Below are 112,232 nucleotides of genomic sequence, written 5' to 3' on the forward strand. Positions count from 1 at the left end.
TCGTCGCCAGCTGCGCTGCATCCCTGGCCGCCCAGGCCGAACCGCTGAAGGTCGGCGCCACCGCCACCGGCGTGCCGTTCACCTTCCTCGACATCCAGACCAACAGCATCCAGGGCATGATGGTCGATTCCGCCCAGGCCGTGGCCAAGGCCGGCGGCTTCGAAGTGGAAATCGCCCAGACCACCTTTGCCGCACTGATCCCCTCGCTCACCGCGAAGAAGATCGACCTGATCTCCGCCGCCATGCTGCGCACTCCCGAGCGGGAAAAAGTCGTGCAGTACTCCGACCCGGTATTCGAGTACGGCGAAGGCCTGGTGGTGCGTGCCGACGATGACAAGGCCTACACCAGCATGGATGACTTCAAGGGCGAAGTGGTCGGTGCCCAGGTCGGCACCATCTTCATCGACAAGCTCAACCAGCGCGGCATCTTCAAGGAGGTGCGCGGCTACGACTCCCTCGCCGACCTCACTCGCGACCTGGCGTTCGGGCGCATCAAGGCCGGCTTCGGCGACCATCCGATCCTCGCCTACCAGATGGCCAAGGGCAGCCTGAAAAAGGTACGCCTGGTGGACAGCTACCAGCCGCAGATCAAGGGCGAGGTCTGCCTGATCCTGCGCCAGGGCGATCCGCAGCTGCTCGCCCAGGTGAACAAGGGCATCGCCAGCATCAAGGCCGACGGCACCCTGGCCGGCATCATCGGCAAGTGGCATCTGGACTGACGTCCGCCCGCTTCACACCATTCCCAAGTCTCACCCGCCCCTTTCGCCGGAGCCTCGCGCCCGGTGAAGGGTGACGGCCGCCCCTGATTTCCGCCCACGGACAAGCCCATGTTTTTCCAGAACGCCCTGGACTTCCTGCCCATTCTCCTGAATGGCGCGGTGGTCACCGTGCAAGTCACGATTGCCTCCTTTCTGCTCAGCTCGCTCATCGGCCTGGCCTTCGCCCTGATGATGGTGTCGAAAGTCCGCGCCGTCGCCCTGTTCGGCATCTCCGTGGTCAACGTCATCCGTGGCCTGCCGATCATCGTGCAGCTGTTCTACATCTACTTCGTGCTGCCGGACTTCGGCGTGCAACTCAGCGCCATGCAGGCCGGCATCATCGGCCTGGGCATCGCCTACTCGGCATACCAGGCGGAGAACTTCCGCGCCGGCATCCAGGCCATCCAGCAGGGGCAGATCGAAGCCGCCGAATCCCTCGGCATGCGCGGCCCGATGATCATGCGCCGGGTGGTACTGCCGCAGGCCTTCCGCATCGCCCTGCCGCCCTACGGCAATACCCTGGTGATGATGCTCAAGGACTCCTCGCTGGTGTCCACCATCACCGTCGCCGAAATGACCCGCGCCGGCCAGCTGATCGCTTCCTCGACCTTCGAGAACATGACCGTCTACACCCTGGTCGCCCTGCTCTACCTGGCCCTCAGCCTGCCGCTGTCGTTCGCCCTGCGCCGCCTCGAAGCGCGCATCGCCACGAGGAAGAAAGCATGATCCGTATCCAGTCGCTGCACAAAAGCTACGGCAGCACCCGCGTCCTCGAAGGCATCGACCTGTCGGTCGAGAGCGGCCAGGTAGTGTGCCTGATCGGCCCGTCCGGCTCGGGCAAGTCCACGCTGCTGCGCTGCATCAATGGCCTGGAAACCTACGAGGGTGGCGACATCCTGGTCGGCCAGGAACGCGTCGACCGCCACGCCCACTCCATCCATGAAATCCGCACCCAGGTGGCGATGGTGTTCCAGCGCTTCAACCTGTTCCCCCACCGCACCGCCCTGCAGAACGTCATGGAAGGCCCGGTGTACGTGAAGAAGGAACGACCCGAAGCGGCCCGCGAACACGCCCGCGCCCTGCTGGAGAAGGTCGGCCTGAGCCACCGCATGGACGCCTACCCGGACGAACTCTCCGGCGGCCAGCAACAACGCGTCGCCATCGCCCGCGCCCTGGCCATGCGGCCCAAGGCGATCCTCTTCGACGAGCCGACCTCGGCGCTGGACCCGGAACTGGTGGGCGAAGTGCTGGCGGTGATGCGCAAGCTCGCCGACGAAGGCATGACCATGGTGGTGGTGACCCACGAGATGGGCTTCGCCCGCGAAGTGGCGGACAAGGTGTGCTTCCTCTATGGCGGCCGTATCGTCGAGGAAGGCGCAGCCAAGGATGTACTCGGCGCGCCGAGCCAGCCGCGCACCCAGGAATTCCTCCGGCGCCTGCTCAACACCGACGGGGGCCAGGCATGAACGCCCAGCCCCTGGCACTGCCGCCCTCGCTGTGGGCAGCCACCGCTAACGCCGGCCCGGCCACACCGGCGCTGGCTGAAGACAAGCAGGTCGACGTCGCCATCGTGGGCGCCGGCTACACAGGGCTGGTCACCGCCCTGCACCTGGTCCGCAATGGCGTACGCGTCTGCGTGCTGGATGCCGGCGAGCCGGGCTGGGGCGCCTCCGGACGCAACGGCGGGCAGGTGATCCCCGGTCTCAAGCATGACCCCGATGACCTGCGGCGCATGTTCGGCGGTGACCGGGCCGAGCGCCTGATCGACGTCGCCGGCGGCGCTGCCGATGAGGTCTTCGAGCTGATCCGCCGCTACGACATCGATTGCGAAGCTACCCGCAAGGGCTGGATTCAACCGGCTGCCTCGCCGGCCGCCCTGCGCGCCATCGAGAAGCGCGCCGAGCAGTGGCGCCAGCGCGGCGTACCGGTGGAGATGCTCGACAAGAGCAGCGTCGCCCAGCGCATCGGCAGCAAGGACTACCTCGGCGCCTGGGTCGACCCGCGCGCTGGCAGCGTCCAGCCGTTGAGCTACGTGCGCGGTCTTGCGCGAGCAGCGTTGAGTGAAGGCGCGGACATTCACGGACACAACCGCGTGACCGACCTGCGCCGCCACGGCAGCGGCTGGCAGCTCACCACCGACGCGGGGCACAAGGTCACCGCCGAGCGGGTGATCCTTGCCACCAATGGCTACAGCGACGACCTCTGGCCAAAGCTGCGGCAGACGGTGATCGCCGCCAACAGCTTCATCGTTGCGACCAAACCCCTGCCGGAGCACCTGCGGCGCAGCGTGCTGCCCGGTGGCGAAGTCTGCTCGGATGCGCGCCGGCTGCTGTTGTACTTCAAGCAGGACGCGCGCGGCCGGCTGCTGCTGGGCGGTCGCGGCCCATTTGCCGAGCCGCGCTCGCCCGGTGATTGGTTGCACCTCAAGCGCTCGCTGCTGGGGCTGTTCCCGCAGCTGGCGGAGGTCGAGTTCGAGTACCAGTGGAGTGGCCGCGTGGCGCTGACGCCGGACTTCATGCCACGCCTGCATGAACCGGCCCCCAACCTCAGCATCCTGCTGGGCTACAACGGTCGCGGCATCGCCATGGCCTCGGCCCTGGGCCGGCACCTGGCAGAGCGCTTGCTGGACCGCGAGAAGGACTTCCCCTTCCCGATCACGCCGGTGCGACCGATCCCCTTCCACGGGCTGCAACGCCTGTACCTGGGCGTGGGCATTGCCTGGTATCGCCTGCTCGACGCCGTGCTCTGAGCGACACGCCCGGCCGCTCAGGCCGGGCGTCCTTCCTGTAGCGCCGCCAGGTACGCGCGCGGCGGCTGACCGGTGTGCTCGCGAAAGCAGCGGTAGAACACCGACAGCGAATTGAAGCCCACCGCGAACGCCAGTTCATCGATGCGCGCCGTCGGTTCTTCCCGAAGGCGCTCCAGCAGATGGCCGATACGCGCCTGGTTCAGGTAGCGATAGAAGCTCTGGCCGAGCACCTGGTTGAGCAGGTAGGAAATCTGGTTGCGCGTGTAGCCGGTGGCCCGCGCCAGGCGCTCCAGGTCCATCTCCGGGTCGAGATAGGGATGGGCGCTGCCGAAGTAGGACTCGATATCCAGCAGCATCTTCCCCACCTGCGCGGAGTTCAGCCCCAGGCGGCGCTGGTCCTTGACGCCCTCCTCGCGCTGCTCGCGCACCGGCGTTGCATATTCGTGGACGCGCCAGATCAGCCCGTCGCGCACGGTAATCGCTTCGCTGGCGCGGAACGAGGCCAGCCGGCTGCTGCGCCGCAACGTCAGGCGCGAGCGGTACTGGATGAAGGCGGTGTCGCCATCGGCGCGAATCTGGTCGATGTGCTCGATGTGGTGCTGCGGGCTGCGCGGCATGGCGGTGCGGATATAGCCGGGCAACTCGCTGGCGGGGATTTCCAGGTCGTTGTAGAAGTCGCAGTACTGCACCTGCGGATGGAACATCGCCAGCACGCCCTCGACGTCGCGGTTCATCCAGCACTGGTGGTAACGCGTGACCACCTCGCGGGTGCGCTCGGTTTCATCATTCATGTTCTTGCCTCCGCCATGAGGGCCGCCAGCGTAGGGCGGTGCCCCTGCCCTGCACAGTGTCGCGGGTCCGCAGGAGCATGACCGATTCCGCCCGTGCACGGAAGAACGACGCCAGGCCGCGCCGCGCCTAGTTTTCGGCCAGGGCCGACAACAACAGAACAAGGCCCGATTCCCACCTGCCGATCGCATGGGCGCCGCGCTAGCCGGCGCCCCCAGGAGTGAAGATGAACAAGCGTGCTTTGGGTTGTCTGGCCGGTCTGCTGGCCGGCGTCGCGTTGCCGGTGCTGGCGGCGCCGCAAGAGGTGCATTTCGCCAACTGGGCCGACTATATCGGGCCCACCGTGCTGGCGGACTTCCAGAAGGAAACCGGGATCAAGGTGGTGCTCGATGCCTTCGAGTCCGACGAAGTGCTGGAGGCCAAGCTGCTCACCGGGCATTCCGGCTTCGATGTGGTGGTGCCCTCGGCGGACTTCCTCGCCCGTCAGCTCAAGGCCGGCGTCTACCGCCCGCTGGACGACGCACTGCTGCCCAACCGCAAGAACCTCGACCCCGACCTCCTGGCCCGCGTGGCCCAGTCCGACCCCGGCAACCGCTTCGCCGTGCCCTACCTGTGGGGTACCGTCGGCATCGGCTACAACCCGGCGAAAATCAAGGCGGCGCTGGGCGCCGACGCCCCGCTGGACTCCTGGGACCTGGTGTTCAAGCCGGAGAATCTCGCCAAGCTCAAGGGTTGCGGCGTGGCCTTCCTCGACTCGCCGGCGAAGATCCTGCCGCTGGCCCTGCACTACCTGGGCAAGGACCCGAACAGCAACAACCCGGCGGACTACGAAGCCGGCACCAAGCTGCTGGAAAGCCTGAAGCCCTCGGTCACCTACTTCAGCTCGACCAAGTACATCGCCGACCTCGCCAACGGCAACGTCTGCATCGCCATCGGCTTCTCCGGCGACGTGTTGCAGGCGCAGAAAAGCGCCCAGGAAGCCGGAGGCTCGGTACAGGTGGAGTACAGCGTGCCGAAGGAAGGCACCAACATCTGGTTCGACAACCTGGCCATCCCGAAGGACGCGCGCAACCCCGAGGGCGCCCATGCCTTCATCAACTACCTGATGCGCCCGGACGTGATCGCGAAAACCAGCGACTACCTGCACTACGCCAACGCCAACGTGCCAGCCAAGGCGCTGATGGACGAGCAGGTCCGCGGCAACCCGGCCGTGTACCCGGACGCACAACTGGTGAAGGGCATGTACGTCAGCCTGCCGCCGACCCCTTCGATCCTGCGCCTGATCACCCGCGACTGGAGCCGGATCAAGTCGGGCGTCTGATTCCGCCGTCTGCTGGCGTTAACATCAACAGCCCCGGCCGCCATTGGCGTCCGGGGCTGTTTGCGTTTCCGGGAATGCCTTTTCCACGGCGAATCCCCAGCCTTGCGGAAAGTGGATAGAACGCACCCGTGCCTCCAGCCGACACTAGCCTCGCCTGGCAGCATCCCCGCTGCATGTGCATTCACTACAAAACCAAAAAAACCGAGGCTTGTATGACCACCCCCGCCGAGCAACTGGAGCAACGGCTGAAGCAACAGAAAATCACCGAAGTCGAATGCGTGGTGAGCGATCTCACCGGCATCGCCCGCGGCAAGATTTCCCCCACCAACAAGTTCCTCGGCGAGGGAGGCATGCGTCTCCCCGAAAGTGTGTTGCTGCAGACCGTCACCGGCGATTTCGTCGATGACGACGTCTATTACGACCTGCTCGACGAAGCGGACATCGACATGGTCTGCCGTCCCGACCCGGATGCCATCTTCCTGGTGCCCTGGGCGCTGGAACCGACCGCGATGGTCATCCACGATACCTTCGACAAGGTCGGCAATCCCATCGAGCTGTCCCCGCGCAACGTCCTGAAGCGCGTACTCAAGCTCTACGCCGACAAGGGCTGGAGCCCGGTGGTGGCGCCGGAGATGGAGTTCTACCTGACCAAGCGCAGCAGCGACCCGGACTTCCCGCTGGAAGCCCCCGTGGGCCGTTCCGGCCGCCCGGAAAGCGGCCGCCAGAGCTTCTCCATCGACGCCGCCAACGAGTTCGATCCGCTGTTCGAGGACGTCTACGACTGGTGCGAACTGCAGGGCCTGGACCTGGACACGCTGATCCACGAAGACGGCCCGGCGCAGATGGAAATCAACTTCCGTCACGGCGACGCGCTGAGCCTGGCCGACCAGATCATCGTGTTCAAGCGCACCATGCGCGAAGCCGCGCTCAAGCACGACGTCAGCGCCACCTTCATGGCCAAGCCGATCACCGACGAGCCCGGCAGCGCCATGCACATTCACCAGAGCGTGCTGGACATCGCCACCGGCAAGAACATCTTCGCCGCCGAAGACGGCTCCATGAGCCAGCTGTTCCTGCACTACATCGGCGGCCTGCAGAAGTACATCCCGAAAGTGCTGCCGATGTTCGCGCCCAACGTGAACTCCTTCCGCCGCTTCCTGCCGGACACCTCCGCGCCGGTGAACGTCGAATGGGGCGAAGAGAACCGCACCGTCGGCCTGCGCGTACCGTCCGCACCGCCCATCGCCATGCGCGTGGAAAACCGCCTGCCGGGCGCCGACGCCAACCCGTACCTGGCGCTGGCCGCCAGCCTGCTCTGCGGCTACCTGGGCATGATCGAACAGGTCAACCCCAGCGCTCCGGTACAGGGTCGCGCCTACGAGCGCCGCAACCTGCGCCTGCCGATCACCATCGAGGATGCGCTGCAGCAGATGGAAGACTGCGCCGTGCTCAAGGAATTCCTCGGCGAGAAGTTCGTGCAGGGCTACGTCGCCGTGAAGCGTACCGAACACGAGAACTTCAAGCGGGTAATCAGCTCCTGGGAGCGTGAGTTCCTCCTGCTGAGCGTCTGATTCCGCGTCACCGACTTCACAACAACAATTCGGGAGTCCCCATGAGACTGCTGCGCACCCTTGCGCCCTTCGCCCTGGCCATGATGGCCACGGCCGTGCACGCTGAACCGACCGTCAGCATCTACAACTGGACCGACTACATCGCTCCGGACACCCTCGCCGGCTTCCAGAAGACCACCGGGATCAAGCCGGTCTACGACGTCTTTGATTCCAACGAGACCCTGGAAGGCAAGCTGCTGGCGGGCCGCTCCGGCTACGACGTGGTGGTGCCGTCCAACCACTTCCTGACCCGCCAGGTGCAGGCCGGCGTGTTCCTTGAGCTCGACCGCAGCAAACTGCCGAACTGGAAGCACCTGGACCCGACGCTGCTCAAGCTGCTGGAACAGAACGACCCGGGCAACAAGCACTCGGTGCCCTACCTGTGGGGCACCAACGGCATCGGCTACAACGTCGCCAAGGTCAAGCAGGTGCTGGGCGTCGACAAGATCGATTCGTGGTCGGTGCTGTTCGAGCCGGAGAACATCAAGAAGCTCAGCGCGTGCGGCGTGGCCTTCATGGACTCGCCCGACGAGATGATCCCCTCGGTACTCAACTACCTGGGCCTCGACCCCAACAGCACCAACCCGGCGGACTATCCCAAGGCCGAGGCCAAGCTGGTGGCGGTGCGCCCGTACGTCACCTACTTCCACTCCTCGAAGTACATCTCGGACCTGGCCAACGGCAACATCTGCGTGGCCTTCGGCTACTCCGGCGACGTATTCCAGGCGGCCGCGCGCGCCAAGGAAGCCAAGAACGGCATCGAGATCGCCTACAGCATTCCCAAGGAAGGCGCGAACCTGTGGTTCGACCTGATGGCGATCCCCTCGGATGCAGGCCATCCGGAACAGGCCCTGGCGTTCATCAACTACGTCCTCGATCCGAAGGTGATCGCCGGCATCAGCGAGTACGTCGGCTACCCCAGCGCCAACGCTGACGCCAAGACCTTGCTGCCTGAAGAGATGCAGAACAACCCCGAGGTCTACCCGAGCCAGGCCGTGCTCGACAAGCTGTACATCGCCAAGGCGCCGCCGCCCAAGATCATGCGCCTGATGACCCGCAGCTGGAGCAAGATCAAGTTCAACCAATGAGTCGAGAAACTTCCATGAAGCACACCGAGGAGCACGCCGCGTCCTATTACGCCGCGACCGCCCGCGACCGTCAGCAGTACCCTTCCCTCACCGGGGATGTGCGGGCGGACGTCTGCGTGATCGGCGGCGGCTTCACTGGCGTGAACGCAGCCCTGGAGCTGGCCCGCCATGGCCACTCCGTGGTGCTGCTGGAAGCCCGGCGCATCGGTTGGGGTGCCAGCGGGCGCAACGGCGGGCAACTGATCCGTGGCATCGGTCACGACGTCAGCGGTTTCGCCAAGTACGTCGGCGAGGAAGGCGTGCAGTACCTTGAACAGGCGGGTGTCGACTCGGTGGCCCTGGTCGCCGAGCGCATCCAGGAACTGGGCATCGAGTGCGACCTCCGCTGGGGCTTCTGCGAGCTGGCCAATACCCCGGCGCAATACGCCGCCATGGTCCGCGAGCAGGAGTCGCTGAGCGCGTCGGACTACCCGCACGAGACCCGCCTGGTGCCGCCGGAGTGCATGCGCGAAGTGGTCGCCAGCGACTGCTACGCCGGCGGGCACATCGACATGGGCTCGGGTCACCTGCACCCGCTCGACCTGGTGAAGGGCGAGGCCCGTGCGGCCAAGGCCTTCGGCGCGCAGCTCTTCGAACAGAGCCCGGTACTGCGCATCGAGCACGGCAGCACCGCTGTCGTGCACTGTGCGCAGGGTCGGGTGCTGGCGAAGACCCTGGTACTGGGCTGCAACGCCCACCTGGAGGAGCTGGAACCCAAGCTCACCGGCAAGGTGCTGCCCGCCGGCAGCTACGTGGTGGCGACCGAGCCCCTGTCCGAGGAGCTGGCAGCGCAACTGATCCCGCAGAACATGGCGCTGTGTGACCAGAAGGTGGGGTTGGACTACTACCGCCTGACGGCCGATCGTCGCCTGCTGTTCGGCGGCGCCTGCCACTACTCCGGGCGCGACCCGGCAGACATCGGCGCCTACATGCGGCCGAAGGTACTCAAGGTGTTCCCGCAGCTGGAACAGGTGAAGCTCGACTACCAGTGGGGCGGCATGATCGGCATCACCGCCAATCGCTTCCCGCAGGTCGGACGGCTCAAGTCCCATCCCAATGTGTACTTCGCCCAGGGCTATTCCGGCCACGGGCTGAACGTCACGCACTGGTCGGCCAAGCTGCTCGCCGAGGCCATCCATCAGGGCGAGAGCAAGGGGCTGGACCTGTTCAGCGCCGTGCCTCACCTGACCTTCCCCGGCGGCAAGCTGCTGCGCTCGCCACTGCTGGCGCTGGGAATGGCGTGGTATCGGGTGCGCGAACTGATTGGCTGATGGATCTGGCGCCCTCGGGTTCGCGAGCAAGCTCGCTCCTACGAAAAGCGCTCCGGCGTCAAGCTTTTTGGAGCGAGCTTGCTCGCGAACTAGCCTCAGCATCGGCGTTGCCCCGGTGGCCAATCGCGGGCTACGTCCGCTCCTACAGGCCGGCGCCACCTTCGTAGGAGCGGATCTTATCCGCGATGTTCTTTTCGCCAGAGCGGCAAATCCCTCAGCAGCAACCGATCCGCCCTACCCTCCGATTCGAGGCATCCGCTTTCGCTGAAGCACGCTTGTCCGCGAAATGCCTGCATCCCCTTCGATGGATGCCTGTCATGTCTTACCTGGCGCTCCCCTTCCCTCATTCAGGCCATAAGGCCTTGCGCAAAGGCCGCATATCAATGCCCGGCGGGGTGTATCTGATTACCGCGACTACGTACCACCGAACGCCCCTGTTCAGCGACTTTTCTGCCGCGTGCGCTGCCTCGGCGGCCTTCCATCAGCACGCCGTCCTGGGTCAGAACAAGCTGTTGGCCTGGGTACTGATGCCGGACCACGTCCACTTGCTGCTCCAGCTGGGCACGAATGAAGAACTGAGCAAATCCGTTGGGCGAATGAAAGCCGTCAGCGCACGCGAGGTTCGGCGCGTCACCCGCAGCCAAGGCACAATCTGGGCGCCCGCCTTTCATGATCATGCATTGCGCCACGAGGACGACCTTCTCGCAGTAGCTCGTTACATAGTGGCCAATCCACTACGGGCGGGTCTGACGAAATCGATTCGGGAGTATTCGTACTGGGGCGCCGTGTGGATTTAGGATTTCGCGGACAAGGTCCGCTCCTACAGACCAGCCCTGCCCATCGAACGTGAAATCTCACCGCGCAGAATCAATAGTGAGCGCAACGTGCGCCGGCATCAGGCCCGGCCACCCTGCTTCGCCGTGGTCTTCGGATACTCGCCGAACAGCGCGAAATACGACTGGGAAAACCGCCCCAGGTGCCAGAACGACCACTTCATCGCTACCTCGGCCACAGTCATGCCGGACTCGGCGGCGGCCAGCAGGTCGCGCCGCGCCGCATTCAGGCGGCGGTTGCGAAGCCAGACGATCGGTGGCATGCCGGCGTAATGCAGGAACGACTGCTGCAGAGTGCGCGGTGAAACGCCCGCCTTGGCCGCAAGGTCGGCCATGCCGAACTGCTCGTCGGGGCAGTCGTTCACCACTTCCTTGACCCGCTGTACCACACGCTTGGCCTGGACGATGGAACGCGCGCGGCGCTCGCCATCCAGGGGCGCTTCGCAGAGCAGCGAGAAACAATGGGAAACGATGCTCTGCGCCACACCCGGTGCATCCATCGGGTCGTCGCCGGTCGATGCACCGGTGAGCAGGTTGCTCAGGGAAGTCGCCACCGACTGGCAGTGGCCCGAGCGCAGCGGCGTCAGCACCAGGTCGGCGAAGGCGTCGGCCGGCTGGCCCCAGTTCGCCGATTCCTTGATCACCACCGCCACCTCGCGGTAGTTCTCCGGCGTGACCCAGGCGTTGCGGGTTTCCCCATCGAGCAGGTAGAGGGCGTTGTCGGACATGTCGAAGCTGAACACCAACGCGCCGGGCGGGGCGTGGAATTCCTGCTCCACGCGCAGGTTCATCTGCTCCTCGTAGAGCTCGATCCCCTCGACCTCGGCATGCAGGATGCGCCCGGAGAATCGTCCGGCAGACATCTGCGTGTACTGCTGTTCCCAACCAGGAATGGCTATGCGCTGCTGATCTATTTCTTGTGCTTCGACAACCCGAATCGCCATACCCAGCCCTGCTGGTTTTTTCAGATGCGAAAGGCTAACAACCGGCACGACGCCCGTGCAAGATCTCGAACAGTAAAGGCGAGCAGTAATTACTCGCTCAGACGAGAAATCCGCCGGCCGGAGCGGGCGATCAGCCCGGTCGCCCGCGCACGCAGCTGGCCGCAGCCGCCGTCGACATCCTGCCCGGCGCTGTTGCGCACCTTGGTCAGCACGCCGCGGCTGTGCAGGTAGCGGACGATTTCGCCGATGCGCTCGCTGTCCGGGCGCTGGTACTGGTCGCCTTCCAGCGCGTTGAAGGGGATCAGGTTGAGCACGCCGAACCTGCCCTTGAGCAGCCGCAGGATGCCGTCGAGCTCTTCCTGGCTGTCGTTGACGTCCTTGAGCAGCGTCCACTGGTACTGGATCGGGTAATCCGTGGCGCGGGCGTAGGCCTCGCCCTGCTCCACCAGTTCCTCCGGCGTCAGCTTCGGCGCGCGGGGCAGCAGGTGCTCGCGCAGCTCGGCATTGCTGGTGTGCAGCGAAAGCGCCAGGGCCGGCTTGATCCGCTGCTGCGGTAGGCGCTCGAACACGCGCGGGTCGCCCACGGTGGAGAACACCAGGTTCTTGTGGCCGATGCCGCCGTCGGTGCCGAGGCGGTCGATGGCTTCGAGCACGTTGTCGAGGTTGTGCGCCGGCTCGCCCATGCCCATGAACACCACCTTCTTCACCGGCCGCACGCGCCGCGCCAGCACCAGCTGGGCGACGATCTCGGTGGTGGACAGTTGCCGCAACAGGCCGCTCTTGCCGGTCATGCAGAAGCGGCAGCCCACGGCGCAACCGACCTGGGTGGACACGCACACGCCACCGCGCGGCAACAGCACGCTTTCCACCATCTGCCCGTCGGCCAGGCGCACCAGCAGGCGCTCGGAGTTGTCACCGCCGGGATGACGGGAATGAACGGACGCCAGGGCATCCAGCTCGGCGGCGATCTGTGCCACGCCATTGCGCACACTCAGCGGCAGGAAGTCCTCGGTGGCCTGCCGCTTGGTGCCGGCATCCAGTGGCTTGCCTTGCAGCCAGGCACGCAGCATCCGCCCGCGGTGCAGGGGCAGCGCGCCAAGGTCGGCGAGGCGTTGTTCGAGGTCGGAGATTCGCATGGGGCGCGAATCCTACCACCGCCCCGCGCCGGGGCGTAGCGCAGTCGGTCGTGGGCGCTGAAAACACCGCCGCAGAGCCGTCGCTGCGTCAAACCTACGCACTGCGCTTTGAGATTTGTCTTATTCAGCCACCGTTCGTCGCCGCCCTACAGTGCCGCCGCCCTGCCCTGCATCCGGGAGCGGGGTCTTTGCATACAAGGAGTAAGCATGAAGAAGTTCCTGAGCGCCGCCGCGCTGGTTTCCGTCGCCGTCCTGGCCAGCGGTTGCAGCAGCTACAACATCAGCCAGCCGATCGCCCCGGTGGCCGGCGCCGTGAAGACCGACCTGAAGGCCGACGTCGCCGTTGGCGGCCCGATCAGCGGGCAGTCGCAGGTCAACATCCTGTTTGGTTTCATCAAGTTCGGTGGTGACAGCCAGTTCGCCGACGGCGTGACCTATGGCGCCGAAAGTGGCTCGGGCATGAGCCTGGCGGCCTTCGACCCGGTGTCCAGCGCCAAGGCCGCCGCCGCCTTCAAGGCAGTGAAAAGCTCCGGCTCCGACCTGATCGTCGCGCCGCGTTACGAAGTGACCGTACAGGACTACGTCATCTTCAAGAAGGTGGACGTCAAGGTCACCGGCAACAAGGGCAACATCAACAACATCCGTTGATGCTCGCCGGGCGGGGCGCAATGCCCCGCCTTCGGCTGGAGCGAACGCAGCGACGATGCTAGGGTCTGCCCATTGCATTGCCAGGAAGTCGTCATGCACCGGAACGCCCCACTCGCCCTCGCCGTCCTCCCTCTTCTCATCGCCAGCTTCGCCCAGGCAGCCCCGCCGGATTTCGACGCCAAGGTAAACAAGCTCGCCCAGCAGGTCATGCGCGAACAGAACATCGCCGGCCTCGCCATCGGCGTGACCGACCACGGCGAACAACGCTTCTACAACTTCGGCGTGGCCTCGAAGGAGAGCAAGCAGCCGGTGAGCAGCGACACGCTGTTCGAGATCGGCTCGGTGAGCAAGACCTTCACCGCCACCCTGGCCGGCTTCGCCCAGGCCGCCGGCAAGCTCAAGCTCGCAGACAGCCCCACGCGCTACCTGAAGGAACTGCGCGGCAGCGCCCTGGACAAGGTGACGCTGCTCCAGCTCGCCACCCACGTCACCGGTGGCTTCCCGCTGCAACTGCCCGAGGACGTGAAGACACCCCAGCAGCTCACCGACTACTACAGGACCTGGCAGCCGCAGTATCCCGCCAATACCCAGCGCACCTATGCCAACCCCAGCATCGGCCTGCTCGGCATCGCCACCGCGCACGCCCTCGACGTGCCGTTCAAGACCGCGATGCAGCGCAACATCTTCGCGCCGCTGGGTCTTAGCAACACCCACATCGACGTACCGGTGACCCGCCAGGGCATCTACGCCCGGGGCTACGACAAGGACGATGCCCCCGTGCGGGTCAACCCCGACCAGATCGCCGACGAGGCCTACGGCGTGAAGTCCAGCAGCCGCGACCTATTGCGCTTCGTGCAGATCCAACTGGGCGAGGTGAAGCTTGGCGACAAGCTGCGCTCGGCTGTGGACGCCACGCGCACCGGCTACTACCAGGTCGGGCCGATGACCCAGGACCTGGCCTGGGAGCAGTACGCCTACCCGCCCAAGCTCGCCGAACTTCAGCAATACAACGGCCCTTCGATGGTGCTGGAGAGCCAGCCGGTGACGGCACTGCGCAAACCGTTGCCACCGCAGCAGGACGTCTGGGTGAACAAGACCGGCGCCACCGGTGGTTTCGGCGCCTACGTCGCCTTCATCCCGTCGAAGCAGCGCGGCATCGTCATCCTCGCCAACCGCAACTACCCCAACGAAGTGCGGGTGAAGCTGGCCTGGGACATTCTCTCGAAGCTGAACTGACTCAGGCCTTTGCCTGGGCCTTGAGGAAGAGTGCGAACAACTCCGGCTGCGACTTGATATTGAGCTTGGCGTAGATGTGCCGGCGATGAACTTTCACCGTCTCGGCCGAGATATCCAGCTTGTTCGCCACTTCCTTGTTGGAGCAGCCGCTGAGTATCAGACGGATCACGTCCAGTTCGCGGGCAGTCAGCGGTGTGCCGAGACGTTCCATGGCCTGCTCCAGGTCGCCCTGCCAACGCTGCGGCTGACGCGTCGGCGCCTCGCTCACCGCGGCCTCGAAGAACAGCCGCTGGCGCATCAGGCCGGCCACCCAGGGACGGGCCAGCTCCAGCAGCGCCAGGTGCTCCGGGGTGAAGCGACTCAGGCTGCCGAGTGAAAGGCAGAGGGTGCGCGTCTCATCGATCGGCACGTTGTAGTGCACCTCGTCCTCCTTCACGTTCTGGTTGAAGTACAGGCGGTAGTACTCCGTCTGGGTGAAGCGTTCGGGCGCCACCTCGGCGAGGCGGAACAAGCCGCTCACCGGCTTCTCGCGGTTGGCGATGTAGAACGGATCGAGCAGGTACAGGCCCTGGATGTAATCGTGGAACAGCGGGTCGGGTGACTCGCCCTCGTAGGGGCTCTCGGCAAACGAATAGGGCCGGCCATCGCTGAACATCACCGCCACCCAGGAGTCCACCGGCACATAGTCGCCCAGCACGCGCACCAGCGAACGCCAGAAACCGGGGCAGTCCAGTTCCTCGATCAACTGCCCTATCGCGCGGTGCCAGGCCATGTCCGCAAGGCTCAGGTTCATGCTCGTACCCCCTGAGGTTAACTATTCGGCGTGATAGGAAATTCCTAGGCGAAACGCATACTTGCATTGCCTTCGGGAGCTTGTCACTGGCCCGTGGGGCCCATACGAACAACAACAAGGTCCAGACATGAAACTCGAACTGGTACAGCTCGCGGCGCGTGACGGCGACACCGGGCATAACCTGCAGCGCATCCTCAAGGCCATCGCCACCTGTGCGCCCGATACCGACCTGGTGGTCTTCCACGAGGCACAGATCACCGGCTTCCTCGAGGCCGACAACATCGCCAGCAATGCCGAGCCACTGGATGGCCCGAGTGTGCGTGCGATCCAGCAAGCCGCCCGCGACTGCGAAGTCGCCGTGGTGGTCGGACTGATCGAGAACGATGCCGGGCGCTTCTACAACACCACGCTGTTCATCGCCCCCGAAGGCATCCAGGCGAGCTACCGCAAGACTCATCTGTGGGTTGGCGAACCCGGCCTGGTCGAGCCCGGCGACCGCTATGTGAGCTTCCAATGGCGTGGCGTACGCATGGGCCTGCTGATCTGCTACGACACCGAGTTCCCGGAAACCGCCCGCGCGGTAGCGGAACTGGGCACCGAGCTGTTGCTGGTCACCGACGGCAACATGGAGCCTTACGGCCACGTGCACCGCACCTCCATCGCCGCCCGCGCCCAGGAGAACCAGTTCTTCGCCGTGGTGGTGAACCGCGTCGGCGACGGCAGTGATGATCTGGTCTTCGCGGGCGGCAGCGCCGCCGTCGACCCGTTCGGCCACACCCTGTTCGAGGCCGGCCGCGGCGAATGCCGGCACAGCGTGGTACTGGACCTCAGCCAGATCGCCGCTGCCCGGGCACTTTACGACTATCACCGGGAAAAGCGCTTCCAGCTGCCCGGGCAGCGCATCGAGCACGCCGATGGCCGGCGCGAGCTGTTGATTCCCTGAGCCGTCCGCGGCCCTTTTACGGATGCAACCTGCCGATAACAATCACAACGAAAACCGCCGGCGCTCCTTGCGAACGCCGGCCAGGAGCGCCCCATGAAAGCCCCCTTCCTCCTTGCACCCTTGCTGGCACTTGCCAGTCTGTTCGGCGCCGCCTCGGCCGCCGAAACCCCCACCGTTCACCTGTACAACTGGTACGACTTCATCGCCCCCGAAACGCCCAAGGCCTTTCAACAGGAAACCGGAATCAACCCGGTGCTGGATGTGTTCGACAACGCCGAGGTGATGCAGAGCAAGCTGATGGCCGGCCGCACCGGCTACGACGTGGTGGTGATCAGCGGCGATGTGCTGCCCAACCTGATCAAGGCTGGCGTGCTGCAGGAGCTGGACCGCTCGAAACTGCCGAATTGGCCACACCTGGACCCGGAGGTGCTCGCCACCCTGCAACGCAACGATCCCGGCAATCGCTACGGCGCGCCGTACATGTGGGGCACCACCGGCATAGGCTACGACGTCGACAAGCTCCACCAGCTGTTCGGCGATAACCCGCCAGTGAACACCTGGGACCTGATCTTCAAGGAAGAGAACATCGCCAAGCTCAGCCAGTGCGGCGTGGCCATGCTCGACGCGCCGGGGGAGATCATTCCCATCGCCCTGCACTACCTCGGCCTGCCCAGCAACAGCCAGAACCCCGACGACTACCGCAAGGCCGAGGAACTGCTGCTGAAGATCCGCCCCTACGTGCGCTACTTCGACTCATCGAAATTCATCACCGACCTGGCCAACGGCAACACTTGCGTGGTGGTCGGCTGGGAAGGCGGCGTGTTCGACGCGCGCCTGACCGCCGAGCGCGCCGGCAACGGCCGCCGGATCGCCTACAGCATCCCCCGCGAAGGCGCACCGGTCTGGGTGGAGAATTTCGTGCTGCTCAAGGACGCGCCACACCCCGAGCAAGGTCTGGCTTTCATCGACTACATGCTGCGCCCGGAGGTGGTGGCCAAGAGTTCGGACTACGTCGGCTACCCCAATGCCAACCGCGACGCTACCGCCCTGGTGGACAAGAAGTTGCGCGATGACCCGGGCGCCTACCCCTCCAAGGAAGTGATGGCCACCCTGTTCCCGGTCGAACCACTGCCGCTGAAGGCCGAGCGCATTCGCACCCGTGTCTGGAGCAAGGTGAAGACCGGGACCTGAGCCGCTCCATCAGCGCCAGCAATATTCGTTATCAAAACGCCGGTAATGATCCCTGGCGGCGGAACCTGTAGCGTGCTCAGCTGACGCATTCCGCCACCAGAGGATCAGTGCCTTGCCCCGCCTCCCACTGCAACGCGCGCCCATCGGCGACTACGACCATTCGCCGCAATCGCGCGGCGGCCGATTCCATAACCTCAAGCCGCGCTCTCCCGACATGCCCGAGCCCAGCGCGAAAGTGCTGTGGAACGTACTCTTCAACAAGCCGAAGAACACCGTGCCGCGCGCTCCGGTGCCCGTGCGTGCGCTGACACCGGACGAACTGGACACCGCCCCGGACCGCAGTCTGTATCGCCTCGGGCACTCCACCCTGCTGCTCAAGCTGCGCGGCGGCTGGTGGCTGACCGATCCGGTGTTTTCCGAACGCGCCTCGCCCTTCAGCTTTGCCGGGCCCAAGCGCTTCCACGCACCACCGATTGCCCTGCAGGACCTGCCGCCAATCCGCGGCGTGATCCTCTCCCACGACCACTACGACCACCTCGATCGCGCGACCATCGCCGTGCTCGCCGCGCGCGCGGAGGTCTTCCTCACTCCGCTGGGCGTAGGTGACCGCCTGCTGGACTGGGGCGTGCCGGCGGAGAAGATCCGCCAGCTGGACTGGTGGCAGAGCACCACGGTGGACGGCCTGTGCCTCACCGCTACTCCGGCTCAGCATTTCTCCGGCCGTGGTGTACGCGACGGCAACCGTACCCTGTGGTGCTCCTGGGTGATCGAGGATGACAGCCTGCGCATCTTCTTCAGCGGCGACACCGGCTACTTCGACGGCTTCGCCGAGATCGGCCGGCGCTTCGGCCACTTCGACCTGACGCTGATGGAAACCGGCGCCTACAACGAACACTGGCCCTACGTGCACATGCACCCGCAACAGACCGTGCAGGCGCATCAGGACCTCAACGGCCGCTGGCTGCTGCCGATCCACAACGGCACCTTCGACCTGGCGATGCATGCCTGGTACGAACCCTTCGAGCGCGTGCTGGAGATCGCCGGCGAGCGTGGGCTCACCGTCACCACGCCAATGATGGGCGAGCGCATCGACATCGAGGCGCCCCATCAAGGTGAACGCTGGTGGCGCGGTGTGGTGGCCGAGGAAGCCCGTACGCCGGCACCACGCTGCGGCTGCCGCACTGCCCGTGAGAGCTGAGTCCCAGCTTTTGTAGGATGACGTGGAGCGCGGCGATACCTATTGGCGCATTGCACCAACCGCATGGGTATCGCTGCGCTCCACCCATCCTACGATCTGCGCGCGGGGTAAAGCCTGCAGTTGTAGGAGCGAGCTTGCTCGCGAACAGCCTTGGCAGCGGAGCTCAGCCAGTTCGCGAGCAAGGACCAGGCGTCCCCCTCGGTCCTACGAAAAACCAGCGGCGCTCGTATATTCAGTCGCTGGCCAGCTCGAACAGCTGCCAGCGCACCGAGCTGACACCCTTCTCCAGGCTGATGCGGCTGACCATGCGTTCCAGCTGGCCGGCGGCGCCGTGGCCGCCGAGCAACTCGGCGCGCACTTCGAGTTTCGCCGGGTTGGCCTGGTCCTCGCTGTGCAGCGATTGCAGACGCAGCTCGCTGCTGTCCAGGCTGTGCAACATCAGGCTGCGCACCTGGATTTCGTCCTCGGCACGGCAGACGATGGCAACGCCATAACGCTGCTCCGCCTCGTTGGCCGGCAGCACATCCTGATGGTTGATGCGCTGGGCGATGTCACGCAGCAGGATGTTGGCGCAAAGCACCACCACGCTGCCCAGCGCCGCCTCCAGCAACAGCCCCATGCTGCACAGCACACCGATGGCAGCGGTGCACCAGAGCGTGGCGGCGGTGTTCAGGCCGCGCACGTTCAGGCCATCACGCATGATCACGCCACCGCCCAGGAAGCCGATTCCAGACACTACGTAGGCAGCGATGCGCGGCGCATCCGCGGACAGCCCCGGCATGGCCTGGGTCATCAGCACGAAAAGGCAGGCCCCGGTGCTGACCAGCGCATTGGTGCGCAGGCCGGTGAGACGCTGGCGCAGTTGGCGTTCGGCGCCGATCAGGGCGCCGAGGATGAGTGCCGCGGCGACCCGCAGCAGGAAGATTTTCCAATCCATGTTCCACCTCGTTCGCGGCGCAGGGCCGCTCCATGCGCCGGGCGATGCCGGCGCGCATTCGGGGGATGGATTGCGAGAGTGCGAAGGGCCAGGCTGGCCCCGCAGGGGAATGGTGAGACGTCATCCCTTGGTGGGATGCGTATCGCCACTGTCCGCAACGCAGCGAGACAGTGGCAGGGCTCTGCCGGACGGCTCGCTGTTCAGACCTGTCGCAATCGACCAGGGCAAGTGTCCAAGGCAGGACTCCTCTGTGATTCAAAAAAAGCGACCGGACCCGGTGTGAGCACTGCCCGGGACAGCTCCGGCCGCGAGTCGTCATCATCCCCGAGCTGCCTTAAGGTTTCCTTAGCGCCCCTCAGGAGGCGCCTTCGCGCCAGCGCGCCGGGGTGGTTCCGACCCGCGCCTTGAACAGACGGACGAAGAAACTGACGTTCTCGTAACCGACCCCGGTGGCGATCTCGCGCACCGACAGCTGGGTAGCCAGCAGCAGCTTCTTCGCCTTGTCGATGCGTACCTGCTGCAGATAGAGATTCGGCGGCAACTTCGTCGCCTCGCTGAAGCGGCGCTTGAAGGTCCGCTGGCTGACGCCGGCCTGGCGCGCCATGCGCTCGATGGTCAGGGGCTCGGCGTGGTGACTCTCGATCCAGTCCTGTACCCGCAATACCGTGTCGTCGCAATGGTTGCGATGGCCCGGCAGGATCGGGCCAAGGCGGTGCGGATCGGCCACCAGCAGGTGGGTGGCGCAGAGCTGGGCGAAGCGGTCACCGCGGTCGCGCGCGAGAATGTCCAGCAAGGCGTCGAAGCAGCCATTGAGCGAGCCGGTGCTGTAAAGCCCACCCTCCTGCAGGAAGGACTCCCGCGCCACGAAGCGGCACGCCGGGTAGCGCTTGCCCAGCTGCCGGACGAAGGCCCAGTGCGTGGCCAGCAGTCCGCCGTCCAGGCGCCCACTGGCTGCCAGCCAGGCGGCCCCCGTGGTCAACGCCAGCACCCGCGTGCCGGCGTCGATGTGCTGGCCCAACCATTCCAGCACTCGCGCATCCGCTTCGAAGCCGGCCAGGCGCGGTCCCTCGATGGCCGGCAGGACGATCAGAGAAGCCGCCCTGACGTCCTCCAGCGCAGCGTCCGGTGTAATGACGTGGCCGCCTGCTGCGGACACTGGCGCGCCATCGACCGACACCACCCGCACCGTGAAGGACGGTTGCATCCCCAGGTGCTTCTCCAGCAAAGCCGCAATGCGGAAGAAATCTGCGGCCGAGAACAGCCCCATCGCCCAACAGCCGTCGTAGGCCAGTATCGCTATCTGTTCCAAACTCCCTCCTGGCCCGATCGGACTATGCATGAGCCCATCTGAACATCGCCTCGGTCACCTGCCGGGAATACTATGACCGAACCCACAGCGAGTCAGTACAGGAGCGTGTCATGTCGTTGCCCGTCACCACCCGGGAACACTGGATCAGCAGCGAAAAGGGCCAACTGTTCGCCCAGGACTGGACGCCCGCCGAAACCGTCGGCGAGCCGATCCTGCTGCTGCATGACTCGCTGGGCTGCGTGACCTTGTGGCGCGATTTCCCGCAGCAGCTCGCGCGCACTACTGGCCGCCAGGTCATCGCCTACGATCGCCTCGGTTTCGGCCGTTCCGATCGCTATCCCGGCGCCCTGCCCCTGGACTTCATCGACGACGAGGCGCGCCGCTTCTTCCCCCTGCTGCAACAGCACTTCGGCTTCGAACGCTGTGTGGTCTTCGGCCACAGCGTCGGCGGCGCCATGGCCGTGGCCTGCCTGGCGCAGCATCCGCAAGCGGGCGTGGCGCTGGTCACCGAGTCGGCCCAGGCCTTCGTCGAGCACCAGACCCGCGACGGCATCCGCGCCGCCGAGGTGGAGTTCGCCCGCGATGGCCAGCTGGAGCGCCTGCAGAAGTACCACGGCGACAAGGCCTTCTGGGTGCTGCGTGCCTGGGTCGACACCTGGCTGTCCGATGACTTCAGCGACTGGAATCTGGACGCCGAGTTGACCCAGGTGAAGTGCCCGATCCTCAGCCTGCATGGCGAGCAGGACGAGTACGGCTCGGCCGCGCACCCGGAACGCTTTACCTCGGTCCCCGGCGTACCGACGATGCTCAGGCTGCTGCCCGACTGCGGCCACGTTCCGCACCGCGAACAACAGCCGGCGGTACTCCAGGCGGTGAGCGAGTTCCTGCAGCGTTATCTGCCCTAGGCCCCGTCACTGGCGGGGTACGGCAGCTACCGTCTGGCTGGAAAGTTGAATCTAGTTCCGCGCGGCACAGTCACAACGACCAGGCGCCGTCGCCTCGCTTCGTCCATACAGAGCAAGGCGGCCTCAAGGGCGTCGTTGCGCAGGCGCCGCAAGGAGCCAGCACAGCGACAAGACTGATTTGCTGCGCAGGTAGGTCCGATCATGTGCCGCCTTCTTCCAACACTGCTGCTCACCCTGTGGGCGGCCTTTTCTTTCGCCGCCGACATCGGCAGCTCCACCGACGAGAAAGCCCAGGCCGCCGTGAGCAAGGGTGAAGTGCTGGAACAGCAGGTCGCCCACCCCGCCACGGCAGTCACCACCGCAGCGCCCATTACCAAAGCTGAAGTGAAGGCCGTCGACCCGGTCGGCAAAGCGCCGCTGGACGACGCTGTTGTCTGCCTGTCACGGACCATCTATTGGGAAGCCAAGGGCGGCGGCAAGGCGGACATGGAGGCCGTCGCCAATGTCGTGCTCAACCGCATGGGCCACGGCGGCTTCCCCGACACGGTGTGCGGGGTGGTCAAGCAGGGCCAGGAGCAGAAGCATTGCCAGTTTTCCTGGTGGTGCGACGGCCGCTCCGACCAGGTGGAAGAAAAGAACCGCTACGACATCGCCAAGGAAATCGCCCGCAAGGCGCTGAACCAGCAACTCGGCGACCGCACCCGCGGCGCCATGTACTTCCATGACCGCCATGTATCACCAAGCTGGGCCAAGGAGTACATCCGCACGGCGGAGACTGACGAGTTCGTCTTCTACAAGCCGCGCGGCGGTGATGCGCGCTAGAGCGCCTTCAGTTGGCGGCGCTGGAGCCGTCACGCTGGGCGTCCATCCAGCGCACCAGGGCTTCGCCGAACTCCGGCGGTGCCTTGCGCCCGACACGGCGCGCGAGGTCGAGCACCGTGTGCTGGGCCAGGGCCTCTTCCATGCGCTTCTGCGCGGTCAGCATGACCGCGTGGATCGAGCAGGTGCCGCAGGTCGCCCATTCCGGCGGCGAGCCTTCGAACACGGCGCAACGGCCTCGGATGTCGCGGCATTCGAAGATCTGTTTGTCGCCATCGATGGCCTTGACGATATCCAGCACGGTGATTTCGTCCGCCGGCCGCGCCAGACGGAACCCACCGCGCACGCCTTCGGTGGCCGCCACCAGCCCGGCCTTGGCCAGCTTGGTGAAGACCTTGGCGAGCAGCTCCTGGGGCACGCCCTGCAACTCCGCCAGCGCACGCACGCTGGAGTCCCGGTTGTCACCCTTCTCGTCTGTCAGAAAGAGCAGGCAGTGAATGCCGTACTCCACCCCCGCACTGTACAAAGCCATCATAAACTCCGACTAGATTAGTCGTATTATTCTCCGGCCATGCCGGGTATTCGGCAAGCACTTAAGCACGCATCCTGACGAGCTGTCATCTATGGTGCGGGCATTTCTGCGCTTTCCCAAGCTCCTCGCATAAACAGAAGCAGCACCACTTCTACGAACTCAGCCGTGACGAACGGTCGGAGTTTGAGGCAAAAATCGGTTGCACCACTTAACTGCGACAAATATAGTCGTAGTTATCCGAGACGAGCCGGGAAGCGAACCGCTCCGATATCAGGCACTCGGGAACCCAACAACCTGGATTCATCCTTTTCGTCGGAGAGCACCATGAAACAACGCATCCTGATCGTCGGCACCGGTTTCGCAGGCATGTGGAGCGCCCTGAGCGCCACGCGCATGCTCGACCTGCACCAGCGCGACGACGTCGAAGTCGCGGTCCTCGCCCCCCAGGCCGAACTGCGCATCCGCCCGCGCTTCTACGAGCCGAACGTGCACCAGATGGCCGCTCCGCTGGGCGACCTGTTCGGCGCCGTGGGCGTGACCTTCATCCAGGGCAGCGCCGAGCAGATCGATGTCGATGGCCGCCAACTGGACTACCGCAACGCCAGCGGTGAGATCGCCACCCTGGGCTTCGACCGTCTGATCCTCGCCAGCGGCAGCAAAGTCGCTCGCCCCGCCCTGCCGGGCATCGAGCACGCCTTCGACGTGGATGAGATCGACCAGGCCGTGCGCCTTGAAACGCATATACGCGCTCTGCACCAGTTGCCGGAGTCCGAAGCGCGCAACACGGTGATCGTCGCTGGCGGCGGTTTCACCGGCATCGAAACCGCCGCTGAAATGCCCGCGCGACTGCGGGAAGTACTGGGCGCGGACGCCAAGGTCCGGGTCATCGTGGTCGATCGCGGCGCCGAGATTGGCGGCGCACTGGGCGTCACCTCGCAGTCCGTGGTGGCCGAAGCCTCCGCCGAGCTGGGCGTGGAATGGCGCCTGAAGGCCTCGGTGGAATCCATCGACGAGAACGGTGTGACCCTCTCCAGCGGCGAGCGCATCGACGCAAAGACCGTGATCTGGACCGCCGGCGTGCGTGCCAGCTCGCTGACCGAACAGGTCGCCGGCGAACGCGACCGCCAGGGCCGCCTGCACGTGGACCGTAATCTCCAGGTCATCGGTCAGGACGCAGTGTTCGCCACCGGCGACACCGCTTACGCCGCCACCGACGAGGTCGGCAACTACGCGCTGATGACCTGCCAGCACGCCATCGCCCTGGGCCGCTCTGCCGGCAACAACGCCGCCGCCGACCTGCTGGGCGTAGCACCCATCCCCTACAGCCAGCCCAAGTACGTGACCTGTCTGGACCTGGGCGCCTGGGGTGCGCTGTTCACCGAAGGCTGGGACCGCCAGGTGCGTTTCCAGCGTGAGGAAGGCAAGAAGATCAAGACCGAGATCAACACCGTGTGGATCTACCCGCCAGCCGCCGATCGCGCCACCGCGCTGGCAGCCGCCGACCCGATGATCCCGGTCGTGGCCTGATGCGTTGAGCCAAGCCCCGGATGGCACGCGCCTTCCGGGGCTTTTTCATGCCTGCTGTACGGCTTCCACCGTAGAAGCCGGCCCTCTGCCACGCGGCAGGCAGAGCGACTCGACCATCTGCACCAGCGTATCGATCACCTCCTCGCGCCCCAGTAGTGGCTGCGCCTCGCTCAGGTAGCGTGCAGTGGTGTACTGAACGGAGTTGATCACCACGAAAAGTACTGCCGGCAAGTTGTCGATGCGATAGTCGTCGAAGTGGCGCATCAGGTACTGCCGGCACACCTCCATCATCTGCTGCTCCAGGGACTGGAACACCGGCGCGGAATTCAGCCGGTGCCAGTGCCGCAGCAGCTCGCGCTGCGCCGCGTCGCCCTCCACCTGCTCGAAGATGCCCTCCAGAACCCCACGGGTAACGCTGCCGATGTCCGCCCCCAGCAACGGCGTGACGCGTTCGTGCACCACCTTCATCAGCGTGCCGGCACGCTGCATCAGCAGGGCCTCGACGATCATTTCCTTGTTGGCGAAGTACTGATAAAGCGAGCCGACGCTCACTCCGGCACGGCGCGCCACGTGGTTGGTGGTCAGTGCATCGAGACCGTGCTCGCCGATAACCAGCGCCGCGGCCTCGACCAGCACAGCCACCATCTCGCTGGCGCGCTGCTGCCTGGGTTGCTTCCTCATACCTCTCCCCTGTTGCGAGCCGGATGCGAGTTGAATGCGAGCAAATACTCGCAATAGCGTAATTCGAGGCATCCGCCCGGCAACCCATCCAAGGTATGAATCGATGAGCGCAACTGCCCTGCCCACCCGCCACGGCGCCGACCTGTCCCGTGCCCGCCGCACCGCTGCGCCGATCAAACGCTTCCTCAAGGCCCCCTGCGAGCCGGATGCCGCGACCTGGCAGACCATCGGCGAGTTGCTCATGGTCGGCGACGCCCCCATGGATGCGCTGGTGGCGTGGATGTTCGACATCGGGCTCGGCAGCGGCATGCGCCTGTACGAACAGGCCCTGAACCAGGGCATTACAGCCATCCGCGACGCGCCTCCGGCGTTGACGGACTTCTTCGCAAGGGTCGACACAGCGCCCGACTGGGTCGATCCACAACGCCTCGATGAAGGCGCCCGCGCCTGCGGACTCTCCGGGCTCACCGGGATGCGCGTACTGCGTGACCTGGGCCTGCTGGCCGGCTACCAGGCCTCCGGCATCAACCGCACCCTGGTGCTCACCGGCGCGCTGGAGAAAGGTCCGCAGCAGCGCGTCGCCGAAACCACCAAATGGTGGATCGACTGCACCCGTCCCGGCGGCATGGTCCGCGGCGCAGCGGGCTATCGCAGCACGCTGCACGTACGTCTGGTGCATGCACTGGTGCGACGGCGGGTATCACGGCTGGAGGCCTGGGATTTCACCCACTACGGCCTACCGGTCAACCAGGGCGACATGCACGCGACCTACCTGGCCTTCTCGGCCATCTTCCTGATCGGCCAGCGCATGCTGGGTGTGGTCCTGAGCCGTGGCGACCGCGAAGCGATCATCCACCTCTGGCGCTACATCGCCTGGCTGATGGGCGTCGAGGAACGCTGGCTGTGCGCCAGCGAGAACGAGGCCATCCGCGCGCTCTACCACAACCTGCTGTCCCAGGCGCCGCCGGACGACAGCAGTCGCATCCTCGGCTCGGCGCTGGTGGACGAGCCGCTGCAGCGCCACTATGCCAACTTCGCCTGGCTGCGTGGCCGGCTGAACCGGGCCATCCACCTGAGCATCGCCGGCACCTTCATCGACGCCCACGGCCGGCGCGCCCTCGGCCTGCCGGCCGGCAGCCTGCCCTGGTACCCGCTGCTGACCGCGCCGCCGCGCTTCCTCTTCCACTGCCTGCTGCGCGCGTGTCCCGGCGGCCGCGACTGGCTCATGAGGCACGGCCTGCAAAGCCAGGAAAACTACCTGCGCACGCTGTTCGGCGGCGCCGATCCAAGGCTGATCGCGCCCACACACCTGAAAACCGAAGACGTCCGACCCTGAAACTCCCGGTTCCGCGACCCGATGAAAAAAACCGCACTCGCAGCGCCCTTGCGCGATCCATTGACGGGAGAGCCTTCGAGGAGCCGCCATGAGCACACCGCCTGAGCTGCCAGAGCTACCGTCCGACCTCCACTACGTCGACGACAGGCTGCCGGGGATCAGCCGGCGCCGTCTGCGTGGGCGCTTCGCGTACTTCGATCCGGGCGGCGAGCGCATCCGCGTGGAAGCGGAAATCGAGCGCATCAACAGCCTGGCGATTCCGCCGGCGTACATCGACGTGTGGATCTGCATCGATCCGCTCGGCCACCTGCAGGCCACCGGCCGCGACGTGCGCGGGCGCAAGCAGTACCGCTACCACCCGCGCTGGACCGAGGTTCGCGACAGCGCCAAGTACGAGCGCCTGCTGCGTTTCGGGGAAAACCTGCCCGCCCTGCGCAAACGCCTTGAACGGGACCTGGCACGACCGGGTCTGGGGGCGGAAAAGGTCATGGCAACCGTGGTCGAACTGCTTGACCGCACGCTGATCCGCATCGGCAACCAGCGTTACCGCAAGGAAAACCGCTCCTTCGGCCTGACCACCCTGAACAACCGCCATGTCGAGGTCCAAGGCACGCGCATTCGCTTCGCCTTTCGCGGCAAGAGCGGCATCCGCCACAGCGTGGACATCGAGCACCCGCGCCTGGCGCGCATCCTTCGCCGCTGCCTGGAACTGCCCGGCCAGCAGCTGTTCCAGTACCTGGATGCCGACCGCCAACGCCACATGATCGACTCTCGCGACATCAACGCCTACCTGCGCGAACACGCCGGCGAGGAATTCACCGCCAAGGACTACCGCACCTGGGCCGGCACCACCCTGGCGCTGGAGTACTGCCGCAAGACCCGCTGGGAAGACGAGAAAAGCGCCAACCGCCAGCTCAAGGCAATCATCGAGCAGGTGGCCGACGAACTGGGGAACACGCCGGCAATCTGCCGCAAGTGCTACGTGCATCCACGAGTGATCGAAGCCTTCCTCGCCGGCGAACTGCAAGAGCTGCGTAAAGCGCGAAAGCGGAAGCACCTGAGCGCCGAGGAGGCCACCCTGCTCGGGTTCCTGTCGCGGACGCTCCCCTGAGCGCCTTTCGAGCAGAGCGCGCGCCGGTGGCGACAGCAAGATTGTTCAAGCCAGTCGACACGTTTCTCTGCCACGCTGAAGAGACTTACCTGCCTGCAAGAAACGTTCATGTCCCAAGATCAGCTTCCCTCCCGCGCCTTCCTCAGGGGCGCCATCGACATCATGCCGCTGTCGCTCGCGGTACTGCCCTGGGGCCTGCTGGCCGGCTCCCTGGCCATCGACGCCGGGCTTTCGCCGCTGCACGGCCAGGGCCTGTCGGCCATCGTCTTCGCCGGCGCCGCACAACTGGTGGCGATCGGCATGCTCAAGGGCGGTGCCGGGTTCTTCTCGATCATGATCACCACACTGCTGCTGACTTCCCAGCACCTGCTCTACGGGATGACCATGCGTCCGGTGATCTCCGGACTGCCGGGGCGCTGGCGCGCCGGGCTGGGCTTCCTGCTCACCGACGAGCTGTTCGCCCTTACCAGCGGCCATGACCGCGAAACCTTCAACCGCTGGTACGCCCTGGGCGTGGGCCTGACGTTCTACATCGCCTGGAACCTCTTCACCCTTGCCGGCGTGCTGGTGGGCACTAGCATTCCCGGCCTTGAGCACCTTGGGCTGGACTTCTCCATCGCCGCCACCTTCGTCGCGTTGATCGTGCCGGTGGTGAAGAACATCCCGACCGTGGTCTGCGTCGCCGTCTCGCTGTTCTGCTCGGTGCTGCTCAGCTACTGGCAGGTCGGTTCGGCGCTGGTGCTTTCCGGGCTGGCGGGGATGTTCGCCGGCTTCCTCTGCCAGAAGTTCTCGGGGGTGCGCGCATGATGGCCTGGGCAGTGATCTTCGGCATGGGCCTGATCGTATTCTTCAACCGCTACGTGTTCCTCGAACCGCGCCTGCCGATCCGCCTGAGCAGCAACGTGCGGCAATTCCTCGGCTTCGCCGTGCCGGGGATGCTCACGGCAATCTGCGGCCCCATCGTGTTCCTTCCCGAGCACCAGTTGAACCTGCGCGTGGACAACCCCTACCTGCTCGGCGCCATCGTCGCGGTGGTGCTGGTGCTGTGGACGCGCAATGTGCTGCTCAGCGTGATCCTCAGCATGGGCGCGTTCTACCTGCTGCGCTGGTGGCTGTGACCGGCGCCCGGCTTCAGCCCGACTCGCCCTGTCTGTAGTACGCCAACACCAATTGCACCAGCGCTTCCTCGATGCCCGCGCGCCGCCCCGGCGCCAGGGCACCGGGATCATCCAGTAGCGCGCGCAATACGCCGCCAACGGCGTGGGCGAGGACGAAAACCTCGGCCTCGTCGAGCTTGCGCAACTGCTGGTCATGCCCGATCAGGCCGTGGGTCACCAGGTGAGTCATGATGCTGCCGCGCAGGGCTGGCAGCGGGCTGCCACCACCACGGGTCATCAGGTAGTGCATCAGCGCCTTGTGCGCTCCAGTACGCCCACCGTAGGCACTGACGGCGGCATGGATCACCGCGCGGATACGCTCGCCGGGCGTCTCCGGCGGTCGAGCGGACAGTGCGCCCATGATGCCGCTTGCCAACGCCGCCAACTCGCGCCGGGCCAGCTCGTCGAGGATACGGTCCTTGTTGGGGAAGTACTGGTACAACGAGCCAACGCTGACCCCGGCGAGTTCCGCCACGTGATTGGTGGTGAATCCCTCCAGGCCATGACGCTCCAGGATGCGCCGGGACGCCTCCAATATGAGCTCGACCTTCTCCAGCGCCCGCGCCTGCCTTGGCAAGCGACGGCTATCTGGCTGATTTTCCGCTGTTTTTCGGTTCACCTGGGGCCACCGGGAAAGCGAGTACAGCAAACACCGCGTCCTTCCTATCATGGCAGCCACAACGAAGCCGGCAAGGCGAGCGGATGAACCGCAGCGGCCGGCCCGGGAGAACCCGCCATGAGCCACAAGAGCCACATTGCCCAACTGGACGACGACATCTGCGTGCATATCTTCGCCGCGTCCGGCGCGATGGTCGGTGTGTGCCTGACCGTGGTTGGCATCCTGCGCATCATCGTCGGCCAGCACCGCGTCGACCTGATCGGCCAGGACATGCTCGCGGTGAACACGGTGATCTACCTGGCCACCACCCTCGCCGCCTATTTCGGCCTGCGCACCCGCAAGCTGCAGCGCAACCACCGCCTGGAGCGCATCGCCGACACCCTGTTCCTGGTCGGCCTGAGCATCACCACCCTGACGACCGCCTTCATCGCCTGCGCGATGTCCTGCTGTTGAGCCAACGATTGAATTTCCCTACCGCTATGTAGAAATATATACGGCGATGAGGTTGTCGCTCAGAGAGAAGAAAAATGAATACCGCCGTGTACGCCAAGGAAGCCGTCGGCGCGAATTACGCGCTGGAGTCGATGCAATACGCCCAGGCCCGCACCTGGGAAGCCGTGGACGCCATTGCCGCCGCAATGCTCCCCGGCATGACCGAACTGGAAGCCACCGCCATCGGCAAGCAGGTGCTCGCCGACCTGGGTATGGAGCGCATCTGGCACCCGCTGCTGATCCGCTTCGGCGCCAATACCCTGAAGACCTTCAAGCAGCGCTCCGAGGGCAACCCAGTGCTGGGTGAGAACGACATCTTCTTCATCGACATGGGCGTGGTCTGGCGCGGTCACGAAGGCGACGCCGGCGCCACCTTCGTCACCGGCGACGATCCGGACATGATCGCCTGCGCGGCAGCGGCGAAGACGCTGTTCGAACGTGTCGAGGCGCGTTGGCGCGAAACCGGCTGCAGCGGCGTCGAGCTCTATGATTTCGCCCACCAACAGGCCGAGACCATGGGTTGGAAGCTGAACCTGGACATCAAGGGCCACCGTGTCAGCGACTTCCCCCACGCCATCTACCGCGCCGGCGATCTGGGCGACTACGCCGAGCATCCCCATGGCGGCCTGTGGATCCTGGAGATCCAGCTCGCCCACCCGAGCAAGGCCTACGGTGCCTTCTACGAAGACCTGCTGGCCTGACCCGGAGCCCATGCGATGAGTGAAAACGTACTGCTGTTCTCCTACGGCACCCTGCAGGACAAGGCCGTCCAACTGGCCAGCTTCGGCCGCGAACTGCAGGGCCGCTCCGACGCGCTGGTGGCCTTCCGCACCGACTGGGTGGAAATCACCGACCCCGCCGTGCTCGCCACCAGCGGCAAGACCCACCACCCCATCGTCCAGTACAGCGGCGAGGACGCCGACCGCGTACCCGGCACCGTCTTCGAGATTACCCAGCAGGAGCTGCTGGCGGCGGACGCCTACGAGGTGTCCGACTACCAGCGGATCAACGTCCGGCTGCAATCAGGCCTGCAGGCGTGGGTCTATGTGAAGGCCTGAAATGTAGCGAAACTCGTAAGGCAACGGGCATGGATTCATTAGCCTAGCTTCACTGTCGATCATTTCATGACCAGGCACGTTCCACCGGGCTACAGCTCTGAAGCCCGATGTGCCTGGCTTTCAGGGCGATCTGCGACTCGGCGTAGATCGCCCTGAAAGCGCCGCCACGGCGATTCGATCATTCCCAGCAACTTTCCTCATGGGTTCGCCCGGTTACCGGTCAGTAGACTGTCGCCACTCGCGAGCAACACCCATCAGAAGTCCACTACCCGAGAATTCCTTCATGAAACTGCTCACTGCCAGTCTCCTGTCCCTCGCTGCCCTGCTCGCCAGCCAGGCTTCCATGGCCGAAGAGTCCGCCCTGATGACCAACCGCCTGACCACAGCCAACTATCAGGCCATGCAGGCCACTCGCGACAAGGCTGACGCCGAGCAGCAGACCGCACAGAACGCCCAGCCGGATGCCGAGAAAAAGGCCGAGCAGGACAAGCACTGCTGATCTCGTTGTACTCCGGGAGCGCGCTGTCGCTCCCGGTTCCTGCCGTCTTCCGCTTTTTACCTGCCTCCCCAGCCTGATCCCTGGTACGCCCGCCAACACCGGGGAAGCTTCGTAGGGCGCATAATGCCTGGGCGTTATCCGCCCTACTCGCTCCCCGCCGCTCACGTAGCAGCGGCGCTTCTCCGCGAACTCCCGGCTCAGCCGGGACAGTGGCCGCCCCAGGCATCATCCAATCGGACTGATCGCGGATAAGATCTGCTCCCACAAGGGCACTCCGCTGCCTGCCCTGGCATCATTCGGCAATTTACCCCGCAAACATCAGCCTGAATTGATGTCAGCTCAATCAAATATGAATTTTTCCTGATGCGGCGGCGCCCTACTCTGGCCACGCGCTGCACTGACAGCGCCAGCTACTCAGCCGTCCTCTAGAGACGCGGGTTCTCGATAACAACTCCAACTGCCCCGAGGATCTCCCATGCGCCTTCGCTCGCTCATGCCTGGCCGTGAATCCCCCTTTTCCCTGAACACCGGAGGCTGGCATGTCTGACCTTCGCAGCCCCGCCATTGGCAACAGCAACGGCGACGAAAGCCTGCTCGCCAGCCACGGCTACCGGCAGGAGCTCGACCGCGGGCTGAACCTGTGGTCGTCCTTCTCCGTCGGCTTTGCCACCATTTCCCCGGTCGTCGGCATCTACTCGGTGATGTCCCTGGGCGCCATGAGCGTCGGGCCGTCCTGGGTGTGGATCGTGCCCGTGTGCCTGCTACTGCAATTGACCGTGGCGCTGGTGTACGCCGAACTGTCCTCGCAGTTCCCTCTGGCCGGCGGTTGCTACCAGTGGGTACGTCGACTCATCGGTGATCGTGCGGCCTGGTTCACCGGTTTCCTCTACCTGGCGTCCGCCCTCGCTTCGCTCACCACCGTCGCCTACCTGGGCGGTTTCTGGCTCGGCCTGCTGGTCACCGGCGAGCCGCCATCAGCCAACGCCCAGGTGCTCTGTGGCGCGGCATTGCTGGCTTTGGGGTTGGGAGTGAACCTGCTGGGCATCAACCCACTGAAGTACTTCGTCAACGCTGGCATCTTCGCCGAGGCCATCGCGTCCATCGGTATCGGTGTGCTGTTGCTGCTGTTCTTCCGCAACCACTCCTTCGAGATGCTGTTCAGCAGCCTCAATGCCCTGGAAGTCTCCGGCGGCACCTACTGGAGCGGCTTCCTGACCGCACTGGCGGTGGGCGGCTGGGCCTTCCTCGGCTTCGACGCCTGCTCGCAGATTTCCGAGGAAACCACCGACGCCCGCGTCTCCACACCGCGCGCCATCCTGCGTTCGATGCTGGTGGTCGGGCTGACCGTGATGCTCACCGCCTTCGCCGTCACCCTGTCGTACAAGGACCCGGCTGCCGTGGTCAGCGGGCAGATCATCGATCCGGTGACACCCGCCGTGGTGGATGCCTTTGGCGCCTGGGCCGAGCAGCCGTTCGTGGCCATCGTGCTGGTCGCCTTCGTCGCCTGCGTCGTCTCGGTGCAGACCTACATCGGTCGCGCGATCTTCGGCATGGCCCGCGATGAAATCCTCCCCGGCTCTGCCCTGCTGCGCCGCGTCGACAAGCGCAAGGTGCCGATGGCGGCGATGGTCTGCAGCACCCTGCTGGCCAGCCTGGGCCTCGCGCTGGGGCTGAACGCCACCGCGGTCGGCACGCTGATCGCCTTCGGCAGCGGCGGCTTCTTCTTTGTCTTCCTGATCGTCGCCGCCAGCGCGCTGTACACCCGCCTGACTGGCCGCTGGGACCCGGACAAAGGTGCGCTGAAGCTTGGCCGCAAGGGTCTGCTGGTCAACGTCATCGCCGTGGTCTGGCTGGTGTTCGAGGCGATCAACGTGGCCTGGCCACGGGAAATGCTCGCCCCGCCCGGCGCGCCCTGGTTCCAGGTCTGGGCGGTGGTCGTGGTGTTCTCCGCCCTCGCCCTGTTCGGCCTGGCCTACCTGTTCATCGCCAAGCCGCACCGCCGCATCGCCACCAGCCTGAGCTTCGCCGGCCGCGCCGTCGGCTGAGTCCCTGGCGCCCCGCGCGGCGCCCTTTTCCCTGCCCTCCCTTGGCTGGCTTCGTCGAAGCCGGCACGGGCGGGCCATGCCTGAAATCCGGAGCTTGTCATGTCCACCCTGAACTACTGGAACTACCCCACGGAAATCCTCTGCGGTGTCGGAGCCCTCGATCAACTGGCCGAACGCTGCCGCCTGGCCGGCATGCGCAAGCCGCTGCTGGTCACCGACCCCGGCATGCTCGAACTGCCGCCGCTGCACGAAGTACGCCGCCGCCTGGAAGCCGCCGGCATCGACTACGCGCTGTTCCACGGTTTTTCCAGCAATCCCGCACGGGAGGAAGTCACCGCCGGCGCCGGCGCTCTGGCCGAAGGCGGCCACGATTCGCTGATCGCCCTGGGCGGCGGCAGCGCGCTGGACGCGGCCAAGGGCATCGCCCTGCTCAGTCGCGATGCGAACGGCCTGCATAACTTCGAATGGTCGCAACTGATCGAGCGTTACCCGACCCTGGGCGACCATCCTGCCCTCGACCTGCCGCCGCTGATCGCCATTCCCACCACTGCCGGCACCGGTTCCGAGCTGGGCCGCGAGGCGGTGCTGACCGATACGGCGCGCGGCATCAAGATCGTCGTCGGCCATCGCGAGCTGCTGGCCCACTCGGTGATCCTCGACCCGGCGCTGACCGTCGGCCTGCCGAAGTCGCTCACCGCCGCCACCGGCATGGACGCCCTGACCCATCACCTGGAGTCGCTGTTCTCGCCGCTCTACCATCCGATGTCCGCTGGCGTCGCCATCGAAGGCGTGCGTCTGGTCAAGGAGCACCTGCAACGCGCCGTGCACAACGGCACCGACCTGGCCGCCCGCGAAGGCATGCTGGTGGCCTCCGCCAGCGCCGCCGTGGCATTCCAGAAGGGACTGGGCGGCGTGCATGCCCTGGCGCACCCGCTGGGCGCGAAACACCACAAGCACCATGGCCTGCTCAACGCGGTGCTGCTGCCGTACCTGCTGGTGGCCAATCGCAGCGCCATCGAAGCCGACGCCACGCGTCTCGCCCGTTACCTGGAGCTGCCGGAAGCGGGCTTCGACGGCCTGCTCGGCTGGGTGCTGGAACTGCGTTCGGCGGTGGGCATTCCCCATACGCTCAAGGAGCTGGGCCTCACTGGCGAGGATGCGCAATGGGTCGGCGAGCAGGCAGTGGCAGACATTTCGTCGTCCGAAACCAACGCCCTGCCGCTGCTGGCCGAAGACTACTCGCGCATCTACCTCAACGCGGTCAACGGCGTGCTCGCCTGAGGCATCAAGCCGGGAGGCCGTGCACGCTCAGCAGGTCTTCGATGAAGGCACGGGCGGCCTCGCTGCGGGGCCGCCCGGCATAGGTGATCATGCTGTGGGTCACCTCGTAGCAGAGCTTTTCCGGTAGCAGCGGCTTCATTCGCCCGCGCTCGACCCAGATGTTCGCGTAGTGGGTCGGCAGGTAGCCCAGGTGCGTGCCGGCCAGCACCGAATGCGCCACCGCCTCCATGTGATGCGCGGTGGCGCTGCTGCGTTCGGGGCGGAACGGCAGTTCCTGGTCCGCCGGCAGGAAGCCATGGCGCACCCAGTTGTAGTCGGCGATCTGCTTGAGCGTCGGCTTGCGCGCCGTGAACAGGGGGTGGCGCTCGCCGCAGAACACGCCGATCTCCTCGGTGTACAGCGGCAGGTAATCCAGGGTCGGCCGGGTCCGGCTGAAGTAGGAGATCGCCAGGTCCAGCTGGCCGTCGATCACCGCCAGCTCAAGCTCCGTGGGCGAGTTCACGTAGAGGTTCAGCTGTACGTCCTGTTCGCGGCCGTGGAAGGCCGCCAGGGTCTCGTCGAAGCGCGCCTGCGGCAGGGTCGTGACGTTGTCCGCCAGCCCCAGGTACAGCTCACCGACCAGTTGACCGGACAGCGCCTGGGCCTGGTCACGGAACAGGCCGATGGCATCGAACATCGCCTGGGATGCTTCGAGAATCCGCTGCCCTTTCGCCGTCAGGCGGAAGCCGCCCTTGCCGCGCTCGCACAACCGATAGCCCAGGCGCTTTTCCAGGCTGCCGATGTGCATGCTGATGTTCGACTGGCTCATGTTCAGCTCAGCCTGCGCCGCGGTGAAGCCGCCGCACTTCACCACGGAGGCGAAGATACGCAGCAGGCGCAGATCGAGGTCGGTGAAATTCCTGAGCATGGGCAGAGTCCGGCGCTGGGCGGGCGGCTAGTCTACTGCACAGGGGACGGCCAGTCCCACGGGGGCGATCCGATGGAATCCCCGGCGCGCCCGCGAGCCCCTGTTCAGGTATCCCTGATGGAGAGAAGCCATGCTGCTCGAAGGTTCCTGCCACTGCGGCGCCGTGCACTTCAGCCTGCACAGCGCTCATCCCTACCCCTACCAGCGCTGCTACTGCTCGATCTGTCGCAAGACCCAGGGCGGTGGTGGCTACGCGATCAACCTCGGGGGTGATGCCGCCAGCCTCAAGGTACGCGGGCGCAAGCACATCAGCATCTACCACGCGAAGATCCGTGAGGCAGGCCAGCGCACCCACACCAGCGGTGCCGAGCGACATTTCTGCAGCCAGTGCGGCAGCGGGCTGTGGCTTTACGACTCACGCTGGCCGGAACTGATCCATCCTTTCGCCTCCGCCATCGACACGGCCTTGCCGGTACCGCCCGAACACACCCATCTGCTGTTGCGGTCGAAGGCCGACTGGGTCGAGGTGCAAGCCGGTCCGCACGACCTGCAATTCGACGACTACCCGCAGGAGTCCATCGCCCAGTGGCATCAGCGTCTCGACCTGGAGCGGTGAGCGTCAGGCGCGCCAGAACGGCTTGGCGATCTCCAGCGCCACCTGGCGGCGCGTCAGGCCAATGTCGTCGATCAGGTACGGATGGGCCCTGGCCAGGGTGGCGAGCTGGCGACGAACCCGCGTTCGCGTCTGCCAGAGGCTCAACAGCTCCAGCAACGCCAGTGGGCTGAACGGCCGGATGGAAGCTTTCGACAGCAGCAGGCGGGGAGTATCGTTCATGGCAGCCTCCGTTCGACTCGTGTCCCATGGGGCCGAGCATGGCGGTCGCCTGGAGCGCCGTCCTCAAGCGGTGCCAAACACTTCCAAAAACTTGCAAAGGGGGCGTCATGCTGCGATCGCGTCTGGCTTTCGGTCCCTTCGTGCTCGATGGCCCCGCCGACCTGCTCAAGCGCGACGACCGGCCCATCACCATCGGCTTCCGTGCATTCAACCTGCTGCTGACTCTGCTGGAGCGGCCGGGCGAGATTCGCACCAAGGCCGAGCTGATGGACGCCACCTGGCCGGGGTTGGTGGTCGAGGAAGGCAACCTCACCGTACAGATCGCGCAACTGCGCAAGGTGCTCGGCGAAGCGCCGGAAGGTGGTTCGTGGATCACCACCGTGCCCCGTGTCGGCTACCGCTTCAGCGCTGCCGTGCAATGCCTGGAAGAAGCGCCGCGCACCTTGCCGGCCCTGCCGGATGAACCCTCGATCGCCGTGCTGCCCTTCGTCAACCTTGGCGACGATCCGCAGCAGGCCCTCTTCGCCGACGGCCTCACCGAAGACCTGACCACCGAGCTATCGCGCGTCGGCGGGCTGTTCGTCATCGCCCGCACCTCGGCCTTCGCCTACAAGGGCAAGGCCATGGACGTGCGCGAGATCGCTCGCGAACTGGGCGTGCGCTATCTGCTCGAAGGCAGCGCCCGGCGTACCGATGCGCGCGTGCGGATCAACGCCCAGCTGGTGGACGCCAGCACTGGCGAACACGTCTGGGCCGAGCGTTTCGAGAGTCGACAGGAAGATATCTTCGACCTGCAGGACCAGGTCACCGGACAGATCATCCAGGCCCTGCTCGGCCACCTGCGCACACCGCTGCCGCGCAACCGGCCGAAGAGTCTGGAGGCCTATGAACTCTGCGTGCGCGCCCGCCAGTTGATGGACGATTCGCCACTGGCCGCGCGCGAAGCGCACCTGATGCTGAGCCGCGCCATCGCCCTCGACCCGCAGTACGCCGAGGCGCGGCGCTGGCTGGCGATGAACCACTGGATGGGCTGGATACACAGCGGCGGCCCGACCCCGCTGGAGCGCGAAACCGCCCTGGCACAGGCGCGCGAAGCGGTAAGCATCGACCCCAACGATTCGGGCTGCCGCTGGAGCCTGGCGTACCTGCTGACCTATGAGCGCCAGTACAGCGAAGCCGACGCGCAGTTCCAGCGGGCAATCGAACTGGACCCCAACGACGCCGACGCCTGGACGGCGCTGTCCGACGTCAGGGTGCTGGCCGGGCGCATCGACGAAGGCCTGGAGCACATCCGCCGGGCCTTTCGCCTCAACCCCTTCCCCGCCGGCTGGTACTACCTGACGCTGGGCCAGGCGCAGTACGCGGCGCGCGATTACCAGGGCGCGCTCCAGACCCTGCGCCGCGACGAAACCTACCGCAGCAGCTCGCGGCGCTTCCTCGCCGCCAGCCTCGCGCAGCTGGGCCGGCTGGACGAAGCCCGCGCGGAAACCGAGTTTTTCCTGGTCGGCAATCCGGACTTCACCATCCGTCACTGGGTCGCGACCGAACCGCTGCGCGATACCGCCGTGCGCGAACACTTCGTCGAAGGCTTCCGCAAGACGGGACTACCCGACTGACCCTCCGAGCCGGGCCATCACAAGGCTGTCATCCGGCATCGTTAGAGTGCACGGCCACCGTCCGTCCGCAAGCTCCCGGCGAGCGGAACGACGCCCGCCGCTGCCAGAAGAAGACCGATGAACGCAGATACAGGCCACACCCGCCGACCGTTCCTGATCCGCTCGGACAACATGACCGCCGACGATTTCGGCGAGCTCTACACACGGATGTTCGGCAACCTGTACTCAGGGATGCCTCGGCCCGAAAAGCCCATCGCCATCGGCGGAGTCTACGGCCGCTACGAGGGCGTGAGCTTCCGCCGCCTGAATTTCCGTGGCGACCTGCTGACCGAGATGCCTGCCCTGGACGATGAGATCACCTTCATCTTCCCCAGCGCCGGGCGGGTCGTCTTCAACCAGTGCAGCGACAGCGTCGGCCTGCCCAGCGTCGGGCTGGCCATGGAGAAGACTTCGGTGCGTTCGGTCGGTTTCATCGACGGCCACGCGCACCACGGTCTGTCGGTGCGTCGCTCGCTGTTCGCCCGTCGCCTGGCCACCTTGCTGGGCCGGCCGATCACCCACAAGGTGCGCTTCCAGCCACGGGTGGACCTGAGCAACGAGGTCTTCCAGGGCATCAAGGCCATCGTCGCCATGGCCACCGGCAACGAGTTCGACCTGCTGATCAGTTCCAGCGCGCTGATGCCGGCGCGCCTGCAGGAAATGCTGGTGGACTCGGTGCTGGATATCTGGCCACACAACTACAGCGATGCGCTCCGCCGCCCCGCCCCGCAGATCGCGCCGCGCCATGTGAAGCTGGCCATGGACTATATCCAGGAGCATCCGGACGCGATGGTCAGCGGCAGCGAGCTGGCCGAGCTGACCAACGTCAGCCTGCGCGCCCTACAGGAAGGATTCCGCCGCTTCGTCGGCAGCTCCATCGTCGCCTACCAGCGCGAAGTGCGCCTGCAGCGCGCCTATGACGCTCTGCAGCAGGACAGCGCGCAGTCGGTCAGCGAGATTTCCCTGGCCCTGGGCTTCAGCAACGTCGGGCGCTTCTGCCAGTACTTCCAGAGTGCCTACGGCATGAGTCCTGCGGACCTGCGCAAGAGCCTGCCGGTGCCTGCGTAGGGCGCATAACCCGGAACGGGTTATCCGCCGCAGCAGCGGATAACGCTGGGGGCGTTATTCGCCCTACGTACTCGGCCCGCTTCGCGAGCAAGCTCGCCCCTACCAGACAGCTCCCAAGCATCCAGCACCTACGCAACCCGCTATTTTCGCGCCACCACGGCCTGCGCTCTGAAAGCAAACGGCCCGGCGCGCGGAACGCGGCGGGCCGTTTGCCCATGGCGACGCCGATCAGAACTGGTAGCTGGCCTTCAGGCTACCGCTGGCACCATGGCTGCCGCTGCCACCTAGCGCGCCAACCTCGGCACCGATGCTGAAGTCGCCCTGGCTGGCGGTCAGGCTGAACGCGCCGCTGAACTGATCGCGGTTGTCAAAGGCGGCACGCTGGGAGATGTCCAACCCCAGCAACTGGCCTTCGCTATCGACCTTGTAGTCGCCCAGCGCGTGGTCGTAGCCGACTTCCAGCGCCGGCACCATCTGCCAGCCGCCGCCCAGTTCTGCTGCGGCGAACGAGGCCTTGAGGTTGGCGTAGGCACTGCGGCGGTTCTCGCTGATGTCGTCGACGTCCAGCGCCAGCTCGCTGCCTTTCTCCTGGAAGCCATCCAGGTCCAGGTGGCTGTAGCGCAGGCCGATGCTCGGTTCCAGGGTGACAGTGGACACTGCCGTGCGATAGCCCAGCGCGAGGCTTCCACCGCTGAGACTGCCGTTGGTGTCGCCCTTGGCCTTGCCCAGGCCGCCGCCGATGTCGCGCTTGCTGTCGTAGTCGAGCCAGCCGTAGCTGAGGTCAGCGTCGACGAACAGTCCCTGCTCCAGGCTGTCGAGGGCGAAGCGCGCACCGCCACGGACGAAGGTCAGGTCGGTATCCACGTCACCCCCGGCGCCGCCGACGCTGCCCTTGCTGTAGCCGAAGCCGGCATTGCCGCTGAGCTGGTCGGAGAAGCGCTGGGTCACGCCGATCATCATGCCCTGGGTGTGTTCATTGCTGCTTTGCGCATTGGAGGTGGCGGAGTTGCCCTGATAGCCGGCCAGCGCGGTGGTCCACAGGCGGGTCTGCCCGGCCTTCAGGTCGACGCCGCTGGCATAAGGCGCGGCGGCCTTGTCGATCAGCGCGTCCTGGCGCAGCAGGTAGCTGGCCGCGTCGGCATGCACCTGGCCACCGACGGTGGACTCGACGCCGCCGAGGGTGCCCGCGTCGATGGCCGATTGCAGGTAGTAGTTGTAGGCGGTGTAGTCGCCGGAGAGGCTGCTGTTCTGCAACTGGGTCAGCAGCTGGGCACCGGCGGCGGCGTTGCCGGAAAGCCCGGCGGTACCCGGCAAGGAGCTGTAGTAGACCATCTTGCCGCGCAGCACATAGATGGTCTCCTGGGACAGGCCGAGGCCTTCCTTCAGGTAGTTGTCCATCGTGCCGTACTCGGCGGTCACCTCGTCCAGGCCGGCCTGCAGGTAACTCGCCTGCACGCCCAGCAGTGGCTCGTAGATCGCGGCCATGCTGGCCGGCAGCATCGCCAGGGTCGCCTTGACCCGCGCCGCCGTGTAGTCGTTGGTGGCCAGGTAGTTTTCCATGATGGTGGCGCTGTCCACCCCGGCGATGCTCAGCAGCACGGCGGCTGTCCAACCGGTGCGGTCCTTGCCGGCAGTGCAGTGGAACAGCGCGGCGCCGTCGGCGGCGGCCAACTCGTTGAACAGCGTGGTGAACTGGCCGCGCATGCCGGCGTCGCTGACGAAGGCACGGTTGGTCTCCTCCATCATCTCCACGGCCTGGGCGGCGCTGGTGAAGGAGATGTTGGTGACGTTGGCGCCGGAGGTGGTGCTGCCGATGATATCGATGTTCTGGTAGGCCGCCCCGGCCGGCAGGGTGTCCGGCGTACCGGCGATTTCGCTGGGGGTGCGCAGGTCATAGACATTGCTGATGCCCAGGCTGTTCAGCACCGCCAGGTCCGTGCCCTTGGGGGTCAGCGCGTTGGAGCGGTAGAACACGCCGGAGCGCATCACACCGTCGTTGGACGTGGTATAGGCGGTGGTGGTGCCGGCGAGGTCGCGGAAGTTGTCGATGCCGGTCAGCCGCGGGGTGTCCAGCGTATAGGTCTCGGCAGCGTAGGCCGAGGCGATGGACAGGCTGAGCAGGGACAGGCCGATGGTGGAAACGGAAAGCAGGGCGCGATGAAACACGATGTAGCCTCTTTGAGCTTGTTGGCGGGGGCTACTATCGAGGGCGTTCCAGACCCGAATGTGACAGTTCGGCGCCCAGCGCAAATGGGCGCGCGATCTGTCCGTGGGCTGCGTTTTCTGTCCGTGCGGCTAGTCTTCGCGGCGTCCACCGGACTCACGGTCGCGTTCGTAGCGATGCACCGTGGGAAAGGCCGGCAGCCAGGCCTCGCGCCGGCAGGTCCACAATTCGTAGGTCGGCTGTAACCGATCCTGCTCATCCAGCGCGCCCAGGTTTACCTCGACCTCGTCGGTACTGCGGCCAAACACCGAGGAACCACAGCGCGGACAGAAGCAGCGCCCGGCGTACTCGCGGGCATCACCTTCGATGCGCACGGCGCTCGCCGGGAAGATCGCCGACGCATGGAACAGCGCGCCATGGTGCTTGCGGCAGTCCAGGCAATGGCAGATGCCGACCCGGTAGGGCCGGCCCGTGGCTTCGATCCGCAGGCTGCCGCACAGGCAACCGCCGGTGACTGTTTCCATGCTGCATTCCTCGGAAGTCAGGTGGCCCTGACACCCTAGCAGCTCATCGAGCGAGGCTCAGCTCTGCAGACCAACGCATGCCAGCAGCGAGGCATGCCATTGCGGATTGTCCAGCAGCTGCGGCAGCAATCCCTTGTGCCCGGCGCCCGGCACCACCAGCAGCTCGCGCTGGCTGGCCCGGCCGGCGGCGGCATGCAGGCGCTCGGGAATTTCCAGGGGAATCACACTGTCCTGCTCGCCGGCGATCACCAGCAGCCGGCCACGAAAGCGCCCGAGAATGTCCCAGGCGTCGCTATCGATCCAGCTGCGCGGGCGGCGGATGATGGTCGAGAAGTCGGGGCCGAAAGGCACTTCATGGGCCTCGGGGGTATAGATGCCGGGGACAATGAGGATCAGTGCCTGCACGTCCAGTTCCTCGCTCAGCCGCAAGGCGTTGTAGGCGCCCATGCTGATGCCGGCCAATGCGGTGGGACGCACGCCGACATGCTCGATCACCGAGCGCGCCTGCTGGCTTCGCCGCTGCAAGGAGGATTCGGCGAACACCCCGCCGGTGCTGCCGTGGCCGACGCAGTCCAGCGCGGTAGAACCGACGCCGCGCTGCCACAGCGACTGGCGCAGGCCGTTCCACACCGAGCGATTGCTCGCGCCGCCACCGTGGATGCCGAACAGGTGCAAGGGCGAAGCGCCCGTCAGGGTATCGGCATGCAGCTCACGGCCCTCGAAGGGCACACGCAGGGTGACGGCGGGTGACATGGCAACGGTCTGTTCCGGAAAAGACGGGGCCGCGAGCATAGCCGATCGGCGACTCGGCCGGCCGATTTGGCCGTTTCGCGATATTCGTCGTCCGGATCGCGTGAGACAGCCAGGGCTCGCCCGCCTAGCATAGGCCTCCCAATACGTAGAACCCGGCGCGCCCTGCCCGCGCGCCACACCTTGCTGCCCCGGAGTCCCATGTCTACCACCGCTTCCCCCCTGGCCACGCCGTCCGTGGCCAGCCAGGCCAGCCCGCTGGTCATGCGCGTGATCGGCGCGTGCGCCCTCGCCCACCTGACCAACGACCTGATCCAGGCCGTGCTGCCGTCGATCTACCCCGTGCTCAAGGCCAACTACGGCCTGAGCTTCACCCAGGTCGGCCTGATCACCCTGACCTTCCAGCTCACCGCTTCGCTGCTGCAGCCCTGGGTCGGCTACCACACCGACCGCCATCCCAAGCCCTGGCTCGCGCCGCTGGGTAGCGTCTGCACGCTGATCGGCATCCTCATGCTGGCCTTCGTCGGCAGCTTCCACGCCATCCTGCTGGCCTCGGCGCTGGTAGGTATCGGCTCCTCGACCTTCCACCCGGAAACCTCGCGCATCGCGCGGCTGGCCTCCGGCGGGCGCTATGGGTTGGCGCAGTCCACCTTCCAGGTCGGCGGCAATGCCGGCAGCGCCTTCGGTCCGCTCCTGGCAGCGGCCATCATCATTCCGTACGGCCAGGGCAACGTGGCCTACTTCGGCCTGTTCGCGGTGTTCCTCGTCGGCGTGCTCTGGGGCCTGAGCCGCTGGTACAGCCACCACCTCAACCTGTTCAAGCTCAAGGCCGGCGGCGTCGCCACCCACGGGCTGTCCAAGGGCCGGGTGACCGCCTCCCTGGTGGTACTGGCGCTGCTGGTGTTCTCCAAGTACTTCTACATGGCGAGCTTCACCAGCTACTACACCTTCTACCTGATCGAGAAGTTCGACCTCTCGGTGGCCAGCTCGCAGCTCTACCTGTTCGGCTTCCTCGGCGCGGTGGCCGCCGGCACCTTCTTCGGCGGCCCGGTAGGCGACCGCATCGGCCGCAAGGCGGTGATCTGGTTCTCCATCCTCGGCGTCGCACCCTTTACCCTGGCGCTGCCCTACGTCGACCTGTTCTGGACCAGCGTGCTGAGCCTGGTGATCGGCTTCATCCTCGCCTCGGCCTTCTCCGCCATCGTGGTCTACGCCCAGGAGCTGGTGCCGGGTAACGTCGGCATGATCGCCGGGGTGTTCTTCGGCCTGATGTTCGGCTTCGGCGGTATCGGCGCGGCCTTCCTCGGCCACCTGGCCGACATCCACGGCATCGAGTACGTCTACACGCTGTGCTCGTTCCTGCCGCTGATGGGCTGCATCACCATCCTGCTGCCGTCCACCAAAAAGAAAGCGTAACCGCCCTGCCGCCGGCCCCGGGGCCGGCGGCGGACCCTCCGCCCGGCCGTTCGTGCCTGGGCAAATGTAATGGATTGTTGTAAAGCGCCCTGAGCGTCGTCGGCGATACATTTACGCCGCCTGGGCCACGGGCCATCACTGTTAGCCTTTCCGCAATGCAAATAACTCGCATTTGCCGGAGAGCTTTCCGTCCATGTCGTCCCGCTTGAACCTCACCCCCGCCACCCGTTCCGAGCCATCCCTGACCCTCGCCCCTGTCGTCGGCCTCGCCACCTTCATGGCGATCCCGCTGAGTGCCTGGGCCGATCAACCGCCCACTGCCGATGACCAGGACGCCCTGGCCCTGCCCGACAGCACCGTGCAGGCCACCCGGGAGTCGCCCTACAAGGTCGACCACGCCAGCTCGGCGAAGTACAGCGAACCGCTGCGCGATACCCCGCAGAGCGTTACCGTGCTCTCCGAGACGCTGCTCAAGGAGCAGAACGCCCAGAGCCTGAAGGACGCCTTGCGCAACGTGCCGGGCATCACCTTCAACTCCGGCGAGGGCGGCGGTGGCGTGGGCGACAGCCTGACCATCCGCGGCTTCAATGCCGACGGCAACATCTACCGCGATGGCGTGCGCGACCCGGCCAAGTATTCGCGCGACGACTTTTTCAACACCGAGGGCGTGGAGGTCTTCAAGGGCTCCAGCACTGCGGCCTGGGGCGTCGGCGCCGTAGGCGGCGCGGTCAACCTGGTGACCAAGACCCCGCAGCTGGACGACTTCAACCTGCTCAGCGGTAGCGTCGGCACGGCGAACTTCAAGCGCGGCACGCTGGACGTGAATCACCGCATCGACGGGCTCGGCGAAGGTGCCGCCTTCCGCGTCAACGTGATGGGCGCCAACACCGGCACCGACGGCCGCGACTGGGTCGGCGATGAACGCTACGGCTTCGCCCCCTCCCTGGCGCTGGGCCTGGGCACCGACACCCGCGTCACCCTGGCCTACGAATACCTGCACGACAACGCCACGCCCGACTACGGCATTCCGACCGTCAACGGCAGCAACGGCAGCTCGCCGCACCGCGCCGGCGGCGCCAGCTGGAGCAGCTACTGGGGCTGGCGCAACCTCGACTACGAAAACAACGAATCGCACCGCGTGAACCTGAAGTTCGCCCACGACTTCAACGACGCCCTGAGCCTGGACAGCCGCTTCACCTGGTTCCACCTCGATCACGATTTCTTCGTCACCACCCCCGGTGGCGATGCGAACGCCGGCGCACCCGGCATCCAGGCCGGCAAGGGCATCTACCGGCGCAACATCAACACACCGCTGCGCGAGCAGACCAACGACACCTACAGCAACCAGACCAACCTGACCTGGCGCGTCGACACCTTCGGCATCGGCCATACCCTGGTCAGCGGCTTCGACCTGAGCAAGCAGACGCTGGACTCGAAGACCGGTGCGCTCACCGCCGCCAGTCGGACCACCATGGGCAACCTGCCGGTAGCCAGCAACGACTGGTCGAAGTACCCCTATGCACTGGACACCTACACTTCCGCCAAGCAGTCGGTGGAGCAGGTCGACAAGGCGTTCTACCTGCTCGACACCCTGAAGTTCGACGAGCACTGGCAGCTGCACCTGGCCGCCCGCCAGGACCACTTCGACACCCGCGTACTGGATAGCCAAACCCGCGCCAGCCAGAGCGCTGCCTGGGTCGACAAGGGCAGCTCCTCGCAGAACGAGAAGCTCACCAGCGTGCATACCGCGCTGACCTACAAGCCGGTGGAGAACGGCAACCTCTACGTCAGCTACGCCAACGCCAAGCAACCTTCGGGTGTGCTGGCCGTGGCGCAGACCGGCAGCATCGCCTCGACCCAGGGCGACCGCGGCAAGACCTACGAAGTGGGCAGCAAGTGGGAATTCCTCGACGGCCAGCTGGCCCTCAACGGCGATGTGTTCGAGACCAAGCGCCAGCTGACCTACATCGATGACGAGGAGCTTTCCGCCTACACCGGCGGCGAGGAGCGCGTGCGCGGCATCGAGCTGTCCGCCAGCGGCAATATCACCCGCAACTGGTCGCTGTACGCCGCCTACGTGCACCAGAACAGCAAGCTGCTGAAGCCCTACAACGGCTCGGACAAGGGCGTGCAACTGGCCAACACGCCGCAGAATGCCCTGAGCCTGTGGAGCACCTGGCAGTTGCCGGACGACCTGGCCCTGAGCTACGGCGTGCGCTACGTGGACGACGTGAAGATCTACCCCGGCCTGGGCTCGACCATGACCCGCGCCGGCCAGACCACCGTGCCCGGCTACGTGGTGCACGACGCCATGCTCAGCTGGCAGGCGACCCAGGACGTGCAGCTGCGCCTGAACGTCAACAACCTGTTCGACAAGCACTACTGGAGCCAGTACAACGGCCGCGGTTACGGCGTCCCCGGCGCGGGCCGCGGTGCCGTGCTGAGTGCGGATTATTCGTTCTGACCCACCAGCCGCCCCGCTCGGCTCTTCGTAGGAGCGAGCTTGCTCGCGAACAGCCTGGCGACCTGCCGTGCAGGTTCGCGAGCAAGCTCGCTCCTACAGGTGAAGGCCGGAACATTCACGACGCCGAAAAAGCCGCCAACACGCCTTTCAACCGCGAACCTGTCCGCCATCAGGACTCCCTCCCCGGAAACCCGGTGGGCAGGTTCGCGACCCCATCCCGATCAAGCGGCAGACCGCAGGGCGTATAACGCTCGGCGTTATACGCCGTTTCAGCAGGCCGCCATTGAGCGCCGCCCCACCCCGCAGCGGCATAATCGGCGTACAACCGCGAACGGTTGTACGCCCTACGCGTCGCGATCGAACACCAGCGTCGCTTCCAGCCCGCCGCCCTCGCGATTACGCAGTTCCAGCCGCCCGTGATGGGCCGCGGCGATGGTCTGGGCGATGCTCAATCCCAATCCATAGCCGCCGGTGGAGCGGTTGCGCGACGGCTCCAGCCGATAGAACGGCTCGGTCACCCGCTCCAGTTGCTCCGGTGCAATCCCCGGCCCGCGATCCAGCACACGGATGCACAGAGCCTGCGTACTGTCCTCAACCTCGACTTCGGCGCCACCGGCATAACGGATGGCATTCTCCAGCAGATTGAGCAGCGCCCGCTGCAGACTCAGCGGGTATCCGGCCAGCGGTTGCAGCGCGCGACCGGACAGCGAAACCTGCTCGCCGTGCTCCTCGAAATCCGCTTGCAGGCTCTGCAACAGCGCATTCACGTCGAGGTTCTGGCGCGCCTCGTCCAAGTCGCTGCCACTGATGAAATCCAGGGTCGCGGTGACCATGCCTTCCATGTCGTCGAGGTCCTTGCGCATCTTCTGTCGCGCAGTCTCGTTGTCGAGCATCTCGGTGCGCAGGCGCAGCCGGGTGATCGGTGAACGCAGGTCGTGGGACACCGCAGCCAGAAAGCGCATGCGCTCGCCAAGACTGTGGATCAGCCGCTGCTGCATGGCGTTGAAGGCGCGGGCCGCGCGGCGTACTTCCAGCGGACCTTCTTCGGCCAGCGGCGGGCGCTGGATGTCCTGGCCCAGTGCTTCGGCGGCACGCGCCAGCTTGTCCAGCGGGCCGATGGCCAGGCGTACCGCCAGCAACGCCAGGAGCACGACGACGATGATCCGCAGCAGGTACAGACGCAACAGGTAGTCCAGCGCCACGTCGAGGGTCGACTGGCTGCTCCAGCCCTGACCTTCGATCATGGCGATGCGCAGCCAGCGGCCATCGTCCAGCGGCGCTTCCAGCAGCAGGTGTGCCTTGGCGCCATTGCCGGTGAACAGCCCACTAAGTCGGCTGCGCTCTTCGGCACCATCCTGTAGCTCGATGCGCAGCAGACGCAGGCCCTGAGCGTCGCCACCCTGATCGTGAACGGCGCGACGCAGCAGGCGCTCGGCCGCCGGGTCGAAGGAGCCATCCGGCTCATCCGCCGAATCCACCAGGCGCGCCTCGAACCCCGGCCGGTCAAGCGCCTCCAGCGCCTGCTGGAGATCACCTGGCTGGCGCTGGTGCAGGTGTTGCAGGTCGGTCAGCCGTGCAGCCGCCAGACGCAGGGGAATCTCCAGCGCCTGGGTGTGACGCACGTCGTACCAGATGCTGCCGGTGAGTACCTGGGCGGCGATCATTCCGCCCACCAGGATCACCACCAGCCGCCCGAACAGCGTGCGCGGCCACAGGCGCATCAGGCGCTGACCACGTCTTCGGCAGTGAGCATATAGCCCTGGTTGCGCACGGTGCGGATCAGCCTCGGCGACTTCGGGTCATCTTCCAGGTGCTGGCGCAAGCGGCTGACACAGACGTCGACGGCGCGGTCGAACGGCAGTCGCTCCTTGTCGAACACCTGACGCAGCAGGAAGTCGCGGCTCAGCGGGCGGTTGGGGTGCTGCAGCAGCAGGCGCAGCAGGCGAAAGTCGGAGCCGGCCAGGGCGATGCTCAGGCCCGCGGGCGAACGCAGGTGGCGGGCGCGGGTGTCCAGTTCCCAACCGGCGAAGCGCAGGGTCGCCGCCTCGTCCACCTGGGCACGCTGCGGGAAGCTCTGCACTCGGCGCAACACCACCTTGATCCGCGCCAGCAGCTCGCGCGGGTCGAAGGGCTTGGGCAGGTAATCGTCGGCGCCCATCTCCAGGCCGATGATGCGGTCGATCAGCGTACCGCGCGCAGTGAGCATGATCACCGGAATGTCGCTGCGCGCGCGCAGGTCGCGGCACAGGGTCAGGCCGTCCTCGCCGGGCAGCATCAGGTCGAGCACCACCAGGTCCACCGGCTGTACTTCGAGCTGGCGTTGCATCTCGCGCCCATCGGCGGCGGCGGACACCTGGTAGCCCATGCCCTTGAGGTAATCGGCCAGCAGCTGGCGGATCTCGGGGTCGTCGTCGACGACGAGGATGTGGTCTGGCCTGGACATCGGGGAACTCGCGGTGGGTCGCTATCGTTCCGGCTGTCGGCGAGGGCTGCACGGCGCAAATGTAATGGATTGTTGTGGCGCGGGGTTTTACGCCGATCCAATACAAAGCCGTCCAGATCGTCCGCAGCGGCAGCGGTAGAGTGGTTTTGCAAATGCGATTAATTCTACTTCATGCCCAGGTCGTTCCGCATGCCCTTCCTGTCGTCTCGCGCTTCCCGCTTCCGTCTGAGCCATTCCCTTGCCACCCTCGCCCTGCTCTGCCTCGGCTGGTTCGGCCTCGCCCTGCCCGCCCAGGCGCTCACCGTCACCGATGTACTCGGGCGCAAGGTCGAGGTCAGCGGCAACGCCCAGCGTGTGGTGCTGGGCGAAGGCCGGCTGTTCTTCGCCCTGGCCCTGCTCGACCGCGACAACCCGTTCCAGCGCGTGGTCGGCTGGCAGAACGACGTACGCCTGCTCGACCCGCACACCTTCGACGTCTACGCCCAGCGCTTCCCCCAGGTGAAACAGATCCCGCTGATCGGCCAAGCCTCGGAGCAGAGCGTCAGCGCCGAGCAGATCCTTGCGCTGAAGCCGGACCTCGCGGTGTTCAGCATCGCCGGTGAAGGCCCGACCCAGCACAGCCCGATCGCCGACATCCTCGCCGCCGCCGGCGTACCAGTGGTGTTCGTCGACTTCCGCGTGCATCCCATCGAGGGCGTGCGCACCAGCCTTACCGCGCTGGGCGCGGCGCTCGGGCGCCAGGCCGAGGCGGACCAGTACCTGAAGTTCTACGACGCCCACCTGCAGCGCATTCGCGATGGCGTAGCCGGCCTGGATGACGCGCACAAGCCCAGCGTGTTCCTCGAACTGCTGGCCGGCGTCTGGCAGGCGCCGGGCCACACCACCGGCAAGAGCGGACTGGGCAGCGTGATCGACACCGTCGGTGGGCGCAACATCGCGGCCGGCGTGGTGCCGGGTGCGCTGGGCGACATCAGCGTGGAGTACGCGCTGTCGGCAAAACCGGACCTGTACATCGCCACCGGCAACCGTCAGCCGGGGCTGATCCTGGGCGCCGGCGTCAGCCAGCAGCAGGCCCGCGAGAGCCTCGGCAAAGTCCTGCAACGCCCCGAGTTCGCCAGCCTCGACGCCATCCGCAACGGCAAGGCCCATGGCCTCTGGCACGACTTCTACAACTCGCCGTTCAACATCCTCGCCATCGAGGCCATGGCCCGTTGGGTCCATCCGGAACGCTTCCAGGACCTGGACCCGGCGAAAACCCAGGCGCAGATCAACCAGGACTTCCTGCGCATCGGCCTGGACGGCACCTACTGGATCGACGCTGGCCAGCCTGAATGAACGTGGCCGTCGACACCATCGATCTGCAACGGGCGCGCCGTGAGCGCCGGTTGCAACTGCGCCGCCGTGGCGCGGTGCTGGTCGCCCTGCTCGCCCTGCTGCTGGGCTCCCTGGCCTGGGACCTGCTCAGCGGGCCGTCCGGACTGACACCTGCCGAGCTGTTTCATGGCCTGCTGCACCCGGCACAGCTGGAACCGAGCCAGCGGGTAATCATCTGGAACGTGCGCCTGCCCTACGCGATGATGGCGCTGCTGGTGGGTGGCGCGCTGGCACTGGCCGGCGCGGAGATGCAGACCATCCTCGACAACCCGCTGGCCAGCCCCTTCACCCTCGGTGTGTCGTCTTCGGCAGCGCTGGGCGCCTCCCTGGCGATCTTTTTCCACCTGGGCAACGCGTGGCTCTCGGCCAACGCCGCCGTGTCACTGGCGGCCTTCATCTTCGCCTGTCTGTCGCTGGTGCTGCTGCAACTGCTCTCGCGCCTGCGCGGCGGCGGCGTGGAAAGCCTGGTGCTGTTCGGCATCGCCCTGGTGTTCAGCTGCAACGCGGCGGTGGCGCTGCTGCAGATGATGGCCAGCGAAGACGTGCTGCAACAGCTGGTGTTCTGGACCCTCGGCAGCCTCGCCCGCGCCGACTGGCAAAAGGCCGGCGCGCTGGCGCTGGTGCTTGCGCTCTGCCTGCCCTTCTCCCAGGCCGCCGCCTCGAGGCTCACCGTGCTGCGCATGGGCGAGGACCGCGCCCGTAGCCTGGGCGTGGACGTGCGTCGCCTGCGTCGCTTCGCCCTGCTGCGCATCTGCCTGCTGTCGGCGTGCGCGGTGGCCTTCGTCGGCACCATCGGCTTCATCGGCCTGGTCGGCCCGCATATCGCGCGGCTGTTGATCGGCGAGGACCAGCGCTTCTACCTGCCGGCCAGCGCCCTGGTCGGTGCGCTGCTGCTGTCGCTGTCGTCGGTGGCCAGCAAGCTGTTGATGCCGGGGCTGATCGTCCCGGTGGGGATCGTCACCGCGCTGGTCGGCGTGCCGGTATTCGTCGTGCTGGTGTGCCGGGGAGGACGTAACGCATGAGCCTGCTCGCGAAGGACCTGACGGTCGCCTACCGCCGTCACACGGTCGTCCACGGCGTGACCTTGCCGGAGCTGAAACGCGGCACCCTCACCGCCCTGATCGGCCCCAACGGCGCGGGCAAGTCGACACTGTTGCGCGGTCTCGCCGGGCTGGAGCGGGTGCGTGGGGAACTCAGCCTCGACGGCCACTCACTGACCGCGCTGTCCGTCGGCGAACGCAGCCGGCGCATTGCCTACATGCCGCAGCACTTGCCCGGCGGCATCGCCCTGAGCGTGCTCGATGCGCTGCTCGCCAGCCTGCGGGTCAACCCGTTCGACGATGTGCTGCGCCGTGCCGACCCTCTAGCGGCGGCCCTTGAAGCGCTGCGTCGGGTCGGCATCCTGCACCTGCGCGATCAGCGCCTGGACCGCCTCTCCGGCGGCCAGCGGCAGATGGTCAGCCTGGCCCAGCTGCTGGCGCAGCGCCCGCAGGTCTTGTTGCTGGACGAGCCCACCAGCGCGCTGGACCTGAACTACCAGCTGCGGGTCATGCAGTGCGTGCAGGAGGAGGTGCGTCAGCACGGCCTGATCGCCATCGCCGTGCTCCACGACATCGGCCTCGCCGCGCGCTACGCCGATCAGCTGGCGGTGCTGCACCAGGGCCGGCTGGTGGCAGCGGGCACCGCCGAGTCGATCCTCACGCCGCCGCTGTTCAGCCAGGTCTATGGTGTACAGGCGCGGGTGGAGCGCTGCTCGCGGCAGACACTGCAGATCATCATCGACGAGGTAGCCTGCTGAGCCTTCAGCCCTCGCGGCGCTCCGGCTGGGTAGCGTGTACGAACACCGTGTAGGTGTCCGCCGGGTGCGCCACGCCGGCCTGGTCCAGCGCGCGGGCGATGGAACCGCGGTGGTAGGTAGCGTGGTTGAGGATGTGGAAGAACATCTCTTCGCGGGTCAGGCTACCGCTGCGACCATCCGTGAAGCGGAAGCGGATGACCTCCCGCGCACAGTCCGGGGTCAGCGCGGCCAACTGCTCGACGTACCACTGGCCGGAAGTCAGCAGGCGTTCGCGCAGCTCGTCGTAGCCGGGTACTGCCTGGGTATTGGTGGCCGGGTGCGGGTCCGTCTCGCCGCTCAGGCGCGCGCGGAACAGGTCCTCGACGATGGCCATGTGGTTGAGCTGCTGGAGCGCAAAAGCGTGCTCCTCGGGAAAGCGCTCGCGGTCGATCCGGGCGATGGCGTCCAGCGCCCGGCGGTCCGACCAGCATTTGTAGGCGAAGGCCTGGGTCAGCATCGCAACTCCTTGGTCAGCGGCCGTTGAGGTGGAAGGCGGCACTCTAGCGCATCCGGGGCTTGGGTTGTTTCGGTCCTGCTGCCAGACTGGCAGCAGCCCCAAGGACGATTCGCTGCCATGAAAAACCCCGATATAGAAGCCATCCGCGCCTTCCTGCTGGTCGCCGACCTGAAGAGTTTCACCCGCGCTGCCGAAGTCACCGGTGCCACCCAGGCAGCCATCAGCCTGAAGATCAAGCGCCTGGAAGAATCCCTCGGCCGCCCGCTGCTGGAACGCACGCCGCGCCGCGTCACCCTGTCGGCCCACGGCTCGGTATTCCTCCCCAGCGCGCGCCGCCTGCTGGCGAGCTACGACGAGACGCTGCGCTGCTTCGATTCACCGCGCCGCACCCTGCGTATCGGCGTGAGCCACCACATCCTCGGCGCGGACCTGAGCCATTGGCTGCGACGTCTGGCGCTGGCCGATCCGGAAGTAATCGTGGCCTTCAGCCTCGGCACCTCGCGGCAGATGCTGGAGAGCTACGAGGAAGGCGCACTGGATATCGCGCTGATCCTTCGCCACGACAACCGCCGCCAGGATGGCGAGGTGATCGGCAGCGAACGCTTCGGCTGGATGGCCGCCGAGTCCTTCGAGCTGGAAGAAGGTGCGATGCTGCCCCTGGCGATCCAGCCGGCGCCCTGCGGTATGCGCAGCATGGTTGAAACCGCGCTGCAGACGCAGAGTCGCCGCTGGAGCGAGGCCTTCGTCGGCTCGGGGATCCTCGCCATCGGCGCGGCGGTGTCTGCCGGTATCGGCATCGGCGCCATGGTCGAACGCATGGCACCGGCAGGCTGCCTGGATGTACGGGAGCGCTTCGGCTTGCCGGAGCTACCGCCCCGCGACGTGGTGCTCTACAGTGCTCATCGCGACGCCCAGACCCGCGCCCTGATCGACACATTGAGCCAGGCCATCGCCGCTTGAGCCTCAGTGCAGGAGCACACCCACGCGCGCCAGGAACAACGCCAACGCGACGATCAGCGAACCGCACAGGGCGACGGCGGCAAAGTGGGTGAAAGCGAAATCGCGGGGTTCGATCGGTTCGCGGTCCATGAACAGCACTTCCTGGGCGGCAATTGGGAGCCGCCAGTATCGAAAGTGCCGTTCGGGACAAACAGCGCGCGCCGGCTATTTCAGTAATAAGCGAAACGCTTCAGTAGCCCGCCTGACGATCCACGGTATGCAGCAGCTCGTCGCCTGCGAGGTCGCGCAGGATATTCTTCGCCACCACCGCCGCACCGCCTTCCACCTGCATGGTGCTGGCGATGTGCGGGGTAACCCAGACGCGTGGATGCGACCACAGCGGATGCCCCTCCGGCAATGGCTCCTGCTGGAAGACGTCAAGGATTGCCGCGCTGACCTGCCCCGCGTCCAGTGCCGCGACCAGATCGGCTTCCACCACGTGCTCGCCCCGGCCGACATTGATCAGCCCGGCGCCCTTGGGCAATTGCGTCAGGGTTTCGCGGTTGAGGATGCCGCGCGTACTGTCGGTCAGCGGTAGCAGGTTGACCAGGATGTCGCACTGGGACAGGAAGCTCCCGAGTTCGTCGGGACCGGTGTAGGTCTTCACCCCGTCGATGTTCCGCTCCGAGCGGTTCCAGCCCAGCAGCTGGAACTTCAGGTGGCGCAGCTGGGCCAGACAGGCCTGGCCCAGTTGGCCAAGGCCCATCACGCCGACACGGCTGGACGATGCCGGAAGGATGCTCAGCGACTCCCAGACCTGACTGGCCTGGGCCACACGGTAAGCCGGCATCTCGCGGTGCAGCGCCAGCGCGGACATCACCACGAACTCGGCCATGATGTCCGCCAGGGAGTCATCGACCATCCGCACCAGCGCGACCGACTCGGGGATTCTGGAGAGGTCGAACTGATCCACTCCGGCGCCCGCCGCGAACAAGACGCGCAGGCTCGTGTAGCGCTCGATATCGGCGACGGCCTTCCAGGTCAGCAGGTAGGTGACCCGCGCCGGGTCGACCGCCTCGAAGCCTTCGACGAATTCCAGGTCCGGCACCTGGGCGGCCAGCAGGGCTCGCCACGTATCGGCATGTTCGGGCTCGGCGTTGTAAAGAAAGATCACGTCCTGTTCCTCACTCTTGTTCTCTGCACGTCCGGCCAGTTAACCAGCCGGCCAGCGCGAGGCATACCACTGGCGAAGTACTGCGGGCCCGCAGACCGACCCGCCCCGCTCACTTGGCCGAGCGGACGCAGCCGAAGCGTACTTCCTTCGATGGTGAGTGGCCGAAGAACGAGGTGTAGCACTTGCTGAAATGGCTGGGCGACACGAAACCGCAAGCCAGCGCCACCTCCACCAGCGACAGGTCGGAATGCTGCAGCAGGCGTCGGCTCTCGGTGATGCGCAGCTCCAGGTAATAGCGCACCGGCGAAGTGCCCAGTTGTTCCTGGAACAGCCTCTCCAGCTGACGCTTGGAGCGCCCCACGCACTCGGAGAGCTGGTCCGTGCTCAGCGGTTCCTCGATGTTCGCGCTCATCAGGTTGAGCACATCGCGCAGCGGCTGGGTCATCTTCTCGTGCAGCGCCGGGCGGGTGCGGCGGTAGCGCGACTCCTCGAAGGCAAGGATGTCGACAATGCCCTCCACCAGTTCGCGGCCGTGCAGGTTGTGAATCCACTCCAGCACCAGGTTGAAGGCACCGGTCGGGCTGCCGGCGGTGAGGCGATTGCGGTCGAGGATGTAGCTCTCGGCAGTTACCACGCTGTGCTGCGCAACCTCTGCCAGTGCAGCGCGATTCTCCGGGTGTATCGCGCACTTGCGGCCGTCCAGCAGCCCGGCCCTGCCGAGGAACCAGGCGCCGTTCCACAGGCCGGCCAGGGCGATGCCGCGTTCGTCGGCAAGCTGCAGCAGGCGGCTGAGGCCCGGCAGATCCTTGAGCGGCGTGCGCAGGCCACCGCAGACCACCAGCAGGTCCATGTCCAGGTGCTTGCCTTCCAGCGCCGCCGCCGGGCAGATGACCAACCCCAGGTCACTGGTAACGGACTCGCCGTCAAGACTGAAAGTCCGTGTGACGAAGGCGCCTTCGCGGATCAGGTTGGCGGTGACCAGGGTGTCCAGCGCCTGGGTGAAGGCCGGCAGCGAGAAGTTCTCCAGCAGTACGAAACCCACTTTGCGCTGGCGTTGCGGCTCGCCTCTGCGGTCATCGACAAAGCGCAGGTTCTGCCCCTGCATGGACTCACTGAATTGCCTTCTTTCCACCGCTGCCTGCCTCTGGGAATATTTATTGGCTGGCGCTGCGGCTCGGGCAAGCAACTGCGCGATAACCCGGTTCGGAGCCGACCCTGCCTCTTGTGCATCGGGATTATACAAGCGCTCCCACGCCCGACCATGTCTTCCTTGTGCCGGTGCCTCGCTTGCAACAGCTCAATCCTCCGCGCCACGCTTCGCACTCCGGTTGCAGGACTTCGCCAAAGCCTGTCCTGCCAATTCCATCCTGCGCCGCTGCCTGGCTGCAGGGTCAGCGCTTTGGCCGGCGCGGCCATGGGGCGAGTGACACGGCGCACACTAGACTGCAGCGACTCAACAGAAGGAGTGGCACATGGATTTCAATCACCAAGTGGTCTGGATCACCGGGGCTTCCTCCGGTATTGGCGAGGCCCTGGCCCGCCTGCTTCTGCAACAGGGCGCGCGTGTCATTCTTTCCGGCCGGCGTGAAGCCGCGCTGCAAGCCGTCGCCGAGCAGGCGCCGCAGCGCGCCCTGGTACTGCCCTTCGAAAGTACCGACTACGCCGCGCTGCCAAGCGTGGTGGAGCAGGCCTGGGCCTGGCAGGGGCATGTCGACTGCCTGATCAACAACGCCGGTGTGAGCCAGCGCAGCCTGGCCCTGGATACTCGCTTCGAGGTCTACCGTGAGCTGATGGAGGTCGACTACCTCGCGCCAGTGGCCCTGACCCAACTGCTGCTGCCGCGCCTGGTCGCTCGGGGTAAAGGCCAGCTGGCGGTGGTCAGCTCGGTAGCCGGCAAGGTCGGCGCTCCGTTGCGTACCGGCTACTGCGGGGCCAAGCATGCCGTGATCGGCTACTTCGAAGCCTTGCGCGCCGAGGTGGAACAGGCCCATGGCATTGGTGTCAGCGTAATCCTGCCCGGCTCGGTGCGCACCGGTGTAGCGGTCAACGCATTGGGCGGCGACGGCACCCGTCGCGGCCGCTCCGACGTCAATATCGATAACGGCATGCCCGCCGAGGAAGCTGCCCGGCGCATCGTCGAGGGGCTGGCAGCTGGCGTGCGCAGTATCGAAGTGGCCGAGGGAACCGAAAAGATCGCCTTGCACCTGCGCAGCGTCGATCCGGAGCGACTGTTCACCCTCACCGCCGCCGAAGGCGCACGTCTGGCCCAGGAGCGAACCCTCAACGGCCATGCCGATGTCGATCCGGGAGCCGTGCAGCGACTCGACAGCTGAGACTCGGTGCCGGAATGAAAAAGCCCAGGTTTGCACCGGGGCTTTTTCTTCAGTGGCGTCCGGCAAGCGCTGAACGCCCCGCCATGCGACGAGACGCAGCGCACCCCTTTCCAGCAGCAGTACCAGGTCCGGCAGGCAAAGGTCAGAAACAGCCCCGTGTGGTCATAGCAAACCGGGCTACGCTCCTCCAGTCGACCCCTGGAGAGTTCACCATGATCCGCTCCCTGCTGACTGCATCCCTGCTGGTGATCCTGAGTATTCCGGCCCAGGCCGGCGTCGTGGCTTTCCCCTCCTCCTTCCGGACCCAGAACATTGCCGTAGACGGCACGACGATCCACGTGCGCGTCGGCGGCAGTGGGCCGGCGGTGGTGCTTCTGCATGGCTTCGGCGATACCGGCGACATGTGGGCGCCGCTGGCCAAGGACCTGGCCAAGGACCACACCGTCGTGGTGCCGGACCTGCGCGGCATGGGCCTGTCATCGATTCCCGCCAGCGGTTACGACAAGAAGACCCAGGCAGGCGACGTCCGCGCGGTGCTGGCTTCGCTGGGCATCGAGCATTCCGTCGTGATCGGGCATGACATCGGCACCATGGTGGCTTACGCCTATGCGGCGCGTTATCCGCAGCAGACCGAGCGACTGGTGGTGATGGACGCTCCGGTGCCCGGCATCCCGCCGTGGAATGACATCGTCCGCTCGCCGATGCTCTGGCACTTCGACTTCGGCGGCGCCGACATGGAGCGGCTGGTGTCCGGACGCGAACGCATCTACCTGGATCGATTCTGGAACGAGTTCGCCGGCGACCCGCACAAGGTCGACGAGGCTACCCGGCAGCATTACGCCAAACTCTATGCGCGCCCCGGCGCGATGCACGCGGCCTTCTCGCAGTTCCGCAGCATTCGCCAGGATGCACTGGACAACGAGGTGTCGAACAAGACACGGCTGACGATGCCGGTGCTTGCCGTCGGGGGGGAAAAGTCTTTCGGCGCCAATGAAGCCATCGTCATGCGCAATGCCGCCGACAACGTCACCGAAGTGGTGGTGCCCGGTGCGGGTCACTGGCTGATGGAAGAGGCGCCGGCGCAGACGATCCAGGCCATTCGAACCTTCATTTCGCCTTGACGCCGGCCCTTCAAGCAACCGGTGTTGGCCGCCTTGAAGTGCGGCTTTCGCCGTGGTCTGTACAGGGGCGCGAAGGTCGCTTCCTCAATCGGGAGCCGTCATCTCAGGGTCGTTTCAACACGAAAACTTCACTGCCGTCTGTCACAGAATTCCTACACTTCGGTTGACCGTCAAAACCTGCGCCACTAGATTCCTACCCTTCTTTCGCCGGGGGGCGCTGCGCTCCGGCGATCACAACGGCAAAGGAATGTCCGTCATGCTCAAGCCCCTCAGGCCCTGGCTGCCTGCCCTGCTGCTTTGCAGCCCGCTCGCCGCGCAAGCGGAAGGTCCCTCTGGCGATTTCTGGCTGATTCACCAACAGGGCAGCCTCTACAAGAACGAAATCTTCGTCGTCGATGGCGACCCCGCCAACATCTACGATCGCAAGAACGGCGTGCGCTCGCTGGGCGTCTATCAGTTCTACGAGGAAGGCGCCAAACCGACCTTCACCGCTTATGACGTCGAGGTCGACTGCGCGAAGAACCGCGTGCGCCTCAACGGCGCACAGAACTACGACAAGTTCTACAACGATATCCGTCCGAAGAAGGTTTCCAAGGAGTGGCAGAAGAAGCCCGAGGCCTGGATCGCCCAGAGCCGCGACTTCCTCTGCAAGCCGAACGCGCACGTCGAGCAGAAGATGTACCCGCTGGGCAAGATGCCGATGACGCAGCTGGTCTCGGCCGCCCCTGGCCTGTTCCAACTGCAGAACCGCGAGCACGCCAAGAACCTGATCCTGCAGATGGTCGACAAGGGCTTCGAGCAGATGCCCGTCAAGAACGCACCGGCCAAGGAGGGCGTGCAATGAAAGGACTACTGGCACTGGGGATGATCGCCATCCTGCTCGGCGGCTGCTCCGCCATTCCCACCCTGCCCGAGGCGCAGGCGCGCAGTTACTGGAAGGGCCGTCCGGCTGGCGACGCCATCGACCACTTCGGGGCACCCAGCGATATCGGTCTGGCGCCGGAGAATGACTGGGTCGTGCTGATCTACCGCCGCGACACTTCCTATGTCTCGCGTGAAGCGCTCGGCACCTACACCGGCCCGCAGAACGGCCAGCTGGTGCATACCGAATACTGGGGCGATGTGGTGCACTCGGCCAGCTGCGAAATCCGCGTGGCCATCAACCGCGCCCGGCAGGTGGACTACCTGCTGACCCGCGGCAATTGCGGCGGCATCTCGCTGAAGCCGGAAGCCTGAGCACAGGCTTCCTCATCAAGGAGGAGACGAAACCATGGCAAACATGGGCTACCTGGCAAAAGCCGTATTTCCGTTACTCGGCCTCGCGGCCATCAGTTCGCAGGCCTCCGCCGAAGAGGTCAAGGTGACGGAGCTGCTGCGCAGCGGCTATGAAGTGAAGGCCGCCTACGTGGCGCCAGGACGAGTCACCCAGATCCACTTTCTGATCCTGCAGAAAGGCACGTCGGTCTACCAGTGCGGGACCTACGAAAGCGGCGCGCCGCTGCAGCGCTACTACGACTACTCCAATACCTACTCCTGCTCGCAGGTCGGGGACTGGGTGCCAAAGAACTGAGCGATTCCCGCCCAAGGGCACTGATCACTGCGACGGTCAGCATCCAGTGTGCTGGCCGGGCCGCTCGCTCAATACCGTCAAGGACGACCTTCCATGAAACTGCCCCTGCTGGCCGCCAGCCTGCTGTTTGCCTGCACCCTCGCCCACGCCGCCGACCAGCCGACCGTTCCCAAGCCCCTGGAGGAACAGGTCAGCCGCCTGGTGGAGCTGTACAAGGACAGCTTCGCCACCGGCTACCCCGAAGCCACCCGTGTGCAGACTTTGAAGACTGGCCAGAACAGCGAGATCACCCTGGCGGTGTTCACCATCGAAGGCTTCGACATGGGCAACAACTACAGCCAGTACCTGGCCGTGTTTTCCTCCACGCCGAACGAAGAAGGCCAGGAGCATTACAGCCTGCTCGATGCGATGCAGATCGGCGGCGGTGGCTGGCGCTCGATCGAGAAGCTGGACGCCCGGCTGGTTGCTGATCCGTCGGGCAGGCGCACCCTGATCGACATCCCGGTGATGGAGAACACCGATGACGATTCGCCGAACTTCCCCAGCCGCGCCGGCGTGATCCACCTGGCCCTGGAGGGTTCGCAGACGCCCCGGCTGGTGGAGCAGAACTGAGACCGAGCACCTGAAGTACCAGGCCCGATACCAAGTCGATAACAAGCCGCTCTAAATTTCTCTCCCCGGCAGCCGCCATTGCGGATACCCATCCTCAACGGAAGCCTGTCCATGACTACCATCAGCGCCGTCAGCGCCACCAACGTTCGCTATACCACCGCCTCGACTTCGGCCACCTCCACCGCCTCCGTGAGCAGCGAAGACAGCACCACCAGCGATGCCACTGGCACCTCTCAGGCCACTGCCAGCTCGTCGGCGCAGTCCGCGAACGGAGCAGCGGGTGGCGGTGCTGCTGGCGCGAGCGGCAGCTCCGACAGCAGTTCAGACACCACCCTGGACAAGCTCAAGCAGGCCATGGAACAGGCGCAGAAGGAGCTGGAAGAAGCCGAGCAGGAACTGGCCAAGGCCAGCCAGGGCGGCGGCCAGACCGAGGAAGAGCAGCAGGCCCAGCAGATCGCCGCACAAGCCGCGCAGGCGCGAGTTTCGTCCGCTTCAGCAGCGGTGGCGGCGGCTACCGCCGCCTACTCCGAAGCCCTGACCGAGTCGGGCAGCAGCACCAGCGGCACCTCGGTGAACACCTCCGCGTGAAGCCATCCGGCCAGCTTTCGGCGCTGCCAAGGCTGGCCGTTCCTCACGCCGCCCCATCCCGCTTCAGCGAGCGGCGGCCCCTTCGTTCATCAGGTAGGTCACCAGCTGCCGTGCATGGGACGACAGCGCATCCCAGTCAGCGACGCAGATGCGCAGCTCACGAGTGGCCCAGGCGTCGGCGAGCGCCACCACCACAGCCGGCAGTTCCTGCGCCATACGTGTGGCGGCCGCCTCCGGGAGCATGGCTACGCCCACCCGTTGGGCGACCAGCTGGGCAATGGCATCGAAGCTCGGCGCACGCACCCGCACCTTGAGCGGCATGGCATTGCGCACTGCCATGGCCTCGACAAAGCGCTGCATGGCGCGTTCGGCCGGCAGGCAGACGAAGGGAAAACTCAGCGCATCGCGCAGGCTCGGCAGGTGCTGGCTGGCCAACGGATGGTCCTGCGGGACCAGCAGCACCAGCTTATCGTTACGAAACGGCAGCGACAGCAAGCCAGCAGTGGGCAGGTTACCGTCGTAGACGCCAATGTCGATCTGCCCTTCCTGCACGGCACGCAGCACATCCTTGCTGTTCTGCTCGGTCAGTTGCAGGTCCACTTCCGGGTAATCCGCCAGGAACGGCCCTAGCGCAGTGGGCAGGAAGGTGCTGTTGGCCACCGTGGACGCCGCCAGGCGCAGGGTGATGCGTCGCTCTCCGCTCAGTTCCTGCAAGGTGTCCCTGAGTTGCCGGGCCTCCTTCAGTACACGCTGGCCGGCCTCCAGCACCAGGCGGCCGGTCGGCGTGAGCGTCATGCCGTCGCTGTGCCGGGCAAACAGGGAGAGCCCGCAGCGTTCCTCGAACAGACGCAGGCGGTTGCTCGCCGCCGAGACCGCCACAGGCACCGACGCCGCCGCCTTGCTCAGGCTGCCGGTGCTGGCGATGGCCGCGATCAGACGCAGATCGGCAAGATCGAAATGCATGAAGCGTTCTCCAAATACGAAAGCCATGTTCGCCAAGTTGCGATTCTAGCGACGAGGCCTTCTATCTAGAATAAAGCCTTTCTCCTGCCTTGCACCTGTGCCGCCATGAATAGCCTGACCTCTCTGTACCAGCGCAGCCTGCGCAACGGCGTATTCTTCGCCGTGCTGTCCGCCACTGGCTTCAGCCTCAAGGCTGTCTTCGTGAAGCTCTCCTACGCTACCGCGCCGGTGGATGCGGTGACGGTGCTGGCGATCCGCATGGGCCTGGCGCTGCCGCTGTTCCTCTGGCTGATCTGGCTGAGCCGGAGCCCGGAGCAGGCCCGCCTGACGCTGGCCGATGGCTTGCGCATCCTGCTGCTCGGGTTGTTCGGCTATTACCTGTCCAGCCTGTTCGACTTCTATGGCCTGCAGTACATCAGCGCCGGGCTGGAACGGCTGATCCTGTTCACCTACCCGACCCTGGTGCTGCTCCTGCAGATGGCCGTGAACCGCGAACGTCCCGACTCCCGCACGCTGGCGGCCATGGGCTTGTGCTACCTGGGCCTGGGCATCGCGCTGGTGCACGACATCCGCGTGGAAGGCGCCGATGGGCAGATCCTGCTGGGCGCCCTCTGGGTCTTCGCCAGCGCCGTGACCTATGCCCTCTACTACATGGGCACGGCCGCCGTGGTGCGGCGCGTGGGCTCGATGCGACTGGCGGGACTGGCCGGCGGTGCGTCGTCAGTGATGGTGCTGATCCACTACGCGGTAAGCGGCAATGTGCAGCAACTGGCAACCTTGCCCGGCGCTGTGTGGGTCCACGGCTCGCTGATGGCGCTGATCTCCACTGTGCTGCCGATCTACTGGATGGCCCTGGCGATCCAGCGCATGGGCGCCACCCACGCGGCCGCGTTTGGCAACCTGGGCCCGGTACTGACCGTGTTCGCTTCCTGGGCCCTGCTGGGCGAGGCAATCACGGTGTACCAGATTGCCGGACTGGCACTGGTGCTGTTCGGGGTATCGCGGTTGTCCGGGGCCAAGGCGGCTGCGGCGCAGGCTGCGCCGAAGCAGCAAGCCGGGGATTGCAAGGCCACCGGCTGAGCACATGTGCTCAGATGCCCCGTCAGCTCACCGCGGACGAAACGCACTCGACGTGCCAGTAGCGTCTCAGCACTGGCACGTCGGGAGCGACTACTGCACGTTGCCGCTGTCGAGCTGACGCTCTTTCTCAGCTAGACCGTTGGCCAGCGTGGCCAGCTTGGTATCGGGGGCGTTGCTGGGCAGCGGGTCGACACCGGCCGAGGCGAACACCTGGCCGTAGCTGTTGCGCAGTTCTGCATAGGCCAGGTCGCGGCGCAGATCGGCCTGCAACGCATTGAGCTCGCCCTGGATCAATTCCAGGTCGCCGATCCCCTGCGCCTGACGACGGTTGCGCAGCTGGCCGACGATCTGGTTGTCCAGGCTGGCCAGTTCCTGGGTGGTGACGAACTGGCGGCGTGCCTCGTTGTAGTTGGCGTTAGCCACGTAGAGCTGAGCCAGGATCGCCATCGACATGGCCTGGCGACGCGCGACGTTGACGTTTTCGCCAGCCTTCGCGACGTCGATGGCCGCCGGAGCAGACAACACGTTGAACAGGTTCCAGGTGACCTTGACGCCATAGTCGGCCCAACGATTGTTGACCAGGAAGCTGTTGGAGTCGTAATGCCCGCCGGCGGAGAACTCCAGGCCCGGCAGCAGGCGCAGCATGGCCTTGCGGGTTTCTGCGGCGCTGATGCGCGCCTGGTAGTCCTGTTCGCGCAGTTCGGGGCGGCTGGCCAGTGCCTGCTGCTCCAGCTGTTCGATCCCCACCTTGAGGTCCGGTACGTCGTAGCCCTCCGGCGCCGCGAGGGTCAGCTCGGTACCCAGCGGCAGGTTGATCAGGGTGGCCAGTTCGGTCTTGGCCAGGGACAACGCGCGGCGCTGCTCTTCCAGCTGGCGGCTGGCTTCGATCAGTGCGCGCTGGTAACCCAGCGCCTGGACCGGGTCGCCGATGCGCTGCTGGCTCATCTGCTGACTGTCCTTGCGCGCGCTGTCGACGCGGGCCATCAGACTGTCGATGCGATCGAGCAGGCGCTGCGCGGCCACGGCTCGCCAGTAGGCCGAGCGTACGTCCTGGATGATGGTCTGCACCACCTTGCGCCGACGCTCCTGGACGATCAGGCGCTGGTCGGCCTGCTGCTTGGCGCTGACATAGCTGACGCCGAAGTCGAGCACGTTCCACACCATGGTCAGGTCAGCGACGTCGCGGTCACGGTCCTGCGAGGTGGAGGGTTCCAGGGACTGGGTGTTGGTCAACACGCTCTGGCTGCTGGAGGCGCTGCGGTTGTTACGCCCCACGTAGCCGGCTTCCAGCGCCATGCGCGGCAGCATGTCGAAGGTCGCGAGGTCGAGCTGACGGCGCGACAGCGCTTCCTCCATCACCTTCAGGCGTGATTCGAGGTTGTACTTCACCGCACGGGCCATGGCGTCGTGCAGGGTGAGCGGGCCGCTGAGCGGCTCCTGGTCCTTGAACATCGCCTGCAGGTCATCACGGGCGCGTTGCTCGCTGACGCTGCGGTCGATCGGTTGCGTGGTCACGGCGCAGCCCGATACGGCTAGCGCCAACAGGCTGACCCCTAACAAAGTCGTGTGTTTTTTCATCCCTGGCCGTCCCCCTCGTTACGGCTTCGTTCTTGTGCTTGTTCTGCTTGGCAAAGTAATGGTCAGGATGCGTCGCGGCCCTGGGCAACCTGCCCCAGCGCCCAGGCCAGCTCACGCAGCGGTTGTTGTTCGGATTCGTGGATCTGTTGCAGTTGCTGGGCCATGCTGGGCGCGCCGAAGACGCCGCGGATGCCCTGGTCGATATCGCCGCCGCGGCGGTCGAAGGCTTTCAACGGCTGGCTCTGATCGGAGCCGTCACGGCTGAAAACGCTCGACAGCGTGCTGCTGCCGAACACCCCACCATCACCGCCGCCGAAGCCGAGGAAGCCGCGGCCACTGCCGTCACCGAAGGCCGAATCGCCGAACACCTGGGCGATGAAGCTCTGCGACGGCGCGCCGTTCTGGATGAAGATATTCCCCAGGGGCGGCAGGCCGCCCACGCCTTCGGGTTGGAACAGCGACGGCGGAATCACCGGCGAGCTGTTCTGCGGTAGCACGACCACCGGTACGTTGGGCTGAATGGCGACCTGAGACGGAGCCGGCGGCACGCTCGGGTCGGTGATGCGGAACTGCGGGTCGCCATCGGACAGCGAGCCGATCACATAACTGTCGCCGCGCAGGCCGTTGCTCAGCGCATTCCCGGCCGCGTCACGGATGTCGCCCGGATTAACCGAAAGCCCCAGACTCCCCTGCCCGCTCACGCCGCCGACGGTCACGCGGTAGATCCGCGCGTCGAGCTGCACCACCGAGACGATGCTGCCGCTGGCGGAATTGCTGGTTACCAGCGAGAAATCGCCGGCATCCACGCCGCTGACATCTTCATCGAAGGTCACCAGGAAGTTCAGCGTGTCGGCGCCGGTCGGCGACGGGTCCAGCCGCACCACGCCGGTAGCCGTGGGTGCGCGCGTGTCCACCAGTACGCCACGGCTGTCACCGACCCCGTTCAGCGACGGGATCAGCGCATTGCCGGTGGCGTCCCGCAGCGAACCGCCGCTGGCGGAAAGGCCGCTGACCTGGATGCCGTCGGCGTCGTTGTCGCCGGCCTGGACGGTATAGCGGAACACCAGGCTGGTGCTGCCCGAGCCGCCGGCATAATCGGCGTAGACGGTGCGCCCGCCCATGTCGATGGCCAGTCGCGGCGTGCCGTCAACCACCACGGCCTCGCTGGTCTGCACCACGAATTCCAGGGTGTCGCCGACGCTGTGCAGGCCGCCCGGCGGCACGCTGACGGCGGTGACGGTGGGCGCATCGCGGTCGATGGCGTAGACAGCGCCGGTCAGCCCGCCGGCAATGGGATTGCCCGCGGCATCGACGATGCCGGTCGCGCTGCCGTTGAGATCAAGGCCCAGCGTGCCGGTCCCGGAGATACCGCTGACGGTGACCTGATAGGTGTGTGCGTCGATCTGCTGCAGGTCGCTCAGGCTGCCCGACGCCGTGCCGGTGCTGACCAGGGCGAAGTCGCTCAGGTCCACCCCGCTCACGCCTTCGCTGAAGGTCACGGTGTAACGCACGCTGCCGGCGTTGGAGGGCGACGGGTCGAGGCTGACGATGGCGCTGGGCGTCGGCGCCAGGGTGTCGACGATCACGCCACTGGTGCCGCCGACGTTGTTGAGCCCCAGCTCCAGGGCATTGCCGGCTGCATCGCGCAGGGTCGCGCCATTGGTCGAGAGGCCACCCACGCGGATGCCGTCGGCATCGTTATCCCCTGCCCTCACGGTGTACTGGAAGACCAGCGTGGAGCTTCCGGAGCCGGCGACGAAATCGGCGAACACCGTGGTGCCGCCGATATCCAGGGCGAGTTGCGGCACGCCGTTGACCAGTACCGCTTCGCTGGTATTGACCACGAAGGTCAGGGTGTCCCCGGCGTTGTAGGGGACGCCGGCCGGGACGCTGACACTGCTCACCGTGGGCGCCAGGGCATCGACCCGCACCCCGGAGGTGACGCTCACGTTATTGAGGGTGGCGTTGATGTTGTTGCCGACGGCGTCACGCAGGGTGCTGCCATTGGCCTGGATGGACGAACCGAGGAGGATGCCGTCGGCATCCGAATGACCGCTGGCGACCACCAGGCGGAACACCAGGGCGTTGCTGCCACTGCCACTGAGGTACTGGGCAAACACGGTGCCGCCGTTGTCGAGGGTCACAGCGATACGCGGGATGCCGCCGGTGGTATCGACGAAAACGCCTTCACTGAAGTTGACGGTGAAGTCGAGGTTCTGCCCCGCCACGTAGGTGCCGTTGGCCGGCACGCTGACAGAGTTGATCACCGGTGCCACGCCATCGATCACCAGCGCGGCATTGGCGCCCAGGCTGTTCGCGGCTCCCGCCGCCGGCAGCGTGAGGACGGCCTGGAGGCCCAGGCTGGCAGCGCTGATCGAGGAGCCGTTGAGCGACAGCGCGCTGCTGCTGACATAGTCGAGGTCGGCGCTCCGGTCCCCGGCCTGCACCACATAGGAGAAGACCAGCGTGGAGGTGCCGCTGCCGCTTACGTAGACCGCATTACGGTCGATGAGCCCGGTTTCCAGCAGCAGGGTCGGCGTCCCGCCACTGACGACCACCGCCTGATCGAAGGTGACGATAATGCTGACGCTGTCTCCGACCTTGTAGCCGCCATCGGGGGTGGCACTGTTGACGCCGACAATGGTCGGGTTGGGCTGGCGAACGTCGATGCTGATGAAATCGGTATCGGTCCTGGCACCGCCGGAACCGCTGAGCCCCTGGTCATTGGTGGTGATCTGCAGCGAGGCCGCACCGTAATAGCCGGAGGTAGGGCTGAACGTCATGCCCGCCAGCGCGCTGTTGATGTCAGCCTGGTTACCCACGAAGGTCATGGTGGCATCGCCGGCGCCGCTGCCAACCAGGAAGCTCAGCCCCGAGAAACTGCCCAGGCTCAGCAGCCCGTTGGTCACGGTCAGGGTTACCTGCAGGGCGCCGCCACCGGCGTCCACATCGCTGATGGATATCGCATTGCTGTTGCCGACACCGAACACCAGCGTGCCGTCCTGAAGCACGCTCTGGTTGCCCGGCACCTGGTTCACCGGTGCATCGTTGACGGCGCTGACGGACAGGGTGACGGTCGTGCTGGCGGTCTGGTTGCCTCCGCTACCGCTCTGCCCGCCATCATCGATCCGCAGCGACAGCACCACGTTGCTAGTCGCGTTGGCGGCAGTGGTGTAGCGCACCATGCCGCTGGCAACGAAGGCATTGATATCGGCAAGCGTCCCGGACAGGCCAAGGGTGCCGCTGCCCGAGCCCGACACGGTGACCCCGGAGGCACTGAGGGCGCTGAGGGAACCGGCACCGGGCGGCACGCTGAACTCCACGTTGACAGTGCCGGAGCCGGCGTCGATATCGCTGAAGCTGATGCCGGTCAGCGCCTGCGAGACATCCTCGGTCACGGCGATGCTGCCCGGCGCGCTGATGTTCGGTGCATCGTTCACCGCCGTCACGCTGAGCAGCAGCGTGTCACTGGCGTTGCGTGCTGCGCCGCCGGAGTTGCCGTTGTCGTTGATGCTGGCGGTCAGGGTGACGTCGGCCGTGGCGTTGGCGGCAGTCAGGAAGGTGACCCGGGCGCTGGCAATGAAGAGGTTGATGTTATCGATCGCGCCGGTCAGCGTCATTGCGCTGGAAGTGCCGCCGATGGTGACGCCGATACCGGAGGTCGCGCTCAGGCTGCCGCTGCCGACCGAGAGCGTAACGGTGACGCTGCCGGACCCTGCGTCCACGTCCGAGAAGCTGATCCCGGTAATGGCGGTGGGCGTATCCTCGACCACCGTCAGCCCGCCCGGCACCGTGACCACAGGCGCGTCGTTGGTCGCCGTGACGGTCACCGTGCGAGTGGCCGCACTGCTGTCGGCGGCGCCGTCGTTGACCACGAAGGTGACGGTGCGAGTGCTGGTGACCGGGGTATCCGAGCTGTTGGAATAGGTGACGCTACGCAGTGCCGCCTGCCATTGCGCGGCGGTGGCTCCGGCGGCGGAAGTCAGGAACATGGTGCCGGTGGTGCTGTCGTAGCTGCCGACAATGTCGCCCATGGTGGCCGGATTGCTGGTGAAAGCGAGCGTATCCTCGACACTGCGGAAATTGCCGTCGATCTGCACCCTGGCGCTCTGCAGCAAAGGCGAGTCGGTGTCGATCACCGTGAGTCCGCTGTCGATCACCACCGGAGTCGAAGCGACGCCATCGCCTTCGACGAACGCGGCGCTGCCACCGCTGGTGGTGACCAGCGGCGCATCGTTGACCGCTGTGACGGTGATCGAGGCAGTGTCGCTGCCGATGGAGTACGGCGAGCCGCCGCCGGCGCCGGATGCATTGGCCTTGGTGCCTTGCAGGCCGGCTGTGATGTCAGTCTGGTCCCAGGCCCTGTAGGTGATGCTTGCGCTGGTGCCATTGATGCCGTCCGGCACGAAGCGCACGCGGTCGCTGCTGCGCAGCAGCAGCGCCGAATTGAAGGAAACCGCTCCGACGTTCTGCCAGCTGGCGCCGCCATTCACGCTGAATTGCCAGGTGCCGTTACCGGCGTCCAGGCCGGTGATGGCAATGCCCGTCAGCGCCCCGTTGTCGACGTCGCTGACGCCGCCGAGGAAGCTGGAGACGGCCTGGCCGACGTTGTTGACGTCGGAATCGGTCAGCCCGGTGAGCGTGGGCGCCGTCGGCGTCAGTACGGGCGCATCGTTTTCGCTGCTGACGATGATCGCCGCCTGGCCCGTTCCGCTGGAGAACGCGGTACTGCCGCCGTTGGTGCTGGTATCGCTCAGGTGGCGCACACTATTGGTGGAGGCAGTGCCGGAACTCCCGTCCCAGCCCCGGAACGACAGCGTCGCCGTCTCACCATTCTGCCCGTTGGGCACATAGCGCAACTGGGTAGTCGCCGACAGCGTGAGGGCGCTGGTGGCGCTGACACTGCCAAACTGGGTCCAGGTCGCGCCATCAGTGGAATACTGCCAGTCGCCACTACCGGTGCTGGCGATGATGGCAATGCCGCTGTTCGGGCCATCGGCGTCGGTGTAGGTCATGCCGCCCAGCAGGGTGGACACGGTGACTGCACTCGAGGTGGCGTCTTCGCTGGTGCCGGCCCATGCGTAGGGTCCGCCGGACAATGTCGGAGCGTCGTTCACGGCGGTCACCATGACCTGCGCGGTGGCCATGTTGGAAGTGGCGCCCTCGGCGTCGATCACGGTGAAGTTGACCTGGCGGGTCATGTCGGTGCCGCCGACGGTGGGGTCGTCCGAAGAAGACGAATAGGTCACCGAACGCAGCACGGCCTGCAGCGAGGCCAGCGAGCCGCTGCCGCTGATCTGCAGCACGCCGGTGCCTGCGTTGTAACTGCCCGAGAAGCCACCGGACGCAACCACTGACAGCATGTCACCCGCACGAAAATCGCTGATGCTGACCGTGGCACCCTGGAAGGTCGTGCTGTCGGCATCGGCCACCACCAGGCCACCCACCAGTACGGCGGCGCTGCCGCCCTCGGTGTAGCTGGTCGTGTTGTTGGCGGGGCTCAGCGTCGGCGCATCGTTGACCGCGGATATGGCGACGGTCACCTGGCTGTTGGTAACACTGCTGCTGTCACCATCGTTCACGCCGATGGTGATGGTCCGGGCTTGCAGGCTGGGATTGCTACTACTGTTGCTGTAGGTGAGGTTCGCCAACAACGCGGACACGGCTGCCGGATTGGCTGCCGAATTGAGCGTGATAGTCAGGTCAGTGGTACCGCTGCCGCCGCTGAAGGTGCCAATGACGATGCCGCCATAAGTCACATTGCTGCCACTGACACCAATCAGCCCTGCCCCCGCCCCCTGGTTGCGGATGGACAGCAAATCCTCGCCCGCCACGCGGTTGGTCGTGATGGAAGCGACCACCGTACCCCCGGCGAAGTCGGCCGAGTCGGCATCGGTCACCTGGGCATTGCCGCCAGCATCGAGCAGCACGGCACCCGCCTTCTCGACGAAGGTGACGGAGTCGCCGTTGAGGTTGTTCACCGTAGGCGCCACATTAGGCGGCACAGCCACACCCACCGTAATGTCATCCAGATAGACCGACACATCAGCCGCGCCGTCCTGACGGACGATGCGCACTTCATCGATGAACTGCCATGCTGTACCCGAAACCGTCACCAGCGTACCGCCCGTGCCGTAATCGCCAGCGGTGAAATTCTGCGTGGCACCGGAAACCGCAACACCGTCGCGGTAGCCCACCAGACGATAGGCGCCGGAGTCGGACAGACCGCGCTCGACCATCAGGGAGGTGAGCGCGAACTCCTCGCCCGAAGTGGCCTTGAACACTGCGGCTGCCTGGGTACCAGTGCTACCGCCCTGGTAGGTGCCGTTGAGAAAGACAGCATGGTCGTTGGAGCCATTGGCGAGACTGGAGTCCTCGACCATTTGGGTCACGTCGACGTAGCTGTCCTGGCCGGTATCCTGGGTACCCTGGGCATTGAGCAGGGTGAAGGTCCAGTTGTTGATGATCCGTGACTGCCCCGGCGTGCCGAAGCTGCGCCCGCCGTTATCGGTGACAACTCCATCGAAGTTTTCGCTGGAAGGGGCGGCCAGCAACGCGTCGTAGTCGCTCAACGCCAGAGCCGAAGCCTCTATGCCCCCGACGTGTTGCTCCAGCACCCAGTCACCACCCTGACTTGCGGCGCCGGTCATGTCATCGGAAGCAGCAACATCAGCGCCGGTCGCGCTAGCCAGCGACTGAATGAAGTCGCGGCCAGCCCCTTGGGCGCCGATACTGCAACCGTAGAGCAGGATATCGCCCTGCTCGCCCAGCGCCTGCCCGATTCGGGTCAGCGCATCTCGGTGAGAAGCCAAAGAAGACGCATCGAGCCACTCTCCGCCCAACTCGATCTTGCCAACGTCCCCATGGCTGAGAATGTGGATGCTGCCCACGTCGCTGCGCCCTTGCAGGTAGTCGGCGATCTGCTGCAGACCGTCCTTGCCGCTCTGCAACACCACCACCTCGGTACCTGGCTTCAACCCAGTGATCAACTGCTGGTAGTTCTTCACGTGAGCGTCGACGAACACCACTTCCTGGCGGTGATCCGAGGTGCCGGCGGGCACGGCGGAAAGTGCGTCCTGGCTGCCCTCGTGGGCGCTGTTGTCCTGCGCCGGGTGGGCCTGGGTGTCCTTCGCGGCGGTGTCGGCGGTCGGCTTGGCGTCAGCCGCCTCGGCCACGGTGGCGGCCACGGCGCCGTCGAACAGCATGCGCGGTTCCAGCGCCATCGCCAGGGCCGGCTTTGCCGCTGCCTTGACCGCTACTGCACGCTTCGCCTTGTTCCACCACATGACCCACCTCCACTGCTCTTGGTCGGGAGCGGGGATGCCCCGCTCCGCTGTTTGCTGCTGTTACGGTCGAAAACGAGCGATCAGTTGCGCGACGGGAAGACCCCTTCCAGCGCGATGATGAAATTGACGCCCAGGTAGGGGTTGCGCAGCGAGAAAGGCTGGCTTCCGCCGGCAATGCTGGCAGTCCCGTTCGGTACGCTGCCGCTGCAGGTGATGCTGAACGGCTGCAAGGTGGTATCCGCCGCCGTGGTGGAGTACAGCGTGCCCGGCCGCCCGCTGGCGGCGATCGGGCCGAGTACGGTGGTCGCACCCGGGGCTGCCTGGGTCGTGGTGCTAGCCGAAGCGGCCGGGATCGCGGCCTGGCCGGTGGCGGTCAGCGGCGAGCTGAAGGTCACGGTGTGCGTATGCTGCGGCATCTGGTTGAGAGTCAGCGTGGTGCTCTCGACACCCCCGACCTGGCCCAGAACGACCAGCCCGGTACCGGGGCCTTGCCCTTGGCCGACGGGGCTGCGGCCGCGCAGGTCGGGCAGGCCGAACGTAGTCTGGCCATCGCCGCCGTAGGTCGTGCCCAGCAGGGAGAACAGCGCGGTGTTCTGCGCGATCGCCATGAGTTGCCCCTGGCAGAATGCGTAGCCGCGCGGCGCGAAGTTGCCACCGAACATCTTGATCTCACCGATAAAGGGTTCCACGTATTGCCTCTCCTTGATGCCAATCGCTGGATATGACGGCCAGGCTCGCAGCCGCCGGAATGGGTCGCTACGCTGCCTTGCGAGAATGGAAGACCGCCTGGAGCACCGCACGGCGGTCAGCGCTGGGCTGCACCGGGGTCAACAGCAGCAGCCAGCCCTCCTCGCCCGGCGCAGACAAGCGGTACAGCGCCTGGGGCAGGTCCCACTGCTCGGGCAAGGCGAAAGCCGCGCTGAAGCTCTCGTACTCGGCGCTCATCGGGTTGCCGACGAGTACCTCGATCAGCTCGACATCCAGGGCCTGGTCCGGGGCGATCCACAGCTGGAAGCGCGAACCTTGCGCCTGCTGCAGGCCTTGCTGGGTGGGCATCGGGTACATGGGAATTTCCTTCACGACAGGGCTGCAGCAGGCGCGATGGCCTGCGGCAAAGCGCCGGGCAGCCGGCGCAGCTTGAGATAGACGCCGTTTTCGCCGACCACGGCGAAACCCAGGCGGGCGTACAGGCGCTGGGCCGGGTTGTAGTTCTCCACGTGCAGACCAACGCTCAGGCCCTGGGCATCGGCGCGTTCGAGCAACTGGCCGAGCACACGGGTGCCGATCCCCAGGCCGCAATGGCTGGGCAGCAGGACAAGGTCGATGATCTGCAGGTGGGTGGCGCCCCAGTGGAGGTAGACGCGGCCGACGGACTGGGCGTCCGCCTCGATCAGCAGATACTCGGCGTCGGGAAACTGCGCCTGGTAGTAGTGATGCTGGGCGTTGAACTGCTGGGTGAGAAAAGCATCGATGGCGGCCGGTTCCCAGGCTACCTGGGCCAGCTCGGCGGAACGGGTGCTCGCATAAAGGGCGCGCAGGAACGCCAGATCGGCGTCCACGGCGGGACGGAACCTCAACGCGAGTGAAGTCATGGTGCTGTGAGTCCTTTCATACGGCAGCTGGGGAAGCTACCTACACCCTTTTGTTATTGAATCGCGCACGCAATTTCCGGCAAGACTACCTGATACTGAAGGCAATTCGCCACCGGATTTCAGCGCCAACTGTCGCTCTTTTTGCAGGTTTCTTCTTGAAAACGCATTCCGTACGCATGCCCGTCTCCACCTCACGCCAGGCGCAAGGCTTCCAGGGTTTCGTAGGGCTCCCTCGCCCAACGCTCCACCGCCGCTCGCGCCGTCTCGTCCGCCTCCGCACGCTTGCGCTCGCCGTCGGGACTGAAGGGCATACCCGGCTGCTTGGCATCCGTCCCGGCCACCGCCTGCAGGCGAGGTCGGTCGGCCTCGTCCACCCGCAAGAGGGGCGCCAGCCGCTGCCAGGCCGCGCCAGGCAATTCGCTGTAGTTCACCGGCAGAGCTCCCCACTCCCGACAGAGGCTCAAGCCGCCTTGTAGTATCTCCCCAATCCGTTGCGCCATCCTGTCCATCCCGGCCAGCGACCCGGGCGGTTCAGGCGTTGACGCTCCCAACAGCCCCGGCACCATATGCATGCCGGGCTGGCGCAGGTGCGAGACGAGGATTTCCAGCGGATCGCGGTAGACGAAGAGGCTCGGCGTGGCGGGATACAACCGGTGAAGGCGGGAAGCCTGGTGCACATTCCAGGCATCGAGTTTAACCACCAGGGCCTGCTCGACCCCTCGGAGGCGCTGGCCATAAGCGTTGAGCAGGCCGCGCAAGCCTTCGCTACGGACCGAAGCCGGCAGTTCCTCGCGCAGCAGCGTATCCAGCGCCGGCGCCTCGGACAGGACGATGTTGCGCACATCGCTGGCGAGCAACTGCGCCAGCAGGGTCGAGCCGCAGCGCGAGGCATGGTGGATGAACAGGCCGGGCGCCACACCAGGGCTCGCCTCGCGCCATTGGCTCAAGGCACCCAGCGAGCTGTCCCGACGCATCGCCTGGTTGAACGGCAGGCGCAGGGCGCGCCGCACGCTGTCACTGAAGAACGGCTCGCCCAACGGCGTATCGCCGAACCAGCACCAGTCGACGCGCCAGTCGTCGCCGTCGGCGAACACCCGGATCGGCAGCCAGCCGCGCCAGTCATCGCGCTCTTCCATGACGTCCATCAGTAGCTCCGTTGATCCAGCCACGCCTGCCTTCCCCGGCGCATGGCCGCGCGGACATCATCATCCTGGAAACACAGCCCCAGGCCTGCGCCAAGGGTGACGGCGCGCTCACAGAAGTCGCGGGGATCCTGCAGGTCACGCAGCGCTGCGGCGAGGTCCGCGCGGCTCGCCACCTGGCGACGGAACTCGGCAAAGGCCAGGGTTGACCTGGCCGGCCGCGACGCTGGAGTGTCCGCCAGCCCTGTGGCGATCTGGCGACGCAACCAGTCATTGCGACGGGCATCGATCACCAGGTGTACCCGCGCCTGTTCGCCGACATTTTCCACCCGGTGCGGCCGCGCCAGGTCAAGGAACCAGCACTCCCCTGGCGCCATCGGCACCACCTGCCCTTCGAGCAGGAACTCGACGCCCGGCCCGCTGAGGATCGGCACATGCAGGCGCACGTCGCCCTCGGGATCGCCGAGATCGGGATCGCAGTGCTCACGGATGCGGCTGCCCGCCTCCAGGCGCAACAACCGTGCGCAACGGATAGGCATATCGATGGACTGCAGCAACTCCTGCCAGAGCAGGCCATGCCAGCGCGTCGCGCTGGGCGGCCGCGTGTCACTGCCCTGCCCCGCCGACAACGCATGGGGTGCTTCTTGCGGGGCCAGCAGGCTGACGCCGCTCCAGCCGCCGGTATGGTAGGCGGTATTGAAATGCGTAACCCAGGCACCGGCCGGCAGCGCCGCCACGGCGGCCTCGAGGGCCGGGGTCGCAAAGCGCAGCGGCAGGCGTGCACAGGCCGGCAGACGGGACTCAGAAACCACTTTCGCGCACTCCCAGGGCCGCCAGCCGTCGCCAGATGGTGCTGAGCGGCGACTCGCCGCGCGCCGCCAGCACCACCTCGCCGCGCACCGGCTGTACCAGCTCCATGGGCTGGTCGGCACTCAAGCGCACGGCATATTGGCCCTGCACCGGCAGAGCCCGGCCCTCGCTGTCACGCTGCACGGCAATGGCGCCCTGGCGATCAGAGGCCAGGGCCTCCAGGTCCAGGTGCGAAGTGCCGGTGGCATCCACCGACTCCAGGCGCACCGGGAGTGCCGGGCGCGCCGGATCGTCGGCGACGAAGCGCCCCTGGGCACCGGGTTCGACGCGCCATACCGCCTGTTCGGCGACATAGCCGCGCAGCCGCACGCCCGGTTCTACTACCCGGGCCAGTGCCTGGCGCGGGGACAACCAGAGGCCGGGAACCAGTTCCGGCAGCAGGTCGCGCACGACCCCGGCGTGGGGCGCGCGGATGTCCAGGCGTTCGCGTTGCGCGGCCAAGCCACGGTACTCGGCCACGGCTTCGGCCAGGCGCTGCTCCAGCACGCCGATGTCGGCGGCGGTCTCGCTGCGACCGGCCTGGCGCCGCAGCTGCAATTGCGTGATATCGATTTCCCGACGGGTGATGCGCAGCCGCGCGTCGAGGTCCGGCGACTCCAGTTCCAGCAGCAGGTCTCCGGCGGCGACACTCTGTCCGTCGCTCACCGCCACTCGCTTGAGCCGCGCCGCGACCGGAGCGTGAAGCGCCGAGGCGCGGGTGGCTTCCAGCACGGCGGGGATTTCCACACTGCCGCGCCAGGGCACCAGCAGTACCAACAGGACCAGCGCAAGACCGGCGCCGATCAGCGCCAGCCGCGCGGGCTGCGCCTGGTCACGGCGCTGCCACCACTCGCGCCATTCCCGCCAGATCGGCAGGCCGATGAACCACACCAGTTCCACCAGCATCAGGAAGATGCCCAGGACCTTGAAGAACAGGTGGTAGACCGTCAGTGCGATCCCCAGGAACAGCGCCGCACGCCACAGCCAGGAGCCATAACCCCACAGCAGCAGACGCCGGCGCATCCCGTCGGGCCAGGGCTCGGGCATCGGGTCGCCGTAGCCGAACAACGCCTCGCGCAGGCGCCAGCGGCACAGGGCGAAGGCGCGCCCCTGGAGGTTCTCGACGCCCAGCAGGTCGCTGAGCAGGAAGTAACCGTCGAAGCGCATGAAGGGGTTGAGGTTGACCAGCAAGGTGGTGACCCAGGTCGCGCTGGCCAGCATGAAGGCCGAGGTGCGCAACGGGCCGTCCGGCAGCAGCGACCAGGCCAGCAGCGCCACGCAGGCCAGCGTCAGTTCCGCCAGTACGCCCCCGGCGCCGATCAGCAGGCGCGAACGTCGGTCATTGACGCGCCAGGCATCGCTGACGTCGGTGTAGAACAGCGGCAGCATCACCATGAAGGCCACGCCCATGCTCTGCACCCGACATCCGGCGCGCTTGGCCATGAAGGCGTGACCGAACTCGTGGCACAGCTTGGCGAACAGCAGCGCGACGCCAAAGGCCAGCGCACCGCCGAAGCTGAACAGGTGCGGAAAGGTCGCCAGGAAGCGGTCCCAGTCCCGCGCCACCAGCAGCAGGCCCAGGCCGAGGGTCAAGGGCAGGCCGACTCGCAGCAGCAGCCGGCCATGGCGGGCCAGCCAGGGCCAGGCGCGATTGAGGAAGGCATCCGGCCGCCACAACGGAATCCGGAAGAACAGGTACTGGTGCAGCAGGGACTTCCACAGCCCATGGCGCTGCAGCGCGGCCTTCTGCCGGTAGCTGCCGCGCTGCTCGCCGTCGGCCGGGCTGATCAGGTCCTGCTGGCGGAGGAACATCAGCAGTTGCTGCAACTCCTCCTCGCCCAGCCGCGCCCCGCCCTCGGCATTGGCCGCCTGCAGCACGCGCTGCGGCTCACCCAGCGCCCAGTGGCGCAGCAGGCGCATCGCCGCCACGCCGAGCTTGAAGTAGCGCCCGCGCAAGGGATCGGCCAGCGTCCATTGCGGAGAACCATCCAGCGCCGGCGCGCCCGGTGACAGCTGCAGATCGGCGCGCAGCGCCGGCAGCACCATTTAGAAACCCACCGTCTGGCGCAGCGCGGCCAGGGGGCGGCGCAGCACATAAAGCAGGATCGGCGCCCGTTCGCCGTAGAGCTTGGCAGTGCCACGCAGGCCGATCCTGGGCGGCGCCGTGTCGAAACGCGCATCCAGGCGGTAGGCCAGCTGCCCGCCGGCGACCGGCTGGGCCTCATAGGCGCTACGTGCCAGGCGAGCGGCGTGGCGATTGAGCGGATCGCTGTCGAGGAACAACTGCACCTCCGCCTCCGGCGCCAGGCGAATGGCATTGGCCACCGCCAGGTCGATGCGCAGCTCGGCCTGGCGGGGATCGGCCAGCTCCATCAGGCGCTCGCCGGTCTGCACGGGTTTGCCGGTCCAGCGTTCGGCATCGGCGAAGACGGCGATGCCATCGCGCGGCGCCCGCACTTCAGCGCGGGCCAGCAGGTCGCGGGCATAGTCGCGCTCGGCGCGTTTCTGCTCCACCCGCGCGGCCAGCAGGTCGACCTTGGCGCCTGATTCGGCGTCGGAGAAAGCGCGCTGGGAATTGGCCTTGAGTTCAGCCTCGGCCACGCCCAGGGAACGTTCGGCCACGTCGGCCTGGGCCTGCAGCGTGGTGGCGTCGAAACGCACCAGCAGCTCGCCGGCCTTGACCGTCTGGTTGGGCTTGACCAGCACCTGCTGGATCACGCCGTCCAGCGGCGCGGAGATCACCTGGCCATCCAGGGGAACCACCTCGGCGGGCGCCAGCACCGACTGGCGCACCGGCAGCAGCAACAGCACCAGCAGCGCGGCACCGATGGCCAGCAGACGCCGCCGTGGCCAGCGCAGGCGCCAGGGCTTGCGCGGCTGCAGGGCCTGCCAGGCGTGGGCATAGGCATCGCCCAGTTGCACCAGCAAGGCCAGTTCGGCGTCGTTCCAGGGCTGTTCGCGCGCCAGCCAGAGGCCGCCGAACGGCGCACCCTGACGGTCCGCCAGCGGCAGCCAGAACACTTCGCCAACGGACAGCGCCTGCCAGTCGGCCTGCTGCTGCGCCCCCAGGGTCTGGAAATCCACCCGCTGGGGCTTGGCCAGGGCTTGCTGCTTCTGCAACTGAGCGCAGGCCTGCTCGACAAACGCCACGAAGGGTGCGTTGGGCTCGACGACACTGATCCCCGTGAGTGCCTGCACCTTGCCGGCGATCAGCAGCGCGGCATGACGATAGCCGAACAGCGCCTGGCCATCGTTGACCAGGTGATAGGCCAACTGCTCGACCGTCTGCGCCGCGCGAGCCTGGCGTTCGAGTGCAAGAAATTGCGCAAAAACCCGCTCGGCCAGACCGACCTGCGGCGCGTTCATGGCGTCTCCGCGAAGCGCGCGGTGCCACTCATGCCTGCCAGCAGGCCCTTGGCGTCGACCGGCAGCGAAGCGATCAGCGGCAGCATCTGGCTGCCCTCGTCGATCCGTGCGCCCAGGCGTTTGACTTCCACCTGCAGCGGCTGGCCGGTTTCATCGGGCACGAAGGTGAAGGACTGCCCCACCTTCAGCCGGGACACCCAGCGCGAAGGCACCAGCAGGCGGATTTCCAGGCTGCGGTTGTCAACGATTTCCAGCAATGGCGCGCCACCAGAAACGCTCTCGAAGGGTTGCGCCTTGCGCTGCACGATCTCGCCATCGTAGGGCGCGGTCAGCGCACAACGGCGCACCTGCACCTGGTAGACCTGCGCCTGGGCCTGGGCCTCGGAAAGCTTGGCCTCGGCCAGTGCGACCTCGAAGCGCCCCACGGAATTGAGCGCGGCCAGCTGGCGGTTGTGCCCCAGTTGCTCGTTGGCCGCCCGAGTGGCGGCTTGTGCGGCGTTCAGTTGAGCCTGGTAGGCGGCACAGTCGAAACGCACCAGCACATCGCCCTTGCGGAAGGATTGCCCTTCGGCGAATGGCATTTCCACAATGCGCCCGGCCAACTCACTGGACAGCATCGCCTGGTCGCGCGCCCGCAGAATGCCGCGGACATCGCCGGCACCACTGGATGCAGGCGGGCTCGACAACAGCAAGTCGTCCTGGCCAGGCTCCACCGCCTGGGCGGCCCCCGACACACACAACGACAAACCCAAACCCAGCCAAATCCCTTTATGCATAGCGGTCTCCCCCGGAAGATCGCGGGAGTCTACGGCACTCCGCAAGCGCCGGATATTGGCCGCAGCAGAAATCCTCCGTACGCTTGACGGCCAGGCTGCACCGGCGAGAAACCAGCGGCGAGTCGCAGACGCTCTAGATTGGACCTTGAGCAGTTTTCGTGGTCATCACGAAGGGGGAGGAAGCCATGCCGGATCGGACCTTGCTACACCAGGAAGGCTATGCGTTGCTGCGCCAGGCGATCCCGGCCGCGCTGCTGCAGGAGCTGCGTGCAGCTTTCGACGCCAACGTCCTCCCCTCGGATCAATGGCCAGTGCCACGCGGGATGGACTGGCGCCACGCGCAGATGGATCTGGAGCCCGCCGTGCAGACTGTGTGCCGTCTGCCGCAACTGCTGTCGGCAGCGGGCACGCTGATCGGCGAGCGCTTCTTCATCGCCCAGGCCGAAGGGCGCGAACCGATGCCCGGCGGTGGCCATCAGCAACTGCACCGAGATCTGTCGGACCTTCGTCCGGGCGACATGGTCAGCGCCCTCGCCTTCCTCGATGACTTCTCATCAGACAATGGGGCCACTCGCGTCGTCCCCGGAAGCCATCGGCCCACCCCTGGCGAGCCGCCCTTCGACCCCCTCGACGAGTCCCCTACCCTGCAACTGAACGGCCAGGCCGGCGATATCCTGGTGTTCGACGTCGATCTGGTGCACGCCGGTAGCCTGAACATCAACGGCGCACGCCGCCGCACGATCCTGATCAGCTACCGAGCCGAGCCACTCTACGCAGCGCATCTGCAAACGCTGGCGCTACGTAACGTGCGGATGAGCACGGATGAACGTTTCGACCCACCGGACGCCGAACTTTTCGCGACGGGATGACGCTTACACAGCGATTGATTCCGTTGCTACGACTGGAGACCCACCCGCGCGTGACCAGGGGCAAGCATCCAGGCATTCAAACCCGTCCGATCCTCATGTTGATAGGCCAGCTGACCAGATGCCTTGTGGCAGGGTCGCCCCAGTGCCCGGCCATGTCGGCGGCGAAGTCGTGCAGCAGGTCTTCGCGCCCGGCCTCGCGGGCGCTGCGCACCGCCGACCAGGTGGAGACGTAGCCGAGGAATTCCTCGAGGTTCCACTCCAGGCGGATGGCGATATCCGGCCCCGGAAACTCGGCGAAGGGGAAATCGAGGGTGGCGTAGCCGCTGTCCACCAGCTTGCGCTCAGCCGGCCAGTAGGGGCCGATCTCCTGCCAGTAGAACTGCTCGAAGCGCTCGCCCAGCGCGCCATCCAGGCGCAGCACGCCATAGCTGATCAGCGCCAGGATCGCGCTGGGCGCGGCAACCCGGTGCACCTCGGCGTAGAACCTCGGCAGGTCGAACCAGTGCGCGGCCTGCGCGGCAGTGATCAGGCTGGCGCTGCGGTCGAGCAGCGGGAGGCCTTCTGCTGGCGCGCAGGCGTAGTTGACGTTTTGTTGCGGTGCCGTGTGGGCGATCTGGTCCGCGCTGGGATCGAAGCCGACCACCGCATCGAAGTGCTCGGCCAGTAGCCGGGTCAGTTGGCCGTTACCACAGCCGACGTCGACAGCCAGCAATCGGTCGGGAGCCAACGAAGCGAGGTAGGAGGCGAGCTCCGTCGGGTACTCGGGGCGAAAACGTGCATACGCCTGGCCACCCTGGTCGAACCAGTTGCGCAGGTTGCTGGATGGATAGCTCATGGCCGGCGGTTCCTATCCTGAAGACGTGCTTTACGCGAATGTAATGCGCAAGCCGGCTCAAAGGCCAGAGCCATGCAGGCAGGCCGGCCAGGGTTGTGCCCTGACCGGCCCGCTGCGTGGTCAGACCTGAGCCATGCCGCCATCGACGAACAGTTCGACGCCGTTGATGAAGCTGGCCGAGTCCGACGCCAGGAAGACCACCGCCTTGCCGATCTCCCGCGGCTCGCCCAGGCGGCCCAGCGGCACCTGGCTGGCCAGAGCGTCGAACAGGCCCTGGCGTGCTTCCTCGGGCACCAGGTCGCCTAGGCCGGGCGTGCGCACCGGGCCGGGGCTGACGACATTGACGCGGATGCCACGGTCTTTCAGGTCCAGCGCCCAGGAGCGGGCGAAGTTGCGCACGGCAGCCTTGCTCGCGCTGTAGACGCTGAAGTTGGCAGTGCCCTGGATCGAGGTGGTGGACGAGGTCAGGATCACCGACGCGCCCTCGCTCAGCAGTGGCAGTGCCTTCTGCACAGTGAACAGCACGCCGCGCACGTTGGTGCCGAAGATACGGTCGAAGTGTTCTTCGGTGATCGCGCCCAACGGCAGCATGTCGCCGCCACCGGCGTTGGCGAAGAGGATGTCCAGGCGACCGGCGGTCTTCGCGATCTGCGCATACACCGCATCGAGATCGGCGAGCACCGAGGCGTCGGCGCGGATGGCCGTGGCGGCCGGGCCGATGGCTTCCACGGCGGCATCCAGTTCGGCCTGGCGGCGGCCGGTGATGAACACTCGGGCGCCTTGGGCGGCGAGTTCCTGTGCGGCGCCGAGGCCGATGCCGGTGCTGCCGCCGGTGACCAGTGCAACTTTACCAGTGAGGGACCTGTTCATGATGAGCTCCTGAGCTTTCCGAGTTGAGGGTTCTGCCTCCTGGCCGGCATCTGGCGCGGCTTTGCGGTGAGGCATGGCGCTACTCTAGGGCCCGCCGATTAGCTGAAAAAGCGCATACAATGGAATGACTATCCATGTTCATGGATAATCAGGCGATCCCGTCAAAGGAGTTCCCATGGATCAGCTCCAGGCCATCCGCGCCTTCGCTCGCGTGGTGGAAGCGGGCAACTTCACCCGCGCCGCCGACTCGCTGGACATGCCCAACGCTACCCTGAGCAAGCTGGTGCAGGAGCTGGAGGCGCACCTGGGCGTGCGCCTGCTGCAGCGCACCACGCGGCGCGTCACGGTGACGCCGGAAGGCCAGGACTATTACGCCAAGGCCAGCCGGGTGCTGCGTGACCTGGAAGACATCGATTCATCCTTCAACATCGCCCGCAGCAAGCCGCGCGGCCACCTGCGCATCGACGTGGGCGGCTCGACCGCACGGGACGTACTGTTGCCTCTGCTGCCCGACTTCCTCGCGCGCTATCCGGATATCCGCATCGACCTGGGCGTGTCCGATCGCTCGGTGGACCTGATCGGCGACAACGTCGACTGTGTGATTCGCGGCGGTGCACTGGACGCCTCGTCGCTGGTGGCCCGTGGCATCGGCCACGCGACCATGGTCACCTGCGCCTCTTCGGAGTACCTGCGCCACAACGGTATCCCCGCCTACCCGGAGGAGTTGCGCAACGGCCACCGGCTGGTCAGCTACCTGTCGCCGCAGAATGGCCGGGCGGTACCCTTCCGCTTCGAGCGCGACGGTGAGCGCAGCGAGCTGAAGATCGAGCACCGCATCGGCGTCAACGAGAGCAACGCGCACCTGGCCGCCTGCGTGGCCGGCCTGGGCATCATCCAGACGTTCTCCTACGCCGCCGGCGCCGCCCTGCGCGAGGGTTCACTGGTGGAGATTCTTGCGGACTGGCGTCCGGCGCCCTACCCCTTCCACGTCGTCTATCCGCACAACCGCTACGTGACGCACCGCCTGCGGGTGTTCATCGACTGGCTGGTGGAGTGTTTCCCGAGCAAGGTTGCCGGGTAAGCACTCAGGGCTGCTTGTCGGCCAGCGCTTCGAGCAGATCGGCCGATGGCACGAAGAACAGGCTACCGGTTACCGCCTTGCTGTAGTCCAGCAGGCGGTCGTAGTTGCCGGCCGGGCGGCCGACGAACATGTTCTCCAGCATTTCCTCCACCGGTGCCGGCGAGCGCGCGTAACCGATGAAGTAGGTGCCGAATTCCCCCGCGCCGGGCCTGCCGAATGGCATGTTATCGCGCAGGATCTTCACCTCCTGGCCGTCCTTCTCCAGGGTGGTCAGCGAACTGTGCGAGCAGCTCGGCTTCACGTCGTCGCCCAATTCGATATCGGCCAGCTTGGTGCGCCCGATGATGCGTTCCTGGGCCTCGGTGGAGAGCTGGTTCCAGCCGGCCATGTCGTGCAGGTATTTCTGCACCAGCACGTAGCTGCCTCCGGCGAATTCCGCGTCCTCGTCGCCGATCAGGGTGAAGTGCGGCACCTCGCGGCCTTCCGGATTCTCGGTACCGTCGACGAAGCCGATGATGCTGCGCATGTCGAAGTAGCGGAAACCCTGCACCTCATCGACCACCGTGACCGCATCGCCCAGGCGCGCGACCAGTTGCGATGCCAGTTCGAAGCAGAGGTCCATCTGCTCGGCGCGGATGTGCAGCAGCAGGTCCCCCGGCGTGGAAACCGCGACCCGCTCGCCGCTGCCGATCTCGCGGAAGGCATGCAGGGAAGCCGGGCGCGGAGCGCCGAATAGCGCATCCCATGCAGCCGAACCGAAGCCCACCACACAGGACAGGTTGCCCGTCGGTACGCGCTTGCCGACCGAGCGCACCAGCGCGGCGACGTCTTCGCAAAGCGCGCGCACCGGGCTCCAGTCCTTGCCCGGTGCCAGGGTGGCGACGAGGAAGATCGCGCTGCGGGTGACCGGGCTGTCGACCGACTGGGGGACCGGGGATTCGTTGAGCATGGTTTCCATTCGCTGCCATCGAGATTGGGGGATGAGGTTATCAAAGCAGGTCGCCGACAGCCGTGACAACGCTGGCGGCGAAAAAAGGGCAGGATCAGACCAGCCCTTCGGGAAGCGGAGGCCGCGTCGCGGATCTAGCGCATCGCCGCCAGCTTGATGCCGAAACCGAGCAGGCAGGCACCGGCCAGGCGATCCAGCAGATTGGCCACGCGCGGATTGGCGCGCATGCGCTCGGCCAGCTTGTGGGTCAGCAGCACGGCTACCAGCCCATAGAGGAAGGTGACCACCGCCACGGTCGCTGCCATGAAGGCGAAGGTCACCAGCCCCTGGTGCTTCACCGGGTCGATGAACAGCGGCAGGAAGGCCATGTAGAACACGATGGCCTTGGGGTTGAGCAAGGTGATCAGCATGGTCTGGCGCAGGTAGTGGCCGCTGTCCATGCGACTCTGCCGCGGTGCGCCACCGGGCTTGCTCAGCAGCATGCGCAGGCCCAGCCACGCCAGGTAGGCCGCCCCCAGCCACTGCACCGCGTGGAAGGCCGTTGGGTAGGTGGCGAGCAGCGTCGCCACACCCGCCACCGCCATCCACAGCAATACCTGGTCGCCCAGGATCACCCCGCAGGTGGCGGCCAGCCCGGCACGAATACCGCCCTTGCCCGTCGCGGTAATCAGCGCGAAGTTGCCGGGGCCGGGGATGGCCAGGAGCACCACGAAGGCAATCAGGAAGGCGCCGTAATCGGTCACGCCGAACATGGGGGATCTCCTCTGGGCAGGACGAGGCAGTCAGAACGACGGGAGTCTATCACCCATGACTGTCCGAGGTGCGGCCCTTCGTGGCCTCACCCGGCGGGTCCATCGTCGGGGCGAGCCCAGGGTCGGATAAGCCCGCAGGCCACCCGCAGGAAAGGGAGCCATGAAAGCGCCCTTCCTCAACGGGCTCGTCGCGTCGGTCAGAAGTTGTAGCTCACTGCCGCGGTGACGTTGCGCGAAGCGCCGTAGAACCCCGAACCGCCGCTGTAGAGGCTCATGAGGTACTTGCGGTTGGTGACGTTATTGAGGTTCAGCGAGGTGCTCCAATGCTTGTCGATGTCGTAGCTGGCCATCAGGTCCACCAGGGCGTAGGCGTTCTGGCGGATACGGCTGTCATCGTCGAGCTGGATCGCACTCTGCCAGCTCACGCGGGTGCCGACCTTGGCCTGGGGCAGGCCCGGCAGCTGGTAGGTCAGGCTGCTGCGCACGCTGTGGGTGGGCACGTACTGGCGCGCCTCGTGGCCGTCCGGGTCCTCGATGTGCACGTAGGTATAGCCACCCTGCAATTGCAGGCCCGGCGCCAACTGGCCGCTGGCTTCCAGTTCGACGCCACGGCTCTTGAAGTCTTCGCCTTCATAGATGTACTGGCTGCCGAGCATGTCGCCAGTGGCTTCGGCGACGTTTTCCTGCTCGGTCTTGAACAATGCGGCGGAGACGCTCAGTTGGTCATCCAGCAGGCTGCCCTTGATGCCGGTTTCGTAGCTGTGGCCTTCCAGCGGGTCGAGCACCTTTCCTTGCGCGTCGATCACGTACTGCGGGTTGAAGATCTTGGTGTAGCTGGCGTACAGCGAGTACTGGTCGTTGAGGTCGTAGACCACGCCGGTGTAGGGCGTCACCTTGCCGTGGATGCGCACGTCACGTGCCGAGCCATAGTCGCTGCCATCACTGTCGACACTGAGCATGCGCGCGCCAACGATCCAGTGCAGCCGATCGGTGAAGTTGAAGCGGGTACCGGCATAGACACTCTTCTGGCGGTCGGTGAAGTCGGCAAACTCGTTGCTGTCGTTGGTGTAGGTCAGGCTCGGCTTGGGCACGTGGCCGCCGAGGGTCTCCTCAAGGTCGGCGGGCATCATCTCGTCCTCGCTGTTGTACCAGCCGCGGTCGTGGTGGCGCGAGCGGCCGTAGTCCACCCCCAGCGTCAGGTCGTGCTGGCGACCGCCCAGGCTGAACGGGCCGCTGACCTGCGCCTCGCCCAGCAACTGCTTCTCGCTGGAATGGCTGTGGCTGGGGTCGGCCATCCACGGGGTGTCTTCGTCGTAAGCCATCAGGTAGTACATGTTGGCCTGCTGGTTCTGCTCCACGGCGGTGACGTTGAGCTTGCCCTTCCAGCCATCGCCAAAATCGTGGGTCAGTTCGGCGAAGGCGCGTTGGGTATGCACGTCCCAGTAGCTCCAGTCCTGGCCGATGTTCGAGCCACGACGGCTGTAGTGGATCGGTTCGCCGTTGTAATCGGTCAGCGGCAGGCCGCCCCAGCTGCTGCCGTTGGAGTTGCTCTTGTTGTCGGAGAAGCCGACGGTCAGGGTATCCGCGTCGGTCAGGTCGAAAGCGAGCATGCCACTGAGTACGTTCTGCTCATGGGAGTAGCGGTCCAGGTAAGAGTCGCCCACTTCGTTCGCGTAGATGAAACGCCCGCGCACGTTGCCGCTATCGGTCAGCGGGCCGGAAACGTCGAGGTCGACCCGGCGCGTATCCCACGAGCCGGCCGAGACCTCACCTGGGCGTAGGGCTGGTAGGTCGGACGCTTGCGGATGAAGTTGACCGTGGCGGAAGGGTTGCCGGTGCCGCTCATCAGGCCGTTGGCGCCGTGGAGGATGTCGACCTGCTCGTACTCGGCCATGTCCAGGTCGCCGCTGAGCAGGCCGGCGCTGAACGGCGAGCCGATGCCGTCGTACTCGAAGTTGTTGATGTCGAAGCCGCGCGAGGTGAAGTTGGTGCGGTCGGTCTCGTACTGCTCGACAGTCACTGACGGCGCGCTGCGCAAGGCATCCTTCACGCTGTTGAGGTTGAAGTCGTCGAGCTGCTCACGGGACAGGGTCGTGACCCCTTGCGGCGTCTCGCGCGGGGTCAGGCCCAGGCGCGTGGTGCTGGTATCGGCCAGCTGCTGATAGCCGGTGGGCGAGCCGGCGCTGCCGGCATCGGCCTGGATGACGGTCTCAGGCATCGCCAGGGTATCGCGGTGCTTGCCCATGACGGTGTCAGCTGGCAGTTCCAGCGCTCCAGTACTGATGTCCTGCAGCGCGTAAATGCCCTCTCCGCGCTCCACCAGTTGGTAACCGGTGCCTTGCAGCAGCCGGGCGAAGCCCTGCTCGACGGTGAAGCGGCCCTTGATCCCGGCGCTGTTGCGGCCGGCCAGCCTGGCCGGGTCGAACACCACCTGCACGCCGGCACTGGCGGCGAAACGGGACAGCACGTCGCTCAGTGCTCCCGCGCCAATGGCGTAATCGCGCGCAGCTTCTGCGGCATTCACCTGCACGGGCACCAGCGGCAGCACGGCCAGGCCGGCACAGGCCAGCGGTACCGAGCGGATCGCCGCCGCGAGAATCAGAAGAGGAAAACGACGATTGCCCGATTGCGCTCGGTAGTTCGATGCCATGCTCATTGCCATCCTTCAGGCCGCGCGATGCGCGGGTAGCTCACCCCTCCCAACGAGGCGTGTTCTCCCCTTTCCCGGACGAGAAGGAAAAAGTGCTCAGCGTGCGGGAAAATAATTTTCAGAGGGCCGCAACGCTCACCCAGTAGCGACTCACGCGGGACACCCGAACCGGCAGCGTGCGCTCCAGAGCAGTCAGCGCCAGGTCGGTATCGACCAGAGACAGCGCCCCGGAGACTCGCAGATCGGCCACCTGCGGATCGCAACGCAACACGCCATGGCGATAGCGCGACAGCTCCGTCAGTACGTCGACCAGGCGTAGATCGCGCGCCACCAGCATGCCCTGCTCCCAGAGCGCGGCACTGTCGTCCACCGCTGCAATGCGGCGCATCCCGTGGCTGTCGAACCAGGCCTGCTGGCCGGCCTCCAGAATCACCCGAGCACCGGACTGCGGACGGATTTCCACCCGCTGTTCGAACACCGCCACCTGGCACTGCTCCCCCAGTTGGCGGACGCTGAATCGGGTGCCCAGCGCCTCCACCCGGCCCTGAGCGACATCGACGAAAAACGGCCGACGCGGCGCCATCGAGTCGGCATGGGTAGTGATCAGCACCTCGCCGTTGCGAAGGTGCAGGCGGCGTTCATTCGGATCGAAACGGATATCTAGCGCGGAAGCGGTATTCAGCACCACACGGCTGCCGTCGCCCAGCGTCAGGGATTTACGCCCCCCCGTACCGGTGGAAGCATCGGCCATCCAGCCATCCCACGGTGCATGGCGCGCGGCCAGCCAGCCTGCCGGCCCAGCTACCAGCAAGGTGCCGAGCAAACGCACGGCGCGACGACGACTCATGCCCTTGAGGCCATCCAGCTGCCGCAGCGCCTGGCGCCCTACTTCGCCGGGCACCGCGTCGAAGGTACCGAACACCTGCTCGGCGCGGGACCAGGCCGCCCGGTGCGCCTCGCTCTGCCCGCGCCAGCGTTCGAAGGCTAGCCATTGGGCATCGCCGGCGGCTTCGAAGTGCAAGGTCACCACCCAGTCGGCGGCTTCCTCGAGCAGCTCCTCCGAGAGCTTCACCCTTCGCACGCCAGCATGCAGGCGACCAGCGCCTTCTGGATGTGCCGGCGCACGGTGATCAGCGCCATGCCGGTGCGCTCGGCTATATCCTTGAGCGTCAGCTCGTGGAACTGCGCCAGGAGGAACACCTCGCGTGTCTGTGCCGGCAGGCCATCGAGCATGGCATCGATACGCATCAGGGCATCGATAATCAGCCAGTGGGTCTCCGGCGACGGCACCAACGCTTCGGGCAGATGGGCGATGGCTTCGCGGTAGGCCCGCTCGACGTCCTGGCGACGCCAGAGGTCGATCACCAGGCCCTTGGCGACCTGCACCAGGTAACGCCGCGAGTCGTCCGGCTTAGGCGCCCGGCCGCTGGTGAGGATGCGCAAGTAGGTATCGTGGGCGATGTCCGCCGCATCCGGCGCGTTACCCAGACGCTGGCGCAACCAGCCGAACAGCCAGCCGTGATGGTCGCTGTACAGCTGCTGGAGGGCGACAGCCGGGGCGCGGAGAGGCAGGGCGGCAGAAGTCATGGGTGAATTTCCTTGGCACGAATGCCGGAAAATTGAAAATGAGAAAGCGTCTCATTTTATTTCAACCCATCAAGAAATCACAGTCCGCCACGGGTATCAGGTCAGACACATTCCCTCAGCCCAGCTTGCCAGCGGGAGCGCCCCGCCTTCGACCGACCAGCCGGGCACGCCCCACAGCTCCCGAAACAAGACCTTGAGTAAAACCCGGCAGGGGCGCAAAGGCTCCGGCCGGGCACTTGTCACCGCGTCACCGCCTTCAGAAGCCCGGACTGTAGCGCACGGTCAACATCAGGTTGCGCGGGTCGCCAAAACTGTTGGCCCCCCAACTGTTGCTGATGTTCTCGTAGTAGCGCTTGTCGAAGACGTTGTTCAGATTGGCCTGCAGCTGCCACTCCGTGGCCGGCTGGTACGCCAGCATGAGGTCGCTGACACTGTAGCCACCCTGCTTCACGCCGAAACTGGTGTAGGCGCTGCTCTGGGTGCGGAAGCCGCCGCCGACCGTCCAGCGCTCCAGTTCGCCGGGCAGTCGATAAGTGGTGAAGACCTTGAACAGGTTGTAGGGCGTGTCGCTGTCAAAGCGCTCGCCCTTCTCTGCCGAGTCGCTGGACTTGGTGTACTCGGCTCCGGCGTAGGTGTAGCCGGCGGACATCTGCCAGCCCGGCGCCAGTTCACCGCCCACTTCCAGCTCGACGCCCCGGGTACGTACTTCGCCGCTGGCCTCGTAGCAGGCGCTGACTCCCGGCGCGCATTGTGCGGACGGCAGCGACTTGGCGAGGTTCTCCTGCACCAGCTGGAACAGCGCTGCGCTGGCATTGAGCGCCCCGCCGAAATACTCGCCCTTGATACCGGTTTCATAGTTGGTGCCGGTCACCGGCTCCAGCAGGCTGCCGCTCGCGCTCTGGGCGGCCTGGGGTTTGAAGATGCGGGTCCAGCTGGCGTAGACCGAATAGGTGTCGTCCAGGTCGTAGATGACCCCGGCATAGGGGGTGTACTCGCGAGTCGCCTTGTAGTCATCACCGAAGCTGTATTCGCCCGAATGGGTGAGCTGTTCGTACTCGTACCAGTCCAGGCGCGAGCCGAGGATCAGGTGCAGGTCATCGCGCAGGTTGAAGCGAGCCGTGGCGTAGGTGCTCGACTGCTGCTCGTGGCCATCGCGCGACCAGTTGTTGTCGATGGCCGGCTTGGGATAGGCCTTGGGGTCGAAGTGCTGCGGATCGACGATCACGTCCGAGTCAATGCCCGGGCCACCAGGACCATCATCGGTCTCGTCACGTCGCCAACTGGCGCCGACCACCAGTTCGTGGGTCGCGCCGAACAGGCTGAAAGGGCCGCTGGCATAGGTATCGACACTCTTCTGGGTGTGCTGGTAGGTGTAGCGGCCGATGTTCAGGTGGTAGGCGTCGTTCTCGTCGGTGTAGAGGCTGCCGCCGAGCATGTCCATGTCGCCGCGCAGCCAGGTCGCGTTGAGGCGCAGCTTCCAGTCATTGTCGAAACGATGCTCGACTTCGGCGAAAGCACTGCGGTTTTCCTTGTCCCAGTAGGTCCAGTCCGGCGCCGTGCGCGCGGAGCGGGAGAAGTCGAAGAAGCTGCCATCGGGTCGCGTGGGCAGACCATTCCAGTCGGCACCGGGATTGTCCTCGCGGTTGTACCAGGCCCCCAGCGTGAGGGTCGTGGCCTCGTTCAGGTCGTATTCGCCAATCCCGTAGAACAACTGGCGCTGGTTGCCATAGGCGTCGACGAAGCTGTTGCGATCCTGGTAGGCGCCGACGAACCGACCGCGCAAGTCGCCGCTGTCACTCAGCTTGCCGCTGACATCGACCTCGCCCCGGTAATCGTCCCAGCGTCCGACGCTGCCGGTGAGGGTCAGTTGCGGCGCCAAGGTCGGGCGCTTGCGCACCAGGTTGAGGGTGCCCGACGGGTTGCCCGCACCGACCATCAGGCCGGATGCGCCGCGCACCACTTCCACGTGGTCATACATGGCCAGCGTCGAAGTGCCGAGGGTGTCGCTGTCATACGCCACCGGCAGGCCGTCGATCATGATGCTGTCGATGGCCGCGCCACGGGAATAGAACTCCGGACGCTCGCCCCCGGTCTTGCGCAGGGTCAGGCCCGGCGTATAGGTGGCGATGTCTTCCAGCTTCTGCAGGTTCTGGTCGTCCATGCGTTGGCGACTGACCACGGTGACCGACTGCGGTGTTTCCCGCAGCGAAGTGGCCAGCTTGGTGCCCACGCTCATGTTTCCGGTGGTGTAGGAGCCGCTGTGCTCGGTGACTTCGCCCAACGCCCTCCCCAGCACCTGGGTCGAATCCATCTCCAGCACCGCATCCGACTGAGGCGCGGCCACCAGGAAGCTGCCATCGGCGGTCTGTTCCAGTCGCAGCCGGGTTCCCCGCAGCAATTGCCGCAGGGCCTGCTGCACACTCAGCTCGCCATCGAGCGCCGGTGCCTGCAGCCCGGCGGCGGCATCGGTGGCAAACAGGATGCGAGTGCCGGTCTGCCGCGCCAGCTCGTTGAGCGCCCTGTCCAGTGGTTGCGCCGGCAGCGAAAGCGCGTGGCGCACTTCCTGCGCGTGCAGGGTGGAGGCCAGCAACAGGCCGCCGGCCAGTAGCGAAAGGCGCGCGAAACCGCAGCGGCGCGAGGGTACTTTAGTGTCCATTCAACTCCCCAGTGACACGATCAAATGACGTTCACAGGGATAGGCGGATGGCGAACCTGAATAGGTGACGTCGCGTCGCAACTTTTTTTCCGATCAGCGCGCACTGACCTCGACGCTGCCGTCCGGCTGTCGACTCACCCTCACTGGCAGGATCGACGGCAGCAGATCGATCAGCGATTCCACCGCCCGGCTGTCGAACTCGCCCGACACACGCAGGCCGGCCACCCGTGGATCGCCCAGGCGGATCGGTGCCGCGCGGTAACGCTGGATATCCGCCAGCACATCCTGCAAGGGCGTGCCGTCGAAACTGAGCTTGCCGTGCTGCCAGGCGATGGCACGCGCCGCGTCTGCCGTCTGCACCTGCCCCAGGCTCGAACGGGTGGCATTGATCTGCTGCCCCACCTCCAGACGCTGCTCCGGTGAACTCGAGCTGGATACTGCGACGGTGCCTTCGAGTACCGTCACCGAGACACCGCGCCGGTCGCTGCGCACGTTGAAGGCCGTACCGATATCCCGGACGGAAACGCCCTGGCTGCGCACGGTGAATGGCTTCGGCCCATGTGCCACGGTGAAGGTCGCCTCCCCTTCCACCAGCTCGATCTGCCGGCTACGCAAGCGACTCTCGACGTGCAGGGTGGTGGCGCTGTTGAGCACGACCCGGCTGCCGTCTGCCAACCGCAGGCTCTCGCTCTGCCCGACCGACGTGCGCAACTCTTCGCTGCGCCAGGCCGGGTCGGCGAACCACAGCCCCACACCCAGCGCCAGCACGGAAAGACTCCCCGACACAGCCTGCTTGCGCCGACGTTGCCGCGCACTGAAGGCCTTGGCTTCGGCGAGTAGCTCACTGCGCGAAGGCACGCGCGCCTTGAGCGCCTGCTCGAAGGGCTCCAGCGGATCGCTGGCCTGGGGATTGTGCGGCGGCTCCTTGCGCATCATCGACCCGCCAGCGCTCGCCGCGCCGGCTCCCAATCGCGGGCGATCGCAGCCATGGCGCGGGAAAGATGCTTGCCGACCATGTTCAGGGTGATGCCCAGTTCGCGGGCAATGTCCTGGCGGGGCATGTCATGGATGCGATGCAGCAGGAAGATCTGGCGCGCTCGCGCGGGCAGCGCCTCGATGATCGCGACCAACGCTTCCAACTGCTGCTCGAAGTCCAGCGCGCAGGCGCCATCCACCTCATGCACGTGCCAATCGGGCACCTCGGCGGACAACTCGAAATACGCGTTGCGGGTATGGTCCGCCCGGCTGCGATCGATGGCCTTGTTGAAAGAGGCGCGGCGCAGGAACGCCAGCGGCAACTTGATGGGCTCCTTTGGCGGTTTCTCCATCACCTGGACGCAGACGTCATGCACCACGTCGCGCGCGAACTGGCTGCCCTGAAAACGGCGGCGAATGTACTCGACGAGATCGTCGTAGTGCAGCGCCAGCGCGCCAATCAGCTCCGCGCCTGGAGGTACCCGGGTCATTGCATCCATTGCCACTAAATGAGATTGAGTCGCATTATATACAGCTCATCTCAAATGGCTAGCAGTGGCTGGCTGGAGCGCATGGGGCCAAATCCCCACGCTCGGACGCGACCTCAAGAGACAGCGTTTAGCGGACGCTCCAGCCCAGTGAGCTTGTCAGAATATATGGAAATACGTATATTCGATTTTCCATATGTAATGGTCACCCCATGATTACTCCACCCGAAGTCTTCAAGAGCCTGGCCGACGAGACTCGCGCTCGCGCCACCCTGCTCATCGCCAACCTCGGCGAGCTCTGTGTCTGCGAGCTGATGTGCGCCCTGGACGACAGCCAACCGAAGATCAGCCGCCACCTGGCACAACTGCGCGGCAGCGGCCTGCTGCTCGATCGCCGCCAGGGCCAGTGGGTGTATTACCGCCTCAATCCCGAACTGCCTGCCTGGGTACACGAGATGCTGCAGGTTACCCTGCTGGCCAACGCGCAATGGTTGGCCGACAACACCCTCCGCCTGCAGAACATGGACGGCCGCCCCGTCCGTGACGCCGCCTGCTGCTGATCCTTTCCTAGCGAGTATCCAATGCTGGTCGCCGTTGCTGTCTTCGTCTTCACCCTCGCTCTGGTCATCTGGCAACCCAAGGGCCTTGGCGTCGGCTGGAGCGCGGCCCTGGGGGCAATCATCGCCCTGGCTGCCGGGGCGGTTTCCCTGCACGACATCCCGACCGTGTGGGCCATCGTCTGGAATGCCACCGCCACCTTCATCGCCGTCATCATCATCAGCCTGCTGCTGGATGAGGCCGGCTTCTTCGAGTGGGCGGCGCTGCATGTGGCGCGCTGGGCAAACGGCAGCGGTTATCGCCTGTTCGCCTTCTGCGTGCTGCTCGGGGCGGCCGTCTCGGCGCTCTTCGCCAACGATGGGGCTGCACTGATCCTTACCCCCATCGTCATGTCGATGCTCCTCGCCCTGCGCTTTTCACCCGCGGCGACCCTGGCCTTCGTCATGGCCGCCGGCTTCATCGCCGACACCGCCAGCCTGCCACTGGTGGTCTCCAACCTGGTGAACATCGTCTCGGCCGACTACTTCGACCTGGGCTTCGCCGAATACGCCTCGGTGATGGTGCCAGTGAACCTCGCCAGCGTTGCCGCGACGCTGCTGGTTCTGTTCCTGTTCTTCCGCCGCGATATTCCGAAGCAGTACGCGCTCGATGCACTGAAGGAGCCGAAGGCCGCCATTCACGATCGCGCCACCTTCGTGGTCGGCTGGTGGACGCTGCTGGTGCTGCTGATCGGGCTGTTCGCCGTGGAGCCGCTGGGCGTACCGGTCAGCGCCGTGGCTGCTGCCTGCGCGGCGATCCTGTTTACCGTCGCCGCGCGCGGGCACCGCATCTCCAGCCGCCGAGTGCTGCGCGAAGCACCCTGGCAGGTGGTGATCTTCTCCCTCGGCATGTACCTGGTGGTGTACGGACTGAAGAATGCCGGCCTCACGGACTTCCTCACCCACCTGCTCGACCGTCTTGCCGGGCAGGGCCTGTGGAGCGCCGCCATCGGCACCGGCCTGCTCTCGGCGCTGCTGTCCTCGGTGATGAACAACATGCCCAGCGTGCTGGTGGGCGCCCTGTCGATCCAGGCCAGCGGCGCGGAAGGTCTGGTGCGCGAGGCGATGATCTACGCCAACGTGATCGGCTGCGACCTCGGCCCGAAGATCACTCCCATCGGCAGCCTTGCCACCTTGCTCTGGCTCCATGTGCTGGAGCGCAAGGGCTTGCGCATCACCTGGGGTTACTACTTCAAGGTCGGCATCCTCCTGACCCTGCCCGTCCTGCTGATCACCCTTTCGGCCCTGGCCCTGCGCCTGAGCCTCTGACATCCGCCTTGAGCGGAGGAGCTCTCCATGCGAGTCCTGTTCATGTGCACGGCCAACAGTTGCCGCAGCATCCTGTCCGAAGCGCTGTTCAACCACCTGGCGCCGGAAGGCTTCGAGGCGATCAGCTCCGGGAGCTTCCCCAGGGGCCAGGTACTGCCCCGCAGCCTCACCACCCTGGAGCAAGCCGGTATCTCCACTGCGGGCCTGAGCAGCAAAGGCAACGACGCCTTCGAAGGCAGCCCGCCGGACATCGTCATCACCGTCTGCGACAAGGCCGCCGGCGAAGCCTGCCCGGTGTACTTCGGTCCCGCGCTGAAATCCCACTGGGGACTGGAAGACCCTTCCGAAGCGATGGGCGACGAGGCTGCCGTCAACGCCGCCTTCCGCGCCACGCTGGCCCGCATCGAGCAGCGCTGCAAAGCCTTCCTCGCCCTCTCCTTCGACACCCTCACCCGCGACGAGCTCAAGCGCGAGCTGGATCGCATCGGCTCGCTCTGAGCAGGAGGAAACATGTCCGATCAACTGCCCAACCTCGACCTTTCGCTGTTCGACCAGCCGCCAGCCGCAACTCGTACCAGCGACCACAAACCACGCATCCTGCTGATGTACGGATCGACCCGTGAGCGCTCCTTCAGCCGCCTGCTGGTGGAGGAAGCCGCGCGCCTGCTGGAACACTTCGGCGCCGAGACGCGCCTCTTCAATCCTTCGGGCCTGCCGCTACCTGACGACGTGCCGGTGGAGCATCCCAAGGTGCAGGAACTGCGCGATCTGGTGCTGTGGTCGGAAGGCCAGGTGTGGTGCTCGCCGGAACGCCACGGAGCACTATCGGCCGTGTTCAAGGCGCAGATCGACTGGATTCCCCTGGCACTCGGCGCTGTCCGCCCAACGCAGGGCAAGACGCTGGCAGTAATGCAGGTTTGCGGCGGCTCGCAGTCGTTCAACGTGGTCAACCAGCTGCGCGTGCTCGGACGCTGGATGCGCATGTTCACCATCCCCAACCAGTCCTCGGTCCCCAAGGCCTACCTGGAGTTCGACGACGCCGGTCGCATGAAACCTTCGGCGTACTACGATCGTGTGGTCGACGTCATGGAGGAACTGGTGAAGTTCACCTGGCTACTGCGTGATCGCCAGGACTTCCTGGTGGACCGTTATTCCGAGCGCAAGGAAAGCGCCGAGCAGCTCTCCGCCCGCGTGAACCAGCGCTCGATCTGAAGGCTACCTGCTCGATACCCGTCTGCCGGCCAGCAGCGCGGGCACCGGCAGGTAGCAGACTCCCCCGGCGCTCAATACCCGGTAGCCGCCTTCTCGATGGAGCGCGCCACCACCTCGGGGTGCGAGACCATGACCACATGGGACGCCCCGCTGACCACCTCGACGCCTTTCGCATGGGCGCGCTCTGCCATGAAGGCCATCGCCTGTGGCGGGATGTTGCGGTCCTGGTCGCCATAGACGAACCACGACGGAATCGCCGTCCAGGCAGCCGCGCCGGCCTTCTCGTTCAGCGCCGCTTCGGTGACCGGCCGCTGCGCCGCTGCCATCAGCGCCGCTTCTCCGGCGGGGACATCGGCGGCGAACTGATCGTGAAACTTGTCCTGCTGGATGTACAGGTCCTTGCCACCATCGACCAACGGCACTGGGGCGGCCAGGGTCGGGCCGAGTGTGCTGCCAGGGAACTTGCCGGCCAGCTCGGCGGCGCTCTCCCCCTTCTGCGGGGCGAACGCGGCGACATAGACCAGCGCCTTGACGTTGGGCCGGTCACTGGCAGCCGCACTGATTACGTTGCCGCCGTAGGAATGGCCCACCAGCACCACCGGCCCCTTGACGCTGCCGACGATGTTGCCGATGTAGGCGCCATCGCTGGCCACCCCGCGCAAGGGGTTGGCGGCGGCGATCACGCTGTAGCCGTCTTTTTCCAGGATACGGGTCACGCCATTCCAGCTGGAGGCATCGGCAAAGGCGCCGTGCACCAGCACCACCGTCGGTTTCATCGGCGCAGCGAAAGCGCTGCCGGCCAGCAGGCCGCTGGCGAGCGCCAGGGCGGTAAGGGTCTTCTTCATCGTGGATCTCCTTGCTGAGGGATAAATGACTTGCGAATAAAAAGCCCCGCACGGTGGCTCGGGGGAATCTCAGACCGTGCAGGGAACGCTCATGCCGAGCGGGGAAAATCACTGGACTCGCTCAGCTCGCGCCACAGGCGCAGCTCGGCCAGTCGGGCCTTGTCAGCGTTTTCGATGGCCAGTACGGCGTCGGTGCCCAGGGCCAGGCGCAACGGCGGACGATCCATCCAGGCCACGGCGAGGATCGCCTGCGCGGCACGCTGTGGGTCGCCCGGCTGGTTGCCGTCGTAGGCCCGCTGCCGGCGCGCCACGGCGCCTACCACGGCGTCGTACTCGAGACGTCCTTCTGAAAGCCTCGTAGAGGCGCCGGCAAAGTCGGTACGCAGGCCGCCGGGTTCTATGATCGTCACCCGCACGCCGACCTGCGCCATCTCGCGCGCCAGCACTTCGGAAAATCCCTCGACGCCCCATTTCGCCGCCGAATAGGGCGCACGTCCCGGCGCACCGATGCGCCCGCCCACCGACGACAGCTGGATGATGTGGCCGCTGCGCTGCCGGCGCAGCACCGGAATTGCCGCCTTGGTGACGATGATGGTGCCGAACAGGTTGGTTTCGATCTCCCGGCGGAACTCCTCCAGCGAGGTGTCTTCCACCGAGTTGATGTTGCCGAAGCCGGCGTTGTTGACCAGCACGTCGAGTCCGCCGAACTGCTCGACCATCTGCGCCATGGCGTCCTGCGCGGCACTTGGGTCGGTAACGTCCAAGGGCGCCAGACGCAATGTCTGCGGGTAGAGCCGGGCGAGGTCCGCCAGCGCGTCCGGGTCGCGGGCGGTAGCCAGCAGGCGGTGCCCGGCCTGCAGCACCGCCTCGGCCAGCGCCCGGCCCAGTCCGCGGGAACAACCGGTGATCAGCCATCGTTGGTTCATGGGAACCTCCCCTTCTCTCAAGGTGTAACGCTCAAGGTGCAGCTCTCAGGGTGCGTAGCGGGTAAAGACCAGGTCGTGGTCCTTCACCCGCGCCTGGTGGCAGGCCAAGCAGGTCTGGTGCTGCGCCTCGTCGGCGGGCTTGCCGTCGATGAAACGGGCGAAGCCCCACCCGCCGGTGGCCGCGTACTTCTTCGAGTCCTTGACCATGAACTGCACGGTAGTCGCGGCGCCGGGAATCGACGCGGGCTCGAATTCCGGCGACTGCACGTGCTTCCAGGCGAGCTTGGCCAGCACGCTGCCGTCGGGGAACGGCAAGGTGCCGGCTCGGTAGGCCTTCATCGCGATGTCGTTACCCAGCACGGCGCGCAACTCGTTCAGTGGCGCCGCCTCCTGGGCCGGCGCGATCAGTTGCCAGTTGCGGTAGCCCTCAGGCATGCGCACCCCGTAGATCGGCGACGCGTCGCCGTCGGCCCTGACGCCCGTCGTCACGAGGAGGACGAATCCGGCCAGGACGATGCGACGCAGCGTGGTTCCGTTGCTATTCATGGCGGATCTCCGGCTCACAGATGATCGGCGTCGACCACCGCCTTGACGAAGGCGTCCGGTGCCTCCTGCGGCAGGTTGTGGCCAACGCCTCCGGTGATAAGGCGGTACTCGTACTTGCCGCTGAAGCGCTTGGCGTAGGCCTCGGCCGGCGGATGCGGGGCGCCGTTGGCGTCCCCTTCGAGGGTGATGGTCGGCACCTTGATGGCCGGGAATGCCGCCAGCTTCTTCTCCAGCTCCGCGTAACGCGGCTCGCCCTGGGCGAGGTTCAGGCGCCAGCGGTAGTTGTGGATGGAGATCGCGCCGTGGTCGGGGTTGTCCAGGGCCTGGGCGCTGCGCTCGAAGGTGGCATCGTCGAACTTCCACTGCGGCGAAGCCAGTTGCCAGATCAGCCTGGCGAACTCGTGGCGGTACTTGTCGTAGCCGGCCTTGCCGCGCTCGGTGGAGAAATAGAACTGGTACCACCACTGCAGCTCGGCAGCCGGTGGCAGCGGCGCCTTGCCCGCTTCCTGGCTGCCGATCAGGTAGCCGCTGACCGACACCAGCGCCTTCACCCGCTCCGGCCAGAGCGCCGCGACGATGTCCGCCGAGCGTGCGCCCCAGTCGTAGCCGGCCAGCACGGCACTCTTGATCTTCAGCGCGTCCATGAAGTCGATGACGTCCACCGCCAGCGCGACCGGCTCACCATTGCGCTGGGTCGAGGCGGAGAGGAAGCGCGTTTCGCCATAGCCACGGGCATAGGGAATCAGCACGTGGTAGCCCTTGGCGGCCAGTTGCGGCGCTACTTCGGTGTAGCTGTGGATGTCGTACGGCCAGCCGTGCAGCAGGATCACCACCGGGCCATCGGCCGGGCCGGCTTCGGCGTAGGCGACATTGAGCAGGCCGGCGTCGACGTGCTTGAGCGGGCCGAAAGTCGGATCTGCCGACGGCGCGTTAGCGGCCTGCGCCACCGAGCAGGAAGTGAATTGCGCGAGAGCGATAGCCAGCGCCGAGGCGCCGAGGAGCGGTTGCTTGAAGGGGTTCATCACGGGTCTCCAGGGCAGGCGTCTGGCCTGCCCGGTGGTTGCCGGCAAGCGGCGGTCGGTTGGCGGGTGACTGGTGGGCCTAGTGGCTGGTCAGGCTGCTTCGCAGCGGGCGGAACGCCTCGCGCAGCTCCTCGCTGAACAGCTGTGGCTGCTCCCAGGCGGCGAAATGGCCGCCCTTGTCCACCGCGTGGAAGTAATCCAGCGAGGGATAGGCGCGCTGCGCCCAGCTTTTCGGCGCGCGGTAGATCTCGCCGGGGAACACGGTGATGGCCACCGGCACCTTGATCCGGTCGGTCTTCTGCGCGGTGGCGCTGAAGTTGTTGTTGTTGTTTTCCCAGTAGAAGCGCGAAGAGGAAGCGCCGGTGTTGGTCAGCCAGTAGAGCGAGATGTCGTCAAGCATCTCGTCGCGGCTCAGCACCCGCTCGGGCTCGCCGCCGCTGTCGGTCCAGGCGGCGAACTTCTCGTACATCCAGGCGGCCATGCCGGCGGGCGAGTCGGCCAGGGAGTAGCCGATGGTCTGCGGGCGAGTCACCATCATCGCGCCGTAGGCAGCATTGCGGCCGAAGAAGGTGCTCAGCGCGTCGAAGGCGCGGCGCTCGTCGGCGCCCAGCCCGGCTGGCGCCGGGGCGCCTGAGTTGATCAGCCCGACCAGCTCCGGCGGCACCGTCGCCGGCATGTTCAGGTGGATGCCCAGCAGGCCGGCTGGGGCCAGGCGGCCAAGGGCATCGGAAATCACCGAGCCATGGTCGCCGCCCTGGGACACATAGTGGCTGTAGCCCAGGCGCTTCATCAGCACGTCCCAGGCGCGGGCCACCCGATCCGGGCCCCAGCCGGTGGCGGTCGGCTTGCCGGAAAAGCCATGGCCGGGGATCGCCGGGATCACCACGTCGAAGGCGTCTTCCGCGCGCCCACCATAGGCCACCGGGTCGGTCAGCGGGCCGATGGTCTTGAGGAACTCCAGCGGCGAGCCGGGCCAGCCGTGGGTGAGGATCAGCGGCATGGCGTGCGGCTCTTTCGAGCGCACGTGGATGAACTGGATGTCCACACCATCGATGCTGCTGATGAACTGCGGCAGCGCATTGAGCCTGGCTTCGGCGCGGCGCCAGTCATAGTCCTCGCCCCAGTAGTTCACCAGCGCGCGGACCTTCTCCAGCTGGATGCCCTGCGAGGCGTCGTTGACCGTCTCGCGGTCCGGCCAGCGCGTCGCGGCGATACGCCGGCGCAGGTCGTCCAGTTGCTCCTGGGGCACCTGGATGCGAAACGGCCGCACACGCTCATCGGCCGGCGCGGTACCGCTGGCAGTAGCAGCGAACGTTTGCTGCAGCAGGTGGTGCTGACCGTCGCCGAGCAGGAACAGACCCACGGCGGTGGCCATGAGCGTGCGGCTGAAGCGACGGCGAAGTTGAGGCGATAACGGGGCGGCTGGCATGGTCGATCTCCCTGGTTCACTGGCCGACGGATCGGCGACCTGCAGCGATATCACCAAAGCCCACCAGGCGCCGCGATTGCACCATGGTGTCGGTCGATACCTTGGTATCGGGCCCGGCGCGTGACGCACTTGCGGTGCCGCGGCCGACACCTAGGTATCATTGGCAGCCCCGCCAACAAGGCGCATGCTCGCCCCACGGCTAGCGCCGGGAGAGGACCGGTATGCACAACGAAGTCGTCGACAAGCTGCCCGACATGGTGTGGACCGCCAGCGCCGAAGGCCGCCTGGACAGCGTCAACCAGGCCTGGCGCCTGTATGCCGGGCGCGGCCTCGATTCCCTCGGCGAGCATGCCTGGCAGGCGCTGGTGCACCCCGAAGACCTAGCGGCGCTGCAGCGCGGTTGGTACGCCATCCGCCAGACCGGCGTCCCGCGCGATCTGCAGGCACGCCTGCGCCGCCACGATGGGGTGTACCGCCGCTTCCTTCTGCGCGCCCGACCGCTCGCCGACGACCTTGGCCAGCCTGCCGGCTGGTGCGGCCAGAACATCGATATCGAGGACCTGCTGCCCGCAGCGCCCGTGACCGTGACGCGCGAGACGCAGGACCTGATCGACAGCATTCCTGCACTGATCTCGCTGATGACGCCCGCGGGCGAGCTGGAGTGCGTCAACCGGCACAACAGCGACTACCTGGGCGCCAGCTTCGAGGAGCTGCGCCACTGGACCAGCTCCGACACCATCCACCCCGACGACCTGCCCCACGCGCTGGCCGCCTGGAAGCACTCGGTGGCCAGCGGCGATCCATACAACTTCCAGCAGCGGGTGCGCGGCGCGGACGGCATCTACCGCTGGTTCCACGTGCGCGCCCTGCCCCACCGCGACACCGAGGGGAACATCCAGCGCTGGTTCGTGCTGAAGGTGGACATCGACGAGCAGCGGCGCGACCAGGCATTGATCGCTCAGGCGCAGAAGTCGCTGGCCAGCGCGCTGGAAGAAGTGAGCGCCTCCGAAGACCGCCTGCGCACCCTGATCGACGCCGTGCCGGGCTTCGTCTGGCGCACCGATCCCGACGGCAGCGTCGAGTTCCTCAACCAGCGCTGGTTCGACTACACCGGCATGACCCCGGAAAACGCCGCCGGCGTCGGCTGGATGACCGCCCTGCACCCCGAAGACGCGCCGGCACTGGGCGTCTACTGGCAAGGCCTGCTGGAAGCCGGCAGCGCCGGCGAGTTCGAAGCGCGCCTGCGGCGCTTCGATGGCAGCTACCGCTGGTTCCTCATCCGCGCAGTGCCCCAGTTGGACGCGGCCGGCCGCGTACTGAAATGGTACGGCGGCAACACCGACATCCACGTACGCAAACAGGCCGAACTACTGCTGGCCGGCGAGAAGCGCCTGCTCGGACTGATGGCCGGTGGCTGCGCCCTGCCGCAGGTGCTGGACACCCTTTGCGAACTGGTGGAAACCAACCTCGAGGGCAGCCGCTGCGCCATCACCCTGGTAGCGCCCCGCCATGGCCGCTTGCCGGAAGCGACGCCGCGCCTGCAGGCCGGCGCCGCACCGCATCTGCCGGCTTCGATGTACGGCGGGGCGGACGGCCAGCCCGTGGAGGCTCATGGCAGTCCGCAAGCGCAAGTCGCGCTCGACAACGCCAGCGTGCAGGTCGACGACCTGCACGGTGAAACCCGCTGGCCCGACTGGCGCCAACAGGCTCGGGCTTGCGGGCTGCGAGCGCTGGCGGCAGTACCGGTGGTGTCCAACCACGGCGAGGTGAGCGGCATCCTCTCGGTGTATTTCCTCCAACCGCAGAGGGTGAGCGAAAGCCAGTGCGCGCTGATCTCGCAGTTCACCCACCTCGCCAGCATCGCCATCGACCGCGCCCGCAGCGAAGCCGCCCTGCGCCAGAGCGAAGCCTTCCTGGCCAAGGCCCAACGCATCAGCCTCACCGGTACCTTCTCCTGGCGCGTGGACAACGACGAGATCGCCTGGTCGGAAGAAATCTACCGGCTCCTCGACCTGCAGCCGGGCCTGACGCCGAGCTTCGAGCTGATCTTCTCGCGCATCCACCCGGACGATCGCGCCACCGTGGAAGAAATGCTCAAGTGTCAGCGCCTCGACGGCTGCGACTTCGAACACGAACACCGGCTGTTGCTTCCCAGCGGGGCCGTGCGCCACGTCCACCTGGTTGCCCAGGCCACCCGCGAGAGCGACGGCGCGCTGCTGTACATCGCTACGGCGCAGGACGTCACCCAGCGCCGCCTGGCCGAGGAAACCCTGCACCGGACCCGCGCCGAACTGGCGCACGTGGCTCGTGTGGCCAGCCTGGGCGCACTGACCGCGTCCATCGCCCACGAGGTCAACCAGCCGCTGTCGGGCATCATCACCAACGCCAGCACCTGCCTGCGCATGCTGGGTGCGCAGACTCCCAACCTGGAAGGCGCTCGGGAAACCGCGCGGCGCACCATCCGCGACGGTAACCGTGCGGCGGACGTGATCAAGCGCCTGCGCGGCCTGTTCGCCCGCCACGAAGCGGTGAGCGAGCAGGTGGATCTCAACGAAGCCGCACGGGAAGTGATCGCCATGTTGCACAACGAGCTGCAGCGCCACGGCGTGACCATACTGCCCACGCTGGCAGAGGAACTGCCCGCCGTGAGCGGCGACCGTGTGCAGCTGCAGCAGGTGATCCTCAACCTCATCCTCAATGCCATCGATGCGTTGGGCGAAGTGCATGACCGCCCCCGCCAGCTGCGCATCAGCACCGGCCATGATCTGGATACGAGCATCTTCCTGGCAGTACGCGACAACGGCGCGGGCTTCGCGCCGGAGGATGCCGGCCGCCTGTTCGATGCCTTCTTCAGCACCAAGCAGTCGGGCATGGGCATCGGCCTGTGGGTCAGCCGCTCCATCATCGAACACCACGCTGGCCGGGTCTGGGCAACCACCCACGACGGGCCGGGCTCCACCTTCATCTTCGCGCTGCCCCCGGCACTACCCAGCCACGACCAACCGACGGAGATCCGCTGATGGCTACGCCCCTGCTCGTGTCGGTGGTCGATGACGACGAATCGGTGCGCGAATCCCTGCCGGACCTGCTGCGCGAGTTCGGTTTCGAGGTGAACGCCTTCTCCTCGGCGGAAGCGTTTCTCGCCTCGGAAGCCCTGCAGACTACCCGCTGCCTGATCCTCGACGTGTCGATGCCGGGCATGAGCGGGCCACAGTTGCAGAAGGAACTGGCCCTGCGCGCCATCCACGTGCCGATCATCTTCATCACCGCCTATAGCGACGCGACCACCTGCCCGCGCCTCATCGCCCAGGGCGCGGTGGCCTGCCTGCTCAAGCCGTTCAGCGAAGCGGAACTGCTCAAGGCGCTCAGCGCCGCCCTGCCGGTCGGCTGACAGCCCGGTCGACGCCCCTCGGAGGACATGGCATGTTCAACCCCATCCCAGCCCAGCGAACGGAAGCCCTGTCGATGATCGAAGCGACACCCATCGTCTACGTGGTCGACGACGACATCTCGGTGCGCGAGTCACTGGAGTTGCTGATCCGCTCGGCCGGCTGGCGACCCAGGCTGTTCGACGCCGCCAGCGCCTTCCTCGACGAGTCGCCGAGCCTCGCGCCCAGCTGCCTGGTGCTGGACGTGAACCTGCCGGACCTCAACGGGCTCGACCTGCAGCGCAGCGTCGCCGGCGAGCGCCCGGCGATGCCGATCATCTTCATCACCGGTTATGGCGACGTACCGCTCACCGTGCGCGCGATGAAAGCCGGTGCCGTGGAGTTCCTCACCAAGCCGTTCGACAGCGACACACTGCTGAACGCCATCGCCGACGCCCTGGAACACAGCCGCGCCGCGCTCGGCCAGCAATCACGCCTGGAGGCCCTGCGCCAGGCCTACGCCCTGCTCACCGGTCGCGAGCGGGAAGTGCTGGGGATGGTGGTGGCCGGCCGCCTGAACAAGCAGGTTGCCGCCGACCTGGGCATCAGCGAGATCACCGTGAAGGCGCACCGTGGCCGGGTCATGCGCAAGATGCGGGCGCGCACGCTGCCGGACCTGGTGAACATGGCGGCATTGCTCGCCATCACGCCGCCCGAGAGCCGCTGAGTTCGACTCAGGCGCTCTCGCTCAAGGCTCGGCGCAACGCTTTCAGCTGGCGGACATCCAGCGTATCGGAACCCTCATCCAGTTGGCAGGCCTCCAGCAGCGCCAGCGCCTCGCTCTGTTGCCCCTGCTTCGCCCGCAGCCGCGCCAGGTCCAGGCTCGAACGCAACACCCAGGCACGCGCACCCTGTTCACGCGCCATCGCCAGCGATTCCTGCAGAACGCGCTCCACCATCTGGTCCCCCTCCTCGCCCAGCGCACCGATGACCTGCGCTTCGATACGCATCAACTCCGGCAACGCATAGGCATCGCCACTGCTGCGGCAATGCGCGATGCAACGCTGTGCCACATGCAGCGCGCGGCGATAGTCGCCGGCGAGGACAAGGCCCTCGGCCAGGGCGATCTCGAACGACGTGGTCAGCAATTCGTAACGCATGCCGTGCAGGCGCGTGAGGCTTTCTTCCAGCTGCCGCACGGCATCGCCGGGCTGCTCGCGGCGAATCGCGATGGCCGCACGCAACCCTGGCGTCGCGGCCTGATAAGGCGCGAAGGCGTTGGCCTCGGCGATGCGGCTGAAGGTCGCCAGGCTGCGCTCGGCCTTGTCCAGTTCGCCGGTCCAGATATGGATGCACAGCGTCCACACCAGGGCGATGCAATGGGTAGCCGGATGATTGAGCTCCGCTGCCTCGGCCTCCACCTGGTCCGCCCAGCGCCGCGACTGGTCGGCGCAACCGAGCAGCCAGAGCGTGCGCGCCAGGGCCAGCCCGGTGCGGTTGTGGTGGTCGAAGCCGTAGTGCAGCGTGCGGCTGCGCTCCGAGGGCAGGCTGTTGCGCAGGGACTTCTCCAGCTCCTCGCGCGCCCGCTCCTGGTCGCCCAGCAGGTGATGGGATATGCCGGCGAGCGAGGCAGCCACCGCCACCGCTTCTGGCTCGCCCAGGGTGTCGCCGACCAGCACCGCGCGTTCCGCCCAGGCCAATGACGAGGCGAAGTCGCCGATGCGTTCGTAGAAGATCTGCAGGCGCCCCAGCACCCGCAACTCGGCCCAGTGGTCGCCCAGCGCCACGGCTATTTCCAGCGCACGCAGCAGGGCCTTGCCAGCTGCCTCGCTGTTGCCGCGGGTGAACATCAGCACCAGCCCGAGGGCCGCTTGCAGTTCCATTTCCGTGGGCGTGCCGAAGTAGCCCAGCTCCAGCAGTTCGGTGGCCCGCGCGCACCAGGTGCGGCACTCCACCTGCAGCGAATAGTGCAGGAACAGCGGCGCACTGGCTGCCGCCAGCGGTAGCGCCAGACCGGGGTCGCCCTGCGGGCCGAAGCTCCACTCCAGTGCGCTGCGCACGTTGCCCAGCTGGCTGGCCAGCCGGGTGCAGCCCTCGTAGATCACTTCGGGCTGGCTACCCAGCTGCTCCAGCAGCCACAGGTAATAGGCGGCGTGACGGAAGGCCAGGGCATGCGCCTCCTCATGGCCGTGGGAAGCCGCTTTTTCGCGGGCAAAGGCGCGGGTCATCTCCAGCAAACGGTAGGCCGTGGCGGCCTCGCTGCGGTCCACCGCCACGAGCCCCTTGGCCGTCAGTTCATCGAGGATGGCGGCTGCTTCCAGCGCGTCGATCCGCGCGTCGGCAACAACCTGCGCGGCCGCCTCCTGGGAGAAGGGCCCGACGAAGACCGAAAGACGGTCGAACACCAGCCGCTCGTTCCCGGACAACAGCCCGTAGCTCCAGTCCAGCATCGCGCGCAATGTCTGGTGACGCGGCTGTGCCGTGCGCCGACCGGCCCAGCCCAGGGAAAACCGCTCCCCTAGCAGCGCATGGGTCGCCTTCACCCCATGGACCGCCACCCGTACCGCTGCCAATTCGATGGGCAAGGCCATACCACCCAGGCGCCGGCACATGTCGGCAATCAGGCCCGGGTCGCCGTCCTGCAGGTGCAGCGAGGCATTGGCGGCTTCGGCGCGCTCGACGAACAGCCGTACGGCCGGGAACTCCAGCAAGGTTTCGACCGGCAAGCCCTGCGGGTCTTCGGGAAAGTCCAGCGGGCCCAGCCAATGCGCCTCTTCGTCCCGCGCGCGCAGCGGCTCGCGGCTGGTCGCAAGCAGGCCGACGCCGGGAGCGGCGTCGCGAATGCGCTCGGCCAGTGCCGACACCACGTCCACCACGTGTTCGCAGTTGTCGACGATCAGCAGCAGCTCCTGCCCTTTGAGGTGCGCCAGCAGCACTGCCAGCGGGTCCTCGGCCTGCACCGGCACGCCCAGCGAGGCGGCCAGCGCCGAAGCCACCAGTTGCTCATCCTCGACCTGCGCCAGGTCGATGAAGCGCACGGCCTGCCGGCGTTCGGCGGCCAGGCGGTGGCCCACCTCATTGGCCAGGCTGGTCTTGCCCACACCGCCTGTGCCAACGATGGTGAACAAGCGCGGCTCGCGCAGGCGCTGCAGGATCATCTGCACATCGGCCTCGCGGCCGATCAGTTTCAGCCGCGGTGGCAAGCTGCCGACGCCCTCGCCCATGCTCGCCACCGGCAGCACTGCCGGCGAGGCTTCGCTACCATGGCTTACCGGTGCGACGAAGGCATAGCCGACACCCACCTGGGTGGCGATGTAGCGCGCGCCGTCTTCGCCGTCGCCCAAGGCGCGGCGCAGGCCGGTCATGTGGAAGCGCAGGCTGCCCTCTTCCACCACCATGTCGGGCCACACGCGCTTGAGCAGCTCACGCTTGGAGAGCACACGGCCGGGCTTTTCCAGCAAGGCAAGCAGCAGGTCGAAGGCACGCCCGCCGATGTCCATCGGCTGTGCATCTCGGGTAAGCAGGCGCTTGCCGGGCACGACCCGGAACGGACCGAATTCGACCGGCGTTTTCAATGAGGAGGACGGATCGTCCGCTGCGGACTCCACGGGGCGTCTCTTCCGGCAAGGGGAGTGGGCGCGAGACTGGCCCGCAAGTCCTAGCAGGATAGGAGTTTCGAGCACGCGATCAAGCCTTTGCGTGACCTTTTATGCGGGCTGTCACGCCCAGTGGCCAGCGGCACTGGCTGATCAGCACAGGCTCAGGGTGACGGCGACATTGCCGCGCAGCGCTTTCGAGTAGGGGCAGCTCTGCTGCGCGGCGTCCACCAGCCGCTGCGCAAGCTCGGGGTCCAGGCCCGGCAAGTGGATCGCCAGGTGCGCGCGCAGGAAGAAACCGTTTTCACCGTGCATCAGCTCCACCTCGGCGTCCACCGCCGTGTCCGCCGGGAACTCCTGCTTGCGCGCATTGGCGGCGTGGCGCAGCGCGCCGATGAAACAGGCCGACCAGCCGGCGGCGAACAACTGCTCGGGGTTGCTGCCCTCCCCCGGTGCGCCGGGTGGCGTCAGCCGAACCTGCAACCGACCATCATCACTGCGTGCTTCACCGTCACGACCGCCACGGGTATGGACACGGGCGGTGTAGAGAACCTTCTCGATCGACTGCATCGGTACTTCCTGGAAAACTGGATTCAGTGGGCAGCGGCGGTACGCCTGCGCCGCGCCGGTTTCTGCGCTTCACGCATCACGGGTACTTCGGCCGGTGCCTCTCGGCGGCAGGCACTCAGCTCATGCCGCGCCAGCTCCAGCAACCAGGCACGAAAGGGAAAGGCCGGGTCGTAGCTGCAGCGCTGTCGGTCCACCTGCCGCAGGGTGGCGCGAAGCAGCTCGCCCATGTCCTGCTGACCGATACGGCCGGCCTGCGCCTGGCCCTCGAAGAAGGCGATGAGCAGCGGCAACACGGCCATGTAGAGCTGACGCAATGCTGCCTCGTCGGGCTCGCCGGAGCCGAGGATCAACGCGCCGAATTCCGCATTGCTGCGCCGCCCCGCCAGATTCATGCAGCCATCATGCTGGGTCATGGAGGCCTCCCTGATTAGCCAATGACACCCGGTTGCCAGAGTGGCAAGGCCGGTGCAATCGGGCGAGTTATCTGCTGTTAGCTCTTGTTAGCTGATCTTCCGGCGGCGTCCGCGAAAAGCAGAAACCCGAGCGAGGCTCGGGTTTCCGGTGGGTCGGATGACGGCCGATGATGCTCAGTAAGGCGAGGGCTCGGTGCTGAAGGCCTCGACCGCCTGTACCAGCCCCTGGGCGGCCAGCATCACCAGCTCGCGCCCCTTCTCCGGCGTGGCGAGGCCAGGGTCGGAGCCCATGCGGCCATCCGGATGGCGCGCGCGGAAGTCCGCTGCCTCTCGGATAGGGCCCCAGTTGGCGATGGCCGGCGAGTACTCGGCCGACTTGATGTGCTGCGGATAGGCCCACTGGGTGACGGCGATCTCCGAAGGCGTTGCATGGATGCCATGGCCTTTCGGGAACTGCCGGTTGGCCAGCTCGCCGACGCCTTCCAGGTCCCACCAGTTGCACAGTTTCAGGGCGAACCCGGCCGGGCGTCGGGCGAAACTCGCCTGGGCGTAGAGCTCGGAGAAGGCGGCTTCGATGGAAGCGACGTTGCCGCCGTGGCCATTGAGGAAGAGGATCTTTTCGAAACCGTGGGCGGCCAGGGAATTCACCCAGTCGCAGATAGCCGCGATAAAGGTCGAGGGGCGTAGCGTGATGGTGCCAGGGAAGCCCAGGTGATGCTGCGCCATGCCGATGTTGAAAGTCGGCGCGATGAGGATGTCCGCCGACTTCTGCGCTTCGTGGGCGATGATTTCCGGGCACATCCAGTCGGTCCCCAGCAGGCCGATGGGGCCGTGCTGCTCGTTCGAACCGATGGGAATGACGATCGTCCGGCTGCGGCCAAGGAACTGCTCGATTTCGGACCAGGTGCACAGGGGTAGGAGCATGGAGACCTCGCGATTCGACGGGTTCGCCTGGGTGGGATGAGCGTGCATCGCACGTTCGGGCTGCGGGGTTCCCGGAGCGATGGCCGGGCTACCCGTGGCAGGAATGACACCACGGGCGTCGCCAGGGCGGACATTGCACCATGGTGTCTATCGGCGGCTCGGCATGAGCGAACCGGCCGCTCCCGCAGCACAAGGCAAGCCCGCTTCTACGTAGTCTGTGAATCATCCACGAGGCTTACCCTCTCCCCAGCCCTCTCCCTGAAGGGCGAGGGAGCTGTCCGTACCGGCTGACGCTGTGGTTTTCTCCTGCTCCGCACCAGTCCCCTCTCCCTTCAGGGAGAGGGTTAGGGAGAGGGGATAACGCAGGCACGGACTGACCTGAAGAAGTCAGTTGCTCCTACAGAGCCTTCGGCCTGATCGAATACAACCCCGCCAGCAGGATCAGCAGCGCGCCAATGATGGTCCAGAGGGTCGGCGTCTCGCCGAAGACGATAAGGCCGATCAGCGTGGCAAAGGCCAGCAGCGAGTAGTTGAATGGCTGCAGCGTCGAGGCCTGGGCGTACTTCAACGCCTGGATCAGCAGCAGCTGGGCGATCACCCCGGAGACCGCGACGATCGACATCAGCATCGCCTCGTGGGGCGTCGGAGTGACCCAGGCAGGGAGCCCCGCGGAGGTGGCCGCCACAGCGCCGACCAGCGCCATGTAGAGCGTGGTGGTGGCGAAGGAGTCGGTCTGGCTGATGCGCCGCGAGAGAATGTTGAAGAAGGCGAAGGTCAGTGCCGCCGCCAGCGGGATCAGCGCCGCAGGTTCGAACACGCCCATGCCGGGACGCAGGATCAGCAGCGTGCCGCCGAAGCCCACCGCCGCCGCCAGCCATTGCCGGCCGACCATGCGCTCGCCGAGGAACACCCGCGCCAGGCCGAGCGTCATCAGCGGAAAGACCGCATAGAGCGCGTGGGTCTCGGCCAGCCCGAGGTAACGCAGGGCCAGGCCGAAGACGGCGATCTCGCCCACACCCAGCAACGAGCGGACCACCTGCCGCCAGGGGCTGGCGCTGCGACTGGCCGCGCGCACGCCGCCCTGGGAGCGACAGACTACGAGCGCGAACAGGACGAACACCCAGTAGCGCACCATCACCAGTTCGGCCACCGGCAGGTGGCGGACCAGCACCTTGGTGATGCCGTCCTGGCAGGCAAAGATGAGCATCGACAGCAGGCACAGGGCGATGCCCAGGCGCGGGTTGTTGGCAGCGGCCAACGCGGTGGCCGTGGTCTTGCTGGTCATGGAGAAATGCTCGCGGGCGGTGGCGGCCTCGCTGCGGGCGCCTGCAGCGCTTGTGCCGGAGTGGCCGGGGCGCGGTCAAGCCATGCGGCGCTGGCAAGCACGCCGATGTCGCCCGCAAGCCGCCGACACTTCAATCCTGCGCCGCTTCCCTCTACAGTCTGGCGATCCGCTCCAGGCGACAACGGTGATCCATGGACAGGTTTCAGGAAATGACAGTGCTGCTGGCCGTGGCCGAAGCCGGCAGCTTTGCCGCTGGCGCCAGGCAGCTGGGCCTGTCGCCACCCAGCGTGACCCGCGCCATCGCCGCCCTGGAACAACGTCTGGGCACCCTGCTGCTGGCGCGCAGCACCCGCAGCGTGCGCCTGACCGAAGCCGGCCAGCGCTACGTCGAAGATTGTCGGCGCATCCTCCAGGAGCTGGAAGAAGCCGAGGAGCTGGCCTCAGGCAGTGCCCTGCGGCCGCGCGGCAACCTGACGGTGACCGCCCCGGTGCTGTTTGGCGAGCTGTACCTGATCCCGCTGATCACCAGCTACCTGGACACCCACGCCGAGGTGACGGTCAACGCGCTGCTGGTGGACCGCGTGGTGAACATGCTCGATGAGGGGATCGACGTCGCCGTGCGCATCGGTCAGTTGCCCGAGGGCAGCCTGACGGCTGTGGAGGTCGGCGAAATCCGCCCGGTGGTCTGCGCCGCCCCGGCCTTCCTCGATCGCCATGGCCGACCGAAGCACCCCAACGACCTGCTCGACGCACCGGTGGTAATGGCTGCTACCAGCGTGCTGCTCACCGACTGGCGGTTCG

General features: G+C 66.2%; 106 protein-coding genes (2 of these 106 only partly in view). 54 read left to right on the forward strand and 52 right to left on the reverse strand.

Annotated features, from left to right (window positions below; translation table 11 throughout):
- The 4 genes from FAS41_RS07270 to FAS41_RS07285 form a co-directional block, all read left to right on the forward strand.
- Positions 1-719, forward strand: partial view of an ABC transporter substrate-binding protein gene (locus tag FAS41_RS07270; RefSeq protein ID WP_138520932.1) — the 3' portion only. It extends 40 nt beyond the left edge of the window; only the last 719 of its 759 coding nucleotides appear in the window; its start codon lies off the left edge, out of view; its stop codon occupies positions 717-719.
- A gap of 108 nt (positions 720-827) precedes the next feature.
- Entirely contained in the window at positions 828-1,484 is a 657-nt protein-coding gene (locus FAS41_RS07275) for an amino acid ABC transporter permease (protein WP_138520933.1), read from the forward strand.
- Complete coding sequence (locus FAS41_RS07280) at positions 1,481-2,224, forward strand: amino acid ABC transporter ATP-binding protein (RefSeq protein WP_138520934.1); 744 nt, start codon at positions 1,481-1,483, stop codon at positions 2,222-2,224. The genes FAS41_RS07275 and FAS41_RS07280 overlap by 4 nt, the downstream gene beginning before the upstream one ends.
- The gene (locus FAS41_RS07285; protein ID WP_138520935.1) at positions 2,221-3,507 is read left to right on the forward strand and encodes an NAD(P)/FAD-dependent oxidoreductase; all 1,287 of its coding nucleotides are present in this window, start codon (positions 2,221-2,223) and stop codon (positions 3,505-3,507) included. The genes FAS41_RS07280 and FAS41_RS07285 overlap by 4 nt, the downstream gene beginning before the upstream one ends.
- A gap of 17 nt (positions 3,508-3,524) precedes the next feature.
- Here the strand turns inward: FAS41_RS07285 and FAS41_RS07290 are convergent, their stop codons facing one another.
- A complete protein-coding gene (locus FAS41_RS07290; protein WP_138520936.1) occupies positions 3,525-4,298 on the reverse strand; it encodes an AraC family transcriptional regulator in 774 nt (257 codons plus the stop codon).
- 224 nt (positions 4,299-4,522) lie between these two features.
- Here FAS41_RS07290 and FAS41_RS07295 point away from each other — a divergent pair, with 224 nt between their 5' ends.
- From FAS41_RS07295 to FAS41_RS07315, 5 genes are all read left to right on the forward strand, one after another.
- Positions 4,523-5,617 (forward strand): polyamine ABC transporter substrate-binding protein, encoded by a 1,095-nt coding sequence (locus FAS41_RS07295; RefSeq protein ID WP_138520937.1) that lies wholly within the window; start codon positions 4,523-4,525, stop codon positions 5,615-5,617.
- Positions 5,618-5,829: 212 nt separating this feature from the next.
- A complete protein-coding gene (locus FAS41_RS07300; RefSeq protein ID WP_138520938.1) occupies positions 5,830-7,188 on the forward strand; it encodes a glutamine synthetase family protein in 1,359 nt (452 codons plus the stop codon).
- Between the two features lie 41 nt (positions 7,189-7,229).
- Positions 7,230-8,315, forward strand: a complete 1,086-nt coding sequence (locus FAS41_RS07305; protein ID WP_138520939.1) for a polyamine ABC transporter substrate-binding protein — start codon at positions 7,230-7,232, stop codon at positions 8,313-8,315.
- A 14-nt stretch (positions 8,316-8,329) separates the two neighbouring features.
- Positions 8,330-9,625 (forward strand): NAD(P)/FAD-dependent oxidoreductase, encoded by a 1,296-nt coding sequence (locus FAS41_RS07310; protein WP_138520940.1) that lies wholly within the window; start codon positions 8,330-8,332, stop codon positions 9,623-9,625.
- 317 nt (positions 9,626-9,942) lie between these two features.
- Complete coding sequence (locus FAS41_RS07315; RefSeq protein WP_138520941.1) at positions 9,943-10,422, forward strand: REP-associated tyrosine transposase; 480 nt, start codon at positions 9,943-9,945, stop codon at positions 10,420-10,422.
- A 98-nt stretch (positions 10,423-10,520) separates the two neighbouring features.
- On the opposite strand, the gene FAS41_RS07320 is transcribed toward FAS41_RS07315, so the two are convergent.
- Together FAS41_RS07320 and FAS41_RS07325 are read right to left on the reverse strand one after the other, a co-directional pair.
- Positions 10,521-11,321: a helix-turn-helix domain-containing protein gene (locus FAS41_RS07320; RefSeq protein WP_246084828.1), complete on the reverse strand. Its 801-nt coding sequence runs from the start codon at positions 11,319-11,321 to the stop codon at positions 10,521-10,523.
- 170 nt (positions 11,322-11,491) lie between these two features.
- Entirely contained in the window at positions 11,492-12,538 is a 1,047-nt protein-coding gene (locus FAS41_RS07325; RefSeq protein ID WP_138520943.1) for an RNA methyltransferase, read from the reverse strand.
- A gap of 207 nt (positions 12,539-12,745) precedes the next feature.
- Between FAS41_RS07325 and FAS41_RS07330 the strand changes: the two genes are divergently transcribed.
- Positions 12,746-13,186 (forward strand): hypothetical protein, encoded by a 441-nt coding sequence (locus FAS41_RS07330; protein WP_138520944.1) that lies wholly within the window; start codon positions 12,746-12,748, stop codon positions 13,184-13,186.
- 93 nt (positions 13,187-13,279) lie between these two features.
- On the forward strand, positions 13,280-14,422 hold the full coding sequence (ampC, locus tag FAS41_RS07335) for a class C beta-lactamase (RefSeq protein ID WP_138520945.1): 1,143 nt from the start codon (positions 13,280-13,282) through the stop codon (positions 14,420-14,422).
- Position 14,423: 1 nt separating this feature from the next.
- Here the strand turns inward: ampC and FAS41_RS07340 are convergent, their stop codons facing one another.
- Positions 14,424-15,215, reverse strand: coding sequence for a LuxR C-terminal-related transcriptional regulator (locus FAS41_RS07340; RefSeq protein ID WP_138520946.1), 792 nt, complete (start codon positions 15,213-15,215; stop codon positions 14,424-14,426).
- A gap of 127 nt (positions 15,216-15,342) precedes the next feature.
- Here FAS41_RS07340 and FAS41_RS07345 point away from each other — a divergent pair, with 127 nt between their 5' ends.
- The 3 genes from FAS41_RS07345 (at position 15,343) to FAS41_RS07355 (ending at position 18,547) form a co-directional block, all read left to right on the forward strand.
- A complete protein-coding gene (locus tag FAS41_RS07345; protein ID WP_138520947.1) occupies positions 15,343-16,158 on the forward strand; it encodes a carbon-nitrogen hydrolase family protein in 816 nt (271 codons plus the stop codon).
- 93 nt (positions 16,159-16,251) lie between these two features.
- Positions 16,252-17,349: a polyamine ABC transporter substrate-binding protein gene (locus FAS41_RS07350; RefSeq protein ID WP_138520948.1), complete on the forward strand. Its 1,098-nt coding sequence runs from the start codon at positions 16,252-16,254 to the stop codon at positions 17,347-17,349.
- A gap of 112 nt (positions 17,350-17,461) precedes the next feature.
- Positions 17,462-18,547, forward strand: a complete 1,086-nt coding sequence (locus tag FAS41_RS07355) for an MBL fold metallo-hydrolase (protein WP_138520949.1) — start codon at positions 17,462-17,464, stop codon at positions 18,545-18,547.
- 232 nt (positions 18,548-18,779) lie between these two features.
- Here FAS41_RS07355 and FAS41_RS07360 read toward each other — a convergent pair whose 3' ends face one another.
- Complete coding sequence (locus tag FAS41_RS07360; protein ID WP_138520950.1) at positions 18,780-19,484, reverse strand: MgtC/SapB family protein; 705 nt, start codon at positions 19,482-19,484, stop codon at positions 18,780-18,782.
- 355 nt (positions 19,485-19,839) lie between these two features.
- Positions 19,840-20,793 (reverse strand): GlxA family transcriptional regulator, encoded by a 954-nt coding sequence (locus FAS41_RS07365; protein WP_138520951.1) that lies wholly within the window; start codon positions 20,791-20,793, stop codon positions 19,840-19,842.
- A 110-nt stretch (positions 20,794-20,903) separates the two neighbouring features.
- Between FAS41_RS07365 and FAS41_RS07370 the strand changes: the two genes are divergently transcribed.
- Positions 20,904-21,698, forward strand: a complete 795-nt coding sequence (locus tag FAS41_RS07370) for an alpha/beta fold hydrolase (RefSeq protein WP_138520952.1) — start codon at positions 20,904-20,906, stop codon at positions 21,696-21,698.
- A 201-nt stretch (positions 21,699-21,899) separates the two neighbouring features.
- Positions 21,900-22,520, forward strand: coding sequence for a cell wall hydrolase (locus FAS41_RS07375; protein WP_138520953.1), 621 nt, complete (start codon positions 21,900-21,902; stop codon positions 22,518-22,520).
- 7 nt (positions 22,521-22,527) lie between these two features.
- Here FAS41_RS07375 and FAS41_RS07380 read toward each other — a convergent pair whose 3' ends face one another.
- On the reverse strand, positions 22,528-23,049 hold the full coding sequence (locus tag FAS41_RS07380; RefSeq protein ID WP_138520954.1) for an RrF2 family transcriptional regulator: 522 nt from the start codon (positions 23,047-23,049) through the stop codon (positions 22,528-22,530).
- 324 nt (positions 23,050-23,373) lie between these two features.
- Between FAS41_RS07380 and FAS41_RS07385 the strand changes: the two genes are divergently transcribed.
- On the forward strand, positions 23,374-24,576 hold the full coding sequence (locus tag FAS41_RS07385; RefSeq protein ID WP_138520955.1) for an NAD(P)/FAD-dependent oxidoreductase: 1,203 nt from the start codon (positions 23,374-23,376) through the stop codon (positions 24,574-24,576).
- 45 nt (positions 24,577-24,621) lie between these two features.
- On the opposite strand, the gene FAS41_RS07390 is transcribed toward FAS41_RS07385, so the two are convergent.
- A complete protein-coding gene (locus FAS41_RS07390; RefSeq protein WP_171049457.1) occupies positions 24,622-25,257 on the reverse strand; it encodes a TetR/AcrR family transcriptional regulator in 636 nt (211 codons plus the stop codon).
- Between the two features lie 103 nt (positions 25,258-25,360).
- On the opposite strand from FAS41_RS07390, the gene FAS41_RS07395 reads away from it, so the two are divergent.
- The 4 genes from FAS41_RS07395 (at position 25,361) to FAS41_RS07410 (ending at position 28,822) form a co-directional block, all read left to right on the forward strand.
- Entirely contained in the window at positions 25,361-26,593 is a 1,233-nt protein-coding gene (locus FAS41_RS07395) for an oxygenase MpaB family protein (RefSeq protein WP_138520957.1), read from the forward strand.
- A gap of 88 nt (positions 26,594-26,681) precedes the next feature.
- Positions 26,682-27,704 (forward strand): DNA topoisomerase IB, encoded by a 1,023-nt coding sequence (locus tag FAS41_RS07400; protein ID WP_138520958.1) that lies wholly within the window; start codon positions 26,682-26,684, stop codon positions 27,702-27,704.
- Positions 27,705-27,812: 108 nt separating this feature from the next.
- Positions 27,813-28,511, forward strand: a complete 699-nt coding sequence (locus tag FAS41_RS07405; RefSeq protein WP_138520959.1) for an AzlC family ABC transporter permease — start codon at positions 27,813-27,815, stop codon at positions 28,509-28,511.
- Complete coding sequence (locus FAS41_RS07410) at positions 28,508-28,822, forward strand: AzlD domain-containing protein (protein ID WP_138520960.1); 315 nt, start codon at positions 28,508-28,510, stop codon at positions 28,820-28,822. Before FAS41_RS07405 ends, FAS41_RS07410 begins: the two co-directional genes overlap by 4 nt.
- Positions 28,823-28,835: 13 nt before the next feature.
- Here FAS41_RS07410 and FAS41_RS07415 read toward each other — a convergent pair whose 3' ends face one another.
- Positions 28,836-29,396 (reverse strand): TetR/AcrR family transcriptional regulator, encoded by a 561-nt coding sequence (locus FAS41_RS07415; protein ID WP_246084829.1) that lies wholly within the window; start codon positions 29,394-29,396, stop codon positions 28,836-28,838.
- Between the two features lie 201 nt (positions 29,397-29,597).
- Between FAS41_RS07415 and FAS41_RS07420 the strand changes: the two genes are divergently transcribed.
- From FAS41_RS07420 to FAS41_RS07445, 6 genes are all read left to right on the forward strand, one after another.
- Positions 29,598-29,933 carry a hypothetical protein gene (locus FAS41_RS07420; protein WP_138520962.1) on the forward strand — a complete coding sequence of 112 codons (336 nt, stop codon included), beginning with the start codon at positions 29,598-29,600 and terminating at the stop codon, positions 29,931-29,933.
- Positions 29,934-30,007: 74 nt separating this feature from the next.
- On the forward strand, positions 30,008-30,673 hold the full coding sequence (locus FAS41_RS07425) for a M24 family metallopeptidase (RefSeq protein WP_138520963.1): 666 nt from the start codon (positions 30,008-30,010) through the stop codon (positions 30,671-30,673).
- Between the two features lie 15 nt (positions 30,674-30,688).
- Positions 30,689-31,030 (forward strand): gamma-glutamylcyclotransferase family protein, encoded by a 342-nt coding sequence (locus tag FAS41_RS07430; protein WP_138520964.1) that lies wholly within the window; start codon positions 30,689-30,691, stop codon positions 31,028-31,030.
- Between the two features lie 283 nt (positions 31,031-31,313).
- Entirely contained in the window at positions 31,314-31,529 is a 216-nt protein-coding gene (locus FAS41_RS07435) for a hypothetical protein (RefSeq protein WP_138520965.1), read from the forward strand.
- A gap of 539 nt (positions 31,530-32,068) precedes the next feature.
- Entirely contained in the window at positions 32,069-33,574 is a 1,506-nt protein-coding gene (locus FAS41_RS07440) for an APC family permease (RefSeq protein ID WP_138520966.1), read from the forward strand.
- Between the two features lie 99 nt (positions 33,575-33,673).
- A complete protein-coding gene (locus FAS41_RS07445) occupies positions 33,674-34,855 on the forward strand; it encodes an iron-containing alcohol dehydrogenase (protein WP_138520967.1) in 1,182 nt (393 codons plus the stop codon).
- 4 nt (positions 34,856-34,859) lie between these two features.
- Here FAS41_RS07445 and FAS41_RS07450 read toward each other — a convergent pair whose 3' ends face one another.
- Positions 34,860-35,762 carry a LysR family transcriptional regulator gene (locus FAS41_RS07450; RefSeq protein ID WP_138520968.1) on the reverse strand — a complete coding sequence of 301 codons (903 nt, stop codon included), beginning with the start codon at positions 35,760-35,762 and terminating at the stop codon, positions 34,860-34,862.
- A 130-nt stretch (positions 35,763-35,892) separates the two neighbouring features.
- Between FAS41_RS07450 and FAS41_RS07455 the strand changes: the two genes are divergently transcribed.
- A complete protein-coding gene (locus tag FAS41_RS07455) occupies positions 35,893-36,378 on the forward strand; it encodes a GFA family protein (RefSeq protein ID WP_138520969.1) in 486 nt (161 codons plus the stop codon).
- A gap of 3 nt (positions 36,379-36,381) precedes the next feature.
- Here the strand turns inward: FAS41_RS07455 and FAS41_RS07460 are convergent, their stop codons facing one another.
- Positions 36,382-36,597, reverse strand: coding sequence for a DUF1127 domain-containing protein (locus FAS41_RS07460; RefSeq protein ID WP_138520970.1), 216 nt, complete (start codon positions 36,595-36,597; stop codon positions 36,382-36,384).
- A 107-nt stretch (positions 36,598-36,704) separates the two neighbouring features.
- Here FAS41_RS07460 and FAS41_RS07465 point away from each other — a divergent pair, with 107 nt between their 5' ends.
- Positions 36,705-38,213 (forward strand): winged helix-turn-helix domain-containing tetratricopeptide repeat protein, encoded by a 1,509-nt coding sequence (locus FAS41_RS07465; RefSeq protein ID WP_138520971.1) that lies wholly within the window; start codon positions 36,705-36,707, stop codon positions 38,211-38,213.
- A gap of 117 nt (positions 38,214-38,330) precedes the next feature.
- A complete protein-coding gene (locus FAS41_RS07470; RefSeq protein ID WP_138520972.1) occupies positions 38,331-39,320 on the forward strand; it encodes an AraC family transcriptional regulator in 990 nt (329 codons plus the stop codon).
- A 228-nt stretch (positions 39,321-39,548) separates the two neighbouring features.
- On the opposite strand, the gene FAS41_RS07475 is transcribed toward FAS41_RS07470, so the two are convergent.
- The 3 genes from FAS41_RS07475 to FAS41_RS07485 form a co-directional block, all read right to left on the reverse strand.
- A complete protein-coding gene (locus FAS41_RS07475) occupies positions 39,549-41,486 on the reverse strand; it encodes a tyrosine-protein phosphatase (RefSeq protein WP_246084830.1) in 1,938 nt (645 codons plus the stop codon).
- A gap of 129 nt (positions 41,487-41,615) precedes the next feature.
- Positions 41,616-42,008: a GFA family protein gene (locus tag FAS41_RS07480; RefSeq protein ID WP_138520973.1), complete on the reverse strand. Its 393-nt coding sequence runs from the start codon at positions 42,006-42,008 to the stop codon at positions 41,616-41,618.
- 57 nt (positions 42,009-42,065) lie between these two features.
- On the reverse strand, positions 42,066-42,761 hold the full coding sequence (locus tag FAS41_RS07485; RefSeq protein WP_138520974.1) for an alpha/beta fold hydrolase: 696 nt from the start codon (positions 42,759-42,761) through the stop codon (positions 42,066-42,068).
- Between the two features lie 198 nt (positions 42,762-42,959).
- On the opposite strand from FAS41_RS07485, the gene FAS41_RS07490 reads away from it, so the two are divergent.
- Together FAS41_RS07490 and FAS41_RS07495 are read left to right on the forward strand one after the other, a co-directional pair.
- The gene (locus FAS41_RS07490; protein WP_138520975.1) at positions 42,960-44,174 is read left to right on the forward strand and encodes an MFS transporter; all 1,215 of its coding nucleotides are present in this window, start codon (positions 42,960-42,962) and stop codon (positions 44,172-44,174) included.
- Between the two features lie 193 nt (positions 44,175-44,367).
- On the forward strand, positions 44,368-46,638 hold the full coding sequence (locus FAS41_RS07495; protein ID WP_138520976.1) for a TonB-dependent receptor: 2,271 nt from the start codon (positions 44,368-44,370) through the stop codon (positions 46,636-46,638).
- 344 nt (positions 46,639-46,982) lie between these two features.
- Here FAS41_RS07495 and FAS41_RS07500 read toward each other — a convergent pair whose 3' ends face one another.
- Positions 46,983-48,359 (reverse strand): ATP-binding protein, encoded by a 1,377-nt coding sequence (locus FAS41_RS07500; protein WP_138520977.1) that lies wholly within the window; start codon positions 48,357-48,359, stop codon positions 46,983-46,985.
- Entirely contained in the window at positions 48,359-49,081 is a 723-nt protein-coding gene (locus FAS41_RS07505; RefSeq protein ID WP_138520978.1) for a response regulator, read from the reverse strand. The genes FAS41_RS07500 and FAS41_RS07505 overlap by 1 nt, the downstream gene beginning before the upstream one ends.
- Positions 49,082-49,270: 189 nt before the next feature.
- On the opposite strand from FAS41_RS07505, the gene FAS41_RS07510 reads away from it, so the two are divergent.
- From FAS41_RS07510 to FAS41_RS07520, 3 genes are read left to right on the forward strand one after another with little or no spacing between them, the layout of a single operon-like run.
- A complete protein-coding gene (locus FAS41_RS07510) occupies positions 49,271-50,416 on the forward strand; it encodes an ABC transporter substrate-binding protein (RefSeq protein ID WP_138520979.1) in 1,146 nt (381 codons plus the stop codon).
- Positions 50,413-51,477, forward strand: a complete 1,065-nt coding sequence (locus FAS41_RS07515) for a FecCD family ABC transporter permease (RefSeq protein ID WP_138520980.1) — start codon at positions 50,413-50,415, stop codon at positions 51,475-51,477. The genes FAS41_RS07510 and FAS41_RS07515 overlap by 4 nt, the downstream gene beginning before the upstream one ends.
- On the forward strand, positions 51,474-52,253 hold the full coding sequence (locus tag FAS41_RS07520) for an ABC transporter ATP-binding protein (protein WP_138520981.1): 780 nt from the start codon (positions 51,474-51,476) through the stop codon (positions 52,251-52,253). The genes FAS41_RS07515 and FAS41_RS07520 overlap by 4 nt, the downstream gene beginning before the upstream one ends.
- Before the next feature lie 4 nt (positions 52,254-52,257).
- Here the strand turns inward: FAS41_RS07520 and FAS41_RS07525 are convergent, their stop codons facing one another.
- Positions 52,258-52,749 (reverse strand): DinB family protein, encoded by a 492-nt coding sequence (locus FAS41_RS07525; protein ID WP_138520982.1) that lies wholly within the window; start codon positions 52,747-52,749, stop codon positions 52,258-52,260.
- A 117-nt stretch (positions 52,750-52,866) separates the two neighbouring features.
- Here FAS41_RS07525 and FAS41_RS07530 point away from each other — a divergent pair, with 117 nt between their 5' ends.
- Positions 52,867-53,709 (forward strand): LysR family transcriptional regulator, encoded by an 843-nt coding sequence (locus tag FAS41_RS07530; RefSeq protein ID WP_138520983.1) that lies wholly within the window; start codon positions 52,867-52,869, stop codon positions 53,707-53,709.
- A gap of 3 nt (positions 53,710-53,712) precedes the next feature.
- Here the strand turns inward: FAS41_RS07530 and FAS41_RS31305 are convergent, their stop codons facing one another.
- From FAS41_RS31305 to FAS41_RS07540, 3 genes are all read right to left on the reverse strand, one after another.
- The gene (locus tag FAS41_RS31305; protein WP_280055876.1) at positions 53,713-53,838 is read right to left on the reverse strand and encodes a hypothetical protein; all 126 of its coding nucleotides are present in this window, start codon (positions 53,836-53,838) and stop codon (positions 53,713-53,715) included.
- Positions 53,839-53,938: 100 nt separating this feature from the next.
- A complete protein-coding gene (locus tag FAS41_RS07535; protein WP_138520984.1) occupies positions 53,939-54,862 on the reverse strand; it encodes a 2-hydroxyacid dehydrogenase in 924 nt (307 codons plus the stop codon).
- 109 nt (positions 54,863-54,971) lie between these two features.
- Complete coding sequence (locus tag FAS41_RS07540; RefSeq protein ID WP_246084831.1) at positions 54,972-55,994, reverse strand: GlxA family transcriptional regulator; 1,023 nt, start codon at positions 55,992-55,994, stop codon at positions 54,972-54,974.
- 340 nt (positions 55,995-56,334) lie between these two features.
- Here FAS41_RS07540 and FAS41_RS07545 point away from each other — a divergent pair, with 340 nt between their 5' ends.
- The 7 genes from FAS41_RS07545 to FAS41_RS07575 all read left to right on the forward strand — a co-directional run bounded on the left by FAS41_RS07545 (position 56,335) and on the right by FAS41_RS07575 (position 61,086).
- A complete protein-coding gene (locus FAS41_RS07545; protein WP_138520985.1) occupies positions 56,335-57,195 on the forward strand; it encodes an SDR family NAD(P)-dependent oxidoreductase in 861 nt (286 codons plus the stop codon).
- A gap of 212 nt (positions 57,196-57,407) precedes the next feature.
- The gene (locus tag FAS41_RS07550; RefSeq protein ID WP_138520986.1) at positions 57,408-58,316 is read left to right on the forward strand and encodes an alpha/beta fold hydrolase; all 909 of its coding nucleotides are present in this window, start codon (positions 57,408-57,410) and stop codon (positions 58,314-58,316) included.
- A 256-nt stretch (positions 58,317-58,572) separates the two neighbouring features.
- Positions 58,573-59,160, forward strand: coding sequence for a hypothetical protein (locus FAS41_RS07555; protein WP_138520987.1), 588 nt, complete (start codon positions 58,573-58,575; stop codon positions 59,158-59,160).
- Positions 59,157-59,552 carry a hypothetical protein gene (locus FAS41_RS07560; protein ID WP_138520988.1) on the forward strand — a complete coding sequence of 132 codons (396 nt, stop codon included), beginning with the start codon at positions 59,157-59,159 and terminating at the stop codon, positions 59,550-59,552. Before FAS41_RS07555 ends, FAS41_RS07560 begins: the two co-directional genes overlap by 4 nt.
- 34 nt (positions 59,553-59,586) lie before the next feature.
- A complete protein-coding gene (locus tag FAS41_RS07565; RefSeq protein ID WP_138520989.1) occupies positions 59,587-59,886 on the forward strand; it encodes a hypothetical protein in 300 nt (99 codons plus the stop codon).
- A 93-nt stretch (positions 59,887-59,979) separates the two neighbouring features.
- On the forward strand, positions 59,980-60,498 hold the full coding sequence (locus FAS41_RS07570; RefSeq protein WP_138520990.1) for a hypothetical protein: 519 nt from the start codon (positions 59,980-59,982) through the stop codon (positions 60,496-60,498).
- A gap of 111 nt (positions 60,499-60,609) precedes the next feature.
- Positions 60,610-61,086 carry a hypothetical protein gene (locus FAS41_RS07575; protein WP_138520991.1) on the forward strand — a complete coding sequence of 159 codons (477 nt, stop codon included), beginning with the start codon at positions 60,610-60,612 and terminating at the stop codon, positions 61,084-61,086.
- Positions 61,087-61,149: 63 nt separating this feature from the next.
- Here FAS41_RS07575 and FAS41_RS07580 read toward each other — a convergent pair whose 3' ends face one another.
- Positions 61,150-62,049 carry a LysR family transcriptional regulator gene (locus FAS41_RS07580; RefSeq protein ID WP_138520992.1) on the reverse strand — a complete coding sequence of 300 codons (900 nt, stop codon included), beginning with the start codon at positions 62,047-62,049 and terminating at the stop codon, positions 61,150-61,152.
- Between the two features lie 105 nt (positions 62,050-62,154).
- Between FAS41_RS07580 and FAS41_RS07585 the strand changes: the two genes are divergently transcribed.
- Positions 62,155-63,129 (forward strand): DMT family transporter, encoded by a 975-nt coding sequence (locus FAS41_RS07585; RefSeq protein ID WP_138520993.1) that lies wholly within the window; start codon positions 62,155-62,157, stop codon positions 63,127-63,129.
- A gap of 90 nt (positions 63,130-63,219) precedes the next feature.
- Here FAS41_RS07585 and FAS41_RS07590 read toward each other — a convergent pair whose 3' ends face one another.
- The 10 genes from FAS41_RS07590 to FAS41_RS07635 all read right to left on the reverse strand — a co-directional run bounded on the left by FAS41_RS07590 (position 63,220) and on the right by FAS41_RS07635 (position 79,718).
- On the reverse strand, positions 63,220-64,707 hold the full coding sequence (locus FAS41_RS07590) for a TolC family protein (protein ID WP_138520994.1): 1,488 nt from the start codon (positions 64,705-64,707) through the stop codon (positions 63,220-63,222).
- 62 nt (positions 64,708-64,769) lie between these two features.
- Positions 64,770-71,993 (reverse strand): DUF4347 domain-containing protein, encoded by a 7,224-nt coding sequence (locus FAS41_RS07595; RefSeq protein ID WP_138520995.1) that lies wholly within the window; start codon positions 71,991-71,993, stop codon positions 64,770-64,772.
- A gap of 80 nt (positions 71,994-72,073) precedes the next feature.
- Positions 72,074-72,682 carry a phage tail protein gene (locus tag FAS41_RS07600; protein WP_246084832.1) on the reverse strand — a complete coding sequence of 203 codons (609 nt, stop codon included), beginning with the start codon at positions 72,680-72,682 and terminating at the stop codon, positions 72,074-72,076.
- A gap of 67 nt (positions 72,683-72,749) precedes the next feature.
- A complete protein-coding gene (locus tag FAS41_RS07605) occupies positions 72,750-73,058 on the reverse strand; it encodes a DUF6916 family protein (protein ID WP_138520996.1) in 309 nt (102 codons plus the stop codon).
- 11 nt (positions 73,059-73,069) lie between these two features.
- Complete coding sequence (locus FAS41_RS07610) at positions 73,070-73,585, reverse strand: GNAT family N-acetyltransferase (RefSeq protein WP_138520997.1); 516 nt, start codon at positions 73,583-73,585, stop codon at positions 73,070-73,072.
- A 191-nt stretch (positions 73,586-73,776) separates the two neighbouring features.
- Positions 73,777-74,730, reverse strand: coding sequence for a sulfotransferase family protein (locus FAS41_RS07615; protein WP_341785692.1), 954 nt, complete (start codon positions 74,728-74,730; stop codon positions 73,777-73,779).
- A complete protein-coding gene (locus FAS41_RS07620) occupies positions 74,730-75,539 on the reverse strand; it encodes an aspartyl/asparaginyl beta-hydroxylase domain-containing protein (protein WP_138520998.1) in 810 nt (269 codons plus the stop codon). Before FAS41_RS07620 ends, FAS41_RS07615 begins: the two co-directional genes overlap by 1 nt.
- On the reverse strand, positions 75,529-77,622 hold the full coding sequence (locus tag FAS41_RS07625) for a site-2 protease family protein (protein ID WP_171049458.1): 2,094 nt from the start codon (positions 77,620-77,622) through the stop codon (positions 75,529-75,531). Before FAS41_RS07625 ends, FAS41_RS07620 begins: the two co-directional genes overlap by 11 nt.
- On the reverse strand, positions 77,623-78,942 hold the full coding sequence (locus FAS41_RS07630; RefSeq protein ID WP_138520999.1) for an efflux RND transporter periplasmic adaptor subunit: 1,320 nt from the start codon (positions 78,940-78,942) through the stop codon (positions 77,623-77,625). It lies immediately after the preceding gene.
- Positions 78,939-79,718: an efflux RND transporter periplasmic adaptor subunit gene (locus tag FAS41_RS07635; RefSeq protein ID WP_138521000.1), complete on the reverse strand. Its 780-nt coding sequence runs from the start codon at positions 79,716-79,718 to the stop codon at positions 78,939-78,941. Before FAS41_RS07635 ends, FAS41_RS07630 begins: the two co-directional genes overlap by 4 nt.
- 185 nt (positions 79,719-79,903) lie before the next feature.
- Between FAS41_RS07635 and FAS41_RS07640 the strand changes: the two genes are divergently transcribed.
- Entirely contained in the window at positions 79,904-80,587 is a 684-nt protein-coding gene (locus FAS41_RS07640; RefSeq protein ID WP_138521001.1) for a phytanoyl-CoA dioxygenase family protein, read from the forward strand.
- 76 nt (positions 80,588-80,663) lie between these two features.
- On the opposite strand, the gene FAS41_RS07645 is transcribed toward FAS41_RS07640, so the two are convergent.
- Together FAS41_RS07645 and FAS41_RS07650 are read right to left on the reverse strand one after the other, a co-directional pair.
- On the reverse strand, positions 80,664-81,422 hold the full coding sequence (locus tag FAS41_RS07645) for a class I SAM-dependent methyltransferase (RefSeq protein ID WP_138521002.1): 759 nt from the start codon (positions 81,420-81,422) through the stop codon (positions 80,664-80,666).
- A 120-nt stretch (positions 81,423-81,542) separates the two neighbouring features.
- Positions 81,543-82,292 carry a glucose 1-dehydrogenase gene (locus tag FAS41_RS07650; RefSeq protein WP_138521003.1) on the reverse strand — a complete coding sequence of 250 codons (750 nt, stop codon included), beginning with the start codon at positions 82,290-82,292 and terminating at the stop codon, positions 81,543-81,545.
- Positions 82,293-82,467: 175 nt separating this feature from the next.
- On the opposite strand from FAS41_RS07650, the gene FAS41_RS07655 reads away from it, so the two are divergent.
- On the forward strand, positions 82,468-83,373 hold the full coding sequence (locus FAS41_RS07655) for a LysR family transcriptional regulator (protein WP_138521004.1): 906 nt from the start codon (positions 82,468-82,470) through the stop codon (positions 83,371-83,373).
- A 4-nt stretch (positions 83,374-83,377) separates the two neighbouring features.
- Here FAS41_RS07655 and FAS41_RS07660 read toward each other — a convergent pair whose 3' ends face one another.
- The 9 genes from FAS41_RS07660 to FAS41_RS07700 all read right to left on the reverse strand — a co-directional run bounded on the left by FAS41_RS07660 (position 83,378) and on the right by FAS41_RS07700 (position 93,433).
- Positions 83,378-84,322: a Dyp-type peroxidase gene (locus tag FAS41_RS07660; RefSeq protein WP_138521005.1), complete on the reverse strand. Its 945-nt coding sequence runs from the start codon at positions 84,320-84,322 to the stop codon at positions 83,378-83,380.
- A 134-nt stretch (positions 84,323-84,456) separates the two neighbouring features.
- Positions 84,457-85,074 (reverse strand): LysE family transporter, encoded by a 618-nt coding sequence (locus tag FAS41_RS07665; RefSeq protein ID WP_138521006.1) that lies wholly within the window; start codon positions 85,072-85,074, stop codon positions 84,457-84,459.
- A 197-nt stretch (positions 85,075-85,271) separates the two neighbouring features.
- The gene (locus FAS41_RS31415; protein WP_425467704.1) at positions 85,272-86,786 is read right to left on the reverse strand and encodes a TonB-dependent siderophore receptor; all 1,515 of its coding nucleotides are present in this window, start codon (positions 86,784-86,786) and stop codon (positions 85,272-85,274) included.
- The gene (locus FAS41_RS31420; protein ID WP_425467701.1) at positions 86,783-87,724 is read right to left on the reverse strand and encodes an STN domain-containing protein; all 942 of its coding nucleotides are present in this window, start codon (positions 87,722-87,724) and stop codon (positions 86,783-86,785) included. The genes FAS41_RS31415 and FAS41_RS31420 overlap by 4 nt, the downstream gene beginning before the upstream one ends.
- Positions 87,725-87,842: 118 nt before the next feature.
- Positions 87,843-88,796 carry a FecR domain-containing protein gene (locus FAS41_RS07680; RefSeq protein ID WP_138521007.1) on the reverse strand — a complete coding sequence of 318 codons (954 nt, stop codon included), beginning with the start codon at positions 88,794-88,796 and terminating at the stop codon, positions 87,843-87,845.
- Positions 88,793-89,311, reverse strand: a complete 519-nt coding sequence (locus FAS41_RS07685; protein ID WP_138521008.1) for a sigma-70 family RNA polymerase sigma factor — start codon at positions 89,309-89,311, stop codon at positions 88,793-88,795. Before FAS41_RS07685 ends, FAS41_RS07680 begins: the two co-directional genes overlap by 4 nt.
- 256 nt (positions 89,312-89,567) lie before the next feature.
- Positions 89,568-91,967, reverse strand: a complete 2,400-nt coding sequence (locus tag FAS41_RS07690; RefSeq protein ID WP_138521009.1) for a TonB-dependent siderophore receptor — start codon at positions 91,965-91,967, stop codon at positions 89,568-89,570.
- 93 nt (positions 91,968-92,060) lie between these two features.
- Complete coding sequence (locus FAS41_RS07695) at positions 92,061-92,903, reverse strand: FecR family protein (protein ID WP_246084833.1); 843 nt, start codon at positions 92,901-92,903, stop codon at positions 92,061-92,063.
- Complete coding sequence (locus tag FAS41_RS07700) at positions 92,900-93,433, reverse strand: sigma-70 family RNA polymerase sigma factor (RefSeq protein ID WP_171049461.1); 534 nt, start codon at positions 93,431-93,433, stop codon at positions 92,900-92,902. The genes FAS41_RS07695 and FAS41_RS07700 overlap by 4 nt, the downstream gene beginning before the upstream one ends.
- Before the next feature lie 209 nt (positions 93,434-93,642).
- Between FAS41_RS07700 and FAS41_RS07705 the strand changes: the two genes are divergently transcribed.
- Genes FAS41_RS07705 through arsH form a run of 4 tightly spaced genes read left to right on the forward strand, consistent with a single transcriptional unit; the run spans position 93,643 to position 96,507 of the window.
- The gene (locus FAS41_RS07705) at positions 93,643-93,990 is read left to right on the forward strand and encodes a metalloregulator ArsR/SmtB family transcription factor (RefSeq protein ID WP_138521010.1); all 348 of its coding nucleotides are present in this window, start codon (positions 93,643-93,645) and stop codon (positions 93,988-93,990) included.
- 21 nt (positions 93,991-94,011) lie between these two features.
- Positions 94,012-95,295, forward strand: a complete 1,284-nt coding sequence (locus FAS41_RS07710; RefSeq protein WP_138521011.1) for an arsenic transporter — start codon at positions 94,012-94,014, stop codon at positions 95,293-95,295.
- Between the two features lie 27 nt (positions 95,296-95,322).
- Positions 95,323-95,793 carry an arsenate reductase ArsC gene (locus tag FAS41_RS07715; protein WP_138521012.1) on the forward strand — a complete coding sequence of 157 codons (471 nt, stop codon included), beginning with the start codon at positions 95,323-95,325 and terminating at the stop codon, positions 95,791-95,793.
- A 12-nt stretch (positions 95,794-95,805) separates the two neighbouring features.
- Positions 95,806-96,507, forward strand: a complete 702-nt coding sequence (arsH, locus tag FAS41_RS07720) for an arsenical resistance protein ArsH (protein WP_138521013.1) — start codon at positions 95,806-95,808, stop codon at positions 96,505-96,507.
- A 71-nt stretch (positions 96,508-96,578) separates the two neighbouring features.
- Here arsH and FAS41_RS07725 read toward each other — a convergent pair whose 3' ends face one another.
- From FAS41_RS07725 to FAS41_RS07745, 5 genes are all read right to left on the reverse strand, one after another.
- Positions 96,579-97,352: an alpha/beta fold hydrolase gene (locus tag FAS41_RS07725; RefSeq protein ID WP_138521014.1), complete on the reverse strand. Its 774-nt coding sequence runs from the start codon at positions 97,350-97,352 to the stop codon at positions 96,579-96,581.
- Between the two features lie 89 nt (positions 97,353-97,441).
- The gene (locus tag FAS41_RS07730; protein WP_138521015.1) at positions 97,442-98,278 is read right to left on the reverse strand and encodes an oxidoreductase; all 837 of its coding nucleotides are present in this window, start codon (positions 98,276-98,278) and stop codon (positions 97,442-97,444) included.
- Positions 98,279-98,323: 45 nt separating this feature from the next.
- Positions 98,324-98,824, reverse strand: a complete 501-nt coding sequence (locus FAS41_RS07735; RefSeq protein WP_138521016.1) for a cytochrome P460 family protein — start codon at positions 98,822-98,824, stop codon at positions 98,324-98,326.
- Between the two features lie 14 nt (positions 98,825-98,838).
- Entirely contained in the window at positions 98,839-99,846 is a 1,008-nt protein-coding gene (locus tag FAS41_RS07740; RefSeq protein WP_138521017.1) for an alpha/beta fold hydrolase, read from the reverse strand.
- A 79-nt stretch (positions 99,847-99,925) separates the two neighbouring features.
- Positions 99,926-101,275 carry an epoxide hydrolase family protein gene (locus FAS41_RS07745; protein ID WP_171049459.1) on the reverse strand — a complete coding sequence of 450 codons (1,350 nt, stop codon included), beginning with the start codon at positions 101,273-101,275 and terminating at the stop codon, positions 99,926-99,928.
- Between the two features lie 221 nt (positions 101,276-101,496).
- Between FAS41_RS07745 and FAS41_RS07750 the strand changes: the two genes are divergently transcribed.
- The 3 genes from FAS41_RS07750 to FAS41_RS07760 are packed head-to-tail and all read left to right on the forward strand — an operon-like array spanning position 101,497 to position 105,370.
- Positions 101,497-104,295 carry a PAS domain-containing protein gene (locus FAS41_RS07750; RefSeq protein ID WP_138521018.1) on the forward strand — a complete coding sequence of 933 codons (2,799 nt, stop codon included), beginning with the start codon at positions 101,497-101,499 and terminating at the stop codon, positions 104,293-104,295.
- A complete protein-coding gene (locus FAS41_RS07755) occupies positions 104,295-104,666 on the forward strand; it encodes a response regulator transcription factor (protein ID WP_138521019.1) in 372 nt (123 codons plus the stop codon). The genes FAS41_RS07750 and FAS41_RS07755 overlap by 1 nt, the downstream gene beginning before the upstream one ends.
- Before the next feature lie 32 nt (positions 104,667-104,698).
- Positions 104,699-105,370 (forward strand): response regulator transcription factor, encoded by a 672-nt coding sequence (locus FAS41_RS07760; protein ID WP_246084834.1) that lies wholly within the window; start codon positions 104,699-104,701, stop codon positions 105,368-105,370.
- Positions 105,371-105,377: 7 nt separating this feature from the next.
- Here FAS41_RS07760 and FAS41_RS07765 read toward each other — a convergent pair whose 3' ends face one another.
- The 5 genes from FAS41_RS07765 to FAS41_RS07785 all read right to left on the reverse strand — a co-directional run bounded on the left by FAS41_RS07765 (position 105,378) and on the right by FAS41_RS07785 (position 111,431).
- On the reverse strand, positions 105,378-108,251 hold the full coding sequence (locus tag FAS41_RS07765) for an ATP-binding protein (RefSeq protein WP_138521020.1): 2,874 nt from the start codon (positions 108,249-108,251) through the stop codon (positions 105,378-105,380).
- Positions 108,252-108,392: 141 nt separating this feature from the next.
- The gene (locus tag FAS41_RS07770) at positions 108,393-108,809 is read right to left on the reverse strand and encodes an organic hydroperoxide resistance protein (protein WP_138521021.1); all 417 of its coding nucleotides are present in this window, start codon (positions 108,807-108,809) and stop codon (positions 108,393-108,395) included.
- Between the two features lie 23 nt (positions 108,810-108,832).
- Positions 108,833-109,222, reverse strand: a complete 390-nt coding sequence (locus FAS41_RS07775) for a hypothetical protein (RefSeq protein ID WP_138521022.1) — start codon at positions 109,220-109,222, stop codon at positions 108,833-108,835.
- 174 nt (positions 109,223-109,396) lie between these two features.
- The gene (locus FAS41_RS07780) at positions 109,397-110,146 is read right to left on the reverse strand and encodes a creatininase family protein (protein WP_138521023.1); all 750 of its coding nucleotides are present in this window, start codon (positions 110,144-110,146) and stop codon (positions 109,397-109,399) included.
- A gap of 397 nt (positions 110,147-110,543) precedes the next feature.
- Positions 110,544-111,431 carry a DMT family transporter gene (locus FAS41_RS07785; RefSeq protein WP_138521024.1) on the reverse strand — a complete coding sequence of 296 codons (888 nt, stop codon included), beginning with the start codon at positions 111,429-111,431 and terminating at the stop codon, positions 110,544-110,546.
- A 191-nt stretch (positions 111,432-111,622) separates the two neighbouring features.
- Here FAS41_RS07785 and FAS41_RS07790 point away from each other — a divergent pair, with 191 nt between their 5' ends.
- Positions 111,623-112,232, forward strand: the 5' portion of a protein-coding gene (locus tag FAS41_RS07790) for a LysR family transcriptional regulator (RefSeq protein ID WP_138521025.1). The gene runs 302 nt beyond the window's last position; the window shows 610 of its 912 coding nt (coding positions 1-610); it begins with the start codon at positions 111,623-111,625; the stop codon falls past the right edge of the window.

Source organism: Pseudomonas nicosulfuronedens, assembly GCF_005877905.1.
Classification (GTDB): domain Bacteria; phylum Pseudomonadota; class Gammaproteobacteria; order Pseudomonadales; family Pseudomonadaceae; genus Pseudomonas; species Pseudomonas nicosulfuronedens.

Bases quoted from the DNA above. Each gene is read 5' to 3' on its own strand.
- FAS41_RS07340 (WP_138520946.1), bottom strand. From the start codon at position 15,215: ATGAACCTGAGCCTTGCGGACATGGCCTGGCACCGCGCGATAGGGCAG.
- FAS41_RS07545 (WP_138520985.1), top strand. From the start codon at position 56,335: ATGGATTTCAATCACCAAGTGGTCTGGATCACCGGGGCTTCCTCCGGT.
- FAS41_RS07305 (WP_138520939.1), top strand. From the start codon at position 7,230: ATGAGACTGCTGCGCACCCTTGCGCCCTTCGCCCTGGCCATGATGGCC.
- FAS41_RS07665 (WP_138521006.1), bottom strand. From the start codon at position 85,074: ATGTTCGGCGTGACCGATTACGGCGCCTTCCTGATTGCCTTCGTGGTG.
- FAS41_RS31420 (WP_425467701.1), bottom strand. From the start codon at position 87,724: ATGGCATCGAACTACCGAGCGCAATCGGGCAATCGTCGTTTTCCTCTT.
- FAS41_RS07515 (WP_138520980.1), top strand. From the start codon at position 50,413: ATGAACGTGGCCGTCGACACCATCGATCTGCAACGGGCGCGCCGTGAG.
- FAS41_RS07735 (WP_138521016.1), bottom strand. From the start codon at position 98,824: ATGAATAGCAACGGAACCACGCTGCGTCGCATCGTCCTGGCCGGATTC.
- FAS41_RS07435 (WP_138520965.1), top strand. From the start codon at position 31,314: ATGAAACTGCTCACTGCCAGTCTCCTGTCCCTCGCTGCCCTGCTCGCC.
- FAS41_RS07605 (WP_138520996.1), bottom strand. From the start codon at position 73,058: ATGTACCCGATGCCCACCCAGCAAGGCCTGCAGCAGGCGCAAGGTTCG.
- FAS41_RS07485 (WP_138520974.1), bottom strand. From the start codon at position 42,761: ATGTCACCCGCCGTCACCCTGCGTGTGCCCTTCGAGGGCCGTGAGCTG.
- FAS41_RS07405 (WP_138520959.1), top strand. From the start codon at position 27,813: ATGTCCCAAGATCAGCTTCCCTCCCGCGCCTTCCTCAGGGGCGCCATC.
- FAS41_RS07685 (WP_138521008.1), bottom strand. From the start codon at position 89,311: ATGACTTCTGCCGCCCTGCCTCTCCGCGCCCCGGCTGTCGCCCTCCAG.
- FAS41_RS07285 (WP_138520935.1), top strand. From the start codon at position 2,221: ATGAACGCCCAGCCCCTGGCACTGCCGCCCTCGCTGTGGGCAGCCACC.
- FAS41_RS07330 (WP_138520944.1), top strand. From the start codon at position 12,746: ATGAAGAAGTTCCTGAGCGCCGCCGCGCTGGTTTCCGTCGCCGTCCTG.
- FAS41_RS07555 (WP_138520987.1), top strand. From the start codon at position 58,573: ATGCTCAAGCCCCTCAGGCCCTGGCTGCCTGCCCTGCTGCTTTGCAGC.
- FAS41_RS07740 (WP_138521017.1), bottom strand. From the start codon at position 99,846: ATGAACCCCTTCAAGCAACCGCTCCTCGGCGCCTCGGCGCTGGCTATC.
- FAS41_RS07725 (WP_138521014.1), bottom strand. From the start codon at position 97,352: ATGAAGAAGACCCTTACCGCCCTGGCGCTCGCCAGCGGCCTGCTGGCC.
- FAS41_RS07385 (WP_138520955.1), top strand. From the start codon at position 23,374: ATGAAACAACGCATCCTGATCGTCGGCACCGGTTTCGCAGGCATGTGG.
- FAS41_RS07700 (WP_171049461.1), bottom strand. From the start codon at position 93,433: ATGACCCGGGTACCTCCAGGCGCGGAGCTGATTGGCGCGCTGGCGCTG.
- FAS41_RS07705 (WP_138521010.1), top strand. From the start codon at position 93,643: ATGATTACTCCACCCGAAGTCTTCAAGAGCCTGGCCGACGAGACTCGC.
- FAS41_RS07295 (WP_138520937.1), top strand. From the start codon at position 4,523: ATGAACAAGCGTGCTTTGGGTTGTCTGGCCGGTCTGCTGGCCGGCGTC.
- FAS41_RS07780 (WP_138521023.1), bottom strand. From the start codon at position 110,146: ATGCTCCTACCCCTGTGCACCTGGTCCGAAATCGAGCAGTTCCTTGGC.
- FAS41_RS07375 (WP_138520953.1), top strand. From the start codon at position 21,900: ATGTGCCGCCTTCTTCCAACACTGCTGCTCACCCTGTGGGCGGCCTTT.
- FAS41_RS07610 (WP_138520997.1), bottom strand. From the start codon at position 73,585: ATGACTTCACTCGCGTTGAGGTTCCGTCCCGCCGTGGACGCCGATCTG.
- FAS41_RS07690 (WP_138521009.1), bottom strand. From the start codon at position 91,967: ATGGACACTAAAGTACCCTCGCGCCGCTGCGGTTTCGCGCGCCTTTCG.
- FAS41_RS07770 (WP_138521021.1), bottom strand. From the start codon at position 108,809: ATGCAGTCGATCGAGAAGGTTCTCTACACCGCCCGTGTCCATACCCGT.
- FAS41_RS07785 (WP_138521024.1), bottom strand. From the start codon at position 111,431: ATGACCAGCAAGACCACGGCCACCGCGTTGGCCGCTGCCAACAACCCG.
- FAS41_RS07390 (WP_171049457.1), bottom strand. From the start codon at position 25,257: ATGAGGAAGCAACCCAGGCAGCAGCGCGCCAGCGAGATGGTGGCTGTG.
- FAS41_RS07550 (WP_138520986.1), top strand. From the start codon at position 57,408: ATGATCCGCTCCCTGCTGACTGCATCCCTGCTGGTGATCCTGAGTATT.
- FAS41_RS07450 (WP_138520968.1), bottom strand. From the start codon at position 35,762: ATGCTCAGGAATTTCACCGACCTCGATCTGCGCCTGCTGCGTATCTTC.
- FAS41_RS07470 (WP_138520972.1), top strand. From the start codon at position 38,331: ATGAACGCAGATACAGGCCACACCCGCCGACCGTTCCTGATCCGCTCG.
- FAS41_RS07420 (WP_138520962.1), top strand. From the start codon at position 29,598: ATGAGCCACAAGAGCCACATTGCCCAACTGGACGACGACATCTGCGTG.
- FAS41_RS07505 (WP_138520978.1), bottom strand. From the start codon at position 49,081: ATGTCCAGGCCAGACCACATCCTCGTCGTCGACGACGACCCCGAGATC.
- FAS41_RS07660 (WP_138521005.1), bottom strand. From the start codon at position 84,322: ATGCTCAACGAATCCCCGGTCCCCCAGTCGGTCGACAGCCCGGTCACC.
- FAS41_RS07490 (WP_138520975.1), top strand. From the start codon at position 42,960: ATGTCTACCACCGCTTCCCCCCTGGCCACGCCGTCCGTGGCCAGCCAG.
- FAS41_RS07345 (WP_138520947.1), top strand. From the start codon at position 15,343: ATGAAACTCGAACTGGTACAGCTCGCGGCGCGTGACGGCGACACCGGG.
- FAS41_RS07440 (WP_138520966.1), top strand. From the start codon at position 32,069: ATGTCTGACCTTCGCAGCCCCGCCATTGGCAACAGCAACGGCGACGAA.
- FAS41_RS07560 (WP_138520988.1), top strand. From the start codon at position 59,157: ATGAAAGGACTACTGGCACTGGGGATGATCGCCATCCTGCTCGGCGGC.
- FAS41_RS07580 (WP_138520992.1), bottom strand. From the start codon at position 62,049: ATGCATTTCGATCTTGCCGATCTGCGTCTGATCGCGGCCATCGCCAGC.
- FAS41_RS07630 (WP_138520999.1), bottom strand. From the start codon at position 78,942: ATGAACGCGCCGCAGGTCGGTCTGGCCGAGCGGGTTTTTGCGCAATTT.
- FAS41_RS07570 (WP_138520990.1), top strand. From the start codon at position 59,980: ATGAAACTGCCCCTGCTGGCCGCCAGCCTGCTGTTTGCCTGCACCCTC.
- FAS41_RS31305 (WP_280055876.1), bottom strand. From the start codon at position 53,838: ATGGACCGCGAACCGATCGAACCCCGCGATTTCGCTTTCACCCACTTT.
- FAS41_RS07640 (WP_138521001.1), top strand. From the start codon at position 79,904: ATGCCGGATCGGACCTTGCTACACCAGGAAGGCTATGCGTTGCTGCGC.
- FAS41_RS07410 (WP_138520960.1), top strand. From the start codon at position 28,508: ATGATGGCCTGGGCAGTGATCTTCGGCATGGGCCTGATCGTATTCTTC.
- FAS41_RS07360 (WP_138520950.1), bottom strand. From the start codon at position 19,484: ATGGATTGGAAAATCTTCCTGCTGCGGGTCGCCGCGGCACTCATCCTC.
- FAS41_RS07275 (WP_138520933.1), top strand. From the start codon at position 828: ATGTTTTTCCAGAACGCCCTGGACTTCCTGCCCATTCTCCTGAATGGC.
- FAS41_RS07300 (WP_138520938.1), top strand. From the start codon at position 5,830: ATGACCACCCCCGCCGAGCAACTGGAGCAACGGCTGAAGCAACAGAAA.
- FAS41_RS07625 (WP_171049458.1), bottom strand. From the start codon at position 77,622: ATGGTGCTGCCGGCGCTGCGCGCCGATCTGCAGCTGTCACCGGGCGCG.
- FAS41_RS07315 (WP_138520941.1), top strand. From the start codon at position 9,943: ATGTCTTACCTGGCGCTCCCCTTCCCTCATTCAGGCCATAAGGCCTTG.
- FAS41_RS07380 (WP_138520954.1), bottom strand. From the start codon at position 23,049: ATGGCTTTGTACAGTGCGGGGGTGGAGTACGGCATTCACTGCCTGCTC.
- FAS41_RS07590 (WP_138520994.1), bottom strand. From the start codon at position 64,707: ATGAAAAAACACACGACTTTGTTAGGGGTCAGCCTGTTGGCGCTAGCC.
- FAS41_RS07615 (WP_341785692.1), bottom strand. From the start codon at position 74,730: ATGGACGTCATGGAAGAGCGCGATGACTGGCGCGGCTGGCTGCCGATC.
- FAS41_RS07645 (WP_138521002.1), bottom strand. From the start codon at position 81,422: ATGAGCTATCCATCCAGCAACCTGCGCAACTGGTTCGACCAGGGTGGC.
- arsH (WP_138521013.1), top strand. From the start codon at position 95,806: ATGTCCGATCAACTGCCCAACCTCGACCTTTCGCTGTTCGACCAGCCG.
- FAS41_RS07755 (WP_138521019.1), top strand. From the start codon at position 104,295: ATGGCTACGCCCCTGCTCGTGTCGGTGGTCGATGACGACGAATCGGTG.
- FAS41_RS07510 (WP_138520979.1), top strand. From the start codon at position 49,271: ATGCCCTTCCTGTCGTCTCGCGCTTCCCGCTTCCGTCTGAGCCATTCC.
- FAS41_RS07500 (WP_138520977.1), bottom strand. From the start codon at position 48,359: ATGCGCCTGTGGCCGCGCACGCTGTTCGGGCGGCTGGTGGTGATCCTG.
- FAS41_RS07750 (WP_138521018.1), top strand. From the start codon at position 101,497: ATGCACAACGAAGTCGTCGACAAGCTGCCCGACATGGTGTGGACCGCC.
- FAS41_RS07480 (WP_138520973.1), bottom strand. From the start codon at position 42,008: ATGGAAACAGTCACCGGCGGTTGCCTGTGCGGCAGCCTGCGGATCGAA.
- FAS41_RS07280 (WP_138520934.1), top strand. From the start codon at position 1,481: ATGATCCGTATCCAGTCGCTGCACAAAAGCTACGGCAGCACCCGCGTC.
- FAS41_RS07465 (WP_138520971.1), top strand. From the start codon at position 36,705: ATGCTGCGATCGCGTCTGGCTTTCGGTCCCTTCGTGCTCGATGGCCCC.
- FAS41_RS07530 (WP_138520983.1), top strand. From the start codon at position 52,867: ATGAAAAACCCCGATATAGAAGCCATCCGCGCCTTCCTGCTGGTCGCC.
- FAS41_RS07745 (WP_171049459.1), bottom strand. From the start codon at position 101,275: ATGCCAGCCGCCCCGTTATCGCCTCAACTTCGCCGTCGCTTCAGCCGC.
- FAS41_RS07445 (WP_138520967.1), top strand. From the start codon at position 33,674: ATGTCCACCCTGAACTACTGGAACTACCCCACGGAAATCCTCTGCGGT.
- FAS41_RS07460 (WP_138520970.1), bottom strand. From the start codon at position 36,597: ATGAACGATACTCCCCGCCTGCTGCTGTCGAAAGCTTCCATCCGGCCG.
- FAS41_RS07455 (WP_138520969.1), top strand. From the start codon at position 35,893: ATGCTGCTCGAAGGTTCCTGCCACTGCGGCGCCGTGCACTTCAGCCTG.
- FAS41_RS07495 (WP_138520976.1), top strand. From the start codon at position 44,368: ATGTCGTCCCGCTTGAACCTCACCCCCGCCACCCGTTCCGAGCCATCC.
- FAS41_RS07585 (WP_138520993.1), top strand. From the start codon at position 62,155: ATGAATAGCCTGACCTCTCTGTACCAGCGCAGCCTGCGCAACGGCGTA.
- FAS41_RS07520 (WP_138520981.1), top strand. From the start codon at position 51,474: ATGAGCCTGCTCGCGAAGGACCTGACGGTCGCCTACCGCCGTCACACG.
- FAS41_RS07425 (WP_138520963.1), top strand. From the start codon at position 30,008: ATGAATACCGCCGTGTACGCCAAGGAAGCCGTCGGCGCGAATTACGCG.
- FAS41_RS07695 (WP_246084833.1), bottom strand. From the start codon at position 92,903: ATGATGCGCAAGGAGCCGCCGCACAATCCCCAGGCCAGCGATCCGCTG.
- FAS41_RS07310 (WP_138520940.1), top strand. From the start codon at position 8,330: ATGAAGCACACCGAGGAGCACGCCGCGTCCTATTACGCCGCGACCGCC.
- FAS41_RS07730 (WP_138521015.1), bottom strand. From the start codon at position 98,278: ATGAACCAACGATGGCTGATCACCGGTTGTTCCCGCGGACTGGGCCGG.
- FAS41_RS07710 (WP_138521011.1), top strand. From the start codon at position 94,012: ATGCTGGTCGCCGTTGCTGTCTTCGTCTTCACCCTCGCTCTGGTCATC.
- FAS41_RS07290 (WP_138520936.1), bottom strand. From the start codon at position 4,298: ATGAATGATGAAACCGAGCGCACCCGCGAGGTGGTCACGCGTTACCAC.
- FAS41_RS07350 (WP_138520948.1), top strand. From the start codon at position 16,252: ATGAAAGCCCCCTTCCTCCTTGCACCCTTGCTGGCACTTGCCAGTCTG.
- FAS41_RS07400 (WP_138520958.1), top strand. From the start codon at position 26,682: ATGAGCACACCGCCTGAGCTGCCAGAGCTACCGTCCGACCTCCACTAC.
- FAS41_RS07430 (WP_138520964.1), top strand. From the start codon at position 30,689: ATGAGTGAAAACGTACTGCTGTTCTCCTACGGCACCCTGCAGGACAAG.
- FAS41_RS07525 (WP_138520982.1), bottom strand. From the start codon at position 52,749: ATGCTGACCCAGGCCTTCGCCTACAAATGCTGGTCGGACCGCCGGGCG.
- FAS41_RS07575 (WP_138520991.1), top strand. From the start codon at position 60,610: ATGACTACCATCAGCGCCGTCAGCGCCACCAACGTTCGCTATACCACC.
- FAS41_RS07370 (WP_138520952.1), top strand. From the start codon at position 20,904: ATGTCGTTGCCCGTCACCACCCGGGAACACTGGATCAGCAGCGAAAAG.
- FAS41_RS07655 (WP_138521004.1), top strand. From the start codon at position 82,468: ATGGATCAGCTCCAGGCCATCCGCGCCTTCGCTCGCGTGGTGGAAGCG.
- FAS41_RS07325 (WP_138520943.1), bottom strand. From the start codon at position 12,538: ATGCGAATCTCCGACCTCGAACAACGCCTCGCCGACCTTGGCGCGCTG.
- FAS41_RS07320 (WP_246084828.1), bottom strand. From the start codon at position 11,321: ATGTCTGCCGGACGATTCTCCGGGCGCATCCTGCATGCCGAGGTCGAG.
- FAS41_RS07650 (WP_138521003.1), bottom strand. From the start codon at position 82,292: ATGAACAGGTCCCTCACTGGTAAAGTTGCACTGGTCACCGGCGGCAGC.
- FAS41_RS07595 (WP_138520995.1), bottom strand. From the start codon at position 71,993: ATGTGGTGGAACAAGGCGAAGCGTGCAGTAGCGGTCAAGGCAGCGGCA.
- FAS41_RS07395 (WP_138520957.1), top strand. From the start codon at position 25,361: ATGAGCGCAACTGCCCTGCCCACCCGCCACGGCGCCGACCTGTCCCGT.
- FAS41_RS07715 (WP_138521012.1), top strand. From the start codon at position 95,323: ATGCGAGTCCTGTTCATGTGCACGGCCAACAGTTGCCGCAGCATCCTG.
- FAS41_RS07565 (WP_138520989.1), top strand. From the start codon at position 59,587: ATGGCAAACATGGGCTACCTGGCAAAAGCCGTATTTCCGTTACTCGGC.
- FAS41_RS07635 (WP_138521000.1), bottom strand. From the start codon at position 79,718: ATGCATAAAGGGATTTGGCTGGGTTTGGGTTTGTCGTTGTGTGTGTCG.
- FAS41_RS07775 (WP_138521022.1), bottom strand. From the start codon at position 109,222: ATGACCCAGCATGATGGCTGCATGAATCTGGCGGGGCGGCGCAGCAAT.
- ampC (WP_138520945.1), top strand. From the start codon at position 13,280: ATGCACCGGAACGCCCCACTCGCCCTCGCCGTCCTCCCTCTTCTCATC.
- FAS41_RS07760 (WP_246084834.1), top strand. From the start codon at position 104,699: ATGTTCAACCCCATCCCAGCCCAGCGAACGGAAGCCCTGTCGATGATC.